The following is a 112,109-nucleotide window of genomic DNA, read 5'->3' as shown; positions in this document are numbered from 1 at the left end:
CAGATTATGCAGGGGGGTGGCGAAGTGCCGAGCTTCGCTCATCTGTTTATTCTTGGCCCGGACGGCTCAGTCGTTGCGAACAGCGTGACGTATCCGACCCCAAAGCTTAACGCCGCAGAGCGTGATTTTTTTGTCTATCATCGCGATCATCCAAGTTATGAGCTGCACATCAGTCAGCCCGATTATTCAAAAATAACCCAAGAACGGGTTATTTTTCTCACCAAAAGGCTTGAAGATCCGTCAGGGACGTTCCTGGGCATCATCGGCATACATTTGAAGCTCCGTCACTTCGACCACATCTACGGTTCTCTGGAGCTTCCGCCCGGTGGAACGGTCACGATTATCCGCTCGGACGGTTGGGGGGTCTATCGTTATCCGATGGCGGAATCATTCTTCAAAAAGTCCATTCAAGATCATGCGGGCTTTCGGAAAATGATGGGCCAAAGGGCAGGGTATTTGAAAACCACCAAAAGCCCATACGATTCCACCTTGCGCGTTGCCGGATTTTACGCGAGCGATAAATATCCCTTGCTCAGCATTGTCACCGTAACCCACGATTCCATTTTGATCAATTGGCTGCAAAGCGCGATACAAATCAGCATTATGGTCGGTGTGGGCGTGCTCTTTATCATCGCTCTGGCGTTTTTTTCTTATCGTCAACTCGGGCATTTGAATTATGCCCTAGAGTTATCATCCCATGATTCGCTCACAAAGTTGAGGAACAGACGCGCTTTTGATGACCGCATTGGTGAGGAATGGCGCCGCGCCATCCGCGGGGCATATCCGGTGTCTCTGCTTTTTGTCGATGTGGATTTCTTTAAGCTATACAACGATGAATATGGTCATCGCACGGGTGATAAGTGCTTGATAAAGATTGCCCAAGCGATGGAAAAGGACTTTGTGCGCGCGGGAGAATTTGTCGCCCGGTACGGCGGAGAAGAGTTTGTAGTTTTGCTGCCCAACACCGACTTGAGCGGGGCTGAAAAGTCCGCAATGCATTTGCTGAAGGCGGTCCAGGGCTTACAGATTGAGCACAAACAATCGAGCGTGAGCGCATACGTGACCGTCAGCATCGGCATCGCCTCGTTGGTCCCGGTGCAGAATATGAATAAAGACGACTTGGTCGAGATGGCCGATAGCGCGCTGTATGCCGCCAAACACGCCGGACGCAATCAATGTGCTGTTTACACGGACACGGACTAGGGTCAGGACCTAATCAAGCAAGAACCGATTGCCCGCCGCTTCGCCCCACGCTTCGAGAAATGCGCCTAAATGCGGACGGGCTTCGCGTTCGGCTTCGATCAAGGCGATAACATCGGCGACGGCACGGTTGTAGCCGTCTTTGCTGACGCGGCCCCGGGTCAGTTGATAGCGCAGATAGACCAAGTAGGTGTTGAGCACGTCGGTTTCACAGTAATCGCGGATTTCCGGGACTCGACCTTCGTCATACATAGGCGCCACTTGCGAGCCATCGACGCCGAATTTGCCGGGAAAGCCCAGCACCGCGCAAATTTCATTGAGTTTTAAACCGCGACTGGCCGCGCCGAAATCAGTGAGGGCTTCTTGCAAGTCACAATGCCAATCCAGGGCGTAGCGCGATGTGTAATTTTCCCATTTGTTCGACGTGTCGTGATAGCCGCCCGCCGTCACCCCGCACACCATGGCGCGGTGGCGCAGCACCGGCAAATCAAAGCCGCGCCCGTTGTAGCTGACCAGACGGGGGTGTTTGCGGTCGATAAATTGATAAAATCCGCCGACCAAGTCACATTCGGGACTATCAGCGGTGCCGCCGGAGCGCAATTCTTTGAGAAAATAGCTCTCATGACGGCCATCGACTTCGATTTCGGCGGACAAAAAGCTCACCGCCACGACCTTGTGAAAAGGCTGGCGGGGAAAGGCGTTTTTGCCGTCCGTGATGTCCAAGTGGTAAGCTTCCAGGGCGGCGCGGCGCTCAGCCCGGTCCGGACCAATGTCGCCGCCGACCAGATTGGGCACGGCGTCGGTGTCGGGCACGGTTTCGATATCGAAGACAAACAAGCTTTGGTGTTGCATGCGTGAATGCTATACACGGACGCAAGACTGTACCAGTGTCAATGTACACATTTTCACCACCCCCCTGTGGATAACGGAGTCCCTATGAAGAACCTCGGCCAGATGATGAAACAAGCGCAGCAAATGCAGACCCGCATGAGCGAAATGCAAGAAGAAATGGAAGCCCATGAAGTCGAGGGCGTGTCCGGTGGCGGCTTGGTGGTCGTGCGCGTGAACGGAAAATTCGATGTACGGGGCGTGAGCATTGATCCGGCCCTGATCGACCCGTCCGATCCGGAAATGTTGGAAGACCTGGTAGCCGCGGCGATCAACGATGCCAAACAGAAAATCGATGTTTTTAAGCAAGAAAAAGTCGCTGAAATGACCGGTGGGTTGCCGTTGCCGCCGGGCTTTAAATTGCCGTTCTGAGGATCGGAGAGACGCCGTTATGGAAGTTGGACGCGAATTCACACGAGAAGTGGGATTGGGTGGTATTGAGGCTCTGATCCAGTTGCTGGCCAAAGTGCCGGGGCTCGGCCCGCGTTCGGCGCGTCGTGCGGCCCTGCACATGCTCAAACGCCGCGAATCATTAATGGAACCGTTGGCGCGCGCCCTGCGTGAAGCTGCTGATAACGTCAAAACGTGTTCCGTGTGCAACAACATCGACACGGTTGACCCCTGTACCATCTGCGCTGGCACTAAACGTGACCGCAGCCAAATTTGCGTGGTCGAAGATATCGGTGATTTGTGGGCCATGGAGCGGGTGGTGGGGTTTCGCGGTCTGTACCATGTGCTGGGCGGCACCCTGTCGGCTTTGGACGGCATTGGACCGGAAGATCTGAATGTGGGCGGTTTGGTCGAACGCGCGGCGAGCGAAGAGGTCAAAGAGGTGATCTTGGCCACCAACGCCACCGTCGATGGTCAGACCACGGCGCATTACATCGCCGATCGCTTGAAGGATGCTAACGTCATTATTTCCGGGTTGGCCCATGGCGTTCCCGTGGGCGGGGAATTGGACTACCTGGATGAAGGTACGCTAAGCGCGGCGCTGAAGGCGCGAAAGCCGGTTTAGGTTTTCGTTTCTAGCCGTGTCATGTGGATAAATTAATGCGCACTTTTTAGATGTGGATGTTGCCGTTCTTCTTCATGATGGCGAAACAAAGCTTTGTGTGTGCCTTAAAAAATGATACAACTATGGGTGAGCAGATAAGGCGCAAGCCGATTTGCTTGTTCCCTTCAACTTCACCCCATTCCGGGGGGGATGGGTCGAAGTTGAAATGAATGCCATCTTTTATATAGCCCCAAAGGATGGCGTTCAGCACTAAGACCGCACCGCCTCATGCCCGGGGACGGTGCGGTTGCTTTTTGGAACCTCATTTTAAGGCGCTGTCTTAATCGATGCCGCTGGCGTTTTGCACGGCGCGGACAAATTCGGTGACCTCATCGATTTGCTGTTCGGTGAGCGTGTCAATGGCGGGCATCGGGCCAAAACGCCAATTCTTTTCCCGCTTGCCATCGCGAATCGACTTCTTAAAGACGAAGTCGGGAAATTGATTATCCCGGTACATGGGATGGATCAAGGGCTGGCCCTTGCGCGAACCACCGGCACCGTCGACGCCGTGGCATTCCTGGCAGGCGGTGGCGAAAATGGCGCGCCCACGCTGGGCCGAAGCGCTTAAGGGCGGAATGGTGACCGACGCTTTGATGGAAATCTTTTCTTGGTCCCACATGGCATATGTGGTCAGCGACACCAAGGACAGCGCCACCAGGGCCATCCACTTGATGGGTGACTTGTGGCGCGGTGCATCGGGGTGCAGGCCCTGAGAATCCATAGGGTTCTCAATTTGATCGGTGCTCATGGAACGGGGTCCTTGTGGGTGCGGCTTAAGGTTCGATAAGCCCGGCTTGAGGCGGTGTCGTCACGGGGTGCGTTGTGGGGGGAAGATCGGTTGCGGGATTGGCATCTTCAAGCTGAATATCTTCGATGCGCTCAGCCCGGCGCATAACCTTGGCCGACGACGTTTGAATTTCACCGATGTCCTTTTGCGCTTGGCTGAAATGGGTTTGCAGGTTGCCGACCCGTTTGTCGAGGCGGGAAACGTCTTCCAACAGCTTCAAGACTTCGCCTTGAATAACCCCCGCCTGCTCACGCATGTGGGCGTCTTTCAAGACCGCGCGCACGGTGTTCAGCGTCGCCATCAAGGTGGTGGGCGACACAATCCACACCCGCGCCCGGTATGATTTTTCCACCACCTCGGGCAACGACGCATGCAATTCGGCATACACCGCTTCGCTGGGCAAAAACATCAAAGCGCTTTCCGCGGTTTCGCCTGCGACGATGTATTTCTCGGCAATGGCGCGCACATGGTTCAGCACATCGGTGCCAAAGCCCCGCAGCGCCACCTTGCGCATGTCGTCGTTTTCGGCGTTGCGCAGCGCCAGATAGCTTTCCAGTGGAAACTTGGAATCGATGACGATGGACCCGGGTGGGTTGGGCAATTTCAACAAGCAATCGGCGCGTTTGCCGTTGCTGAGCGTCGCCTGGAACGTGTACGCCGACGGTGGAAGCGCGTCCTTGACCAAATCGATAAGCTGAATTTCGCCGAATGCGCCGCGCGCTTGTTTGTTCGACAAGATGTCTTGCAGACCGACCATCTGGTCGGTCAAGTTCGACAGGTTTTGCTGCGCCGCATCGATCACGGCCAAGCGTTCGTGGACCTGTTTGATGACGTCGCCGGTGCGCTGGCCGTGTTCGGTCAAGCCGTCGCCCAAGCGTTTGGAGACCGCGTCCAGGCGTTCTTGCAAGGTGCGCGTCATCAAGTCCTGGCTTTGCGCCATCACCTGCATGCGGGCCGCCAAATCGGCTTGGCTGGTGGCCAATTGCGCCACCAGGGCGTCGTGGCTCGACGTGTCTTTGGGGCGCAACGCCAGCCACACGACTGCGGCAACGCCCAGCGTGACAATTGCAATGAGAACCAAAATGACAAGGGTCAGCGAATCCATGCGCCAAACAGTGCCTTAACGCCGCCCAAAACGCAAACATCTGAAAAGAATTGTAACCGGGAGTGTTATTCAGCCGCCTGGGTATGCTGATCGCCAAATTGGGCGGCGATGGCTTGAAATTCGCTTTCCACGGCGTTTAAGGCGTCCACAATATCGGGATCAAAATGGCTGCCGCGACCCTCGCGAATGATATTCATGGCCTTGTCGTGGGAAAAAGCGGGTTTGTAGACGCGTTTGGAAATGAGCGCATCATAAACATCGGCCACCGCCATCAAGCGCGCGGCGATGGGGATGTCGGTGCCTTTGGTGGCGTTGGGATAACCCGATCCGTCCCATTTTTCGTGGTGGCTCTCGGCAATTTCGCGGGCATAGCTCATGAACGAATTGGAGCCCAATTCCTTTTCCGCAACGTGCAGGGCCTCGGCGCCCAAACGGGCATGGGTTTTCATGATGACAAACTCGTCATCGGTGAGCTTGCCGGGTTTGAGCAAAATGGCGTCGGGAATGCCGACCTTGCCAACATCGTGCAAGGGCGCGGATTTGTACAAAAGATCGATGGTGTCGTCGTCCAGCGCCGCCGAAAAATTGGGGTGGTCTTTCAAGTGCACCGCCAAGGCCCGCACGTAGCGTTGGGTGCGCAACAGGTGCGCGCCGGTTTCGTTGTCGCGGGTTTCCGCCAGACTGGCCAAGGACAAAATGGTGACGTCGCGGGTCAGCGCCAGCTCCTTGGTGCGGTCCTTGATGCGGTCAACCATGACGTTGGTGTGCTGCGCCATGACGCCGAATTCGTCATTGCTGGCGACCGGCACATGCAGGTCGTAATCGCCGAGCGTGACGCGGGTGAGGACTGAATTTTGGTTGCTCAAAATTCTATTCAAGTTCCGGGCAAACGAGCGGATGATGTTCAGCGTGTGGGGCAATATGACCAGCAAGACAAAGGCGAATTCCTTCAAAATCGACACTTGGGCGTCACGCAGGGTCACGCTGGCACCAACGCGGATGATCCAATCCAGGTCCTTCACCACCAACAGCATAAACACCAACACCAGCACCGATATGGAAACGGATGCGAACAACACGACCTTGCGGGTCAGAGGAAAATAGTTTTCGTCGGGATCAATGGTGATGTGCTCTTGCTCGATTTTATCGGCGATGAGGCGCTCTTCTTCCAACGCGATGTCGGATGCGGCGAAAAATCCCAATCCGGTCAAGCCGAACAGGATCTTCAGACCGCTTTCCAGGAACGGAAATCCATAAAGAATTTCATTGTATGCCATGACGATGATGGCGCTGATGGCAAACAGGCCCATTTCCAGCCAAAATACGCGGGCGACCCGGCGTTTCAGCGGTTGACTGTCGACAAATTTTTGGCGCAACGGGCTGCGCACCATGTATTGCACTGCCAGCACGGAAATGATCGGCACGGCCACTTGCATGGGGCTGAGGGTTTCAATAAACGGACAAACCCGAATGCCGTAAAACGGAACAATGATCATGGTGGCGAAATAGTGTAAAATGGCGCGCATGAAATTTCCTGACCCGTAATCCTTAGGAGACACTGTAGTATATAGGACTTTAGACGCGGATGATAAGGCATCACATCTTGACGGATGGGGGTTGGAGCCTTAAGTCCTGTCAACAAGGCGCTGACACGCAGATATTCGTACCATCATCAGGTAAAGTTACATGGCTATACTTCCCATATTGGTTGCTCCAGACCCTCGATTGAAGGCCAAGGCACAGTCTGTTGAGGCTGTTGACGGCGAAATCCGCCAATTGATGGATGACATGTTGCAATCCATGTACAAGGCCCGCGGCATCGGTTTGGCCGCGCCTCAGGTGGGGGTGAGCAAGCGCGTGATCGTCATGGATATCAGCACCGACGACGAAGAACCCAATCCCCTGCGCATGGCCAACCCGGAAATCATCTGGGCGTCCGAAGATCAGTTGGTGCACGAAGAAGGCTGTCTGTCGTTGCCCGAGCAGTTTGCCGATGTGATGCGTCCCACCGCCGTCAAGGTGCGCTATTTGGACCATGAAAATGAAATCCGCGAATTGGTGGCCGAAGAAATGCTGGCAATCTGCGTGCAACATGAAATGGATCATCTGGAAGGCACCTTGTTTGTCGACCGCCTCACCAACCTCAAACGCAACATGATTTTGCGCAAACTGCAAAAGGCGCGGCGCGGCTTGCCGACGACGGTTTAACTCCCATGGCGGGGCAGCCCTTACGTCTGATTTTTATGGGCACCCCCGATTTTTCGGTGGCGGCGTTGCGGGCACTTTTGGCTGCGGGTCACGAAGTGGTGGCCGTGTACAGCCAGCCGCCGCGCAAATCGGGGCGCGGGCAAAAATTGACCCCCACCCCCGTGCACGCCTTCGCCGCGGAACTGGGGCTTGAAGTGCGCACACCCGTTTCGCTGAAAAATACGGATGAACAACGCGCTTTCGCCGAACTCAATGCCGACGCCGCTGTGGTGGTGGCGTATGGCCTGATTTTGCCCAAAGTCATCTTGGATGCGCCCAAACTGGGTTGTTTTAACATTCACGCTTCGCTGCTGCCCAGGTGGCGCGGTGCCGCGCCCATTCAGCGCGCCATCGAAGCGGGCGACCGCCAGTCGGGTGTCACCATCATGCACATGGATGAAGGCCTGGACACCGGAGACATGGTGCTGGTCAAAGCCATCGATACCTCCCCAGACATGAACGCCCAGCAGCTGCACGATGCCTTGTCGGACATGGGTGCACGCTTGATTGTACAAGCGCTGGCAGGCGTGGTGGACGGAACCTTATCGGCCCAACCGCAACCCGAAGACGGTGTGACGTACGCCAAAAAAATCGACAAGGCGGAAACGCGGATCGATTGGCATTTAAGCGCCGAAGCCATAAGCGCCCAGGTGCGCGCGTTTTATCCCTTGGCGTGGTTTGAACGCGACGGTCAGCGGGTTCGGGTGTGCAGCGCCTCTGTTGAACTGGGCTCTGGTGCCCCTGGTGAAGTTTTGGACGGTCAGCTGCTGGTCGCGTGCGGGGAAGGCGCTGTGCGGTTGATTGACGTTCAACCCGCCGGCAAAAACGTCATGAGCGCAGACGCCTATGTGCGCGGTAATCCGTTGCGCATGGATGAGGTTTTCATCTAAATCGAGGCGCAAGACAGTCTGGGCAAAATCTAAAAACGATCCGGATTGGGAAGGTTGTCACCCAGGGCCGGGGCGGCTTTGACGCCGCGCGCGGCGGCGGCGCGTTCTTCTTGACCTTGGGCGTAGGTTTTGAATTTCGAACGGCTGCGCGGGTTGGGTTTGCTTTCTTGAGCGTCTTTGAGAATTTTGCGCACCTCTTCGATGCCTTGACGCATTTCCAACATGATGAATTCAGAGCGTTTGACCGGACCACCGACGGTGTCACGGGGAAACAGCGTATGCCAGGCGGTCATTTTTACGGACAAGGCACACAACACCCCGCCGATGGTGGTGTGATAGCTTTGGATCAACGCCTCAACTTGGCGGAAGCGTTCGGCGGACACGTCGCTCCAAAAGTCTTTGGTGCTGGCATCGAATTCCTGGAACAGGCGTTTAAGGTGTGCGCTCAACCCGGTGAACGTTTTTTCCAGCATTTCGCACGTCTTCATCAGGTTCTGATCGCTTTTGAGCTCCCAGTTGGAGCGAATGCTCTTCAAGCTTTCGAGAAAGCCCGTGGTGATGGGTGCGGTTTCGTCCAAGCAGTGCTTGTAGTAGGCCAGGGACAGAAAAATATCACCGTAGTCCTCCAAAAACCGCGGCAATTCCATCAAATCGATGTCGAGCTTTTTCGCCATCATATCCAACTTGTCGCGCGCCATTTTAACATCGGGATTGCGAAACAAGTTGAGCAGATCGCTGAATTCTTTCACTTCGACGTCGGTGCTGCCATAAATGTCGCGGATCAAAGGAAAGGTGAAATCCTTCATGTATCCGGCCAGTTCCTGGCTTTTTTTCGGGGATAATTTCAGGGCTTCGACGTCGGTCAGGGGAATCCCTTGTTCGCGGAGCGAAATGCGCAAGCTGTAAACGTCGTAAGAGGGCAATCTGGCCAGCTTGCGCAACAAATTGATGTCTTCGGGGGAAGCGTCGGAATGATCGCGCAATTGGCGGGCGGCGGCGTCAACGGTCATTTGACCGCTGCCCGAATCGGCATCTTGAAACAGCTCGATCATGGACTGCAGGCGCGCATTCTTGATCATCCGTGCATGGCACAGGGACCGATTTTCAAACGGGATAATGCTCATCGGTAAGATGTGCAAAGAATCGAGATCGTCGTGAAGCGTGTCTGACATACCGAAGCCTGATGAAAGCCCTCAAAAATAGGACAAAAGAGAATTGACTTAGTCTTTGTACGCTCTTGGGACGTCTAAAGGCAAGATCCATCCCAAATTATGCCCCTCAACAAAAGATGTCGCTTTCAAGGGCTGAGTTGCTCTAAAACAGGGCCATGGTACGATATCGGCTCCAGGTGGAATATGACGGCGGTCCCTTTGTTGGTTGGCAAAGGCAAGAAACCGGCTTGGGCGTCCAGCAAATTGTGGAAGAAGCCATTCTGGCCTTCAGTGGGGAAAGCCCGCGGGTTTTTTGTGCCGGACGCACCGATGCGGGGGTTCATGCCTGCGGTCAGGTGGCGCACTTTGATTTGCAGCGTGCGGACGTCAGCGCCAAAACCGTGCAAGGTGCGCTCAATCACCACATGAAGCCCCATCCGGTGAGCATCGTTCACGCGGAAATCGTTGATGAAGATTTTCACGCCCGCTTCAGCGCGACAGAGCGCGAATACCTGTTTCGCATTCTCAACCGCCCGGCGCGCCCGGCCTTGGAACGCGGTCACGTCTGGTGGGTGCCTCAGCCCTTGGACGACAGGGCGATGCACGATGCGGCGCAAGTTCTGGTTGGCAAGCACGACTTCACCACCTTTCGCGCCACCATGTGCCAAGCCAAGTCGCCATTGAAAACCTTGGATGAACTGACCGTCACGCGGGTTGGCACTCAGGCGGGCGAAGAACTGCACATCAAGGCCCGGGCGCGGTCGTTTTTGCACCATCAGGTGCGCAATATGGTCGGCACCTTGAATCTGGTCGGTCTTGGCAAATGGACCTCGGCCGATCTTCAGGCCGCTTTGGACGCCAAAGACCGCGCCGCTGGCGGCCCCACGTCACCGCCGGACGGTTTGTATTTGATGCGCGTGGGCTATGACAAAATTTAAGCCCTGACGTTCTTTACGCCTTATACCCCATGCGCAAGCCACCCCAGTGACGGCCCTTGACGGTGATGGGGGCGGAAACATCTTTCATCACCACCATGACACCACCGCCCATCTGGCGTTTGTAGGTTTTCAGCAAAAAGGCCTTGGTCTGATTTTGTCCAGCGCCCAATCCGGTGGGATCGTCAAAAATGCGCCGATTGCGGCAATGGGCCATGTTCCACACTGGATCATCCGATTGCGGTTGGGCATAAGCCTTGTTGTGGGTCGGTAAATAGCCATTGCGGTCGACCGGGGCGCAAAAGGTGACGCGTGGGTCTAAATCCAACAGCGGTTCTTGGATGGGCGGCAAAACGCGGTCGGTGAAGGGCACCATTTTGGCCATGACCTGTTCGGGGTCGGTGCCGGCAATGGGCTGATAATTTTCGTCAAACAGCTCATCTAAGGTGATTTCCCCGGTGTCCACGCCAGCTTCAAAGGCGCGCGAGATTTCCCCCGCAGCGGTTTGCACGGCTTTGATGAAGGGCGTGTCTTCGATCGCCAAATTGTTGGCGACAATCTGTTCGATCAGGTCTTCGCTGAGCTCCAGCAATTTGCCGACGTGGCCGTTCGCCACGTTTAAACGTTGGCTTTCTTCCGTAACCTCGACGGCAAAATCGCCCAAGCTTTGGGACACATGCGTGCACACATCCAAATTGGCCTGGGATTGCTCATGAATGTCGCCGACATGGGCTTTGAGCAGATCAAAAATGGTTTGCAAGTCGTCCATGGCGTCGGCGACTTTGGTGTTGTCTTGGCTGGCGGTGTCGGCTTTTTCCAAACTGGTGGCGCTGTCTTTGGACAGCATCTCGATTTGGGTGCGCAGCTCGGAGACGGTTTCTGCGATATCGGTGGTGGCGTCGCTGGTTTGTTTGGAGAGGTTTTTGACTTCACCCGCAACCACGGCAAAGCCTTTACCCGCCGCCCCCGCGCGGGCCGCTTCGATGGTCGCGTTGAGCGCCAGCAAATTGGTTTGCTTGGCGATGGCTTCAATATTTTGCGCCACTCCCGAAACCCGTTCCAGCGCGTGGGTGAGCGCGTTTAAGCGCGCAGATATGCCCGAAACCGATTCAATCAGCCCGGTGATGGATGAAGTGCTGTCTTGAATGGTCTTGGATGTTTCTTGGGTGCTGTCGGTGGCGGTGGAGGCGATGGAATTGGCGGTGGTCGCCAATTCGGAAATTTCTCCGTTGGAGGCGTGCAGACCATCCATTTCCGACTTCAGTTCACCTAAGTGTTGGGTTTTGCCGCTGACGGCCGCGGTGATATCGTCCAAATCAATGGAGATTTCAGCCAGTTCACCCCAGACGCTGGCGATTTGGACCGCCGCATGGGCGCTGAAATTAGGGTCGGAAGTGTTTGGGCTGCCTGCTGAGCCGCCCGGTCTGTCATTGGGTACTGCTGCGCCGGGTAGGCACGACATTTCATCATCATGATCAAGCTGAGCATGAGCATTCAAATTAAGATTGGGATTTAAAGTGTTCATGGGCCGCCCCTGTGTGTTTGGCTAAGTTATGGTCGCGGGCACATTTTTGCGCCATCCTCTAACGGGACGTACACGACGTTAAATCCTACCCATAGGTGTGGATTGTAGACAGATTTTCAAGGGAAGAAAGAGGGAAAATAAAGCGCCCAAACTTATTTTCTTTGGCAATTCTAATGACGGTGATAACGGTCTCGATGTCCTGGCTCTTTCCACATGCAGGGGACGTGCGTATATTGAACGCAGAGCCTCAAGGGATCTCCGCTCAGCAGTCCGGGCGCGAATTGGGGTCTCAAATGTCAAAAGGATAGGCGCATGACGGATACAAATGGCGAGCCGCGGATGAGCTTGAAAACCAAGGCCACCGGCGTGCCGGACCCGGCCTCTAGCCAGGGTCGTGGTGGTGCATCTGGGGAGCGGACCACCTATGTGATGCAAGATGACTCTTTGCCGCTGTTGGGTATGTTCGCCGTCGGTTTTGGCCTGTTGGGGATTTTCACCATCGGTCCGGTGTTTGTGCCGTTGGCCCTGATTTTTGGCTTGATCGCGATTTTTGCCGGGCAGATTTTATGGGGGTTGACGGCCTTGGTGCTGGCGTTGGCCGGGTTTGTGACCTCGCCGACGTTGCTATTGTTCCTGGGCGCGGGCGCGCTGGCGGCTTGGCTGGGCATCCCGCTCTAGCCTAAGACGCGATCAACACAGCCCCCCAATAGCGAATGATAATGTTGACGAAAATGGACAGCGTTACAACGCCGGTCGCGGCCAGTGCCGAGATGTTGAGGGTGTGGCGGGCGACAAACCACGACAGGCCCAAAGCATAAACAATCACCAACGCCAGCATGAACGACATGGCCGAACCGGTCAGAACTTCCAACGAAATGGCGATTTGTACGGGAATGGACAGGGCCGAAGCGATCAGGTCGGTCCAATTGCTGGCCACGGCAAAGTGTAAAAAGCGTTTTGACCAGCCAAACGTGCGGCAGACGTAAAACATCGCCAGGGGAAACGCCACCCAGCTCATGGCGTACATAATGAGTTCGACGCTGAAATAACGAAAGACCCCGATGGAGAGGTCCGTCGCGGCCAGATCTGCCGCGACCACGTCCGGGTCGGGGGCATCTGTGTAGTGCCAGCGGGTGGCCAGTTCCAGCAGGTAAAACGGTGCGATCAGCGCTGCCACCCAAAATGAATTCCAAAAGCCTTGGACGGTTGCATTGAAAAAGATCGCCCCCTTTTCGTCGAAGCGTCCCATCCGCACAGCGCCCATCAGCGCCAAGGTGGCTTCGCGCGGCGATATCATGGGCTAGGCGCTTCAAAAAAGGCCGAGATCATCTCAAAATAAATATCGGCCAGTTGGCGGATGTCGTCGACGCGGGCGTGTTCGTCAACCTTGTGTGCGGTGGCGTTCGTCAAGCCGAACTCGGCCACCGCGCAGTGGTCTTTGATAAAGCGCGCATCCGAGGTGCCGCCGGTGGTGCTGAGCGCGGGCGTTAATCCGGTGATTTTTTGCACCGCCCGAACCATCACGTCCGACAGTTTGCCCGGTGGAGTGAGAAAACTTTCGCCGGAAACTTCGAAACGAAGCTCAAAATTATCCCCAGCCCCGACCAGCATATCGGTCAATTTGTCTTTCAGTGTCGTCGAGCTAAAGGTGTCGTTAAAGCGTACGTTGAACACCGCCTTGGCCGCATTGGGAATGACATTGGTGGCTAAGTTGCCGACGTCAACGCTGGTCACTTCCAGGTTGGAGGGCTGAAAATGGGCCGTGCCATGGTCGATGGGCTGCTCGGTTAAGACGCTCAACAGCTTGACCAGCTTGGGCACCGGGTTGTCGGCCAAGTGGGGGTAGGCGACGTGGCCCTGGGTGCCGCGTTGGGTGATGAAGCCGTTCAAACTGCCGCGTCGTCCGATTTTGATGGTGTCGCCCAAGGCATCCGTGTTGGTGGGCTCGCCGACGATGCACGCATCCAGCGTTTCGCCGTTGGCCACCAGCCAATCCAACATTTTGTCGGTGCCGTTCAGCGCCGGGCCTTCTTCGTCGCCGGTGATGAGAAACGACAGAGAGCCTACAAACGTGTCGCCGTGCTTTTGAAGATAGCGTGCTGCTGCCGATACAAAGCAAGCTATGGCCGCCTTCATATCCACCGCACCGCGCCCATAGAGAATGCCGTTTTCAATCTCGGCACCAAACGGCGGGTGACGCCATGCCGCTTGGTCGCCCACCGGAACCACGTCGGTATGTCCGGCGAAACAGAGGTTTGGTCCGCGCGTTCCCCACCGGGCATAGAGATTGTCCACATCGGGTGTGCCCGCTTGGCTGAACGGCAAACGATGACAGGCGAAGCCCAAAGGACAAAGAGCCTGTTCCAGCACCGCCAACGCGCCCGCGTCATCAGGCGTGACGGAAGGGCACTGGATCAGCGCTTGGGTGAGCTTGACCGGATCGATGGGAGTGACACCAATGGTGGACACGGGAGCCTCGTTCCTTTAGGTGCGCAGCAGTTCGTTGATGCCGGTTTTGGCGCGGGTTTTTTCGTCCACACGCTTGACGATGACGGCGCAATACAAGTTCGGCGCAGGTTCGCCCGTGGGCATGGTGCGATGCGACGGCATCGAGCCTGACACCACCACTGAATAGGCCGGTACACGGCCATAAAACACTTCGCCGGTTTGGCGATCGACGACCTTGGTGGAGGCGGAAATAAACACGCCCATGCCCAGCACCGAGCCTTCTTCGACGATGACGCCTTCTGCCACTTCCGCGCGCGCGCCGATGAAGCAGTTGTCTTCGATGATGGTTGGGTTGGCTTGCAAGGGTTCCAGCACGCCGCCGATGCCCGCACCGCCGGAAATGTGCACGTTTTTGCCGATTTGGGCGCACGAACCGACCGTCGACCAGCCGTCAACCATGGTGCCGGTATCCACATAAGCGCCCAAGTTCACAAAGCTGGGCATCAACACCACGCCGGGTGCGATGTAGGCACCGCGGCGCGCAATGCAATTGGGCACTGCGCGAATGCCCGATGCGCGAAACTTTGCGTCGTCCCAGCCTTTAAATTTGCTGTCCACTTTATCGAACCAGTGGGCCCCGCCGGGTCCGTTTTCGATCATCTTCATGTCGTTGAGACGAAACGACAGCAACACGGCTTTTTTCAGCCATTGATTGACTTTCCACTCGCCCACGGCCAGGCGTTCGGCAACGCGGGCTTGGCCGCTATCCAGCAGTTCGGTTGCGGCTTCGACGGCATCGCGGACAGCCCCTTGGGTATCCAGTCCAATGGCGTCGCGGTCTTCCCAGGCGGCGTTGATGGTGTTCTCAAGATCGCTATAGCTCATGGTCGCTCACTTTTACAATATCTCTGAAATCGGGGCAGGTCCCCCCACCGGAGGTGCAGGTCATTCTGCGGCGTTTCGGAACATAAGGCGTGAAGGCCACGCTGTCCAGTATGCCAAGCCCTTAAAGGCTGTTCAGCCAAGCTGTTAGATCATCGGTGACAAAATCCACGTGATCACCGTCGGGATCCTCTTTGCAGATGGCGCATTCGGTGACCGGGCGCACCCACACGGTGGCCATGCCCAGCTTTGCGGCCGGTTCCAAGTTGCGCGCAATGTCTTCAACCATGACCGCGCTTGATGGATTGATGGCAAAGCGTTTGACCAAAAGGTCGTAAACCTGAGGCTCCGGCTTGGGCACGTAATCGGCTTGAATGATGTCAAACACGGCATCGAAGTGATGCGCAAGACCCAAGCGCGCCAGCACCCGGTCAGCATGGGCGGTGTCAGCGTTGGTGAAGATCAGCTTGCGTCCGCTTAATCGCGACAGCGCTGCATCCAGTTCCGGCGCGGGCGGAATGGCGGAAATATCAATGTCGTGAACGTGGTCCAGATAAGGTCTTGGGTCCATGGCGTGATTGATCATCATGCCGCGCATGGTGGTGCCGTACTGTTTAAAATAGCTTTTTTGCACCCGGTAGGCTTCTGCGTCATCGACATCGAGAAACTTGGCCAAAAAATCGCGCATGCGCAGATCGATCTGCTCAAACAGGCCGTGCACCCCGCAATACAGGGTGTTGTCCAGATCAAACACCCACGTTTGCGCCTGTAGCAAACGCTCAGCGTCCAGTGATCTGTCGAGGGGAGAAGGGGTGCTATCGCTCATCGGGCCATTAGACGACCAAGGGGTTTGTGAACGCAAGCGGTTTTGCTTTGATTGATGTGCGCAAGGTAGTCAAATAAGCTTACTGGAGTATACTGAGCGATGTGATACTTTTATAAAACAATATTAGATTGATTGACGTGTTAACGACGATTTTTGTCGTTCAGGAAATGTATGCAACAGGCAACCCCTCAAGTTGTAACACCGCCGGTGGTGTCGCAAGGAAACGACCTGAAGGCTGAGCGGGATCGCTTTGTCGCGATGGCGTTTTGCTGGGCGGATTTCTTGCTTGAAGTGGATATGAAGGAAACCATCGTTTTTGCCGGTGGCCCGTGGCAAGCCATCACCGGTTTGACGACGGATCAACTGAAGGGCAAAACCCTCGAAGACATTGTGCTCGCAAGTGATTTGGGTCTGATGCGCAGTCTATTGGGGGTGGCGCGCCGCCAGGGTCGCATCGAAGACGTCGATATCCGCTTTAAGGGTTTGCACGCCAAGGGACTGCCCATCGGTTTTGCGGGTTATTTTCTCGAAGATTTGGACAATCACTATTTTCTCGCCATGCGCATTTCGCGCAGCCAGGGGGCCGGGCTGATGCACGGCGGTCACGCCAAGGTCGCCGACAGCAATCTTTATGACACACAATCGTTCGCCGATGTTTTGGGCGGCAAGCTTAAATCGGCCAAGCCCGGCGATGCGGACAATCACCTCACCTTAATCAACATGCCCGGCATGGCAGAGTTGAAAGATCGCTTGGATCCGGAACAAGCTGCCGAGTTGGATAAGGTGCTGGGCACCTATCTGCGTGCCAGTTCCGTTGACGGCGACAGCGCCGCCGCCCTGGACGAGGGCAAGTTCGGCTTGGTTCACGCCGACGACTTAAACGTCAGTGAGCTGGAAAGCCAATTGGCGGAAGTCGCCAAGGGCTTCGACCCAAGCAAAAAGGGTCTAAAGGTTCAAGCCGCAACCATGGACGTGGATGCGGAAAACATTTCCGAAGAAGACATGGCCAACGGGCTGCTCTACGCCATCAACCGCTTTAAGGAGCAAGGCGGGGCGGGCGGCTTCAACATGCAAGAATTGTCGTCCAATCTGTCGAGTTTGGTGTCGCAAGCGGCGGAAAAGGTCTCGGCGTTTAAGTCCACCGTGGCGAGCCGAAATTTCAGCTTGGTCTACCACCCCATCATCAATGTCATGACCGGCGAAGTTCACCATTATGAAGCCCTCACCCGTTTTGAGCCGGGCGTATCGCCGTTTGAAATCATCACCATGGCCGAAGAAACGGGCTTGATTCCCGAATTTGACCTGGCGGTGGTGGAAAAGGGTTTGGAATTCCTCAACACCATTCCACGCAACAAGCCCATGTCCATCGCGGTGAATATATCGGGTCAGTCGGTGGCCTCCGAATGGTATGTAAATTCGCTGCACAATTTGATGGACCAAAACGAATGGGCCAAGGGACGGATGGTGTTTGAAATCACCGAGTCCGCCAAGCTGGTCGATTTGGAGCAGGCCAACGGGTTTATTCAGCGCCTGCGCAAAGGTGGATTTCCGGTGTGCCTGGACGATTTTGGTGCCGGCGCGGCCAGTTTTAGCTATTTGATGAGATTGGAAGTCGATGTGGTCAAAATCGACGGTCCGGTGGTCAAAGATGCGCAAAAGGCGCAACGCGGTCGGGCTTTGCTGGAAAGCATGGCGACGTTGTGTAAAAATTTAGGAATCGAAACCGTTGCCGAAATGGTCGACGATCAATACGGCCTGGAGTTCGTGCGCAAATGCGGCATCAACTATGTTCAAGGCTATCTGTTCGGTAAGCCTGATGCCGACACAAAGTCGTTCAACATGCCAAAATTCATTCATTTGTTCCCCAACCCAGCGTTTACCACGTCGAAAAAATGGTAGTTTAGCGCCCCAAAACGCAACCTGAATGCGGCTTATCCGCACGGTGCAGGCGCCTTACAAAAAGGGTATGCGCTTGCGCAAACAGCAAAAAAAGGGTATGTTCTCCCTACGTTGCACTTTCGTCTCGTGTTCCCTGCTGACCGCACTTTCGGTTTCTCGTTGCGGCCCAACATGTTACCTCCTGACACTGTGAGCGTTTTACGTGCGGGCCGCCAAGGTGGTTGCCCGCTATTACTCTATGTCGAAGGAATAACAGTTATGGCTAAAGGTACCGTGAAGTGGTTTGACGCCACCAAAGGTTTTGGTTTCATTGAACCGGAAGACGGCTCCAAAGATGCATTTGTTCACATCAGCGCGGTTGAACGCGCCGGTTTGTCCGGTCTGCGCGACGGTCAAAAGGTCGAATTCGATCTGACCGCTGGCAAGAACGGTAAAATGGCGGCTGACAACATCGTCGCCCTGGACTAAGTCCAGACGGGGCTTGCGGGGCGCGGACCCAATCTGGGCCGCGCCCGCGCCTTAAGCCCCAACATACAAAGAAAAGAGATTACATGACGAATTTTACAGGGCTTGGTTTGATCGAGCCCCTAACGCGCGCCGTCGCGGCCGAGGGTTATGACACGCCCACGCCGATCCAGGCGCAATCAATCCCCGATCTTTTGACCGGACGCGATTTATTGGGTGTGGCTCAGACGGGCACCGGCAAAACCGCAGCTTTTGTGCTGCCGATTTTGCAGCGCTTGCACGAAGCCAATGCCTTGCCCGCACGCAAGTTGCCGCGGGTGCTGATTTTAGCTCCAACACGTGAATTGGCCTTGCAGATTCACGAAAGCATCGTTGTTTATGCGCGCTATCTATCGATCCGCTCGGTGGTGGTGTTTGGCGGCGTGCCCATGGGCAAGCAAGTCAAAGGCTTAAACGATGGGGCGCAAATCTTGGTCGCCACGCCGGGACGCTTGATGGACCTGATGAACCAGGACAAGGTCCGTTTGAACCGTGTCGAAACGTTTGTTTTGGACGAAGCCGATCGCATGCTCGACATGGGCTTTGTCAACGACGTGCGCAAAATCAGCGCCGAAGTGCCAGACAAGCGTCAAACCGTGCTGTTTTCGGCCACCATGCCGGAAAACGTGCGCAAATTGGCCAGCGGCTTGATGGACAATCCGGTGCGTGTCGAAGTGACGCCTCAGTCTACCACCGCCGAACGCATCGGCCAGCGCGTGTTTTTTGTGCCCAAGGACAAAAAGCGCGATTTGCTGACCAACGTGTTGAAAGACAAAGACGTCAAACGCGTCTTGGTCTTCACCCGCACCAAACATTCCGCCGACCGCGTGGCGCGCCACTTGGAACAGCGCGGCATCAGCGCCGGGGCCATTCATGGCAACAAAACCCAAAACGCGCGTCAACGGGCGTTGGACGGTTTTAAAACCGGACAGCTGCGCGCGTTGGTGGCCACCGACATCGCGGCCCGGGGGATCGATGTGGACGGCGTTTCGCACGTCATCAACTTCGATTTGCCCAATGATGCCGAAAACTACGTACACCGCATCGGTCGCACCGCACGTGGCGGTGAAAAGGGCGAAGCCATTTCCTTTTGCGATGCCGAAGAACGCGGTTATTTGCGCGATATCGAAAAAGCCATCCGTCAAGAGGTCACGGTTTTTTCCGACCATCCCTTCCACGCTGCAGCGATAGCGGAACCTGAACAGGCTCCGCCCAAGCGCGGCGGCGGCGGCGGTGGCGGTCGGGGTCGCGGCGGTCAACCCGGTGGTGGGCGCAAGCCCCAGGGAGTCGGCGCCAAGGGGGCGAACGGTCCCAGCGCCAAGGGCAAAGGCCACCGCCCCACGGACGGTAAACGTCACAGCGACAAGGGCCACGGCGGCCACGGTCACGGCGCCGGTGGTGCCGGAGCGAAAAACCACGGTGCGAAGGGCGGCAGTCGCGCATCTTCGCGTGGTCCCCGCGCTGCGGCGTAATAAACGCGTTCCATCCAAAAATAGGCCGGCCTTAGATGAGCGCCGGTCTTTTTTTGTGCCAACTTCAGGGGTCGACCAATCCGTATGATAGAGCAGAGTGCGTTGATGACCACCGCGTGCTGTGGCAAAATATAATCCGATCTGAAAAAAGGGGACGTGCAGATGATCGGGTGGTGGCGTTTTTTCTTGGTGACGGCGGTGTGTTCATGTGCCGTTGCGTTGCCCGCGTTTGGCGCTGATCGGGACTGTCAAAAGGAACTGGTGGATGGTCACGCGACGTTTCTCAAAGAACAGCGTGCGGTCAATTTTAAGACCGGTGCTGCGTCGGGGGGAACCAAAGCCGACAAGGACCTGGTCGCGTGGTTGAAGAAATGGGACGCCGTCGTCGTCAAACATGAAAACGCCCACAAAAAGGCCGCCGGAAAATGGGGCGGAGAAATCACCTATTACTATTACACCTGGTGGGGCAAAAAATACGCCACGTCCGGGTGTATGCACTGGGCCAACAACGGCAGAAATGTCCCCCCGGACATTGCCTTAAAAACCGCCTTGGCCCCGGATGAGCCATCCAGCATCGATTTGAAGATTGCCGAGGACGCGAAAAAGCACATCAAGATTAAGAAATCCCGTGACTTTTGTCGTACCCACAACAGCGGGGCAAACATCAGGCTGTGTCTGAAACCCTATGCGGGATATGAGTGGCTGGATCGGGTGAGCAGCAGCAATTGACGGGGTGTATTGCGGTGTTCCCCTGCTGACAGCAGCATGCACGCAAGCTCAACGTCATGGCAAGGAGCCGTGCGACGAAGTCCTCCAGGGCCGCGCTCTTCGTTGGGTGTGATGCGCGGGGGCTTAAAATGTTCACGAATATTCTTGAATATTGTCAACGGCTGCGGGGGGTGCTATCTATAATTACGTTTGCTTCATCATCTTTTGATGTCATGGATATGTTGGGTTAAGTGATGCGACACGATCGCTATATTGCCTATTACCGCGTCCGCGCCCCCCGTTCCGGCGCCCCGGATGCGGCGGGCTCAGGCCCGGATATCGAGGCTCAGCAGAGCGCCGTTCAAGCGTACCTGAAGGACGTGTCCGGCAAGCTGATCGAAGACTACAGCGAAACGGAAAGCGCAAAAAGCAAGACTGGCAAGTCGGGCGGCGGCATGGGGCGGGATCGCCCGGAGCTGGCAAAAGCGTTGCTGGCCTGTGAAGCGCAAGAAGCGCAGCTGATCATTGCCAATATGGGGCGTCTTGTCCGCAATGGCGGGTTTTTGCGCACCCTGGAGGGCTCAGGGGTTGAGTTTGTTGCGTGCGATTTCCCATCGCTCAATCGCGAGACCGTCGCCGTGGTCGCAGCGGTCGCCGAAGAAGAGCACCAACGGGCCAGTGCGCGGATCAAAGCCGCCCTGGCGGCGGCCAAGGCCCGTGGCGTGAAGCTGGGCGGAGACCGCGGCAATTCCATCGCCAACGAAGCCCACAAGGGCGCGGAGGCCAGCAAACAGGTGCGTCAAGAAAATGCCGCCCGCCAAGCTGAAGACATCAAGCCCATCATCGATGCCATCAAAGCGAAAGGCATCACCTCGCTTCAGGCCATCGCCGGGGTCTTGAACGCGCGCGGGATCAAAACCTCACGCGGCGCACGATGGCATGCCACCAGCGTGAAGCGGATCATTGAACGGGCGGGCTGATACCAAACGAGCCTTCTCTTGAAAAGACGTGGATATGCAGGTCAATCCGTCAGAAACTGTCATCAACTCAGTTTGAGATATAAGAAGAAGAAAAGGGCCTCAAAGCGAGAAGCGCAGCGACGAAGCTATCCATGGCTGCGCACTCCGCTCTGCAGATGGATTGCCACGCCCCCTGCGGGGCTCCAATGACGCGCTGACGGATGTCTAACTTCAGCCTTCTTTGTGAGCCTAAGGACCGGCAGAACCGCTGATAACTGGCTTACGCGTCCACGTCCGCGGTGATCAATGTGCCGGCGCCGTGCTTGGTGAACAGTTCCAAGAGCACCGCGTGGGGGATGCGACCGTCGATGATGACCGCCGCTTCGACGCCGTCGTCGATGGCCTTGAGGCAGGTTTCGACCTTGGGGATCATGCCGCCTTTGATGATGCCATTTTTGATCAGTTCGCGGGCCCGGGTGGCGGTCATGCGGGCGATCAGGGTGCCGTTTTCGTCGAGCACGCCTTTGATGTCGGTTAACATCAGCAAACGTTTTGCCCCCATGGCCCCGGCAATCGCTCCCGCCGCCGTGTCGGCGTTGATGTTGAGGGTTTCGCCGTTGGGTCCCATGCCGATGGGCGCGATAACCGGTGTGATGTCGCTTTCTTCAAAAAAGTCCAGCACGTGAGTGGTGATGGTTTGCGGTTCGCCCACCAAGCCCAAATCGAGAATACGTTCGATGTTGGAATCGGGGTCTTGCACACGACGGCGCAATTTGGTGGCGAGAATGAGGTTGCCATCCTTGCCTGACAGGCCGACGGCAAAGCCGCCAGCGGCATTGATGGAGCTGACGATTTGCTTATTGATCGATCCGGCCAAAACCATTTCAACCACATCAACGGTGGCTTGATCGGTGACGCGCAAACCGTGAATGAATTCGCTTTCGATTTTCAGCTTATCGAGCATCGCGCCGATTTGCGGGCCGCCGCCGTGAACCACGATGGGATTGGCCCCCACCTGGCGCAGCAAGGCGATGTCGCGAGCAAACAATTCGGCCAGGGCCGGGTCGCCCATGGCGTTGCCGCCGTATTTCATGACCAGCGTTTCCCCCGAATAGCGGCGCATATAGGGCAGCGCCTCAGACAAGGTCTTGGCTTGGTTGAGCCACGCTTCGGGCGGAGCTTCGGGGTCAATCTTTACTTTGGGATCATCTGCCATAACGGGCCTAAATATCATCAGGTTTCAAGAATGTGCCAGCATAATGCAGGCGTTAGCAATTGACCAGCCGTGCAAGTTCGGCACGCAGATCTTCGATGCCGATTTTTTTCGCGGAACTGGTGCAGCGAATGATGGGATGGGCGGCCACGTGACCCGCCAGCTCGATACGGATTTCCGCCATGAGCTGCTCCAATTGGCCAGCCGTAATTTTGTCGGTCTTGGTCAGCACCACTTGATAGGACACCGCAGCACCATCGAGCATCTTCATAATGCCGCGGTCCACGTCTTTGATGCCGTGCCGGGCATCGATCAGCACCAAGACTCGGCGCAGCTGTTGGCGGCCCTTGAGGTAAGCGTTGACCAGCCGCGTCCACTTGGCAACTTGGTCTTTGGGGGCTTTGGCAAAGCCGTAGCCGGGTAAATCGGCGATGATCAGTTTTGCGCCCAGATCAAAGAAGTTGACCTGTTGAGTGCGTCCCGGCGTGTGAGACGTGCGGGCAACCGCCTTGCGCCCGGTGAGCGCGTTGACCAAGGACGACTTGCCGACGTTGGAGCGTCCGGCAAAAGCGATTTCCGGCAAATCCGTATCGGGGATCTGGCCGAGCCCTGCGGCACCGAGCATGAAGGTACACTCGCCCGCAAACATGATCCGTCCAACTTCAAGCTCTTCGGGTGAAAAATCGTCCAAAGGGGCCTGGATTTCGGCAGGTTGGTCGGGCGTGTCGGTCATGACTGAGGGTTCATCATGTGCGATTTAGGCTCCGGCCTTCACGCCCATGCGGCGCATGATCAGCCACTGCTGCAAAATGCTCAGTGCGTTGTTCCAGGCCCAGTAAATCACCAAACCAGCGGCGAACGACGCCAACAAGAAGGTGAAGATGAACGGCAAGAACGTAAACACCTTGGCTTGAACCGGATCGGTGGGTTGCGGGTTCAAGCGCTGTTGCAGCCACATGGTGAAGCCCATGATGATCGGCCAAATGCCGATGTCGAGGGGGCCGGGGATGTAGGCGATGTAGTTCCAGTCGAACAGACCAAACAGATTCCAGATGCTGGTGGGGTCCTTGGCGGACAAATCTTGAACCCAGCCAAAGAACGGCGCATGGCGCATTTCGATGGTGACCAAAAGCACTTTATAAAGCGAGAAAAAGATCGGAATCTGGATCAAGATGGGCAGGCAGCCGGCGGCCGGATTGGCCTTTTCCTTTTTATACAGCGCCATCATTTCTTGGTTGAGGCGCGCCTTGTCATCTTTGAAGCGTTCTTGCAGCTTTTTGATTTCAGGCTGCAATTTCTTCATTTTGCTCATCGCCACATAGGACTTGTTGGCCAATGGGAACAGCACCAACTTGATGGCCACGGTCAGCAACAAAATGGCGGTGCCGAAGTTGCCCAAGATGCCGTGAATGTAGTGCAAAGCGTAGAAAATCGGCTTGGTGAGGAAGTAGAACATGCCAAAATCGACGGCCAAATCAAAGTTCACGACGCCCAGCTTTTCAGCATAGGAATCCAGCAGCGTCACTCGCTTGGCTCCGGCGAACAGGCGCGTGGTTGATTGATTGGAAGCGCCGGGCTGCACATCCACTTGCGCGCCGACAAAGTCGCTTTGGTATTTCTCGACCAATCCGGTTTTGGAATACAACATGCGCGCGCTGACGGGCTGGGTTTGATCGGGGATCAGGGCGGTCAGCCAGTATTTATCGGTAAAGCCGACCCACCCGCCGGTGGTCGTATAGTTCATGACGCCTTCATCGACCACGTCCGAGTATGAGACTTCCGTCAAGGTGCCGTCAAAAACGCCGAGCGGACCTTCATGCAAGATATACAGGCCCGAACCTTGAGGTGTGCCCCAACGGGTCACCAAGCCATAAGGGTTCAGCGTCACGGCTTGCGCCGAATTGTTGAACACCTGCTGGGTGATGGTGAACATGAAATCTTTGTCGAGTTCGATGATGCGCTTAAACGTCAGACCTTCGCCGTTGTCCCAGCTCAGCGTCACCGGACCGTTGGCGTCGAGAACGGTTTTGTCGGTGCTCCACATGGTGTCTTTGTTGGGGAGCTTCACGTTCGTGCCCACCCAACCATATTCGGCGTAATAGGCGTTTTCACTGCCGCGTGGACTGAGCAAGCGGATTTTGGCGCTGTCAGGGTTCAAGGTTTCATTGTAACCATTGAGGATCAAGTCATCGATGCGACCGCCCTGCAGGGCGATGGAGCCGGTCAAGCTGGGCGATGTGATCAACACGCGGTTGCCTTGGGCGACGATTTGCTCCACGGATTGCAATTCACCCACAATCGGCGCGTCGGCGCGTGGTGCGGCACCCGCGGTGCCGGCCTGCGAACTGGACATGGCATTGGGGGCCAAGGGCGCCGAAGGGGTTGTCTCGTCCGCTCCGGACTGGACATTGGGCTGCGAGGCCGTCGGCATTGGCGTTATCGGCTTGGTCGGAAACAGCATTTCAAAGCCAAACAGGATGGCGATGGACAGTACGATCGCCAATATGAGGTTGCGGTTATCCATTTTGTCTTCCAGTTCCAAGCGGCCAGATATGGCCCAAATGTTGTCTCAAAGTGTGTGGTTGGCTTCGCCGTGTGGGCCCAGATCAACTTTTTGATCGGCCCCATCATGACGGTGCGAATGATCGTGTGTATGGTTATGTGCGGCTTCGGTGCCCGGTACGGGGTCCATGCCGCCTTCATTCCAAGGATGACAGCGCAAAAGACGTTTGAGGCCCAACCAGCTGCCTTTCAGCGCGCCGTGGACCTCAATGGCTTGCAGTGTATAAGATGAGCAGGACGGATAAAAGCGACAGCCGCCTGGTAAAATGGGCGAAATGAACCACTGATAGCCCTTGATCAAGGCGCGCATGATATATGCGAGTGGGTTCATTGTGCGTCCTCTGTCTGCGTCGTCGTTTGTGTCGTGACCTGTGTCGTAATCGGTGTCGCGATGCCCATTTTCTTGAGCGCTTTCAGCAAATCGTCGACCAATTGAGCATAAGGCCGGGTCAGTGTTGCGCGCCGTCCAATCAGTACCAAATCAAAGCCAGCTGCCGCGTGCTCTGGCAAAATCTCCGCCGCTAAGGCCCGCAGTCGGCGTTTGGCGCGATTGCGCTCGACCGAATTACCGACCTTTTTGCTGACCGTAAAGCCCACACGCAAAAAGCCATCCGTGCGGGCCGCATGAGCGTTCGCCGGGTGGCTTTTGACCTGAAGGATAAACCCAGGTGCGGCCCACTTTTTGCGCGTTGCTGCGACCCGAAGAAACTCCGGCCGCTTTTTTAAGCGCTCAATCCGGGGCCCCATATCACGGGAATTAAGCGGACAGGCGCTTACGGCCTTTGGCGCGGCGTGTTGCCAGAATGCGGCGACCGCCAACGGTTGCCATACGGCTGCGGAAGCCATGACGGCGTTTGCGGACCAATACACTTGGTTGATACGTGCGTTTCACGTGCCTTCTCCATATCTAAAATCAAGGTGCGGTGTATACGGGCTAAGGGCCGTGAAGTCAACGCCGCGCATGCCAATTTGGCGATCTTTTTTTCCTCAGGTTTACAATGCTTTTCAAATGCTTTGACGATCAGGACGTATTAGTTTTGAACTGATCGTTCCACATCGTAGGCCTAAAAAGCATGCTACAGTGCGGATGGCAGAACATGCAGACACCCAAATTACCTGTAACGGTGCCCTTAAATGACAGAAGACAAGACCAAAGTCGATGTTAAACGTTTCCTCCCCCTTTTATTGGTGGTGGTGGGTATGGGTGTTTTTTTTGCATCAGGGGCCAACCGCTATTTAAGTTTTACCGCCCTTTCCCACCACCGTGCCGATTTGCTGGCCTTTGCCAGCGAACATGGTGTTGCATCCGTGATGGTCTTTGTCGCGACCTATATCGTCGTTGTGGGGTTGTCGCTGCCCGGTGGGGTGTGGTTGACGTTGGCGGGTGGGTTTGTGTTCGGCGGTGTGCTGGCGGGGATTTATGTCGTATTTGGCGCGACCATTGGCGCCACCTTGATTTTTTTGGCGGCGCGCACGGCCTTTGGCGATGTTTTGCGGGGCCGTGCCGGGGCGGGGGTGGCCAAGATGGAAAAAGGCTTTCGCCAAAACGCCTTTCAGTATCTGTTGGTGTTGCGCTTGGTGCCGTTGTTTCCGTTCTGGTTGGTGAATTTGGTTCCAGCCCTGTTGAATGTAAAGTTGAGCACCTATGTGACTGCCACCTTGATTGGCATCATTCCCGGTACGTTTGTTTATGCCCATGTGGGCGCGGGGCTGGGGGCGGTGTTTGAAAGTGGCGCAGAACCCGATTTGGGGATCATATTCCAGCCGGAAATTCTCCTGCCCATTTTGGCGTTGGCGACTCTCTCCTTGCTGCCGATTTTGTATCAAAAATGGAAGTGAAGGCCCTGAAATCATGACCGACATTTGATCGGGCATTTTCTTGCTCAATTATTTTAAATCTGCACAAGACGCCCCTTAAACCGGGTATAATGAAAGGTCCTGAGGTGAGCGTTTCATCGGGGACAGGAGAACGTCATGTCGACAGATCATACGGATTTAGAAAAGCCCCCTCTCACGCACAAAAAAACCAGTTACCGGGCCATGACCTCGTTGGTGACGACGTGGTCGTTTGTCATCGCCACGGTCACAGGGGTGGTGCTGTTTATCGTGCCTCAAGGGCGGATCGCTTATTGGGTGAACTGGAAATTGTGGGCACTCAGCAAAGACGGTTGGATCGATTTGCACGTCATCTTTTCCATCGTGTTTGTCGTCGTGGGCGTTGCCCATCTGGTCTACAACTGGAAGCCGTTTAAAAACTATATGGCGACCAAAGCCGCGGGGCACGTTCACGTGACGCGCACCGTATATGGCTCGTTGGCCATCACGGCGGTGTTTTTTGTCCTGTCGATTTTCAACCTGCCGCCGGCCAGCTGGATCTCGGATTTGGGGGCGAGCTTTAAAGACGGCTGGGTGATCTCTGCCGATTATGAACCACCTTTTGGACACGCCGAAGACGTGTCTTTGGCGGGGTTTGCCCAGCGCCAGCGCATCGATTTGAAAACGGCCGAGGCTGACTTGAAAGCGGCGGGGTACAAAATCCCCGATGTGCAGATGAAGCTGAAAGACTTGGCCGCGCTCAATGACGTGACGGCCATGGATCTGTATCTGGTCATTCGGCCGCTGGAACAACGCCCCAAATTGAAAGCAACCCTGAATCCCGTCGATGTTGAGGCGCAGTTTTCCGGCAGCGGCATCGGGCGCAAAACCGTGGCGCAGATGGCGGCAGAGCTGAATATGGATGTGTCTACCGCTCAGGCGCGCTTAAAGGCGGCGGGCATTGAAGCGGCGGCCAATGATAAACTCAAAGCCTTGGCCGAGACGCATAACGTACAGCCCATGGATTTGGTCAAACGCATGCAGATTGAAGGCTATAAGCCATGAATAAACCCATAAAAGCGGCTTCTCCGGCGGCGTGGGAGCCGGAGCACTATTTGAAGTTCTCTGATTTGCGCCTGCGTCCGGCTTTGGATTTGTTGGCGCAAATTCATGTCCAGGCCCCAGAGACCATCACCGATTTGGGCTGTGGGGCGGGCAATGTGACGCCATTTCTGCGCCAGCGTTGGCCCGACGCCTTGGTGACGGCGCTGGACAGTTCACCCGAAATGTTGACCCGTGCCCGTGCGGAACACCCCAATCTCGGCGTCACGTGGCTTGAAGCCGATGTGCGCAGCTGGGCGCCAGCTAAGCCACAGGGGCTCATTTTTTCCAACGCGGTGCTGCATTGGGTGGACGATCACCAGGCCCTCTTTCCCCGTTTGATGGGCGAGTTGGTGTCCGGCGGCGTGCTGGCGGTGCAGATGCCGCACCAGTTCGCCGAACCGTCCCATGTGCTGATGCGCGAGGTGGCGCGTTCAGGCCCCTGGGCGGACACCCTGACCCCCTTGCTGCGCGATGCCCCGCTGGGAGACATGGGGTCCTACTACGACGTCCTGGCCCCTTTAAGCGCCACTGTAAACATTTGGGAAAGCACCTATGCGCAAATGCTGGACGGCGACGACGCGGTGTTGGATTGGATCGGTTCCACCGCCCTAAAACCCCTGATGGAGGCGTTGACGGAGGATGAGCGTGTGGTGTTCCGAGATGCCCTGGCCGCAGAACTGCAGATTGCCTACCCCAAACGCAGCGACGGCAAAACCCTGTTCGCCTTTCGCCGTTTGTTTATCGTGGCCCAAAAAGCTTAAATCATACACGGCGCGGTACCCGGGCACGGCACGCTTTGCAATGTGCTGCGTTTTCGGGTATATTGTGCGCTGCAACATTGCTGAGAACTTCATCAGATTCTGGGGAATCGCCATGAGTACACACAAACCCGTCGATTTAGATGACGCGGTGCGCAAGTTGACCGTACCCGATATCCGGGCGCGCAAGCGCCGCGACGGGGCCAAACCGGTGGTTTGCCTGACCGCGTATACGGTGTTGACGGCGCGCTTGTTGGACGCACACACGGATCTTTTGCTGGTCGGCGATAGCCTCGGCATGGTGTTGTATGGCCTGGATTCAACCATTGCCGTCACCATGGACATGATGATCGCCCACGGCCAAGCGGTCATGCGCGGCACCAAACGCTCATGCGTGATTGTCGATATGCCGTTTGGCTCTTACCAAGAAAGCCCGCAAATCGCGTTTCGCAATGCCGCGCGCATCATGAAAGAAGTGGGCTGTGCCGGGGTGAAGATCGAAGGCGGCGTAGAAATGGCGGAAACGGTGAAGTTTCTGTCTGAACGCGGTATTCCGGTCATGGGCCATGTGGGTTTGATGCCGCAATCGGTGAACACGGCGGGTGGCTTTAAGGCCCAGGGCCGGGGCGACGTCGAGGCGCAAAGAATCGTCGTCGACGCCAAGGCCATTGCCGATGCCGGGGCGTTTGCCATCGTCGTCGAAGGCATCATGGAACCCATTGCGCGCCGCATCACAGATGAAATTGATATCCCCACCATTGGCATCGGCGGCTCGCCCGCGTGCGATGGCCAGATTTTGGTCACCGAAGATATGGCCGGTTTGTTCACCGACTTCAAACCGCGCTTCGTCAAACGTTACATGGATTTGGGCAGCGGCTTGGCAGAGGCCGCGCGTTTGTACGCCGACGAAGTCCGCAGCGGCACGTTTCCGGGTGATGAGCATTGCTTCGGCGTGGTCAAAAAGACCCCGAAGCATCGATAACGCACAACACTTGAGCCACCAGAGAGCCTCTCATGAGCATTTCCACCCTTCGCACCGTTGCCGATTTGCGCGCCCAGGTTTTGGCCTGGCGCTTAGAGGGCCTCAGCATCGGCCTGGTGCCCACTATGGGGGCCTTGCATGCCGGGCACCTCAGTCTGGTCCAGGCGGCCTTGAAGGATTGCCAGCGGGTCATCGTCACACTGTTTGTCAATCCGACCCAGTTTGGAGAAGGCGAAGACTTCGCCGACTATCCACGCAATGAGGAAGTTGACCGCGATTTGGTCGCTTCGGAAGGCGCGCACGTGCTGTTTGCCCCCGATGTGGATGAAATGTATCCGGGCGGTTCCATAACGGAAGTGCAGGTGCCGGGATTGGACGCCGTCTTGGAAGGCGTTTACCGCCCTGGGCACTTCACCGGGGTCGCTACCGTCGTCACCAAGCTGCTTTTGCAAAGCTTGGCGGATCGGGCATATTTTGGGCAAAAAGATTACCAGCAGCTGCAAGTCATCAAGACCTTGGCGCGCGATCTGTGCATCCCCACCGAAATCATTGGCGTCGAAACCTTGCGCGAAGCGGACGGCTTGGCCATGTCGTCGCGCAACATTTATTTGACCAAGACCGAACGCGCCCAGGCCCCTCAACTGAACGCCGTGCTGCGCCACGTGGCCAAGGGCTTTCGTGCGGGTGGTTCGGGCGCGACCTTGTGCCGGGAAGGGGAGGTCGAATTGGCCGCCCGGGGCTTTGGCCCGGTGGACTATGTTGCCATCGTTGACGCCACCACCTTGCAGCCGGTCGAGCACTTTGACACCCACCGCCCGACCCGCGTGCTGGCGGCGGCCAAGCTGGGTCGGGCGCGCTTGATTGACAACATCGACGCCCATTCGCTGCCCGAATGAGCGGTTATCTGGGCCTTTTCACGGCGGCTTTTTTGGCCGCGACCATCTTGCCGTTTTCCTCCGAAGCCGTATTGGCGGGGTTAAGCTCCGCGGGCGGCTTTGATGTGCTTTGGCTGTGGGCCGTTGCGACCCTGGGCAACACCTTGGGCGCGCTGGTCAACTGGGTGTTGGGACGGTGGTGCTTGCACTGGCAAGATCGCAAATGGTTCCCGTTTCAGTCTGATGATTTGCAAAAGGCTGACCGTTGGTTCGCCAAGTGGGGGGTGTGGTCGCTTTTGCTCAGCTGGGTGCCCATCATCGGCGATCCCATCACCTTTGCGGCGGGCTTTTTGCGGGTGAATTTTGGGGTATTTATGGTGCTGGTGACGCTGGCCAAGGGCGGGCGCTATGCGGTGGTGTTGGCGTTGGCCCATGGTTTTTTATAAGTTAGGGTTTTTGTAGATCACCCGGTAAACCAATCCGGCGGCGTCGTCACTGATGAGCAGAGATCCATCGGGCAGCTCTTCCAAGTCTACGGGACGCCCGCTGACGGTGCCGTTCTTTTTCAGCCAGCCCTGAATGAACGGCCGGGTGTCGATGACGTGGCCGCTTGCATCAAAACGAATGCGTTTGATCTGATACCCAACCGGTGAGGACCGGTTCCACGATCCATGCTGGGCGACCAAGGCATCGTTTTGATAGGCACTGGGGAACATCCCCCCGTTGTAAAAATCAACGCCCAAGGGGGCCACGTGGGCCTGAAAGGCGACGATTGGGGGGACGGTGTCTTGGGGAGGACTCACAAGTTTAAACTGAGGGGTGCGATCAGAGCCGCCGCCAAACCAGGGAAAGCCGAAGTGGGTGCCGGGGGCGGTCAATTCATTCAGTTCGTCGGGCGGGCTGTCGTCGCCCATACCGTCGGCCCCGTTGTCGGTAAACACGATGTTGGCGGTGCGGGGGTTCACATCCATACCCACCGTGTTGCGGATTCCGGTGGCGACGATTTGGGGCTTATCCCAGTGTCCGGGAGTGAATTTTAAGATGCTGCCTTCAAAGCCCTGTAAGCTGCACACGTTGCACGGTGATCCAACCCCCACATAGAGCGCCCCATCCGCCCCAAACCGCGCAGAGCGATTGCCATGCCACGGTTTATCGGGCAGTTGATCGTAGAGAATTTCGACGGAAGCCTCCCCGAGCGCATCGATGGACGGGACCGGGTAGCGGGTGACGCGATGTTGCTCCACCACGTACAAAAACCCGTCTTTCCACGCGATCCCATTGGGGGCCTTGAGACCGCGCAGCACCGGATAGGTCGGGCGCTGAGTGTCGTCATCGGAAATAGGGATGGCGTAGACGGTGTCCGTGCGGGTGCTGATGAATACGAAGCCCAATTCTGCGGCCAGGGCCAGAGACCTTGCGCCGGGGGCTTGGGCGAACACGGAAATGGAAAAACCGGGTTGCAGGGTCAGGCCGTCCAGTGTGGGGGACGCAGCCTTGGTACTGGAAAGGGCCCATGTCTCGAAAAAAACCACAACGATACATACTGTTACCGCTATTATTGGTAGAGATCTCATCATGGACCAAATATTGGCATCTATTGGTTCAGGTGCAAGGGCAAAAAAACTGCCCGGAGCTTCTGCTCCGAGCAGTTTGAACGCTGTTAGGCGAGTAGGCTTAGAATTCGTATTTGAAACCGACTTCTAAGTCATCTTGATACATTTTCAGATCAATCGGGGAGCCATGGTTGACGTTGGTACCCGTAATGTTTGCTGCAAAGGCGTGCGTGTAAGCCATCGACAGAGACATGTTCGGCGCAAATTCGTAGGTGCCACCGAAGCTCAGGTGGGTGTTGACCGTGGCCGGAGCGAGAATGTTGAACAAGGTTTCCGTATTGCTGAACGCTGCGGAGTTGTGGCTAACGCCGGCCCGCAAGGTCATTGCTTTGCTGTAAGCGTATTCGCCGCCCAGTTTGAAGACGTTCATGTCATCCCAGCCGAAGCCGATACCGTTGCTACCACCAAGAGACGAAGATCCAGTTGTGGTGCCGGGTATGTTTCTGTTGAACCCGGATGTGGGGGTGTTGTGCGAGTTAGAAATAGATTCGACGTCGCCATAGAAGATGCGTTCAGCGTCGGCGGAAACTTTCAGCTTTTCGGTGGGTTTGAAGGTCGCCCCCAAGCTGACGGTCGCGGGGATATCAAACTCACCACCACCAGCAAACAGCCCTGCATATTTTTTTAACTTCTGCATATACATGCGGCTTTGCGCCATGGCACCAAAGCTCAACTGGTCGTTGACTTCGCCGATCCAGCCCAAACGCAGGCCATAACCATATGAATAGTCTAAACCATTGTCGGTCAGCTTGTTGGGGTCAGTGGAAATGGCTTTGAAACCCTGGAGGCCGGTCGCTTTGAATCTTTGTGCGGCAATGGTCGGCGTGATGCCGAAGGTGTTTGATGCGCCCAAGTTGCGAGAATAGGTAAAGCCAAGCAGGGCCTGTTCCAGATTGATGCCAGTGGCATCGGATGTGCCGCCGGTGAAAACGTTTGTTTGATAGTTGGTGTTCATGCCGCCGTTAGCGCTCATGGTCACACCTAAGGAATACTCGCCCATGTCGTAGTTGAGGCCAAACGAAGGGACCAAGAAAATGTTTTGTGAACTTTTCTGGTCGTTATCATTGATAAAGGCTGCAGGTCCTGCACCGGCCGTCGAATATGCGCGGCGGGGTGAGAAGACGGCTACGCTAGCATCAACGCGGTTGCCCAGGGCACGCATACCGGCAGGGTTGTTGGTGCCCGCCTGAGTGTCTTCAGGACTGGCAACGCCTGCGCCAGCCATCCCTTTGGCTGCGGTGCCGTAGCCGTTTGAAAAATAGCCGTTGGTGGCGTTCGCGGTGCCGGCAGCCATAAAGCTTGCGGCGACACCTGACATCAGGACCAGCTTAAACGTTTTCGTCATTTAGGTATTTCCCCCTTATCGCCGTTCTGCCCTGGCAGGCCCGTATCGGGTCGGCATTGTTTGCGGTAATTGCGCCCTTGATCAACCTACAATTCAGAGTTTGACTTCGTGATACGCAAAGTAAATTTCTTGGCGGTTATTGCTCTTCGCCATGTGTAACAGGAATTTAACGGATTATCATCAATTAGGAGTAGTACCTGAGTAGCACGATCAGTATTTTTCTAATGTGTTGCAATTGTGCAACAGGGTGTATGTGGTAAATTTTATGAAGCAAGCGGTTGTGCGCGGGGAACAAAGTTGTTTTACACCTGGTTTTTGGGGTAGCGCAAAATAAAGCGCCGACCTGATTGCAGATCGGCGCTTTATATGGAGAGAGGCTTATAAGAAGTTCAGCGCAAATAAAGATGCACTTCATTGGTGAGTGCGCTGGCGATGGTCTTGCCGGAAACCGCAACACGTGCGGGGGGTAGGCCCATCTCAACCAACGAGCGCAAGACTTCTTCGGCTTGACGACGTGCTTTGGTGGAATTCAAAGCCACGCGCGCCGGTCCGCCGGATGTGGGCGCGACGGCCACCAGATCGAAAGAGGCATTGGGGCGACGTTCCAAAACTTTGCCCACCGCATTGTAGAGGGCTTGTTGGTACGGCACTTTGTCGCGATCAAAGCGAATCACCACCAACGGGCGACGTCCGGTCGTATCCATCGGTTTGCCGGCGACCGGGCCGGGACCCGATGCGCTTTGAGCGACATTGTTGAGGCTTGCGCCGTAAATTTCACCCGTTTTGATGCCTGCGGCCACGGTGTTCAAATTTGACCGTTCCGAGGCGACATAACTGCTTTGGCGGCGAATGTCTTCGGTGGTTTCCGTGAGCAGACGCTCAATCAAAACCACCGTTTGATCGACTTCATCTTCCAAAATCGTCAGTTGGCGGTGATCTTCGTCCACTGCGCCCGACACGCCAAAGGCGGCGCGGGTCGATTCGGCCAGATAAGAGGACATGGTGGACATGCCTGAAACCGAAGTCGCCAGCTTGTTCATCGAAGCAATGCCGACATTCAAGTTATCCAACGACGTTTGAGCGGAATTGAATTGCTGCACCAAAATGGGGTTGCCCGGTGTGGTTCCCACTTGAAGACGAGAATTTATGGAAGCAACCAGACCGTGATAGTTCTGTGCGTTGGCGACCATTTCGGCGCGCTGCGTTTGCAACTGACTATTGTGGGTGCTGACCTGATCTTGCAGACGCTGTAGCTCAGAGCGCAATTCGGCGACCTTGCGGCCTACGAATGTCCCGGTATCTTGGCCCGGCGTTACGCCTACGGGCTTGAAATCCGTTGTGCCAAGCTGCGGCGGTTGCGTGGCAATGCCCCCATCAACAGCTGTTTGATTGGTTGAGCTCGCCGATGCCGGTAGCGCCGAGGACGGGGAATCCGCCGCAGGGTCTTCACCAGTCAACGATGGCCACAGAGCAGATTCTGAAAAAGAGCAAGCCGGCAGGAAGAGTGCGGTTGCTACAATTATTGCCCGGTACTTCGAAAAATCCATTTCGCGCATTCGCCTTTAAACTTGGAACCTTAAATCGGAGTCTGAAAAGGCCATCCCCCAGGATGTGAGGCAAGTCCTTCAAAGCGTTTGAATAACATGCTTCACGGCTATTTTGCAGCGATCTTACTCAATGCCTCCAGCGGCGGCAAGGGTGGATTTCGATAAATGCCAAGGGTGGATTTCGATAAATGCCAAGGCTTTATCTCCGGGGGCGTGTTCGGGGCATATATCGGCAGGTCACAAGAATGTAAAAAACCGTGATCTTCCCTCTTGCCAAGGCGTTGGGGGTGGGGTAGGTTCCGCCCGCTTCCACAACGTAGTGGACAAGCACTGTGCACCCTTAGCTCAGCTGGATAGAGCATCTGACTACGAATCAGAAGGTCGGGCGTTCGAATCGCTCAGGGTGCACCAAATTAAAGCCTCAGAGATCCTGTCGCATCGCGATATTGACCTCTGAGGCTTTTTCCTTTTGGGTTTCTTTTATCAATATTTTTAAACGGTTAAGAGCTTTTTGGAATGCACTTTCCAAAGGCTTTGCAGAGCAATGTATCGGCTGCCAACCACCCTGGCCCGCGCGCCAAAATCAGCATTAAGGCCGTCGCCCACAGCAGGTGATCGGGCCAACTGGCGGGGTAAACAAACACTTCGATGACGATCGTCATCCCCAACAGACCAAGGGCCGAAAGCCGGGTGGCGAGACCAACGATCAACAACGCCCCTAACATGTGCTCGGTGATCGTGGCCATGTATGCCGCCACTTCGGGCGACAGCAAAGGGACCTGATATTCTTCGCGAAAAAGGTACACGGTGGTGTCTGTGATGTTGAAATCGCTGTCAACTTTGGTTTGTCCGGCACGAATAAAAAAGGCACCCATACTGATGCGGGCCATCAAGGCCAAAAGGGCGTCGGGGGTGCTTGTGAGGTGTTTGACCACTGTATAATAAAGCTCAGTCAGGACAGACATGGGATTTTCCTAGATGAAAAAGGTGTGAAACGCGCCTGCACGGATAAGGACTGACAGGGTCGCCGTGGGATCAAAATCGGCCATGAGACGCTGGCCGGACAAAAAAGCGTCTTCGAGCCGCTTGCCGGCACTTAACTGGGCCGTCATCTCAAAACCACCCCGAGAAAGCTCAATGAAGGTTACAGATGTTTGGGCCCGCAGCACGGCGAGGCGCTGCGCCCCTTCGTTCAAATCCACGCGGGCGTCGGGATCGGCACCGCATTGATTGACGTCCCAGATTTCTTTGATAGGGTACGCCGACGCAACAAGGCGCAGGCTCGGGTGGAGGGTGAAAATCAAATCGCCATAGGTTTCTGGGTCAATCTTTGCCAGTGCGCTGGCCGATAGCGGTTCGGCGTCAACGGCATAAAAGCTTTCATTCCAGGCCCATTCCAACTTGGCCACGTCCGATAAATAGGGCAGTTCGGCCACGGCGGGAACGTTCGCAAGATAATCGCCAAAATGACCCCCGTATTCAAACAGGCACGGCGAGCGGGGCGGATGGGCACGCACATACGCCCGCGCAACAGAATCAAAAAAAGCTTCGCCAACCAATTTTTTAACCACGGGATACGTGGTGCCCAAAACCTCACAGAGCAAAACGGTGGTGTTGTTGCGGTGGATACTGAGGCGCTGTTCCGCCTGCAACCCATCACCAATGATGGCGGGTGCCAGTGTGATTGTATCACCGCCAAGCGATGCCTCGCCAAACGAACTTTGTAATTCAGCCAATGCAAGCACGGTGAGTCTCCCTTTGCCCGCACAGGGTCATAATGGCGTCGGCCTTGGCGGCTTCGCCCAGCAAAACGTCTAGGGCAGGGATGTTGGTGTCCCATTCAATCAAGGTCGGCTTTGGTCCAGTGCGCTTAATCAAGTGTTCATAAAGGGCCCACACTTCACCACAAATGGGGGAACCGTGATCGTCGATGCGGATGGTGCGCCCGTCGATCACCGTTTGACTATGACCCGCCATATGAATCTCACCGATCAGATGGGCCGGGATCTGGTCAAGATAGGCAACGGGGTCAAAGCCGTGGTTGTGAGCGCTGACGTAGACGTTGTTGACATCCAGCAACACGCCGCAGCCGCTTTGGCTCACGACATTGAGTAAAAATTCGGGCTCAGAAATAACGGAATGTTCGTAGCGCAAATAAGAAGATGGATTTTCGATCAGAACCTGACGGTTCAGCGCATCTTGCATTTCGCGCACGTGGGCGGAAAACACGTCGAGACTTTCTGCGGTGTAAGGCAAGGCAATGAGGTCATTTAAGTAAACGCCGTCGGCAATGCTCCACGACAGATGTTCGGACACCCAACCGGGCTCAATGCGGCGGTCCAAATCAACCAGGCGCTTTATGTGGGCTTGGTCCAGAGGTCCGGCGCTGCCCAGCGACATCCCGACACCGTGCAGGGAAACGGGGTAGCGTTCGCGCAAGGCCGTCAGCCACTTCAGCGTTGGTCCGCCCGTGCACATATAATTCTCGCTGTGCACTTCCAGCCAGCCGATGTTTGGCTGGGTGTCGAGAATCTCTTGATAGTGCTGCGCCTTGAGCCCGATCCCAGCCCGGTTTGGTAACGGGCTTGACGGAATCGGGCTGGCAAGACTTTGCGCGGTGGGAGCCATTTGGTCCATCTGGCGCAATCCGGTCTTACATAGGTTTCAATGTGCCACCGGCAATTTTTGCGCAGGTGCCAACCGGAACGGCGACAAAAGCACTTGCTTCGTGATCCATTTTGGCGGTCCCGGCGCAAGATGACGTTTCGGTTTTGCAGTCGTTGTGACCTGCTTTGGCGATGCCGTAGCATTTTTCCATATCAGCGGCGCTGACGTCTTGCATGGCGGCGGCCGACAAGGCGACGGTCATGGCGGCGGCGAGAAGCGGGGCTTTAGCGAGAGATTTAACAGACATGGAATTCTCCTAAATAAGATTGACGTGATAAAGACCCCGAAAAGGGTCTGGATTGGGTTTCAAGGAACGGTGTATCGTGTCCCTTCCCCTACAAGTTCGATGCCGTGATGCAATGGGTTACAAATTATTTTTGAATGAATAGTGTAAAACCCTACATTGACCCAAAACGCCCATGTCAGGAATGTAATGGCAGACGAGACACGCGACGCCCAATGGTCTGAGTGGATGGCGCTGGCGCAAGACGGTGACGTTGTCGCCTATCAAAGCTTGCTGGCGGCGGTGTTGCCGTTGCTGCGCGCCATCGTCGGAAAACGCATTAACGATCCCGATAAAGGTGAAGATGTCGTTCAAGACATCTTATTGAGCTTGCATCGTAACCGTCATACCTACGATCCCAAGCTGCCGTTTCGACCGTGGATCAGCACCATTGCGGAACGCCGCACCATGGATGCTTTGCGTAAAATGTACAGACAAGGGGCTCACGAAGTTCTGGTTGACGAATATCCTGAAACCTTTTTGTCCGATGAAACGAATACGCCGTTAGAGGACGATCTTGTGTTCGCGTCGGGAGACGCTCTCAGCCGCGCGCTCAAAACCCTGCCCGCAGGGCAGCAGACAGCCGTGGAATTGTTGAAATTGCGCGAAATGAGTCTTAAACAAGCGTCTGAGGTCAGCGGCATGTCCGTGGCGGCGCTGAAGGTGGCGATGCACAGGGCGCTCAAAAACCTTCGCGTTGAAATGGCCCCCAAGGTGGAGCGGCCCAAAGGCGGAGCGGTAGGAAAATGAACAACTCAACCGAAAACCTGATTGCCGCATTGTCGCAGGACTTGCCCCCGGTGAAACGCTTGGCGTCACCGGGGCGGCGTCTTGCGGGCTGGATGGCCGTGGCGTTGCCGATGTCCTTGGTGATGGGGGCGTTGGTCGAACGGCAAAACATGGTGTTGGCGTTTGAGCGCCTCACCAATGCGCGCTCGCTGCTGGAATTGGCAGCGATTTTGTTGACTGCCCTGACGGCCGGTTATGCGGCGCTGTGCGGGGCGCAACCGGGGCGCGCCAAGCACGCTTGGATGTTGCCGGTGTTGCCCTTTGGGGCATGGCTGGCGTTGATCGGCGAAAGTTGTTTTCGTTTGTTCGAACAGGTTGGCCCGGAGCATTTTTCGTTTGCGCCGCATTGGACCTGTTATCCCTCCGTCGTGGCGACGGGCGCGGCACCGGCCTTGGTGATGGTGATTTTGATCCGTCGCGGCATGTTGACGTCACCGACCGAAACGGTGGCGCTGTCCGTATTGGCGGCTTCGGCGCTGGGCGCGGTGGGTTTGCGGTTGTTCCATGCCCCCGACGCAACGGCGCTGGTGCTGATGTGGCAGTTGTTGGCAACCGTGACCTTCTTGGCGCTGTCGTCCTTGATCAGCGCTTATCTGAACAATCGTTCCGCTTCCGCTTAAATCATGGCTCTACTTTTTTGAAGAGGACTCGTCATCTTCCAGCCACCACATGGCGGGGTCGTCGTTGGTGCTTTTGGTTGCGCCTTCGGGAAGACTTTCCGTGGCGTGGGCGATATTCTTTTCCGTAATTTCCACCATACGGGTGAGCCCCAGCGCACTGTAGACCTCGCGCGCGCCCATAAAGGCGTCCAAGGCGGCTTCTAACTGTTTGCTGTTATCGGTCATGCGGCCCAATGTAAACAGCGCGCTGCCCATGTTGTTTTGGGTCGCCGCCCAAAGTGTCGGATGGGCCGCGCGTTGACGCACGGTGAGCGCTTGGGCATAGGCCTCAACCGCACGGGTTAAAACCTCATCGCTTTTTAACTCCCGCCCCAACACTTGTGCCGCCTGGCCAAAGTTGTTCATGGTCTGGCTCCACAACATGGGTGTCGAGCGCTTGGAGAGGACTTTGAGCGCGCCTTGAAACAAGCCCAGGGCTTCTTTGATGTATTTTGAGCCTTGGCTTTTGAGATCCAGGCGATAGAGAACTTCGCCCAACTGGTTTTGGGTTGTGGCCCAAGGAAATGGCGTGGCCTCAAGGCTAAACACCTCCAAGGCGGCGCGGTAAGCTTCGACGGCACGGCCCAACGTCTCGCTGTCGTCGGTGCGCTCGCCAATGGCTTGCAGCACGGTGGCTAAGTTGCGCTGCAAGTAGGCCCAATTGGTGGGGCTCTCAGTGCGGTGCGTGCCCTTGATGGCTTTGGCGTAAGACTGGGACGCCCGCAGATAGACTTCGGTGCCGGGAAACAGGTGGCCGAACGACGCCAAGGCGTTGGCGAACATGGCGTGGATGGACGCTTGTTCACGCACCGTAAAGTCGGCGCGGATATGCTCCATGGCGGCGGCCGCGTGTTCCAGGGTTTCGGCCACCAACTGACGGCGATTTTGGCGCTTGCTGTCGATTTGCGGGTGCATGGCCGCCAAGGCCGAGGCCCGCAACAGCGCGCCTAAATCCTGGGGATCAAAACCCACGGGCAACATCAGAGCCTGGAATGGCGAAATGGTGCCTGCGGGGGCCTCATCCACGGGCGGCGGGGCGGCAAAATGAATGAACAGCGTTGTTCCAGGCGGGGGCACATCACCCCAAATCACCAAATCGGCATTGTATTTGCCCACCCAGTTCATCGCTTGCGCGCAGGCGGCGGGCAGATGGTCGGTGCGCACCAGCACCGGATTGAGGATCGGCACGTCGCGGATTTGATTGAGGTGGATGTTATCAAGGCCCGAGAAGGCCTCCATGATGGTGCGCGCATGGTCGACGCCTGCGGCATCGACAAACGGAGCAATGACAATTTCCAGCTCAGTTCCGGTCAAAGCCCGGCCAAACAGCCGGGTCAAAAGTCCCGGTTTTTTGCTTTTGTGGGCTGCCGGGGCCGACGGCAACATCGGCTCAGTCTGGACGTTAGGATTTGTGGGCTTGGCGCTCATCTTCACTTCCGTTCAAAAGGGCCGTCAGCTTCCTTTTAAGACTTCCAGGAGGGCTTTGCGTACTTCGGCAACCGTGGCGGTCCAAGGCGTATCGGCAGGGCGGCGGAAAATACGCATGCTGGGATACCAAGGGCTGTCTTCGCGATCTTGCAACCAGCCCCAATCGGCCCCCGTGTCCAGCACCATCCACACCGGTTTTCCCAGCGCACCGGCCACGTGGGCGGCAACGCTGTTGGTGCAAATCAGCAAATCCAATTGATCGATGGTCGATGCCAAATCGGCGATGTCCATCAACGATTGCCCGGTGGGTTCGATGATCGGCTGAAGCCCCAGGCGTGAAATGTCGTTTGCCCCGGCACCGCGTTCCAAGGAAAACATCTGCAAATCCGGAACACCCATCAGTTCCAAAAAGTCGTCCAGCATCATGTCGCCGTGACGCTTGGGCCCTTTGGCGGCGCGGCCTTCCCAACTTGCCGACCATACCAAACCAATCGCCAAGCGGGTTTCGGCTTGAATGTTCAGCGCGTTTGCGCCAACCCGCGGCACGGGCAGGTAAGGGGTTTCTTCGGGCACGCTGTCGACCAGCGTCCCCAACCGCGCGGGCAGGCTCAGCAAGGGTACCTGGACATCGACGCCGGGGGCATCGGCGCCAACGTTGATGATGGCGGCGATGTCGGTGGACGAAGACAACAGGTGCTTTAAGTGGGGCGGGCATTCCACCACCACCTTCGCTCCGCCCCGCTTGAGCGCGGCGGCAAAGCGGACAAATTGCACCAATGTCCCTTCATCGCCTTCGTAATTGATCAAAATGGTGCGCCCTTGAAGAGCGGAACCGTTCCAGGTTTCTATGTCCTTGCGGCGGGGATCGCGTCCCGGCAGGGCGAGGCGAATTTCCAGCTCTTTGAAGCCGCGTTGCCAGTCGCCCATTTGCAACAGCGTGATGGCGTGTTCGACCCGGCATTGGGCGTAGGTGGGCTCAAGCTTTACGGCGCGGGCAAAATGTTCCAGCGCGACTTTGGTGTGGCCGCCTTCGCGAAAGGCCAGTCCGGCGTTGTAGAGCGCCTTGGGCGATTTGGGGCCATGTTTGACGGCGCGGCGATGGGCTTCCACCGCTTTGGCGGTTTCGCCGATATCGCGCAAGGCGTTGCCCAAATTGGTGTACACACTGGCGGCACCGGGGCGAATGCCCAGTGATCGGCGGTAACACGCAATTGCGGCCTCGGGTCGTCCGGCGCTGCGCAGCGCGACGCCTAAATTGTTGTACACATCGGGGGCGCTTGGGGCCAGGCGGAGAACGCTGGCATAATCTTTGATGGCTTGATCCAGGCGCCCGGCACGGTGATGGTCCAGCGCCCGGTCATAAAGATGACGCGCTTCATCCGCGTGCTCCGTGCGCGCGCTTGCCACCGCCGTATGGGCGGCGGGTGATCCCGTTTTTGTGCTCGCCTTTTGCCCCGGTTTCAGCACCGTTGCCTGAGCGGTATTTTGGTTCGCCATTTCGCCGTTCTGCCTCCTCGCCTCAGTATCGGATGTAAGCGGCTGAATTTCAAGGGAAACTGGAGATGGTCAGAATGTGACTTTGGCCCTACATTTATGTTTATGATTGTTTACGACATGCCTCTGTGGCGGCCACCCTCCGAAGGGCCGAATTTGATCATCCAAGCGACGCTCGGGTGCAGTTTCAACGCGTGTACGTTTTGTTCCATGTACAAGCTCAAAGGCTATCAAGCTCGGCCTCTAGCCGATGTCTTTGCCGATATTGACGCTGCGGCCCAGGACTGGCCGGAGGCCTCAAGGGTGTTTCTAGCAGATGGCGATGCGCTGGCGTTGCCCACAGACGATTTGGCGCTCATTTTGGATAAATTGATCGCGACGTTTCCCGATCTGCAACGGGTGACCTGTTATGCGACGCCGCAAAATCTCACCAAGAAATCACCCCTAGACTTGGCTAAATTGCGCGAAAAGCGCCTCACCTTAGTCTATTTGGGGATCGAATCGGGCTCCGATGCGATGCTCAAACGAATCCGCAAAGGTTCAGCAAAACTGATGAAAAACGGTCTATTGGCCGCTGCGGGCGCGGGCATTAAAGTGTCTGCGACGGTCATTTTGGGGCTCGGCGGGCAGGCGCATTGGCGCGAACACATCGAAGGTACCGCCGATTTAATCAATGAAGTGCCGCCCAAATTTCTCTCCACCTTGCAATTGGATCTTGATCCCGACCAAGAGCCACATTTTCGCGAAGCGTTCGACCGGGTTGAGGGTGCGGGGTTCACCTGGCAGAACGACGCCGGAATTTTGGATGAGCTGGCGTATTTGCTGGAACGCCTCGACCCGGAAAAGCCGGTTATTTTTCGCTCAAACCACGCCTCAAACGCCCTGGCGCTGGCGGGCAATTTGCCGCGCGATACGCCTGATTTGTTGGCCCAAGTCCGTGCTGCCAGATCTGGGGCCGCCCCGTTGCGGCCGCGTTTCCTGCGCAGCCTCTAGGGCCTAGTCGTTTTAAGGTGTTCCGGCGCTTGGGTAAAACCATGGGCTCAGTGTGGTATTCATGAAATATTCATGGTATGTGTGGAAAAAATGTGTGTCGTTTTCGGAGAAATAACTCCGGGGGAGAAAGCGGCAATGTTTTCTTCATATTCACGTCCTGTGGGGAGTTCTCATGTCAGTTAAAGCGCGTTTGGTTGCGGTGCTCGCGGTCATTTTGTTGGTGTTTACCGGTGCGGCCATTGTCACATTGGTCAACTTGAATGCTCAGCTTCCAAAGCTGGAGATCACGGAAAGCAACGCCAACACGGTGGCGACCGAGTCCATTCCGTTGATGGTCTTGATCAAAGAAATCAAGCTTGACGTGGTCCAGGTTCAGCAGTGGATTGGCGATATTTCATCAACCCGCGGGCGTGACGGCTTGGATGATGGCTTTGCCGAAGCCGCAGGATTTGCCGAAAAATTTGCGAAAGACGTGACCACCGCCCGCACCTTGGCGGCGTCTTTGGGTTTGGACGGTGTGGTGAAGGCGTTGCAAGGCGCTGAAGCCGCTTTCGGTCCCTTCTACGCAACGGGTGTTAAGTTGGGTCAAGCCTATGTGGACAACGGTCCAGAAGGCGGTAACCCGATGATGCCGGACTTTGACGCCGTTGCCGAAGCGATGGGCACCAGCATGGATGCGTTGACGGCAAAAGTCGAAGAGGCCACCCAGGTCCGCTTGGACAGCTTGCAACACTCCATTCACGACGTGCAAAGCTCTCTCGAAGGTGTGGCGCAGCTGAACTTGATTTTGACCGCCATCGGCTTGGTCATCGGGCTGGGCGCTGCGGCGTACCTGTTCTCGGTCATCAAAGGCTCCATCGAAGGGTTGTTGGCCGACATCAGCCATATTTCAAATCACGACTACACGGCTGAATCTGTTTTGGGAGCCCATCGTACCGACGAATTCGGTACCGTGGCCCGTGCCCTGGATGAAACCAAAGCCGCTTTGGCGGAAAGTGTAGAACGCGAAAAACAAGCAAAAGCGGCTGAAATCCAACAATTGGAAGAACGACGCACGGAACGCCTGCGCATGGCGGAACAGTTTGAAACCAGCGTCGGCGCGGTGGTGGAAACCGTTTCGGCGGCGGCCAGCGAAATGCAAAGCTCAGCAAAATCCGTGTCGGCCACAGCCGATCAAACCAGCCAACAAGCGACCAACGTTGCGGCGGCAGCGGAACAGGCGTCTTCCAACGTGCAGACGGTGGCCAGCGCGGCGGAAGAGCTGTCCAGTTCGATCTCTGAAATTTCTCGCCAAGTGTCGCAGTCCACGCGCATTGCCGGCGAAGCGGTTGCCGAAGTTGAAGGGGCCAACGCCAAGGTTCAAGGTTTGGCCGAAGCCGCCAATAAAATTGGTGAAGTGGTGGCGTTGATCACCGATATCGCCGATCAAACCAATCTGTTGGCTTTGAACGCGACCATCGAAGCGGCGCGCGCCGGTGAAGCGGGTAAAGGCTTCGCCGTTGTGGCGTCTGAAGTGAAAAACCTGGCCAATCAAACGGCTAAGGCGACGGAAGAAATCTCCAACCAAATCGGCGGCATTCAGACCGCGACCCAGGGGGCCGTGACGGCCATCGGGTCCATTGGCGGGATCATCAACCACATCAATGAGATCACCTCGGCGATTGCCGCAGCGGTCGAAGAGCAAGGGGCCGCCACCTCGGAAATCGCCCGCAATGTCGAGCAAGCGTCGAGCGGCACCCAAGAAGTGTCATCGAACATTTCTCAAGTGACGATGGCGGCTTCGCAAACGGGCAGTTCGGCCAGCCAGATTTTGGACGCGGCGACCGAATTGGGTCGTCAGTCCAATTTGCTCACCAAAGAGGTCGACGGGTTCCTTGCCACCATTCGCGGCTAAATTTCGCTGTGCTCAATTAAACGGGCGCTCTTTCTGGAGCGCCCGTTTTTTGTTGTGTGGTGCTCTAGAGCAAATTGATGACGTTTTCCGGTGGCGGCCCCCAGCGCGAAGCGGCGCGCTTGCGCGTTGCGTGCGCCATTGTCAAAAGATGGGCCGCGTTGCGCGGGCTAGAGCAAATTGATGACGTTTTCCGGTGGGCGGCCCCCAGCGCGAAGCGGCGCGCTTGCGCGTTGCGTGCGCCATTGTCAAAAGATGGGCCGCGTTGCGCGGGCTAGAGCAAATTGATGACGTTTTCCGGTGGGCGGCCCATCACGGCTTTGGCGCCTTTGACCACAATCGGGCGTTCAATGGCGCGTGGGTGTGCCACCAGCGCTTTGATGAGCGCGTCGTTGTCCAGGGCGGCGACGTCGATGCCTTCTTCGCCCGCTTCTTTTTTGCGTACGATGTCTTTGGCTTTTAGGCCCAGCTTGGTGAGGAGGTCTTTCAGTTCTGCAGCGCTGGGCGGTGTTTCCAGGTATTCAACGATGTTGGGCTCAATGCCTTTTTCGCGGATCAGTTCTAAGGTGGTGCGCGACTTGGAACAGCGCGGATTGTGATAAATGGTTACGGACATGAAAACGGCCTTTGTCTGTGAAGGAATGCAAAATCATTTCATGCACATATAGGCATGAGGATGGAAAAATAAAACCGCATCGGCCTTTATTATTGGGGAGTCGGACATATTTCCGATAAAGTTATATTTGATATAGTACGATGAAAAGAACAGAGGATCTCCCCATGAGCCGCTTGATCAAACATTTGCCTAAAATAGCTGTTTTGGTTTTTGTCCTCGGTGGGGGCGCTTTGTTGGCCTCCAAAATGATGAACAGCGCCAGCGTGCCTGGGGCACAAGTGGCCGTTACGGTTCCCACTTTGACGGCTCAGGCGGCACGCGGAAGCGTCACATTTAAAAAGATTTGTGCTCAGTGTCATGGCGATAATGGCGCGGGCTCTGATAAGGGGCCGCCTCTGATCCATGACATCTACAATCCCGGCCATCATGGCGACGGCTCATTTTACAATGCGGTGAGTAACGGCGTGCAGCAGCACCACTGGCCATACGGCAATATGCCGCCACAGCCCAAGGTCAAAGCCAATGATATCGGTGACATCATAGCTTATGTGCGTGAAGTTCAAATGGCCAACGGTATCGTGACTCGCGAACACCGTATGTAATTTTACGAAAAATTGTGCGCGGGCGGGTTGAGCAAGTCTTCCAGCTCGTCCTTGTCATCGCATTCCACAATGCGCTGGGCCATGTCGTAGCCAAAGCCGGCACGTGCCAGGGCGGCCATGTCTCTGTCTTTTTTGTCGTCGCGCTTGGTGGGATCGGCGTAGGGGCCCAAACGTCTGCGCCGCGCCAGTTTGATGGCGGCGGCCAGTTCCGGGTCGGGGTGTTCTTCTTCCAAGGCCTTGAGGGCTTGGTCAATGATGTCCGGCGCAATGCCTTTTTCCATCAACTTGATGCGAATAACCCGCCCCGCTGAGCCGCGTGCCATCAACGAACGCGCGCGGGTTTCGGCATAAGCCAAATCGTTGAGCAACCCGGATCGGAGGTAGCGTTCGATCAGTTCGTCAATCCAGCCGTGCGCGACTTGGACGTCTAAGTCTTCGTGATACAAGGAGGCTTTGTAAACCCGGCGTTCCAGGACGCGTTTTAAGTTCTGGGCGCTGGACGCATATCGGTCTAAATAATGCAGGGCAATGTTGGCCAGCCGCGCTTGGGTCATTTTGCGCGGGATGTAGGCTTTGGCTTTTTTGTCACGGGGCTGGTCATCGTTCATGGCAAGACTATATAAGTGTCGGAGTCATGGGGACAAGACCCCATCGGACCTTCGGCTAGGATACACGACCTCATGCAACAAACGCCTGCCAGCAATTGGATCGGCCTCTATACGCTGTATATGCGTGAAGTGCGCCGTTTCGTTAAGGTCTATACCCAGACCATCATCGGTCCGGTGGTGACGACGCTGTTGTTTTTGGCGGTGTTTTCCCTGGCCCTGGGGCGTGCGGTGACGGAAGTCCACGGGGTCCCGTTTATGCAGTTTCTGGCCCCCGGCCTGATCATGATGGCGATCGTGCAAAACGCCTTCGCCAACACGTCGAGCTCGATGATGATTTCAAAAGTGCAAGGCAACATCGTCGACACCTTGATGCCGTCGCTGAGCGCCCACGAGCTGACCTTCGGCATCGCCATGGGCGGCATGACGCGGGGCATTTTGGTCGGCATTGCGGTGACGCTGGTGTTGGCAATTTGGGTGCCGATCAGCATTCATCACGTCGGTTTTGTTCTGTTTCATGCCGTGGCGGCGTCGCTGATGCTGTCGCTGTTGGGCGTGATCGGCGGCATTTGGTCCGATAAGTTTGACCACATCGCGGCGGTCACAAACTTCATCATCACGCCGCTGTCGTTTTTGTCGGGGACCTTTTATTCCATCGAACGGCTGCCCGAATTGGCCCAAACCATCGCCCGCGTGAACCCGTTTTTTTATATGATCGACGGCTTTCGCTATGGCTTTATCGGCAACAGTGACGCCTCGGTGGTGACCGGAATGGCGGTTGTCGGCATCATGGACCTGGTGCTGTGGATCATCTGTTGGCGCATGTTCGAAAGCGGCTACAAGCTCAAGCCGTAAGCCCATTACCTTATTGCCATTGACATAAATGGCTTCGATTCCCATAATCCCCGGCTTTCCCGGGCGGCTTCGGTCGCCCGGTTGTGTTTTTTGGATTTGAGCTGAATTGAGAAGGAAACGATCGTCATGTCCGCGCTGATGCCAACCTATGCGCCTGCGGATCTCGCTTTTGTCAAAGGCGAGGGAGTCTATTTGTACACAGATGACGGACGACGTTTCTTGGATTTTTGCGCGGGCATCGCGGTCAGCTGTATGGGCCACGCCCATCCGCACTTGGTTGAAGCGCTGAAATCCCAGGCTGAAAAGCTGTGGCACGTGTCCAACCTGTACATCATTCCGGGCCAGATCGAATTGGCGAACCGGTTGGCGGCAGCGTCGTTCGCGGATCGGGTGTTCTTTTCCAATTCCGGTGCGGAAGCCCTGGAAGGGGCGATCAAAATCGCCCGCAAGTACCAAAAAGACCACGGCCATCCGGAACGCTATCGGGTCATTGCATGTGAAAACGCTTTTCACGGCCGCACTTTGGCGACCATCGCAGCGGCGGGCCAAGCCAAGTTGTTGGAGGGCTTCACCCCGGTGGTGGACGGCTTCGATCAGGTGGCGTTTGGCAACTTGAACGAAATGCGCGCCGCCATCACCGACGAAACGGCGGCGATTTTGGTCGAGCCGGTGCAAGGCGAAGGCGGCCTGCGCGAAGCCCCCGAAGGCTATCTGCAAGGCTTGCGCGACATTTGCGACGAGTTCGGTTTGCTGTTGATGTTCGACGAAGTGCAATGTGGCATGGGCCGCACCGGGAAACTGTTTGCCCACGAATGGGCGAACGTGATCCCTGATGTGGTCGCCACCGCCAAGGGCATCGGCGGCGGATTTCCGCTGGGCGCCATCCTCACCACCGAAAAAGCGGCGGTTTTGGGGGTGGGCAATCACGGCACGACTTATGGCGGCAACCCGCTGGCCATGGCGGTCGGTGGTGCGGTGTTGGACGAATTGCTGAAAGACGGGTTCTTGGATCACGTCGTTCACGTTGGCCACACATTGAGCCAAGGTTTACAAGCGTTGGTGAGAAAATACCCCACCGTGTTTGTCGCGGCGCGGGGTCAGGGTCTGATGCAGGGTCTCAAGTTGGTGGACTCCATCGTCAACCGTGAATTCAAGACGGAACTGGAAGCCGAAGGTCTTTTGCTGGCTCCTGCGGGCGATAACGTTTTGCGCTTGTTGCCGCCGTTGATCATTGAAGACAGCCACGTTGCGGAAGCCCTCGCCATTCTTGAAACTGTGGCCGCCCGTCACGATTTGGGTCACGTCTAAAGCCTATTTCTGTAAGAAGGAGAGCTGGTATGTCGGCTCCGAAGCATTTTTTGGACTTACACAAGGTGGACGCTCAGACGTTGCGCGCCATTTTGGATCTCGGCTCGGCCATTAAGGCGGGCGGGCACATGGCCAAGCCGGGCGTCAGCGATACGCGCTTGCTCAGCGGCAAAACCTTGGCGATGATTTTCGAAAAACCATCCACGCGCACCCGCGTGTCGTTCGAAGTCGGCATGATGCAACTGGGCGGCCACGTGGTGGTGATGGACGACAACGGCAGCCAATTGGGCCGCGGCGAAACCGTGGCGGACACCGCGCGCGTGCTGTCGCGCTATGTGGATGCCATCATGATCCGCACCGACGATCCGGCCAAGTTGGATGAATTGGCCAGCCATGCCTCGGTTCCGGTGATCAATGGCTTGACCGACGACAGTCACCCTTGCCAGTTGATGGCCGATATCATGACCTATGAAGAACAGCGCGGCTCAATCAAGGGCCGCAAGGTCGTTTGGTGCGGCGACGGCAACAATATGGCAGCGAGCTTTGTGCATGCCGCCCAGCGTTTTGAGTTTTCGCTGGTCCTGGCTGTGCCGAAAGACCTGAGTGTGCGCCCCGACGTGTTGGCGTGGGCGAAAGCCCAAGGGGCCGATATCTCGGTCACCCAGAACGCCGATGAAGCGTGCCAGGGGGCGGACTTGATCGTTACCGACACGTGGGTGTCCATGGGCGACAAAGATGCCGATAAACGCCACAAGTTGCTGCAGCCCTATCAGGTGGATGGACGGCGTATGGCTTTGGCGAAGGCAGACGCCTTGTTCATGCACTGCCTGCCCGCACACCGTGAAGAAGAAGCCACGGCAGAGGTTCTGGACGGTCCGCAATCGGTCATCTGGGACGAAGCGGAAAACCGCCTGCATGCGCAAAAGGGCATCTTGGCGTGGTGCATGGGTTGAGCCTCAATTCCCCAAATTTCGACATGGCCCAGACCTTTCAAATCGAAGGTGTGGATGTGCGCGGGCGGTTGGTGCGTTTAAGTGCGAGCTTGGACGCCGTGCTGGATGCCCACGGCTATCCGGAAGCCGTCTCAAGGATGCTGGCGCAAACCCTAACCTTGGCGGTGACTTTGGCCAGCGCCTTGAAGTATGAGGGCATCTTTACCCTGCAGACGCAAAGCGATGGGCCGATTTCGTTGCTGGTGGCCGATATCACCTCTGACGGTGCGGTGCGCGGTTATGCCCGCTTTGATGAAGCCCGCTTGGCGGAGGCGGTGAAGGCGGACGGGGCCGAAGTGCCGCGGTTGTTGGGTGCCGGGCATTTGGCGTTCACCGTCGATCAGGGGCAAGATATGGAGCGCTACCAAGGCATCGCAGCCCTGGAAGGCGCCACTTTGGCGGAATGCACCCACCATTATTTCCGCAACTCAGAACAGCTGGAAACGGCTATATCCTTGTCGGTGCGCTTTGATGGGGAAGCGCGACACATGCGCGCCGGGGCAATGATGGTGCAACGGATGCCGCATCAAAAAAATGCCGACGAGGCCGAGTCTGAAGATGGCTGGCGGCGCGCGGTGGCGCTTTTGGCCAGTTTGAGCGAGAGCGAATTGCTGGACCCATCCTTGGATTCGGACGCCTTGCTGTTTCGCCTGTATCACGAAGACGGCGTGCGCGTGCAGCCGCCGCAGCCCGTGTTTCACCGCTGTCGCTGTTCGCGGGAAAAAGTCGCCACCACCTTAAAATCATTTCCTCGTGCCGAAATCACCGACGATAACGGCGTATCTCAGGTGGTGTGTGAGTTCTGCAAAGCCGATTACACATTTGCCGCCGCCGATTTGGACGCGCTCTTTGACGGCGGGGATGCTTAAAAGTGTATTTTGTGCACAGCGCGTCTTGAAGTGTTCACAATCAAGGCCCATCATATGATCATGAAAACACATCGTCAGGTTTTGAAGTCCGTGCGTGCCGCCCTCCTCATTGTCGTGGGCACTTGTGTGTTGGCCGCGTGCGCCAGTGAGGCCCCCCTCGCGGGTCCGGTGCCCAAAATTGGGTTTGCCCATTTGGGCACCATTCCGTTGAATGTTGACCGCATTGGCGTCAGTTCCACCTATCAAAGCCCGATGAAGGCACCCAACGCCGAACAACGGTTTCCCACCTCGCCCGCGCAGGCCATGAAAATTTGGGCGGGCAGCCGTCTGCAAGCCGTCGGCGGGGCAGGCAGCCCGGCCACCGCCCAGTTTGTCATCGAAGACGCCAGCGTCATCGAAACCAAGTTGGAAAAAACAAAAGGCTTTAAAGGCATGTTCACCTACGAGCCAACCGCGCGCTATGACGCCCATGCGGTGGCTCACCTGAGCGTTCAAGAAGCTCCAGGTGGGGTGAGCGGGATCGCCAGTGGCGAGATCCGGGTCAGCGCCACGCGCTCCGTCGAAGTGCGTGAAAACGCCACCTTGGGGGAGCGGGAAAAGGCTTGGTTTGAAATGATTGAAGCGCTGATGGCGGACTTCAACAGCCAGATGGAAACGCAAATCCACGCCCATCTGCAACGCTGGATGAGATGAAATCGGCTGATTTCTCTACTTGAGGCAATCCAGAAAACTCTGCATCCTGTTGATTTTTATTGTCTATAAAATTTTCTTATGGGTTGTCCAAAAGAATAAGGGTGGTGTTTGGAGGGCTTCTCGCAGGTTCTGGGCAGGATTCTGGGCAGGTTTCTGGGCGAGGCATCACAATAGCTTCATGAAGTTGTCGGACTGACGCCATTTTTGCGGGCTAAGACAAGCTCAGCAAAAAGGAGTGTCAGCGTGATGAAACCCAACAGCATAAACCATCTCAAAAAACGGTCGTTTGAACAGCTTTTCGCCCTGGTTCAAGACGGCCAAATTCCCCTGTCCATCGTTTTGTGGAACAAGCATATGAGCCGCTTTGAGGGCTGTGTTTGTGAAACCAAGATGTTGGACCGGACCTTGTGCGGCTTTTGTTTGCTCAGTCGATTGCAGAGCCAAGGCCTGTCCCAGTCCAGCCCCGAGACCACCGCTCCGTATTTGGACGCGGCCCAAAGCATTTCGTGTTATTTGGGCTTGCAGCGCAATGCGGGGGCAAGACTGGCGGCGGAATAACGCTTAAGCCGCGAACAGTTGCGCCAGTTGGGTTTGGTACATGGTGAAGATGCCCAATCCAACAGTGGAGAGCCCGGTGGTGGCTTGAATGCCCCGGTTGGCCCAGGTGAGAAAGCGTGCGGAAAAGGCGATGGGAACGGCGATGATGGCGCTGAGCGCCGCCATGCCGAGGATTGAGCCCGCGCCAAACAACATCACATAGGTAAAGCCAATGGGGACGCTGGGCGCGGTGGTGGCGGCCAGCACCAACAACGCCGCCGACCCGGCCATGCCATGCATCATGCCAACGATCAGGGCGCGGAGGGGAAAGGCTTTGTGGTCGTGATCGTGTTCCGATCGGGTGTGAGCCTTGGCCTCGCCCGCGTGGCTGTGGGCGTGAAAATGCGCAATTTCGCCGCTGGTCTTGAGGGGCGTGTGTTGAGAGTGCTTATGGATGTGAAAATGCACGCGGTCACGGATCAAACGGTAAAGGATGTGTCCGCCCAGGCCCACCAACATGACACCCACAAAAAACTCCAGCCAACCGGCGAGATTGCCCTGAAGGCTCAATCCCAGCACCAGCGCCACGCCGGCAAAGACCATCAGGGTGAGGGTGTGACCCAAACCCCACACCGCCCCGGTGCGCACGATTTGCGCCAACGACGTTTGACGCGATGCCAAGGACGACACCGCTGCAATGTGATCGGCTTCCAAGGCGTGGCTCATGCCCATCAAAACAGCAAGGGTCAAAAAGGAAAGCATAGGCAACGTGTCCTTATCTCAGGCTCGAAACGAAGCCTGTTCCAAGGTGAGCCAATCAACATTATTTTGCAACGCACAAAAAGGACCATAAACGGTCCTCAGCCGCGCCAGAAGGTCCGCGAAAACAGCACCAGAATGGTGAACAGTTCAAGTCGGCCCAACAGCATACCGGCAGACAACATCCACTTTGCGGCATCGGGCAGGCTTTGAAAGGTGCCCGAAGGCCCAACAATGGGGCCCAAACCCGGCCCCACGTTTGAGATCGCCGTCGCCGCACTGGACACCGCCGTCATAAAGTCCAGGCCCAGCATGCCCAAACCCAGGGCCAAAAAGGCGAACGACAAGGCAAAGACAAAAAAGAATGTCAGCACTGACATGATGACTTCGTCGGGAATGGGACGGTGATTGTAGTAGGGAATAAAAACGCCGTGGGGCTGTAAAAGGTGACGCACCTGGACCCGTGCTGCGGCGTACAACACCTGGAAGCGGAAAATTTTAATGCCGCACGTGGTTGACCCCGCACAGCCGCCAATAAACATGATGAAAAAGAAAATGGGCAACGCAAAGGTGCCCCATAAACCGTAATCGTGGTTGGTGTAGCCCGTTCCGGTCATGACCGACACCACGTTAAAGGCTGAATAGCGCAGCGCCGTGGCGGGTTCCATACCGGTTTCAAACCACAAAAGTGCAGCCACCACCAAAACGATGGCCGTCGCGATGGTCAAATAGCCACGCACCTGTTCGTCGCGCCACAACTGCATGGGTTTGCCGCGGATCACTTGCAAAAACAGCAAAAACGGCATCCCGCCCACCAGCATGCCCAAGGTGGTGATGATGTCGATGGCCCAACTGTCGAAATGCCCGACCGAAGCGTCCGAGGTGGAATAGCCTCCGGTTGAAATGGTGGTCATGGAATGCACCACGGCTTCGAACGGGGTCATGCCCGCCCACCATAACAAAACGATCCAGATGAGCGTCAGGGCGGCGTAAATCAGCACCAGCGCCAGGGAGATTTGCGCCGCGCGGGGCAACACCTTTTCGCCCGTATCAAAGGCTTCAACCTTAAACATTTGCATGCCGCCAACGCCCATCATCGGCATCACCGCGATGGCCATGACCACAATCCCCAAGCCGCCCAACCATTGCAAAATACCCCGCCACAGCAAAATTCCGGGCGGTGCGCCGTCCAGCCCGGTGATCACCGTCGAGCCGGTGGTGGTGATGCCGGACATGGCTTCAAAAAAGGCGTCGGTGTAGCTGAGCTTCAGTTCCGAAAACATGAACGGCAAGGCGGCGAAGACGGTCAGCACCAGCCAGCTCAGCGCGGTCATGACAAACGCTTGGCGGACGTTGAGCTTGATCCGTCCGGTCGAACTGGTGAGGGTTAACGACACCCCGACAAACAACGTCAACCCCGACGAGACGGCAAAAACCTGCCAATCGGGATTGCCGCGCATGGCATCCACCAAGGCCGGGATGCACATGCCAACCGACAAGGTCGCCAGCAAAATCCCCAAAATCATCATTACGGGTCGAATATCCATCATGTGCGGGGGACCAAGCCTTTGTTCATTTTGCGTTGCCAGGATACATCGCGAGGGCATCCGCATACTAAAGCCATGCGCGGATGGGCACAATCTTCATGGCTTTGCATGTTTGGTCAAGGGTAATGAGGGGCTTTCTTAGACCATTTCAAACGCTGATCCGGACGGATTGGACACCATCGACAAAAATTCACGCCGGGTGCGGTCGTTTTCCCGGAAAGCGCCCAGCATTTTCGACGTGATCATCGATACGCCCGGCTTGTGCACACCGCGACACGTCATGCACTGGTGCGAGGCTTCAATGACCACGGCGACGCCGTCGGGTTGCAAAACGTCGTTGATGGCGTTGGCGATCTGAGCGGTCATTTTTTCTTGGATTTGCAGGCGCTGGGCGTAAATTTCGACCACCCGAGCCAGTTTAGAGATGCCGACCACACGGCTTTTCGGCAAATATGCCACATGAGCCTTGCCGATGATGGGGGCCATATGATGTTCGCAATGGCTTTCAAAGCGGATGTCTTTGAGCAGCACCATCTCGTCATAGCCTTCAACTTCTTCGAAGGTGCGCTCAAGAATTTCCTGCGGATCGGCGTTGTAACCTTGGAAGTATTCTTCAAACGCCCGGACCACGCGCGCCGGGGTGTCCAGCAGGCCTTCGCGGTCAGGGTTGTCGCCAGCCCATTGAATGAGGGTGCGCACAGCCTGTTCGGCTTCGGTGCGGTCGGGACGCGATGCGCCATCTGTAACGATGGTCAGCGGCTTGTGATTGGCCAATGGTGTTGTCCTTATTCTGGTGTCGGGCTTTGGCAACCCGGCGTCTTAACCCATATGGGGGCCAGTGAGACGTGTTCAAGTAAGAGTTATTCTAAAACAGGCGATCAAATGTCTTGAATTTGGGCCAGCAGTACAAAGAATTGCGGGGCCGATTTAGTTCAGTAGGCGGCGCTGATACGGACAGTCGAGCGAAAATGCCGGAATGGTGGCTTCAAAAACGGTGCCCGTTTCATCTTCCATCACGTAATGGCCGCGCATAATGCCGGACGGTGTGCTCAGCGGGGTGCCGCTGGTGTATTCGAAGCTTTGCCCAGACGACAAGAACGGTTGTTCGCCAATGACGCCCGCGCCGGAAACTTCCTGCACCTTGCCCATTTCGTCGGTGATGTGCCAATAGCGACTTTTCAGCTGTACGGTCTGTGGGCCCTGGTTTTCGATGCGCACATGATAGGCCCACACATAGCGATGGTCTTCCGGATCACTTTGATCATCCAAGAATTCCGGTTCCACCGTTACGGTGATGGACCGCGTGGTCAGGGCATATACACCAACAGGAACAGAGGCAAGGTGCTCCATAATAGGCTCTCTCTTGATCTTAGCTCCACCGGGCGCAACGCATGTGCGCGGAGCACATTATAAACATTCAACATCTATTATCTGGGCCTTTTATGTTCATTGTCCAGAGCTGATCGCTAATATATTAGAGTTTCCTCAATTAAATTGATGAACAGGAGGCCCCGCCCAAAACGCAGAATTTTGCGCAATGGGGGTGATTGAACGCCCCGAATTAGGACCCCAAAAACGACTCTGGATGCGGTTTCATATACCTGGTGGGTTGGGCATGTTTGCCCACTTCCGGAAGTGCAACCTATTGAAAAAAATCAGGTTCCCGTTGGCCTTCTTTTAGGCGAATAAATAAATTTGCTTTGACCGTTTGTGTCTGATTTCTGTTCCGGATAACTAGCGGAATAGTTTGAGAATGCTCTGCGTCGCCTGACCAAGAAATGATAATGCATTCACACCGAGTTGAGAGCGCGTTTGAAGGGCCAACAGATTTGCACCTTCTTCATTAATATCTGCCAAAACAAGTTTGCCAGCACCACTTTTTAGGGTGTTCGTATATTTATCAGCGAAGTCATTGCGTATCTGGAGCAGGTTGAAGTTGACGCCAAAACCTGCCGATTTTGAACGGGTGGTCGAGATCGCGTCATTGAGGTCTGACAATGCCGCTTCCCGACCCGCGCTGGTGCTGAAGTCCTGGTAGTACCAAGCTTGGGCGACCCCCAAACCTTGTTTGTTCATCGTTAGGGTCTGTTCTTTTCCACCGATGGTGGCCGTGACGACACCTGTCGTATAATTCACAGAAGAGACGGCGCCACTTGCGATAACGCCTGCGGTAACGCCAAGTGAATAACGCTGGGCAAAAATGCCTTTTCCTGCTCCATCCGTTGCGTTGGTGTCTTCCCATGTGACGATAAAGCCGCCACCGTTGTCGACGGAGGCGATTGCAGGCAACCACTGATCAGCCGTTTCCGTCGTATTGATTTGGAACTCGGCCCCATCTGTATTGCCGCTGGAATCAAAACGCTGCCCAGCGACACCCCATCCGCCGGAATCCAAATTTTGTGCCGCATAAACGGCAATGAAACCGCCATCGTTCATGGCAGCCGTTCGCACATAGTCCTGCTGGCCAGCGGTCGTTGTGGCGTTGACCTGAAACTCATTGCCCACCGTATTGCCAGAAGAATCATAGATTTGTCCAAATACACCGAGCGAATTTCCATCGGCCCCACCGACATCGGTATAGGTGACGACAAATCCACCGGAGGACAATGGTTGAATATCCCATGGATACTGGTCGCTTGCAGTGGTCGTATTGACCTGGAATTGGCCGCCTTGGGCAACGCCACTGGCATCATACCTCTGGGCAAAGGTGCCTCGTCCATTTCCGTCTAAAGCATTTGCATCAGTCCATGTGATCACATATCCGCCGCCCGTGAGACCCGTAACAAACGTCCGATCCTGAGCACCAGCCGTCGCCGTGTTCACGGTAAACTTGGCGGCCATGGCAGAACCGCTGGAATCATACTGGCGGGCTATGATGTCGCCGCCGTCGACCCATGAGATAACAAAATTTCCATCGGCAGTCGCACCGATGGAAGGATCGGTTGCCGTTGTCGTACCGGATGCGGAGACAATTTCACCACCCACTGTGTTGCCGCTTGCATCAAACACCTGGGCATTGATACGGGTTACACCCGTGAAGTCTTCCCATGAGACAGCAAATCCTCCACCGCTGAGTGCGACGACGGAGGGTTTTTGTTGCGTTATAGCAACGGAGGTGTTGACGACAAATTCACCTCCAACAGCGTTACCACTGTTGTCATAGATCTGTGCCAGAACCCCAATGCCGCTTGTATCAACACCGCTGTCATCAACCCAGACCACAACCGAGCCACCGCCAGTTAGCCCCGCAACTTTGGGGTCATGCTGGTTACCTGTCGTTGTGGTGTTGACTTGAAACTCCCCACCATCGGCATTGATCGGACCGGTGCCACCAGAGGCGTTCATGCTATCGCCCGCCGTGTTCGGCAACAGCTTCGATGATCCGTTAGATAAATAGTAGCTGGAACCCAAGTAGTTGCCATTGATGACAACTTTGCTGTTCGTTTTCTCACTGAAATCAACTGTGTGGGAGGACGTTTTGACCGTTTCACCGAGGGGGGGCGTGTTAGCCAATTAAATGTGCCTTGATAGGACGCATCACCAATAAGAAGGTTGATCTGGTTGATCATTTCGTCGAATTGAGTGGTGTCAGCGCCATCAGAATCTGTGGCGGCAAGAACGACACCCTTCATCTGCTTCAAAACTGTGGTGACAGAACTTAACGCCTCTTGCGTCGCCAGGATCAGACTGATGGCTTGGTCTATGTCACTCATGCGCTCCACAAAGTCGGCAGAGCGATCTGATAAGGATTTTGATTTGTAATAAGCTTCGGCGCCATCAATGGCACCTTCAATTTTCAAGCCTGTCGCAAGTCGATTTTGCGTGCGTTCCTGAAGACCCGTTGTCTGCTTCAGGGCGAGCAACGCTTTTCGTTCAGCACCGTTCAATGAAATATTCGACATGTCCGCGCCAGCAATTCATACTGAAGTTAAGCGTCAAATGCATGCCCACGTATCTGAATATACGATCTATTTTTCGGAATTATGTAACCATAACGTTAATATGACTAATGGATTCTGTACCATGCATTGGTATGTGCGTCAAATGCTCATCGCTATACATGCCAGTTTAAAAATATCCATTCATTAAATTATTTGAATCACGTCTCGAACCTATTGAGAAGAATAAAAACGATGCCGATCATTTCCACTTACAGGCCTTGAAAATCGAGAAGAGTTTTGTAAGTCGCTTCCTTTCTGTTCCAGCACCAACTTCTCTTGAACGTTCAAAAGAAGCTTTTTAAATCACAGAACAAGAGGCCCCGCCCAAAACGCAGAATTTGGCGCAATGGGGGTGATTGAGCGCCACGGGCGTGTGAGCCTCGACCAAAAGCGCCCCCATATCGAAGCGCCGATCATAAGGCAGCAAGGTGCATGGCGCGATGCGCGGTCCGGCATCGCCTTTGTGCAGCACGACCATGCGGGACGTGGCACACATCATGGCGTCCGGGCGCACTTTCAAGAGGTCCCAGCAACGGGTGGTGATTTCGGGGACGTCGTCGGCCGCATCCATTTCGGGGAAAAGCACCAAACGCGCCGGGTCGCTGCAGTCAATAGACAAGCCCCATGCGTCGCACAACTGCTGATAGCCGCGTCGTGCCTGGTCCTCGGCTTCATTCCACAGGGTGCGCCCGGCGATGGAAACGGAAAAACCCTGCGCGGCAAGCCACTGGATGCCCTTTTCCATGGGGGCCCAAGTGCCTGCACCGCGTTCTTTTTCGTGGGCGCGTTGGGTGTAATGATCAACGGACACGCGGATTTTCACACCCGACATGACAAAACGATCCGCCAAAGCGGACAAGGCCGCGCGCTTTTGCCACATCGGTTTCATGGCATTGGTGAGCACCAAGGCGCTATGTCCGCGCTCCAACACGGCTTCGAGCATGTTGATGAGATCCCGGTTCATGAACGGTTCGCCCCCGGTAAAACCGATTTCGGGAACGTTTAAGCCTTCAGTGCGGATTTCTTCCAGATAGGCGAGCACATGATCCAGGCCCAGATAGGCCAAATCGTCGTTGCTGGGGCTTGAATCCATATAGCAATTGGCACAGGTGATGTTGCACAAGCTTCCGGTGTTAAACCACAAGGTTCTGAGCGCGCTGAGTGACACCGAAGCCCGCATTTCACCTGTCGCCGTGATCAACGGGTTTTGGAACTTTGCGGAATCCAGCGGTGTGTGGTCATGGGCACCTTCAGGCATGCAAAAACTTTCTCATGGTCTTGTGGGCAAAAAGGGGTGGTGAAACGGATGTGGGTTTCGTTTGGACGCTGGACAAGGTTACTCAGTAGATCCCAGTACGGTTCCTTGTGGATCTGACTGCGAGACCGTGCCAAATCCGCCCACCCGTACTGTGGACGGAAAGTGCAACGTGACCTGCGTGCCCACGTTGGGTTCGCTGGCCAGAGTCAATTTGCCACCGTGCAGTTCCATGATTTTTTGACTGTAGGTCAGCCCCAAACCGGTGCCTTGGTAACGCCGGGCAAGCACCGATCCATGGACTTGGCGAAACGGCTGCAAGGCAATTTTGATTTGTTCATCCGACATGCCAATGCCGGTATCCGTTATGGTGATGTCGCACCCCTGATCACCTGCTTCGCAGTTGTTGGTGATGGTGACAGAACCCTTTTCCATGAACTTAATCGAATTGCCGATGATGTTCAAAAAGACCTGTTTTAACCGCAAGGGGTCGAGAGTCAGTCTACTCATGCCATGCAGTTCATTGCGAATGGCAATGTCCTTTTCTTGGGCTTGAACACTCAAAATGGTGATCACGTCATCGACAATTTTACTGACATCGGTGGGTTCTTTGTAAAGGTCGAACTTGCCCGCTTCGATTTTGGCGATGTCCAATACGCTGTTGATCGTTTCCAAAAGCAGTCTGCCGCTGCGGGTGATCAAACTTGTGTAATCCTTGTAGGTTTCAGAAAGGGGACCTTTGATTTCAAACTGCATCATTTCCGCAAAGCCAATGATCGAATTCAGCGGAGTGCGCAACTCGTGGCTCATGGCGGCAAGGAAATCCGACTTGGCTTTGTTGGCCACCTCGGCTTGTTCTTTGGCTTCGATCAAATGGGTTTCCGCCTGTCGGCGCTCGGTCAGATCAAGCCCAAATGCCCAGTTTTGTTCACCACTGCTGATAAATCCCCACGAGATGTTTTTGTGAGAGCCATCTTTACACGTCACGATGGTTTCCATCGGCTCAATCTTTGAAAGGGTATCAATGGCATGGGCGACCCGGAGCTGCCATTCTTTTTCCAAGCGTTCACGATAGGCTTTATCTGGATAGGCAAGCGGCCACCATTGGGCAGCCGAGGGTACGTCTTCCAGCGTGTAGCCAAAAAGCCTGACAAAGGTCTCGTTGATGTATGCACCTTTTTGATCGATACCCGTCGACATATAAATGGCCAACGGGGACGTGTCGGTAATGGTTTTATACAATGCTCTGCTTTTGCGAAGGTCTTCTTCAGCTTGGCTGCGTTCTTCCTCTCGCCCCGTTTTTATGAGCTGAATAGCGCGCTGTCTGTTTTGCAGAAAAGCCATTCCCAAAGCCGAGGCCACCATCAGCAGCGCAGAAAAACCACCAAACAAAAAAACATTGCGCTCCCAATCGATAAAAACGATCGACATATTGCGGTTGACCGTCACCAACAGCGGCACGCTCGTGTGTACCTCTGCCGCTTGAATGGTACGCCAAGCGCTCATCCGCTTGTCCTTGGTTGTCCACGCCGTGCTGGCAAAAAAGCTATGGTCCTGACCGCTTTCAACGTGCTCCGTAAAGTGTGTGCCCGGTTTGGCCAGGTTCTTGCCGACCAAGTCCGCACGATTGGGCTCTTCAATGATGATGGTGCCTTCACCATGAATGATCGACGCCCGCATTTCCGGCAGATAAAGCACCGAATTGAGCAAGGTGCTAAAGTAGTCAGGGCTTAAGGTTGCGCTGACAACACCGATGAATTTTCCGGTCTCTTCGATAACCGCTTTGGATACGGTTATGGCAAAAATCCCAAGAACGGTCTTGAACGGGGGCGTTACGTACAAGACATCGGGATCGGCGCCTTTAAAGGGCGCTTGGAAATACGCGCGGCCAATGAAGTTCATGCCAATAACATTCTCGCGGTTGCTGGCGACAATTGTCCCGTCCACGTCTTGCGCGACGATTGTACGCACACCAATCATCGCATCGGTCATCGCCTTCATGTGAGAATTGAGAAGCTTGGTGGGAATTTTTTGATTTTTTACAGCGAGGAAGTCACCGCGGACGGCGTTCAACGCCGAATTCGTTGCGAGTAGCTGAACTTGAAGATTGTCATCGATGATTTTGGTTTGGTTGAGCAACAAAGCGCGTTGTTGATCATAAATGGCATCCCGCTCTATTTTTGCTTCCCAACCAAGCGGGATGGCAATGAGCAGCCACAGAAAACCAAGCGCCAACCACTGACGAGCGGTGGACTGGGGCTTTGTTGACTTTGGCAAATTTTGTGTTTCAGCGACGTGCATAATTTATTTTTGAAAATCGGGGGGGCAAGAGGGGGGGCAAGATTAGGTCTTTACATACAATTGTATCATACGCAAAAAATGGGGTGGTAGCCTATCAAAATCAAGGATTGGGCAAATGTCCAACGGGACGTATACGCCCCCTCACAACCCTCTTGCCGCCCATCACTGGGCCGAGTAATCTGCCCCAGTCTGCGGGTGTAGCTCAATGGTAGAGCAGAAGCTTCCCAAGCTTACGACGAGGGTTCGATTCCCTTCACCCGCTCCATACAAATTCCGCACAAAATATAAGATTTTGAGCCATTCCCGTGTTGCCGGGATATGCGACGTTGTGCCCGTTTTTGCCGTGTGGTAACTTACGTATTCACTTACTTTTAAGGGGGCCCATACCGCTTTTAAGTCGTGAGTTTCCGACTTATGTGACGAAGCCGCGTAAGTCTGACGTAAGAGGATTGGGGCATGGCACGTATCAAACTTACAAAGACGGTCGTCGAAAATCTGCCGACACCTGAACAGGCTCAAGCCTTCACCTGGGACTCTGTGCTCAAGGGGTTCGGCGTGCGGGTTTCGCGGGCTGGCGTCAAAACCTACGTTGCTCAGTTTAAGGTGCGCGGTGGCAAGGAACGCCGTATGGCGGTTGGGCGCTGTGATCGTGTGGCCTTGGATACGGCGCGCAGAGAAGCGAGCAAGTTGATCTCGGCGGCAGACTTAGGCGGTGATCCCGCGACTGAGCGTCGTGAGGCGAAAAACGTCAGTGAAGATCAGAACCCGTTGTTTAAGGATTTTGCGACGCGCTGGCTAGAAGACGTGGCGGCGCGCAAGAACCGCAATAGCACCCTTAAGCATCGCCGCCTGTTGCTCGACAATCATGTGCTGCCCCAATTGGGCAATAAGCGCCTGACGGAAATCACCCAGCGCCAAATCGAAGACATGCACCACAAGGTGTCGAAAAAATTCCCGGTGGCCGCAAACCGCACCGTGTCGCTGTGCTCGGCCATCTTCACCACGGCCATCCGTTGGGGGCTGGTGAGCGAGAACCCGGCGCTCGGCATTGAACGCAATGTCGAGCATGGTCGCGAGCGCTACCTGACGCTTGATGAGATCAAAATGCTGCAAACGGCGCTCGATGAAAGCCCGTCGCAAAATTCAGCCGATGTGGTGCGCGTCCTCATGCTCACCGGCGCACGCGTGGGTGAAGTGCTGTGCATGCGTTGGGATCATTTGGATTTGAAAGCGGGCGTGTGGGTGAAGCCCGCCGCGACCACGAAGCAAAACAAAATCCACCGCGTGCCACTCTCGCCGCCCGTGGTTGATCTGCTTAAAGCTCGGTTTAAGAAGCAACAGTCCGGCAAGAAGCGCGACAAATCGGAATGGGTGTTTCCCGGCAAAAGCCAGCAAGGCCACATGACCACAATCCGCACCTTCTGGGCTGCCGTCTGCAAACGCGCCAAAATCAAAGAAGTCCGCATCCACGACCTGCGCCACACCTTTGCGAGTTTGCTGGTGTCGTCAGGTGAAAGTCTGCCGGTGATTGGCGCACTGCTTGGTCACACGCAGGCTAAAACCACTTCGCGCTATGCGCACTTGTTGGATGATCCGCTCCGCCAAGCGTCCGAGCGACTCGCGATAATAGCGGTTGGTAGCCTAAAGAAAGACCAGTAACTCAAAAAAAGAGGAGGGAAATTGACAGGTTTATATATAAATCTATGCCTGCAAGAAGAACAAATCATGAACATTACTTCCGTTATAATTAGATAACATGTAAAATGAAAGGGTGAAGATTTGAACGTTTAGTTGATTGTCGGAGTCGTCTGAAGCAATGAATAGAATAAACGCGAAGCGCATCAATGGCACAATCAATTTTGGTAACTTGCTGACCCCACGGGAAGCAGCAACCCGCCTCTCAGTTTCTGTGCAAACACTTGCCCATTGGCGGGTACGTGGAGCAGGACCTGCGTTCATTTCATTATCTGCAAGGTGTATTCGGTATCCAGAATCAACTTTGGATGATTGGCTGGGCATGCGCTTGCAGTCCTCAACGGCAGAAAATGACAATTGATCAAGGAGGCATAAAGGTGAGCCTAGATGCGACATTGTGGGCCTGGAATCAGAAGGGGCTTACACCCGAGGAAAAGACTGTTTTGTTATCACTTGCTGATCGTGCAGGAGAAGAGCATACAGCTTGGCCGAGTGCGAAGAGGATAGCGCGGGATACAGAGTTGAGTGATCGACATGTTCGAAGTGTTATAGAACAGCTAGTTTTTAAGAAGAAGATACGACCTGTTGGATCTCATTTTTCAGGTGTTAAAATCTATCAATTGATCGGTGTGCTGGGACGTGAAAATGAGGTAGTGCCTACCACTGATAAAATGTCAGGGGTTAATGACAACAGGTTAGGGGAGGCTAATATTAAGTCATCTAAACCCCTCCTAGAAATTTCCCGTAAATCTAATACTCGCCTAACTCCCCCCACAGTTTTGCTCACACGGTCATGCCTCGATGAGGCAAGGCAAAGATTTCCTGGTTACGACATAGATAACTTGAAAGTGGCTTGGCAGGAGTTGTCTGCAAAAAACCAAGTGATTCCGAAAGATCCATGCAAATGCTTTTTAGCCTGGGTCAAAAGTTATGTAGAGAAGCGCCGCTTACCATATGGAGGAGAGTTATGAACGCACGGTTTTAAATGCTGTGGCGAGGCCCTGGTACTAGGGGCTTGCCAATCCGGCGGTCGGAGACTTCGTTCGTCGGACGGAAATGTCTTCATGCTTGTGGGGGGGACCATCTTTTGGCACAATCATGGCTGAATTCTGGCCTCATATGGGGAATGTCGGCTAATGTCGGCACACGAAGGAAGTCGAGTTATGGGCATGAGTAGGCTTGGTTGTTTTGCAGTGATTGTTTGTCTGTTCTGGGGGACCGTTGCCAACGCGGAGCCGCTGCGGGTCGTATACCCCGCCGAAGCAGGACGCGATACGGCAAACGCCTATCCTGTGCAGTTGCTGGAGCTGGCTCTCCGAAAGAGTGGCAAACCATACGAGATGCAGCCCTTTCAAGAATCAATGAACGAGGCTCGCGCCCGATCAATCCTTGAGGCTGGTGATGGTAACTTAACCGTAGCCTGGTTCGGCACATCAAGGGACTTCGAACAGCGTTTGCGTCCCGTTCGCATCCCCATGTATAGAGGCTTGCTCGGTCATCGCATATTTCTCATTAACAAAGCCAAGCAGCCTCTGTTCAGCGCCGTAAAAACGGTCGCCGATCTTCACCCGCTGTTGGCGTTGCAGGGACAGGGGTGGAGCGACGTCGAGATTCTCGCCGGTGCCGGGCTCAACGTGGACACTGCCCGTTACAATAATCTTTTTCCCATGCTGAACGGCGGGCGGGGTGACTACTTCCCCCGGGGGGTAACTGAGGCCTTCGCCGAACTGGAGCATTTCGGCCTGAACAACCCAAACCTTGCGGTGGAGGAAGAACTGACCCTGGTCTATCCCTTCGCCATGTTCTACTTCGTTTCACGCTCCGACGTGGCGCTTCACGACGCCATCCGTGACGGACTGGCCGCGGCTTTCGCGGACGGCTCGTTTCAGGCACTGTTTGAGAGCCACCCTGCGATCGCCGGGGCGCTCAAGAAGGTGCGGCTCAACCAACGGCGAAAACTGACCATCGACAACCTCCTGATGACACCAGAGACCCGGGCGATACCGGCAGAATATTGGTATGACGGTGGGCAGGCTGGGACCAAATGATGGATATAAGCCTGTGACGCCCAAGTTCTTAAACTTTTCCAGCCTCAGCGGCAAATTGCTCGCGATTTACATGCCCCTGACTGTGGTGGCGGTCCTTTCTGTATTCGGCGTGCTAGAGGTGGGTTTTTACCGTGGAGAGCGGGCTCGGTTGATCGAGAACCTTACGCGAGCGGCCGATGGGCAGACCGCCGCCATCGAAGCCGCAGTATGGGATTTCGACATCCAGGCGGTGAGGAAGTTACTGGAAGAACAGTCCCATTTACCGTTCCTCCAGTCTGCCCAGGTTTTCGACGAGAACGGCAAGATTCTGGCCGCCATCGGCGAAACCGGTACGCCCCCCCGTGCTTCTGACTTTCGCATTGACCGCCCGCTGCAGCATACGTCTGTCATGAGCGCGAAGACAATCGGGCGACTGGTGTTAACAGTCCACGACGACGGTATTCGCGCCGCCCTTTATCGGCACCTTTGGATCAATGGGGCGATCCTCTTAGTCTTGATGAGCACCCTAATCGCTGGGACAATTTTCGGTGTGCGTGCAGTGATCAGTCGGCCCCTCGAGGAATTCCGTAACTCAATCGGGCGCTCGCCAGAAGAACAGCTTGCGGCCCCCCTGCATTGGGAACGCCAAGACGAGTTGGGGGACGTACTTCGCGCCTACCACGTAATGCTGGAGGCCCGCCACCGGGCCGAGACCGCCATGGTTCAGCGGGAAGAGGAACTCCGCATGGCTGTCATCCAGGCCGAGGCTGCGCGAATGGAGGCCGAGGCGGCAGAAAGGCTACTGCGGGATAAAGTCGAGGAGATTGAACGGTTTAACCATCTCGCCGTGGGCCGGGAGCTGCGGATCATTGAACTCAAAAAACAAATGAACACGGTCCTAGAAGACGCGGGACGAGCACTCAAATTTGATCCCGGAAATTTGTTAGAGGAGGCCTTGGTTTCCCCAACCTTCGCCGCAGACGGGGATATTGATTTCGAAACGGTCAAAACGGAGTTTGTCAAACTGCTCAATGAAAATGAGCTGCAAAACTTGTTTACGGATTTCTGCAAGGTCGCGGGCGTACCAGCGGCAATCATCGATCTAGAAGCCAATGTCCTGGCATCGTCGCCGTGGCAGCGCGCCTGCACTGATTTCCATCGAGTCAATAATGCGAGCTGTGCACGCTGCATAGAAAGCGACACCGAACTTTCCCTCAATTTGACTGAGGGAAAGAACTACGCCATGTACCGCTGCAAGAACGGCATGACTGACTGTGCGTCGCCGATCGTCATAGCGGGACACCATGTGGCCAACGTCTTTATTGGGCAGTTTCACACCAATCACCTTGATGAAGCGTTTTTCAAAGCCCAGGCCGAGGATCTGGGATTTGATGTAGAAGATTACCTTGCCGCAGTGCGTGAAGCACCGGTGATGGATGAACACAGCCTTCCCGCGATATTGGGCTTTCTGGCCAGATTCTCGAAGTTGATGGGGGCGTTTGCCATTGAGCAGTGGAAAGCCCTAAAGGGCAAAGAAAATGTGCAGCAGGAACGCATCGCCGCGATGAACCTGGCGGAAGATGCGGAAATGGCTCGTGCAGAGTTAGACGCCTACAAGGACCAGTTGGAAGACTTGGTCGAGGAACGCACGGCGGAACTGCGCGACAGTGAAGGGCGGACGAGACTGTTGCTTGAATCTGTCGGAGAAGGCGTCTTTGGGGTCGATAATGAAGGCCGTGTCACCTTCCTAAATCCAGAAGCCATTCGCCTGCTCGGTTATGAAGCCGAAGAATTGCTCGGGCAGAAAGTTCACGCCATCATTCACCACACCCATCCCGACGGTACAGAGTATGACGTCAAAACGTGTCCTATGTACAAATCTTACACTTTCGGCGAGTCCCATCGGATTGAGGACGAAGTGTTGTGGCGTAAGGATGGTACCAGATTCGAGGTCGAGTATCACAGCACACCCATCATGAAGGATGGGGAAATCACCGGCGCGGTGATCTCTTTTGCTGACATTTCCATTCGCAAGGAGGCCGAAGCGAAGTTGCAGGATGCCTATGGGGTCATTTCCGACAGCATCACCTATGCATCGAGCATTCAACGGTCAGTGCTGACCGGCGACGACACGATGACCGCGACCATGAGCGATCATCTGGTACTTTGGGAGCCTCGTGATGTGGTGGGCGGGGATATCTACTGGTGCCATCTGTGGGGCGACGGTGTTCTGGTGGCTCTTGCCGATTGCACTGGCCACGGGGTGCCCGGTGCCTTTATGACCTTGATCGCCAGCGGCGCGCTCGATCGTGCCATGACGGACGTTCCGCCGGGCCAAGTCGGCGAAATGATCCAACGCATGCATCAAATCATCCAAGTTATGCTTGGACAGCATGGAGACCGAGGCGAAAGCGACGACGGTCTGGAGATGGGCGCTTGCTTCCTTCATGGGGATTTGACCAAGATGACTTTCGCTGGGGCCCGGTTCTCACTGTTCTCCGTCAAAGATGGAGCAGTCGACGAGATCAAGGGAACGAAGAAGGGCATCGGCTATCGTGGTATTCTCCTGGGACAGACATACGCAGAGACTGAATTATCCCTCCAGAACGGTGCTTCATTCTATATGTCTTCCGATGGGTTCCTCGACCAAGTGGGTGGTGAGAGAAGGCGTATGTTCGGTAAGAAGCGCTTTAAGGAACTGCTTTTGAGCATGGAAGATTTGCCTTTTGCCGAGCAAAAGAAGAAATTCTATAAAACGTTGTTAGAATACCAGGGCGAAGATATTCGGCGGGATGATGTTTCCGTCGTAGGATTTAAGGTGTAAGGGGCAGGAAAATGCTTGCACAAGATATGTACGACTTTAGAAACCAGCTGGCAGAAAAAGGGATAATTTTCTGCTATAGCGGCTACATGACAGAAGAAGTTTTTGCCGGCTTGGCGGTGCCGTGAAGACATAGCTTGCCTTAGAGCAGGAGGAGAAATCCCGTGCTCGAACCCTTTTTGCTGTTTTTGTCGAGCAGGTCCACAACGTGGTCCGCTACTCCGCAGAACGGGAAGCCGATGGTGAGGGCTTAACTTCGATATGGCGTTCTGGTCGTTGGCAAGAAAGACGGAAAGTACTTTGTCTCTTGCGCCAACCTGATTGCCCAAAATGATGTTGATCGCTTGAGTGGCAGTCTGTCTAACATACAGCACTTGGCTGCTGATGGGCTCAAGGCGCTCTACAAAGAAACCTTAAAAGGTGACACGCCAGAAGGCAGCAAAGGCGCCGGGGTGGGTTTCATCGATATCGCCCGCAAGGCATCTCACGGATTTGAATTCGATTTTGCAAATGTCGATGACAACCACTCTTAATTTTTGCCTCAAAGCCTACGTTTGAGCCCAAAGGACAATAGACACATGGACAGCATAAAGATTGACGCCACAGAGCGTTCCCCCGCCATCGACTTCGATTTTGACGGCAACGTTTTTCAGATTAGCGGAGAATCCTATCCAGAGGATGTGACCGCTTTTTACGGCTCTCTGATGGAAACGTTGGAGGCGCACTTAGCGGAGCAAAAGGGCGCAACCATAAGCTTCACCTTCAGCCTGATTTATTTCAACAGCTCCACTGCCAAAATTCTCATGGGCCTGTTCGAGATGTTCGACGAAGCCGGGGAAAACAATGACGTCACCGTCACTTGGAATTATGAAGCTGAAGACGACAACATGCAGGAAATGGGGGAAGAGTTCGGGGAAGACTTGGAAAACGCCAAGTTCGTCCTCAATGAGGTTGCAGCTAACTAGGGTCTGAAGCCGGGCAAACGGCGCTAGAGCTCTCAGATCGGGTAGAAGATCGAAGTGGCCGGATTTCCATCGGAACGATGCATCTCGCTAAGGGGCTTGAGTTTAAAACTGTCATCGTTATGGCGTGTGATGATGATGTTCTACCCCTGCAAGAGCGTGTTGAAACCGTCGTCGACGAAATGGAACTGGACGAAGTCTATGAAACGGAACGTCACCTTTTTTATGTGGCTTGCACCAGGGCAAGGGACAGATTGCTCGTAACTGGCATCGAGCCAGCATCTGAGTTTTTTGGTGATTTGAACTTATAAATTTTTGAGTTTTGGAGTGTTGTGGCGGAACTGCGTCACGGCTCCTTGTGGTCGTTCTGTTCGCGGTTTCTTTTTGCCCTTAACCTGCAACACAATACGGATTTTCTTAAAGAACATGTGATCGAATGTCCTCTGCTGAATTCGGACTAGACAGAAAAACGGGCTCGCAAACAAAGTTTCCAAGCGGAGGATTTCAGACCACACCGTAAATGATTCCGGCCCGCGGGTTCCTCGAAGAGACCCTACTAAAATTGTGTACTACTAAATGCGTATCCTGCATATCTAGGCTAATTTTCAGTGTTTATGTAATTCAATGGGTTAGTGAAAATTAGACGGAAACCCTCATGTCACACTTTGAAAATTCAAACACTGGGTGTGTCACATAAATACAATACAATTATTTCATGTATCACACCCGCTAATTCGTCACGATTTGTGTGTCACACACCAAAAATTGGGGGATTTTACGTGTCACAAAGAAAATTAACGATAATGAGCGGCTGCGCCGCGCTCTTTGCGTTTGCATGGTTTGGTCAAATGCAGTGACGGATGCAACGCTAGAGCAATGAAGGTGCTGTTCACGCATTTTACTTACGTAAACACTTACTTAAATTACATAAATATAAAAAAATACAATAATAACAAAGAAGTAAAATTATTCATAAAGAGCTTCCCAAGCTTACGACGAGGGTTCGATTCCCTTCACCCGCTCCATCCTTTAAAATCTCAGTCTCAGGTATACTGAGCGAATATGTGCCGTGGATTGAGCGGACACAGGCTTTCGCGACACCTGCCGATACCAAAACAGCCCCAGGCGGTCACCTGGGGCTTGGGTCAAAGGCTATGTGTATTTAGGGTGTGCAGGCGTGTTTGAGAGGCCGGACAAGCGCCCTTGACGCAAATTGGCTTTAGATGGGCACCTTGCGCGATCCGCCGACGTCAGGTTCTGCGACGATGGCGCCGCCGACTTCGATTTCTTCATCGGTGGCGTCGCGAATAGAGAGAACTTCGAGCTTGAAGATGGCGTCGCGGCCGCACAGCGGGTTGTTGCCGTCGACGGTCAGGGTCTCTTCGTCCATGCGGGTCACGATAAAGTTGCGCGGTACGCCTTTTTCGTTTTCCATGACAATCGTGGTGCCCAGCTCGCGGTATTCCTCGGGCACATTTTCGAGACGGTCGGTGAAGACCAGGGATTCGTCACGCGGACCGTAAATCAGATTGCAATCAATCGGCACCTCGATAACGTCACCGACGGTCTTACCTTCCAGCTCATCCGTGACCGTAGAGGCCATGACCGAATTGGTGCCGTGCACGTAGCCCAACGGGAACTCGACATGGCTCAGGCGCAGGCCGGTTTTGCGGTCGGTCACTTCGTATGTCAGTTCGACGAACTTATTTTCTCGGATCACTTGCTTCATATTCAATTCCATCGGGTTCTTAGAATACGGATGCCCCGAAAATCTTGACCTCACCCTTATCGTTGTAGCCGAGAACCAACCGGCCCAGCCATTCACCTTCTTTTTTGGTGCTTCTGACGCGGTACAGCACGGTCACATGTTCACCACGGCGAATCATGCCGAGATAGTCGTAGACTTCCGAGAGGCTACGGGTCAGTTCGCTTTTGGCGAATTGTTTGCCGATTTCCACTTCGTTCAAGCCTTGGATCAGACTGTAGTCGAAATTGCGGATGAACTTTCCGTATTCACCATCGTTGGAAGCGCGGATGAGCTCCGTCCACATCGGCTCGGCGCCGTTCAGAATTTCGTCATCTGTGAGATCGATAATGTTCATCTTTGTCCTCAGTCATACGGGAAAGAAAGTCTTGCGGGGGCGTACGGGGGCATAAAAAAAGACCAACACCTAAATGCTGATCCATTTTTATGCCCCCGACAGACGTTCAACGTGAACGCCTGTCGGGGACAAGAAGATTACTCGGCTGCAGCAGCTTTATCTACATCAACCAAGTGATACAGAGGAGCCTTCTCCATGGTGTATTTGCCAGTCTGCGGATCACGACGGGACACGGTCAGAACGTGCCAGTTTTTGTCATCCAGCTTCAGGGCGTCACCACGGTAGTAGTAACCGGGCCAACGTGTTTCTTTGCGGAACAAGGTGTGTTGCATAACACACTCGGACGTACGATGACGGTGCTTAACTTCCCAAGCACGCAGCAATTCGTGAAGGTCCTTAGCCGCAATCTTCTGAAGATCTTCTTCCATGATTTTCAGTTTCTTGAGGCCAATGCTCAACAGTTTGTCGTTGGTCATGTAGTTGACCGTCACACCGCCGCAGTATTCATCCATCAGCTTCTGCAGACGGTCGAGGTTCTGACGCGGGTTGTGATAGTTCGGGTTGACTTCACCAGCCACGATATCGTTGCGATGAACCTTGTAGTGTTCCATCGGACGGAAGACTTCTTCTTTCAGTTTGGCGATGGTCGCCTCTGAAACGCGGATGCCTTCGGCTTTACCGTCGTCGATGTACTGACAAGCAGATTTCGCAGCAATGCGGCCTTCGGTGAAGGAGCCGGACGAGAACGCGTGCGGCGTGCCACCGACCGCGTCACCAGCGCCGAACAAACCTTCGACGCTCATCATGCGGTTGTAGCCCCATTGATATTCGGGCGGAGAGATATCAGCCGGACCGGAGCACCAAGCGCCGCAACCGGTGGCATGGGAACCCATGACATACGGCTCAGACGTGGTCAATTCCGGGTTTTCGTTCTTCGGATCAACGTCCGTGGCAGCCCACAGAACAGCCTGACCAACAGTCATGCCGAGGAAGTTGTGCCAACCAATTTCTTCCAGATGCGGATCTTGGAACGAGTGCATCGTCACCATGTGAATCGGACCGCGGCCCGCGTTCACTTCGTGGATGATCGCATGGTTACGCAAGCAGGTCGGAATCGGACGGTGCGTGGCGTGGGACAATTCGGGATCCAGGTATTCTTTACCAACCATTTCCTGCAGGCCGGGGAACCACTTGGATTCGTATTCATCACCATAAGCGTTCTGGGTGTAGGCTTTGAGGTGCAAGAAGTAAGCACCGACCGGGCCATAACCGTCTTTGAAACGGGCCAAAACGATACGGTTTTCCATCTGGGTCATCTTCGCGCCAGCGTTGATCATCAACGCATAAGCGGAACCGGAAGACCAAGGTGCGTACCAAACGCGACCAGCGCCTTCGCCAACGGAACGCGGCTTGAAGAGGTTCGATGCACCGCCAGCGCCACAAATCACAGTCTTAGATTTGAACACATGGTAGTCACCGGTACGGACGTTGAAACCAACGGCACCCGCAACGCGGTTTTCTTTGGCTTCATCCATCAGCAAGTGCGTGATGCAAACGCGGTTGTAGACCTTATCGGCCGACTTCTTCGCAGCTTCAGCAACGATCGGCTTATAGGACTCACCGTGGATCATGATCTGCCAACGACCTTCACGCAGATAGGAACCCTTCTGCAGGTCGCGCATGATCGGCAGACCCCATTCTTCGAACTGGTGGACCGCGGAATCGACGTGGCGCGCCATGTCGAACAGCAAATCTTCACGAACCATGCCCATCAAATCGATACGCGCGTAACGCACGTGATCTTCGGGGTTGTTCTCACCAAAGCGCGTGCCCATGTAGCAGTTGATCGCGTACAAACCCTGAGCAACAGCACCGGAACGGTCGATGTTCGCTTTTTCAGCAACGATAATCTTTTTGTTCTGGCCCCAGTAGCGTGCTTCGAAAGCCGCACCCGTGCCACCAAGACCAGCACCGGCGACGAGAATGTCGATGTTGTCTTCGACGATAGTTTTGTAAGCCATTAGTAGTAAACCCCTTCCTTCATCACGAGGCCGTTCGATTCCAGGGTATGCAAACCGCCGTCATCCATGCGGATGTACTTCGGTTCGTTATACAGCAACTGGCTGTTGCGTTGTTCCTGAGACGGACCAGCAACGTTAGCGAGTTGAGGAATACACGTGCCCCAGGGCTTCGTGGTGATCGGAGCCAGCAGGCTCATATCTTTTTTGCCGTTGCGGAACTTGATGCGCCAGGCAATGACACCCTTTTCTTCGTCGCGAACGACGCGGACGCTGTGGCCGAGCGGTGCAAAGTCTGCGTAACCGCGAACATCGATAGCGTTCTGCGGGCAAGCCTTCACACAAGAATAGCATTCCCAACACATGTTCGGTTCGATGTTGTAAGCACGACGGTAGGTCGTGTCGATGTGCATAATGTCGGACGGGCAGATATCTACGCAGTGTCCGCAGCCATCACATCGTGTCATATATACGAAAGTAGGCATAATTTATTTCCTTCCCTGTTAGAAAGAATCCTTCAGGATTGATTTAGTAGTGCTGAGGTTGCTCGCGTTTGATGCCGAGACCCATGTTGGCCGGGTTTTTGCCCATATATTCTGGGATATCGGGAAAACGTTTGTGCAAAGCGGGATCGGACAGATCGCCCAATTCCGGCAGGTTTTCACGGGAACCATCAGCTTTGATGACGCGCTTGTTGAACGCAGCAGCAGGCTTGAAGAACATGTGAGCGAACTTCGACCACAACACACCAGCGAACAAAACCGTCGCGGCAATGATGAACAAGGCCAGGAACACGGTGGTCCAGGGTGCGACGCCATTGGCTTGAAGGATGGACCAGACCAGACCGAAGGTCGTGGTGCCCAAAAGCGACAAGATGAACATGTCAGCCTTCACGATACGATACCAAGGGTTGCCCTCAGCAGAGACATCGACGCGGATGAAGAACCAGAACCAGTACCCGCCGAACATCACCATAGCAGCACTCAAGTGCCACAATTGAGAGACGATGGAAGGTGCTTCGTTGGTCGGATAAGCAAACACCAAGGCCACAGTCGTCACGACGAACAGGATAAACCCGTACATGGTGAACAAGTGAGAAATGCGACGGCGTGGGTTGCAAAACTCACCCGACGTCATTACATCGACAGCAACCGTACTGACGGCGATGCCGATTTTGTCACCGGCACCCAGCTCACGTGTGCGTGAAGCTTGAGCCGCTTTGGCTTTAGCAAAAAAGTATTTGGCGCTTTTCTTGTGGATCATGTCCAAAACTGTGCCGCCGATAACCAGGATAAACATCAAAACGACGTAAGCCTGAATACCGACGAGCGGAATGGTGGTCACAAGTTCAGCGAATGGATTACTGGCGAACATTAGTTCCTCCCCTGTCGCAGTCGTCAATTATTGAAAAATCTATAGGTCAGATCTTTTCTATTAGCAGCGCATTATATAAGTGAATCTTGTTTTGACAATCAGAATGATCAAACGCGCGGCAATTAGATGTTTTGACAAAGGGGGTATAGGTAATTTTTGTATTTGGATCCGTGGCTTAGGGTAATATATGACCTTATAATTCCGTCCAAATATATCCCTCTAGGGTGCAAATTGACTTGTATTTGGCCGATTAAGCCCCGCAGTTGAGGTGACATCCAAATGAGGTCAAACACCGAATCTTGATTCGAAGCGGTAATGCTGCAAAGCACAATTTTTAACCCGGAGTGACCTCTTTTTCTGGCGTTTTGTGCCCTCTGCCCCGGTCACACAACACCCTCGCAGCTCTATACATATATATAAGGTGTATGCCAGTTCTGCAGCGCAGAACTGCTGGAGGTCAAGATCGGGCTTTTTCGGCTGTGCAAAAAAGGGGTGTGAAAAGCTGCTTCCCTCCGGCAACACCATCCTATATATTCATTTTCGAATATTAGAAAATCTTCATGCTGGGGTAGGGTGATTTGCAGTTTTGCAGGGAGCTGTCCCGGTTTGTAACCAGATAACAGGTGAGTTGAATTATGGCTAACGTAAACGCTAAAGATCCGGTTCCTGATGGCAAGACCGAGTACTACACAACGAAACAACAACCGGTAAACGAAAAAGGTTTCGTCGGCTACAAGACCGAATGGGTCGAGTGGCAAAAGGAAGTTCCTTACGAGACCCCGAAACGCCCGTAGGCTTTTCGCCTGCAGGCTTTCTGGAGGGGCGCACGTAGCCCAATAAAGAATGCAAAAAGGGGGGCGCTGGACGCCCCCCTTTTTCTTTTGTCTATGTTCTTTTTGTCTGTTTTTGGGTCGCCATGGGTGCCCAAGGGGGCTTTACAGCACCCCGAGGTCGCCAATTCATCCCGATTTATACGGGATTGATCATTTTCTTCATGAAATCGGCGCGCTTGTCGGCATCCATCGCCACGTCTTCAGAAACGGGCATGCCCAAAATGTACCATTCTTGCGTGCCATCATCATATTCAATGGCGGGGCCGTCTTCACGATGCAGCTTTCCATTGGCCCACCATTGGCGCATTTCGTGCTCTTCGACCACGGCTGGCCCATCTTCGCGATGGCGCTCGCCATGGACCCACCATTGCAAGGTTCCGTCCTCTCGTTCAACAGCGGGGCCGCCTTCGCGATGAAGCTTGCCGTTGAAATACCACTCTTTTGAGCCATAGGCCTCGATGAGGGCCGGACCGTCTTCGCGGTGCAGGGCGCCGTTTACCCACCATTCTTGGGTTCCGTCCGCAAGCTCAACAGCCGGGCCGTCCAGGCGATGCTGCTTGCCGTTTAGAAACCAACCTTTTGATCCATCGGGGCGAATGGCTGCGGGGCCGTCTTCACGGTGCAAGCGTCCATCTAAGTGCCACTCGGTCGTTCCGTCTTCTTTTTCTATTTTTTCAGGTTGTTGGGACATCAATAAATTCCGTTTCACAAAGCCTTTGTCCAAAACCACAAGGCAAAAAAGCTTATTTACTCTCAACACAGACACGGCGTTAGCGCCAGCGCCGGCTGGCATACGTCTTATGCCGGATAACGATTTCGATCGACCCCTCGTTATAAGGTGTCGACCCTTCAGAACATAATATAAAGACATGCAAAAAACACATGCATTCGCAAATCAAATTATGTTTTGACGTAATTCTATATTAGTTTTATCTTATATAGAGACTTCTCGATGATCAACACTGAGAAGTGCGGGGGGCCTGTGTTTTTGGCAAGGTGTTCCGTGTCGTCCTTTTTTAGCAGAAAACAGGGTGTTTTGTGCCGTTCAAAGGTTTCGGTTTGCCTTATTTAGATGTACTCTAATCTGAGGCGCGACCAATTGATCAGTGACCTGAGAGCGCTTTTTTCGCGCGGAATGTGAATCAATGTCCATGAACCTCGAATATCTGTTTGGTCTCTTTGGCGAAGGCGGCACCGTCTCTTTGGGCGGTCTGGCCATTGGCTTGGCGTTCGGTGCGCTCTCGCAGCGCAGTCGATTTTGTATGCGCGCGGCGACGATTGAATTCTTTCGTTTTGGACTGGGTCCCAAAGTGGCCATTTGGGTGCTGGCTTTCGCGGCCGCCATCATCGGCACTCAGGGGGTGATCGCGGCGGGGTTGCTGGATGTGACCAACGTTCGCCAATTGACCGGTCAGGGCAGCCTTTCGGGGGCCGTCATCGGCGGCTTGATGTTTGGCGCCGGGATGGTTTTGGCGCGCGGTTGCGCCAGCCGCATTTTGGTGTTGTCGGCAACGGGAAACCTCCGCGCCTTGGTCACGGGGCTGATTTTGACGATTATTGCGCAGTCCTCGCTGCGCGGTGTGCTGTCGCCGCTGCGCGAATGGATTGCGGGTTTGTGGACGGTCAGCGACGAAGGCACGCGCGACCTGTCTTATGTTTTTGGCTTGTCCGATTCGACGCCTCTGCTGGTCGGCTTAGTTTTGTTTGCGGCGGCGTTGGCGATAGCGTTGCGCACGGGTGTTAGCCGTTGGGTCATTGTCGGCACCACCGGCGTTGGTTTGATGATCACGGCGGGGTGGTTGCTGACGTACACCATTTCGCTTCAGTCCTTTACCCCCCTGGCGGTCAAAAGCATCAGTTTCATCGGGCCGTCCGCAGATACCTTGATGGGCCTGATCGATCACACCCATTTGCCGCTAGTGTTTGATTTGGGGTTGGTGCCGGGCGTGTTCGCCGGGTCTTTCCTGGCCTCGCTTGTCGGGCGCGATTTTAAGTTTCAATGCTTCAGCATCGAGCAAAACCCCATGCCGCGTTACATCATCGGTGCAGCCCTGATGGGCTTTGGCGGCATGTTGGCTGGCGGTTGCGCTGTCGGTGCCGTGATGACCGGGGGCTCGATATTTTCGCTCACCGCGTGGATGGCATTTGTCGCCATGTGGATCGGCGGCGGCATAACCGATTATCTGGTTGATCGGCGCCAAGACGTTCCCGCTGCACAAGGCATCGACATCAAAAGCGGTCTGGTGCCGCGCTAGGGCGAAACTTTATAAATGGGCCCGCCCAGGCCCGTGATGTATTCGACAAAGCGGCTGGGCTTGGTTAAGGTTGGTGATCACCGATCAGGATCTCCCTTCCCATGACCCAGGACAAAGACCACACGATTGATAAAGACCGCCTGGCCCAAGCCGTCGCCGAGGGCATGTATCCGCGCGATCATGCCGCCCAAGGTTTGGGCATTGAACTTTTGCAAACGCGGAGCGACCGCGCCGCTGTGCGCATGGTCGTGCGTGAAGATATGTTGAATTTTCACGGCACCTGTCATGGCGGTTTTATGTACGCCTTGGCGGGCAGCGTGTTCGCGTATATCTGCAACGCTGACAACCGCGCCACGGTGGCCCAGGCGGGGTCCATCAACTACACCCGCGCCGCACATCTGGGCGATGTGCTGACCGCCACCGCCCACGTCGTCAACGCCGCCGGACGGATCGGGGTATATGACGTTGAAGTGCGTAATCAAAAGGACGAGGTCGTGGCCTTGTTTCGTGGTCAGTCGTGCAAGATCAAGGGCGAAAGCGTGCCGGGGCTCAATGCTCAATTCGGCCTGGACGACACGTCGGCGAGCTGAGACTTGGTACAATAACCTTTAAAGTCGCCATGCCTTGGCGTACAGTCGTGAAAATCTGTACTCTAAATTATACTACGCACAGATGCGGTGTTTTTTAAGCCGTTCTAAGCGTGTTGTCAGAGCGCCCCCCGTTTGTGTGTTCCCCAGGCACTACAAGACCCATCAGGACCAAGCACCACAAAGGCACCCCATCATGACCCGTAAAGTCACCCGCGAAGCCGCCCTCAATTATCATGAATTTCCGACCCCCGGAAAACTCTCCATCACGCCGACCAAGCCGCTGGCCAATCAGCGCGATTTGTCGCTGGCCTATTCACCGGGGGTTGCGGACGCGTGCACAGCGATTGTCGAAGATCCTTCTGCGGTGGCGCGCTTTACCATTCGCGGCAATTTGGTCGGGGTCGTGACCAATGGCACGGCGGTGTTGGGGCTGGGCGATATCGGTCCGCTGGCTGCCAAGCCGGTGATGGAAGGCAAAGCGGTATTGTTTAAAAAGTTCGCCGGAATCGACGTGTTCGATATTGAAATGGACGAAAAAGATCCCCTGAAGTTGGCCGACGCCATTGCCATGATGGAACCCACTTTTGGCGCCATCAATCTCGAAGACATCAAAGCGCCGGAGTGTTTTATCGTTGAAAAGAATTTGCGCGAACGGATGAAAATTCCGGTCTTTCACGATGACCAGCACGGCACCGCGATTGTGGTCGGCACGGCGGTGTTTAACGGCCTGCGCTTGGTCGGCAAAAATATTGAAGACATCAAGATCGTTTCCACCGGCGGCGGGGCAGCGGGCATCGCGTGCCTGGACATGTTGGTGTTGATGGGCGCAAAGCGCGAAAACATCTTTTTATCAGACCACTTAGGCGTCATCTACACAGGCCGTAAAGAGGCCGTCACTGAGCAAAAAGCCACCTACGCCCAAGACACCGATGCGCGCAAACTGGTCGACGTGATGGAAGGTGCCGATTTGTTTTTGGGGCTGTCCGCACCGGGGGTGCTGACCCAGGACATGGTCAAGATGATGGCCGTCGATCCAATCATTTTGGCGCTGGCCAATCCGGAGCCGGAAATTCTTCCAGAATTGGTGCGTGAAGTGCGCTCAGACGCCATCATCGCCACGGGGCGCTCAGATTATCCCAACCAAGTGAACAACGTTTTGTGTTTTCCGTTCATATTTCGCGGTGCCTTGGATGTGGGGGCCACCACGGTTAATGATGAGATGAAGCTGGCCTGCGTCAAAGCGCTGGCGGATTTGGCCCATGCGGAATCGTCAGCCGAAGTGGCGGCGGCGTACAGCAACGAAGATTTGATGTTCGGTCCCGAATACATCATTCCCAAGCCGTTTGACCCGCGTTTGATCGTCCAAGTCGCCCCTGCGGTGGCGCGCGCCGCCATGGACAGCGGCGTGGCGACCCGACCGATTGAAGATTTTGAGGCGTATCGGCAAAGCCTGGAGCGGTTTGTGTATCGTTCCGGCATGCTGATGAAGTCGGTTATGGATGCGGCCAAGCGCGATGTCCGCCGGGTGGTGTTCGCCGAGGGCGAAAGTCAACGTGTGCTGCGCTGCGTGCAGGCGCTCTTGGATGAAAAACTGGCTCACCCGATTTTGGTCGGACGTCCCGAGGTTATCGCCCGGCGCATTGAAAAACTGGGCTTGCGTCTGGGCAATGTGGAAATCTGTAATCCCGAGAACGATCCGCGCTACAAAGACTATTGGCAGCTTTATCATCGCTTGAACGAACGCAAGGGCGTCTCACCCGAAGCGGCCAAAACCATCATCCGCACCAACACCACCGCCATCGCCGCAATTATGGTGAAGCAGGGGGAAGCGGACGCCATGATTTGCGGCACCTACGGTCAATACATGTGGCATCACCGCTATGTGATGGGCGTGATCGGGAAACGTGAAGATTGTTCGGTTACGGCGGCGCTGAGCGTGTTGATTTTGCCCATGGGCACCATCTTTATGGCGGACACCTACGTCAACCCCGACCCCACCCCGGAACAATTGGCCGAGATTACGTTGTTGGCCGCCGAAGAAGTGCGCCGTTTTGGGGTCGAGCCCAAGGTCGCCTTGCTCAGTCATTCCAACTTCGGCAATGTGTCCAGTCCGTCGGCGCAAAAGATGCGCCGCGCCGTTGAAATCCTGGATGAGCTGGGACCGACGTTCGAATACGAAGGGGAAATGCATGCCGATGCGGCCCTGGACGAAGAAATTCGCCAGCGCGTTTTTCCCAATTCACGCCTCACCGGGGTGGCCAATTTGTTGATCATGCCCAGTTTGGACGCGGCGAACACATCGTCGAATTTGCTCAAAATTATGGGTAATGGATTGCGCGTTGGTCCGGTGTTGTTGGGGGCGGCGCAACCGGCACACATCGTCACCGCATCGGTGACGCCGCGCGGACTGTTTAACCTGACCGCACTGGCGTGTGTCGAAGCCCAGTTGGCGGCCGAAAGCGCCAAACCGAAAGAGGTCGAATAAAAGGGGCTCAAGCGGCTCGGTAATTGTGCTGCGTTATTCCGCTGCTTCGGCCAAGCTGATCGGGCTGGGCGGGTTGGCAACGGCAAAGGTTTCCCAACGCAAGATTTCCAATTGACCGTCAGCATGTTCGACCAACGCCGAACAGCTTTCCACCCAATCGCCGTCGTTGCAGTACAAGACGTTGCCGATTTGACGGGTTTCGGGGTGGTGGATGTGGCCGCAGACAATGCCGTCCAGGCCGCGACGTTCAACCACGGCGGCTACGGCCGTTTCGTATTCGGCAATGAACTTGACGGCATTTTTGACTTTGTATTTGAGATACGCCGACAATGACCAATAGGAAAAGCCCAGCCGGGTGCGCACCCGGTTGAGGCCTTGATTGAGCACCAGCATGAACATGTAGGCATTGTCGCCAATCACTGCGAGCCACTTGGCATAACGCACGATGGCGTCGAATTCGTCGCCATGGGTGACCAACAAACGCCGCCCATCTGCGGTTTCGTGAATAGCTTCGCGTTGAACCTCAACCCCGCCAAAATGCAAACCGATGTAGTCACGGGCAAATTCATCGTGGTTGCCCGGCACAAACACCACTCGCGTGCCTTTGCGGGCCTTGCGCAGAATCTTCTGCACCACGTCGTTGTGGGCCTGGGGCCAATACCAAGACCGGCGTAACCGCCAGCCATCGATGATGTCGCCCACCAGATATAAAGTGTCGCATTCGATGGTGCGCAAAAAATCCAGCAAAACGTCGGCCTGGCAGCCCAGCGAACCCAAATGCAGGTCTGAGATCCAAACGGTGCGGTAGGTGTGTTTGCGATCCATGGCGTTCATGACAGCCCGTCTGCGGCCTGAGTAAAAAACATGCGCTGATATGACACGTTAATTCTTACAGTTCGATGTCACTTTGGGACTGTCCACAAAGATTCACGGTTTTGCCACATAGGCTTAATAGAGGTTTTACGGGGCGAAACCATTGGCGCGTTGCAGGGCGCGGACATACGTGACGATAGCGCTGATGTCGCTGTCGTTGATTTGGGGCTGGGCGGGCATGTCGCCAAAGGGCCAGTGATGGCTGCGCACCCCGCGCCTCACGGCCAGGAAAAAGGCTCCATCCGCGTGATGACCCGGGTGATAGACGCGGTGTAAAAACGGCGGGCCTTTGTCCGTGCCTATGGCGTTGATGCCATGGCATTGGGCGCAATGGGTCTCGAACAGCGTCTTGCCATGTTGTTCGGTGGGGGAAAAGTTGGGAATAACAACTTGAGCTTTGCCGCCCGTATGGTCTTCGGCGGGGCTGTTGCCGTCATATACGGCCACGCTGATGCCGGCCGTCAGAAGGGCGATGCTCAGCACGATCAGGATCAGATGTTTAGGCATGCGCATATATCCTAACACGAGAACGCTTGTTGGGCACGTTATAAACCTTCTGGCCACGGGAGGGTCAAGATGCCATGTCGGGGCGAACAAACCTGAGCCTAGAAGCAAAATTCTTCTGTTTAGAATGCGTTAGCATTCATTCGCGCATAATGACTCTATGCGATTCGCGCGTTGTGGTCGCACGGCCTATAGGCTTGGAGTATATGAAAGAAAAAGGGCTCAAACACTGCTCTGTGTTGGTCGCCGACGATAGCGCTGCGTCGCGGACATTGTTGTCGACCACATTGAAAGATTTAGGCGTCGACGTCGTGCACACCGTTCCCAACGGTGTTGCGGCGATTGATTACCTGCGCCTCAGTGCGAAGAGCTCCATTCACAGCCCAACGCCGCCCGTCGATTTGGTGATCAGTGAATGGGATATGCAACCCGTTGGCGGGATGATGCTGATCAACTGGATCCGCCGTCATCTCGATTCTCCGGATCGGTTCACCCGCACCGTGATCATGAGCGGCGAATTGGATTCGGAAAAGGTAGAGCGCGCGCGCAATGCCGGGGCCAATGCCGTGTTCGCCAAGCCGTTCTCCATCAGTTCGCTGCGCAAACATGTTTTGCACGTGTTGTTCAACAACCCCGCTTTTTTCAAATCACAGACCTATTTTGGCCCCGACCGCCGCCGCAACAGCCCCGAATTTGTACTGGAAGAACGCCGCCGGGTGAAAAAGCCCTACTCAGAAGTCTTGGGCGGCGGGGAACATCCCTACGTGGGCTGCTTTGACTTGCCGCACTACTACAGTGAAATTTCCTTGGGTAAGCCGCGGGATCGGATCGATTATGCCGAGCGCAATTTTGCCCATCAACAGTTGGCCGCCCACAGCGAAGATTACGCCGATTGGGTGCGCGGAGATGCCGAGGTTTTGCGTCTGGCCTTCCGCTTGGCCGACGAAAACCCCGATATGCGGGCGCGCTCCATGTCGTTGATGGGGGCTTTGATCCAGCGCCTGGAACGTGAAGGGGCGCTGTTGGGCTACCCGCTCATTTCCGCCTTTGCCCATACGCTCGACAACACCATCAAGACCGATGTGCACCTGTGGGACCAAACATCGGAGATTTTTGCCGCTGCGTTGAGCGGTTTAGACACCGTTGTGCGCCAGGACGTGCGCGGCGAAGGCGGCGAAGTGGGCCGCGCGCTCAGCGAATCTTTGCGCCGCTTGAACAAAAAACTCCTCCAACTGCGCCCGCTTCACATCCACCGCCAAGGCGTGGCCCGGTTTGGCTAAGGCTAAACTTGGTGCGCAGATGCATGTCTTGACCTGAGGCTAACAATCGCCCATGTCTAAAGTATGAGCCCGCCAATGGACGACAAACCAGAACGTCATATTACCGTTTACGTGTGCACCAATCTGCGCGTGAGTGGCAGTTCGTGCGCGGGTCACAAGTCCAAGGCCATTTTACGGGCCTTGGAGCGGCGCGCCGACGAACGCGTCGTGGAAGGTCATGCGCTGGTCCATGTTCGCCCCAGTGTGTGCATGGGTTATTGCGGCGATGGCCCCAACGTCAAAATCATCGGCGGCGACTTTTTCCACCGGGTGAAGATGGACGACTTGGACACCATTTTGGACGCGGCCGAACACCTTATCGCCGCTAAAGATCCGGCTTAAGCTGTTTGCGACAGGGGCCTTGGTGTCGAGATGTTCGGGGTCAAACTTTGACGATTTGCCTATCCGCCATTGCTTGAAGGCCCTGCAATGCGCTAAAACCCTCGATATAGCGTTTTCCTCAGACTCGGAGCCCAATGTCCATGGCGTCGTACCAATACATTTACGTGATGAAAAACCTGTCCAAGGTGTTTCCTGGCGGTAAAGAGATCCTCAAAAACATCACGTTGTCGTTTCTGCCCGGCGTGAAAATCGGCGTTTTGGGCCACAATGGATCGGGTAAGTCGACGCTGTTGAAGATTATGGCGGGGCTGGATACGGATTACAGCGGCGAAGCATGGATGGCGGACGGGGTTTCCGTCGGTTACCTGGAGCAAGAACCGGAACTGGACCCGGCCTTGTCGGTGGTGGAAAACGTCATGCAGGGCTTGGGCGAAACCAAGGACCTGCTGGACCGCTTCAATGAAATTTCCATGAAGTTCGCCGAACCCATGGAAGACGACGAAATGTCGGCTCTGTTGGAAGAACAAGGCGAACTGCAAGAAAAAATCGACGCCTGCGACGGCTGGGAACTGGAACGCACCATCGAGATCGCCATGGACGCGCTGCGTTGCCCACCCGCCGACAGCGAAGTGACCAAGCTGTCGGGCGGCGAAAAACGTCGCATCGCGCTGTGCCGATTGTTGCTGCAAAAGCCCGACCTGTTGCTGCTCGATGAACCGACCAACCATTTGGACGCGGAATCGGTGGCGTGGTTGGAACACTATCTGGAAGACTACAAAGGCACCGTGATGATCGTCACCCACGATCGCTACTTCCTGGACAACGTGACGGGGTGGATTTTGGAATTGGATCGCGGTCGCGGCATTCCGTATGAAGGCAACTATTCAAGCTGGCTGGAACAGCAGGAAAAACGCCTCGCCCACGAAGAAAAAGAAGAAACCTCGCGCCAGCGTACGCTTAAGCACGAATTGGAATGGATCCGCCAGTCGCCGAAAGCGCGTCACGCCAAGTCCAAGGCCCGTATTGCGTCTTATGACGAATTGCTGGCCCAAGACAAAGACAAACGCATCGGCAGTTCACAAATCACCATTCCTGCCGGCCCGCGGCTGGGCTCCTTGGTCATCGAGGCTGAAAACCTGCAAAAGGCTTTTGGCGATCGCTTGTTGATTGATGGCTTGAATTTCAAACTGCCGCCGGGCGGTATCGTCGGTATTGTCGGGGCCAACGGTGCGGGTAAAACCACGCTGTTTCGCATGATTACGGGACAAGACACGCCGGACGGCGGGACCTTGCGCCTGGGCGATACGGTGAAGCTCGGCTACGTCGATCAATCGCGCGCCACCTTGGATGCCAACAAAGGTGTTTGGGACGAAATTTCCGGCGGTCTCGACGTGATCATGTTGGGTCAAAAAGAAGTCCAGTCGCGCGCGTATGTGTCGTGGTTCAACTTCAAGGGCGGCGATCAGCAAAAGAAAGTCGGTCAGTTGTCGGGCGGTGAACGCAACCGCGTCCATCTGGCCAAAATGCTGCAAACCGGCGCCAACGTGATCTTGCTCGATGAACCGACCAACGATTTGGACGTCGATACCCTGCGAGGCCTCGAAGAAGCGCTGCTGGACTTTGCCGGCTGTGCGGTGGTGATTTCCCACGATCGTTGGTTCCTGGACCGGATCGCGACCCATATCTTGGCGTTTGAAGGCAATTCCGAAGTGGTGTGGTTCGAAGGCAACTTCGCCGACTACGAAGAAGACAAAAAGAAACGCTTGGGCGCCGACGCGGTCGAACCCCATCGCCTGCAATACAAGCCGCTGACCCGTTAAGCTTCGATTTCTTCCAAGGACGTCATCGCGCGCGCCGCAAGGCGCGGGGCGATCCGTCTGTGCGTGTGGGACGGTCTGGATTGCCGTCTCGCTGCGCAATGACGGGTATATGCGTGAGTGCGCCTAGATATCACCACAACGGCTTGATGTTGATGCCAAACGGCAAGTTGATGTAGCCGGGGATTTTGACCGTGTCTTCGTCGAAGAGGCCGTCTTTGGCTTCCCTGTGACAGGCGTTGCAGTGGGCTTTGGAGCCGACGTCTTTGGTAGTGAAGACGGCCGGGTCCAGTTCGTCGTGTTTGCGGGTGAAGCGAGGCGTTGCGGATATGCGTATGGGGGGATTCTTGAGATCAACACCTTTTAAGAATTTCTGTGCCTGACGGGCCCCGCTGACGTCGGATGCGTGGCTCACGTGATAGGCTTCAATATCCGTGCGCAGCGGTTCCGCCAAGGTGGCGTCCTCGCCAAAGTGCGCGCCCAAATTCCCCATGATCGCTTTCCACGAAGCGGCGGGCAGCATTTCCGGGCGGTACAGCAGATGGCAGTCGGAGCATTCACGCACAACGTCGGGATTGGTGATGGGCGGGAACGCGCCATCGGCCTGTGCGCCGGGTGTGGCGGCGATCAGCGCCAGCGCCGTGACGAGAATCGTGAGAACGGGGGCAGCGAGAACAGGGGGGCGTTGAATGTGCATTGTGCGACGGGCTCCACGATTTAAAACGGTTGGCCCACTATAGGGAAGCTGCATGAACCGTTGCTGAATGGCCTCAGAACGGCGCAAAAAAAACCCGCCGGGTGAGCGGCGGGCTTTTGAATTGTGCAGATAAAAAACGCTTAGTTTTTGGTGGCGAGCGTCGCGTCAACAGCATCCGGGTCTTGCATGGAGCCTATGGAATACGGGTCCGTGCCGTTCGAGCTGATGGCCGGCAGGCCGGTCTTGGGCATGGTGCCATTGCGAATTTCATCTTCTCTTACCTGACGGTAGAGGCTGCGCACGGCGGCATAATAATCCAACGAAGTCCGTTCCAAATCGTCGATGGCTTCCAGATTGCGCGCTCTGAAGTTGACAATCTCAGCAGCCATACGTTCATTGGTGATGTATTCTTTGTCGGTGTTTTGCGCGTAATGCCAAATCGGATCGGTCAGCGTATCAACAACCTTACCCACCGCATCGCGGGGATTGGATGGGCCGAGGATCGGCAGCACCAAGTAAGGTCCACCATCTGCTCCCCAAATCGCGAGGGTCTGGCCGAAGTCTTCTTTGTGTGCCGGATAGCCCAATTCGGTCGCCGGATCACCAAAGCCCAAAACGCCGACCGTGGTGTTGATGGCAAACCGCGAAAGGGTGTTCATGGCCCGATCACCTTCGCCCTGCAAGACGTCATTCAGCAACACAACCGGAGCTTTGAGGTTGTTCAAGAAGTTATTGACGATGTCTTGGATGGGCGGCGGCACGAAACCACGATAAAGCGTTGCAGCGGGACGCAGGATCAACGTATCCAAACCGCGGTTCAATTCGAACATCGCACGGTTGAACGGTTCCAGCGGATCATTGACTTCTTGATATTCGGCAACAGCTTCTGGATCGGAGCTGTTGGGTACGGCAGCACAGGCGGTGACCAAAAAGCCCAGCATCAAAACAGCAAAAACGCGCAGGCCATTTTGACGCAAATTTGCGGCAAAATTGCATACGGTGGTCCATAGGTTTTGATCAAAAGCGGTTAACGCACTGGATTTGGTGTCGAACATTCAAGGCTCCGTCACAAAAAGTTGACCAATTCACCCCAAACCTTTGGGGAAGGCAGCTTTTCGTTAAATTCAGTTACGCACGTTTATGCGTCTACACTCTTCATGGCATGAGACTGAATTTACACACAAAACAGACCACGCCAAACTTTAATGTGCATTAACCACACAACAACGAATTACCATACGGTTTTGACGAAGACCAGCACGCTCTCAAATGCGGATCGTGCTTGCGAAACAGGTGTGGCTAAATTGCAACACTGTTTGGGGTGGGCGGGAAGTCTTGTCGATCATTAAGCGTCTAGACAGCCCGTAAACCAATGTATATAAAGATATCGTTATATCTAAATGTGAAAACATGAAATGATGATAAGGCGACCCGTTTTATGGATGGTGTGTTAGAGGCCTTGCGCGCTGCGGCCGATCCCACGCGACTGCGGATTCTCGGATTGCTGGAATTCGGTGAATTGACGGTCAGCGAGCTGGTGTCGATTCTCAGCCAGAGCCAACCCCGGGTCTCGCGGCACCTTAAAATACTGGTGGATGCAGGGCTGTTGGACAGGTTTCGCGAAGGCAGCTGGGTGTTTCACCGCCTCAGTTTGGGGGAGAAGGGAGCCCGCGCCCGGGCCTTGGTCGCCCTGATTCCGCCCGACGATCCGTTGCGTGGCCACGATGCTGAGCGTTTAAAAGACATTCAAAACCAGCGCGCGCGGGCTGCCGAAGACTATTTCGCCAAGTACGCTCCCGAATGGGATCGCTTGCGCCAGCTGGATGTGGACGAAGAAGCCGTCGCCGCAGCGGTGCGCGACATGCTGCCCCTGACCAAGCAGCAAAAACTGCTGGATTTGGGCACCGGCACCGGGCGCATGCTGCAGGTTCTCGGCCCCGACGTGGGCGAAGCGCTGGGCTTGGACAGTTCTCATGAAATGCTGTCCGTGGCGCGTTCCAACGTGACGCAGTGGGGCCTGGATAACTGCCAATTGCGCCAGGCGGATATTTTGGCCCTGCCTTTGGTGTACGGGACGTTTGACGCCGTCGTGTTGCATCAGGTATTGCACTTCCTGGATCGGCCCTGGACGGCGATTGGTGAAGCCGCTCACGCTTTGGCACCGGGAGGACGGTTGTTGATCGTGGATTTGGGGCCGCATGATGTGGAAGAGCTGCGCGAAAATCATGCCCATCGACGCTTAGGCTTCGCGGATGAAGAAATTCAAGACTGGTTGGAAGCCCAAGGGCTCAAAGTGGAAACCATCAAACACCTGCCCGGAACATTGGGCGTCAGCATTTGGCTGGCACGCAGGATTGGCGTGACGGCTTTTGAAAACGAACACCACCGGATGACTTTAGGAGCCTCGCAATGACCAAGATTATGCGTCCGGACGTGACCGCCATGGCGGTGTCCTCGCCCTTGCCCAAAGACGCCAACGTGTCGTTTGAATTTTTTCCGCCGAAAACGGAAAAGATGGAAGAAAGCCTGTGGGCCTGCATTGAACGCTTGGCACCGTTGAAACCGCAATATGTGTCCGTCACCTATGGAGCTGGCGGCTCGACCCGCGAACGCACCCATGCTACGGTGACGCGCATTCGTCGCGAAACGAACTTGGAGCCGGCCGCGCACTTGACTTGTGTGGGCGCAACGCGGGACGAAATCGACGCCATCGCCCGCCAATACTGGGCTGACGGCATCAGGCACATCGTGGCGTTGCGCGGCGATCCCGTTGACGGCATTGAAACCGCCTATGTGCCTCATCCGGGCGGTTATGCGTATGGCGAAGATCTGGTGAAGGGCCTGAAAGCCATCGCGGACTTTGAAATTTCCGTCGCCGCGTACCCGGAAGTCCACCCCCAGGCCAAAAGCGCCGAGGCCGATTTGGACAACTTGAAACGCAAAATTGACGCGGGCGCAACCCGCGCCATCACCCAGTCGTTTTTTGATGTCGACGTGTTTTTGAACTTTGTTGACCGCGCCCGCCAGGCGGGCATAACCGTGCCCATCGTGCCGGGCATTTTGCCGGTCACCAACTTTAAACGCATTCAGGAATTTTCCGGCCAGACCGGAACCTCGGTGCCTCAGTGGATGGCGGATTTGTTTGCAGGCTTGGACGACGACCCCGAAACCCGCAAGCTGGTCGCAGCCTCGGTCGCGGCGGAGCAATGTCGGGTGCTGTACGCAAACGGTATCAAAGACTTTCACTTTTACACGCTCAACCGTGCCGACCTGACTTACGCCATTTGCCACATCTTGGGCGTGCGCCCTAACGTTCAGAAATAAGAGATAGAACCAATGTCCCTCAAACTGCACAATCCGAACGCCAAACAACAGCTCCTCGACGCGTTAAAATCACGCATCCTGATCCTCGACGGCGCGATGGGCACCATGATCCAGCGGCACAAGTTTGAAGAGGCGGATTATCGCGGCGAGCGGTTTGCCAGTCACAATTCTGAACTGAAGGGCAACAACGATCTTTTGATCTTGACCCAGCCGGATGCGATCTTAGGGATTCATGAAGCCTATTTGGCGGCGGGCTCAGACATCATCGAAACCAACACCTTTAACGCCACATCAATTTCCCAAGCCGATTACGGTCTGGAAAGTTTGGTCTATGAGCTGAACGTCGAAGGCGCAAAATTGGCGCGCCGTGCAGCCGATAAATATGCGACCCCAGACCGCCCGCGTTTTGTCGCGGGCGGTCTGGGGCCGACCAACCGCACCGCGTCCATGTCCCCCGATGTCAACGACGCGGGTATGCGCAACGTGACCTTTGATGAATTGAAAGAGGCTTACATCGAAGCCACCCGCGGCCTGATCGAAGGCGGCGCGGATTTGATTTTGATCGAAACCGTGTTCGACACCTTGAACGCCAAGGCCGCCGTCTATGCGGTGAAGTCGGTGTTTGACGAACTGGGTTTTGATCTTCCGGTGATGATCTCGGGCACCATTACGGATGCGTCCGGGCGTACCCTTTCGGGGCAAACGGCGGAAGCGTTTTGGAATTCGTTGGCCCACGCCAATCCGGTATCCATCGGGTTTAACTGCGCCCTGGGTGCGGAGGATTTGCGCCCCCACGTGCAAGCGGTGGGTGCCATCGCCGACACCCACGTTTCGGTCTATCCCAACGCGGGCCTGCCCAACGAATTCGGCGCTTACGACGACACTCCAGAATACATGGCCAAAGTTCTGCGGAGCTTTGCCGAAGAAGGTTTGCTGAACATCGTCGGCGGGTGCTGCGGCACCTCACCCGATCACATCAAAGCCATTGCCGATGCGGTCGCCGATGTTCAGCCGCGCGTGTTGCCCAAGGGTGAATTGGTGTGCCGTTTGTCGGGGCTTGAACCGCTGGTCATCAACGACGTGACGGGCTTTGTGAATGTGGGCGAACGCTGCAACGTGGCGGGTTCGGCGAAGTTCAAAAAATTGATTGCCGAAGGCGATTATCAAAGCGCTACCGAGATCGGTCGCTTGCAAGTGGAAAACGGCGCGCAGATCGTCGACGTCAACGTAGACGACGCCATGCTTGATGCCGAAAAAGAAATGACCCGGTTCTTGAACCTGATCGCGGGCGAGCCCGACATCGCGCGGGTTCCGGTGATGATCGACAGCTCCAAGTGGGATGTCATCGAAAAAGGCTTGAAGTGTGCGCAGGGCAAAGGCGTGGTGAATTCCATCAGCCTCAAAGAAGGCGAAGCGCCGTTTGTCGAACACGCGCGCAAAATCATGCGCTATGGCGCAGCCGTGGTGGTGATGGCGTTCGACGAACAAGGCCAAGCCGACAGCTTTGAACGCATGACACAAATTTGTCGGCGCTCTTACGACGTTTTGACGGGCATCGGCTTCCCGCCCCAAGACATCATTTTTGATCCCAACATTTTCCCCATCGCCACGGGCTTGGATGAGCACCGCAACTATTCGGTCGATTACATCAATGCGTGTAAATGGATCAAAGCAAACCTGCCCGGTGCGTTGATATCGGGTGGCGTGTCCAACATGTCGTTTTCGTTCCGTGGCAACAACCCGGTGCGCGAAGCCATGCATTCGGTGTTTTTGTATCACGCCGTAAAGGCGGGCATGACCATGGGCATCGTCAACGCGGGTCAGCTGGGGGTGTATTCCGACATCCCCAAAGATCTGCGCGATCGCATCGAAGACGTGGTCTTGAACCGCTCCGAAGACGCCACCGAGAAGTTGCTGGACGTTGCCGAAGAAGCGCGTGGATTGGGTATTAAAGAAAGCGGCCCGGATCTGGCGTGGCGCGAACAAAGCGTGGAAAAACGCTTAGAGCACGCGCTGGTCAAAGGCATCACCGAATTCATCGTCGCCGACGTTGAAGAAGCGCGCCTCAAAGCCGCCCAGCCCATCCACGTCATCGAAGGCCCATTGATGGACGGCATGAACGTGGTCGGCGATTTGTTCGGTTCGGGCCAAATGTTTTTGCCCCAAGTGGTGAAATCCGCACGGGTCATGAAACAAGGCGTGGCGCATCTGTTGCCCTACATCGAAGAAGGCAAAGCGGCGGGATCATCCAAGGGACGAATCTTGATGGCGACGGTCAAAGGCGATGTCCACGACATCGGCAAAAACATCGTCGGCGTGGTGCTTCAGTGCAACAATTTCGACGTCATCGACATCGGCGTGATGCAGCCTTACGCGGCCATCTTGGATCGCGCCGAGGCAGAAAATGTCGACGTCATTGGGCTGAGCGGCTTGATCACCCCGTCGCTGGATGAAATGGTCACGGTGGCCAAAGAAATGGAACGCCGGGGCATGACCCAGCCGTTGCTGATCGGCGGGGCGACCACGTCCAAAGTGCACACGGCGGTGAAAATTGCGCCCATGTATTCCGGCCCCGTCATTCACGTCAACGACGCATCGCGCGCCGTCGGTGTGGTGTCGCAACTGGTGTCCGATACCCAGCGCGATGCTTACGTGGCTTCTGTTAAAGAAGACTACGACGCGGTTAAAGCCAAGCACGAAGCCAGCCAGCGCGAACGCGATCAGCTGACCTTGACGGCGGCCCGTGAACGGCGATTGAAAATCAATTGGGATGCCAAAGACATTACCAAGCCCTCCTTCATCGGCACCCGCGCCTTCACCGACTATCCCTTGGACAAGCTGGTGGAGCGCATCGACTGGACGCCGTTCTTCCGCACTTGGGAATTGAAAGGCACGTACCCGTCCATCTTGGAAGAAGCGGGCGATGCGGGCGACAGTGCGCGTTCCGTTTTTGCCGATGCACAAGAGATGTTGAAAAAAATCGTTACTGAGAAATGGTTGTCGGCCAGCGCCGTGATCGGCTTTTGGTCGGCCGCTTCGGTGGGCCATGACGATGTTGAATTGTTCTCCGACGAAACCCGCGGCCACACCTTGGCGAAGGTTCATTTTTTGCGTCAACAAATGGTCAAGGCTGAAGGCCGCACCAACGATTGCTTGGCCGACTTCATCGCCCCTATGGGGGCCGACGTGGCGGATCACATCGGCGGCTTTGCGGTGACGGCGGGCATTGGCATTGAAAAAAAATCGGCCGAATTTAAAGCCGCTCATGACGACTACAGCGACATCTTACTGAAAGCCCTGGCCGACCGTTTGGCCGAAGCGTTTGCTGAGCACATGCACGAACGGGTGCGCAAAGAATTCTGGGGCTACGCGGCCGAAGAAGACCTGGCCAACGAAGATTTGATCAAAGAAACCTACGACGGCATCCGCCCGGCACCCGGTTACCCCGCATGCCCCGATCACACAGAAAAAACCACCCTGTTCAAATTGCTCGATGCCACCAACGCGACCGGCATTGAACTGACGGATAGCTACGCCATGATGCCCGCCAGCTCGGTCTCGGGATTCTACCTGGCCCACCCCCAAGCCAAATACTTCGGCATCGGAAAAATCGGCCGCGACCAAGTCAAAGACTACGCCGAGCGCAAAGGCATCACCGTGGAACAAGCCGAACAGTGGTTGGCACCGAGTTTGGGGTATGCGCCTTAAGGCTGAGGTTGATCGTCACACATCCGTTTTTTTAAGAACTGAAAAGATTCGTTCGTCATTGCGAGCCCCTGAAGGGGGCGTGGCAATCCAGAGTGAGGGCTGCAAAGTCTGTCAAGTGGCTCTGGATTGCTTCGCTTTGCTCGCAATGACGGGTGTTTGCAAAATGGGTAAAATTGATTTTCGCCCTCTGTAGATCTAAACTGACGGGCGTCTCAAGAACCACCATTGGGGGGAAACGATGAACGTCATCTTTACGCTTTTGGTTTTCTTGGCAGTTGCTGTGTTCGGCACACTGAGTTTTGCCGACGCCGATCCCAATCGTCCGACGGATCGGGTTGCGGTGGATTTGGGGGTGAGTGAGGCGCAGTTTAAGGGGTGTTTTTTGCCGGTGCATCCGGAACCAAACAAATATCCGACGGGAGTGCAGCAGCGTCAAAACAAGGCCATCTTGCTGCCGTGTCTGCAACAGGCCAATCCCTCAATCACCAATGACATGCTGGATCGGGTGATGGACAAATATCGACCCGAAGGGGCGTTTCGCCAGTAACCCGAAGGGGCATTTTGTAGGTAGGGGAAGGACTCACGCCTCAGCCCTCAAACTGCTTACAAATCCAATGAGAAAACTCAATCGCGAATTTGGCTTTGTTTTTGTCTTCACTGGCCTGCCAGTGGCCCAGTTCGTCGATCATGGCGTCCAACAGGACACTGAATTCTTGGGCCTTTTTGCGCTCCAGCAGCCACTTGTTGTGCATGCGGTCGAGCTCGTCTTGCAACTCGAGGGCTTTTTTGCGCGGCGGCGCGACCCCTTGGCGGCGGCGCGCGGTTTGGCGGATCAGGCGTAGGCGCTCGGAAACCGAGGTCTCGTCGATGGTGAGTTTGGGCGAAATGCTTTTGACTTGATCCAGCTCGACCTTGCCTTCAAACCCTTCGATGCCCGCGCTGCACAGTCGCTCACACAGCTCGTGGCGGTTGATGCCCATGAGCTTGGCGGCTTTGGAGATGGAGATGCGCTCCCCCATGCGTGCGGTCCTTTCTGACTTAACCCCTGTTATAACCCTATAATCAATGTGGGCTGTTTGAGGCGGGGGTTCAAGCGTGATCGGACAAAAAAGCCTTTGTTTCTAAAATCGCGTCCTTCAAACCAACCCGTTGGATTTCCACATCCTTGGGAAACGCTGTGGCGATGCGCGACGGCAGGGCGCTGTCCAGCATGACAAACACGCCCTGATCGTCTTTTTTGCGCACCAAACGCCCGTAGGCTTGTTTGAGTTTCAGGCGCGTGAGCATTTCGTCATACGCCCGCCCGCCAAAGTGATCGCGCCGGGCCCGCATCAAGATGTCGGGGCGCGGCCACGGCACCCGGTCAAACACGATCAAACGCAACGATTGGCCCGGAACGTCCACGCCGTCGCGCACCGCATCGGTGCCGAACAGGCACGAATTGGGCTCGGCCTTGAAGATGTCCACCAGCGTGCCGACGTCCAACGGATCGATGTGTTGGGCATAGAGCGGAAAGCCTTGTTGGTCCAAATCGGGCGCAATGCGTTCGTGCACAGCGCGCAACCGGTGGATGGCGGTGAACAGCCCCAAGCCGCCGCCGCCCGCGGCCAAAAACAATTCCCGATACGCCGCCGACACTTGGCTGACGGAATTTTTGTTTAAGTCCGTGACCACCAAAATGCGCGTCTGGCGGGCGTAATCAAACGGTGATTTTTGCGCCACGTAAACGATGGGGCTTTGCATGTGCTTGGCCCCGGTGCGCTGATCGGCGCTGGTCCATTCGCCTTCGTCGCGCAAGGTAGCCGAGGTGATCAAGACACCCTGGGCGGTCTGGCTCATGGCGGCCGCGAACGGTTTGGTGGGGTCGATCCAATGGCGGTTGAGGCCGACATCCAAATCGCGCCCGTGGGTGCGTTCGACACTCATCCAATCGACGAAGTCGCTGGGCTTTTCCGGTGTGGCATTTCCATCCAAAACAGGCGTTTCGCGCAGTGCCTTGAGCATGGAGCGCCACGCTTGAACGGGCAACAAGGCGCGGCGTTCTAAGCTGCCCGCTAAGGCTTCGATGCGGGTGCGCTCGGACGTTTCCAGCTCCACCGCTTCGTCGTCCAGTTTGTTGAGCAAGCGCTTGATCAGCCCCTTGATGGGGTTTTCCAAGGTCATCAGCGCCTGGTCCAATTCCAGCGCCACGTCCAACAAGCCGTCAATAGGGGGAAAGGCCTCGCATTCCAGCGAATAGCCGCCATCAGACCCTTTGTCGCGGGCATAAACCTGCTGGCGCACAAAGGCCAAAAACGCTTCCGCAGCACCGGACGAGGGGGCTTGTGAGACGGTGTCGTTGAGCCGTGTGCGCCAGTTGGGACCGGGCAACACGTGGGCCGCTTGGCGCACATCTTGAACCAAATGGTCGAGCTTTTCATCGTCTGCGGTTAAATCGTCGAGGCGGGCTTTCAAGCCTTTCGAGCGCGTTCGGCGGCCTTCTTCCGCGCCCAAAATCCAGCGCCTGAGATCGGCGGTTTCTTGTCCTGACAGATGCGCAGCAAAGGCGGAATCGGCGGCGTCGAAGACATGGTGGCCTTCGTCGAAAACAAACCGCGTCGGTGCGCCGCCTTCCGCTGCCGCGCCGCCGCCCGCGTTCAAGGCGGTCTGGATCATCACCAACGCATGGTTGGCGATCACCAGCTTGGCGCGTTTGGCGCGGCGCTTGGAATGTTCGATAAAACAGCGGTTGAAGTGTTCACAGAGCGTATAGGTGCATTCGCCCTTGGTGTCGGTGAGCTCTGCCGTCAGGCCCCGACCCAGCAAACTGCCGACCCAAGCGGGAAAGTCGCCACCGATCATGTCACCGTCCCGCGTCTTGCCGGCCCACCTGGCCACCAGCCCCAAGGCGATGGCCCCGTCGGGGCGCATTTGCAAACGGCTTAGGGCCTCTTGGAAATTCAGCAGGCAGAAATAATTTTCCCGGCCCTTGCGGACCACCACGTAGCGTTTTTTCTGCTCCGGATCGGGATAAAGGCGATCCATTTCGCCGTCCAGCTGGCGTTGCAGGTTGCGGGTGTAAGTCGATAGCCACACCGCACCGGCGTTTTTATCCGCCCACACGCTGGCGGGGGCGACGTAGCCCAAAGTCTTGCCGACCCCGGTTCCGGCTTCGGCCAACACGAACCGAGGCTGGCCCGGAATGTCGCAGGGATCAAACGCGGCGGTGACGCCCGCGGTGAACATTTGCTGCTCGGTGCGTTTTTCCGCCCGCCCGCCCGCCAGCAACGCATCTAAGCGTTGGCGGGCTTCCTGGGGGCTGACGGGGGCGTCGCCGGGGGGCGTTTCGCCGCCGCGTTCTTCCCACTTGGGCAGACCTTCCCACACGCGAAAGGCCCGCGCCGCGTTTTGCGAATGGGGTGTGTCGCCTTCACCTAGGGCGGCCAATACCGGGCGTGCCCACGGCCATCCGCCCGCGTTCATGGCGTGGGCCAAACGCGCCGCTTGGCGGGCGTCTTGGGCGTCGGATGTGAGCCGGGCGCTCAGGCGTTCCAACAAGGTGCGCGCGCTGGTGAGCAAACTGATGGCTTCGTCTTCATGACCGCGCGGTACACTCAAACCCAACGCTTGGGCCACGCCGCCCGGCGTTGGCAGACAAAAGCGGGCGGGCTCAATGAAGGCAAACAACTCCAACACATCAAAGCCGCGCAGACCATCCATCTTGAGGCGCGCCGCCGTCTGGCGGGCGTGGCAGAGCACTGGCGGTGGTCCGGATTTGAGACGCCGGGCGGCATCCGTAAAGCTCAGTGACACCACTTCGCCGGTGGGCTCAACCACATAAGCCGCGCGCACCCCTGCGACCAAGGCAAACGTCTCGGGCATCAGGATTTCGGGCGGGAGGGAAGAGTGATTCGCCATACCCCCAGTATACCCAAGCTCAGCGCGTCTCCACTATGATTCGTCACATGACAATGCTATGGCTGGATGATGCTCAGCGTTCGGAACTTAAAACGCCTATCCATTGGGCCTGTCGATTTGGATGTGGCCGCGCACGACATCGTGGCGTTGTGCGGGCCCAGCGGCGTGGGCAAGTCTTTGCTGCTGCGCGCCATTGCCGATTTGGACCCCAATGAGGGCACCTTGAGCCTGTTGGGGGAAAGTCGCGAATCCATGAGCGCGCCCGATTGGCGTCGCCAAGTCATGTACGTGCCCGCACACACGGGCTGGTGGGCGGATACGGTTGAACCCCATTTTGCAGGCCTGTCCCTTGCCCTGGTCAAAGACACCTTGCACCGATTAGGGCTTGAATCCACGGCGCTGGGCTGGCAGGTGAGCAACCTTTCCACCGGAGAACGCCAACGTCTGGCCTTGGCGCGGGCGCTGGCTTATGCGCCCAAAGTTCTGTTGTTGGATGAGCCGACATCGGGTCTGGACGCGGACAACGCGACGCGCGTTGAAAAGCTGGTCGGTGAGGTGGCCGCCGGGGGCGTGGCGGTGTTGTTCGTCACTCATGACATGGCCCAGGCCAAACGCTTGAGCACCCGCCGCCTTGATATGACCAGCGGCCAATTGGTGGAGGGGACACCATGACCGGGGTTTATGTGCAACTGAGCTATATCGATTTGGCCATTGCGTCGGTCTTGTTGCTGCTGGCGGGGGGGCTGTCGGTGGCCATGAATTTGGGCCTGGAAAAGTCTTTGGGCGTTGCCGCGTTGCGCACCACGGTGCAGCTGACCCTCATCGGGTTGGTGCTGAAGATGCTGTTTGAAATGGTGTCGCCGTTGTGGACCGGGTTGGCGGCGCTGGCGATGATTTTGTTGGCGGGGCGTGAAGTCACCGCTCGTCAATCCATCAAACTGCGCGGCGGGTGGAGCTATTCCATCGCCACCTCGGCGCTGCTGACGGCGGGCGGCATCGTCACCATCTTGGCGCTGACCACCGCCGTGCGCCCGGAACCTTGGTACGACCCACGTTTCGCTTTGCCGCTGTTGGGCATGATGTTGGGCAACACCCTGACCGGAATTTCGGTGGGCATGGAGCGGTTGAGCGCGACCTTGAAGCGGGAAAAAGACGCCATCGAAGCGCGTTTGGTTTTGGGTCATGCGCGCCGTGATGCGGTGAAGCCTTATGTGCGCGAAGCCATGCGCGCGGGCCTGATACCGATCATCAACGCCATGTCGGCGGCGGGCCTGATATCCCTGCCCGGCATGATGACGGGGCAGATTTTGGCCGGGGTCGATCCCACCGAGGCGGTCAAATATCAAATTCTCATCATGTTTTTGCTGGCGGGGACCACGTCGCTGGGGGCGTTGATGGCGGTGCTGGCGACGGCCAAGCGGCTGGGTGATGAACGTGATCGCCTGCGCCTGGACCGACTTAAAGAAACACCGCGTTGACGGAACCGTCTTCGCACCTCATATGACCTTCATTGCGAAAAGGATTGCTTTTGATGTCGTTTGTTCGCCCTTTGGGGGGGTTGTTTGTGCTTTTGGGTTTTTTGATGGGGGGCACGAACGCGTTTGCCCAAGCGGCCCATGATACAAGTTTGCTGAGCGAGGCGGAGCGCACCCACTATCGAGCCTTGCTGTCGAAATCAACAGATTCCGCCGAACGCGCCCAGGTGAAATCGGAAATGAATCGCCTCATTCAAACCCGCAAGATTGAACGGCGCAAGGCTCAGGACGTAACGCCAAAGCTGCTGGAACAGAGCGAGAAAAAGACCCGCGACGTCCGTTAGGCGCGCTTCACAATTTGGTGAAATCGCGATACAATTCTACGTGCCAGATGAGGTTCATAAACCGATAAATAGGCATCCTCATGCATATAGAAATGCTCGATACATTCTTGACAGGCCACCCCGTCATTGATGGGGAACACAAAAAAATTGTGAACGCGATCAACAGCGTGGCGGACGCTGTGGCTGCGGGGGAATATGACCGATGCGCAACGCTTTTGGACGATTTTCTGAAAATTTGCATAGACCATTTTAAGTCAGAAGAAGACTTGTTGGGGAAGCTGGGATATCCGCGGCTCAAAGATCACGCCTTGTTTCATGGTGAACTGGTGCTCAAAGCCAAAGCGGTGAAAGTCTTGTGCATGGACCAGCGCAACCCCGACCGTATTGATCGGTGTTTTCAAGAGATGGCGACGCTTTTGATTGAAGATGTGGTCAAAGGCGATTTGCAGTTTGTGTCTTTCCTAAAAGATAAAGGTGTTGTTTCACCTTATTAGGGTGTTCTTTTTAATTACTCTATTTAACACAAATTTCTTGCAATTCTGGCCGATATATTAGAGAATGCATATGTACTGCAAGGGTGCAATTTTAGGTCTGCCGGACCTAAAGGCTTGAGCCTATAGACGCTTGAGTTTCAAGTACGGCATTATTTTAACGCCATTGTTCGTCAACTCTAGGCCGTCCTTCGGGGCGGTCTTTTTTGCCATATGCCCATCTCCCTATCCCCATAAAGGGCGGGGCAGGGCTGAGGACATGAGGAACGGACCTTCAGGCGGTCTCAAGTTCGTAAGAGTCGCCTTCGGCCAACACATCGTTTTCCCCAAAGACGGCGCGCTTGCGGCCAGTTTCTTTGGCGACGTACATGCGTTTGTCGGCCAATTCTACCAAGTCGGACCAATCGACCAGAGAATCCACTTTGCGTTCTGCAACACCGATGCTGGCGGTTAACGCGGTGCCGTCCGGGCGGGTGCCGAGCCATTTTTCAATAATGCGTCCCACCACCAGACGGGCACCACGGACATCGGTGTTGGGCAGAGCGACCAAAAATTCTTCGCCGCCCCAACGCACAATGGTGTCACTGCCGCGCAACAAATCGCGCAGGTTTTGCGTGAACATGACCAAGGTTTTGTCGCCTTCGTCGTGACCATAGCTGTCGTTGATGGATTTGAAGTGGTCCAGATCAAAAAAGACGATGGCGAACGGTGCGTCTTGGCGTGCAGAAACGCGAAACTGCATGTCGATGATTTCAGAACCGCTGCGTCGCGTGTAGGTGTTGGTCAAAGGATCAAGGCTGGCGCGACTGACCAAGGCGATCATATAGCGCAAGCTGGACACACCGGCGAACATGGACACGCCGAAAATCACCAGCGCCAACCACAAATTGCCGATGTAACTGGCCCAGGTAAAGGTATCAGACATATACCCACCAAAGGCCGTGAGCGCCAAAACCGGTATGCCAAAGAGAATGCATTCGACAATGGTTAAGGGAAAAACGCTGAGCCCGGCGAGCACGATGTACGGCAATAACCCATAAAGCGACAATGAAATTTCGCCTAAGGTGTCCAGTTCCAGGCCCGCAAACAAGGGCAATGAGGCCAGGTAGAAAATCGGCGGTCCCATCAGCATCAGCGCCGTCATGCCAAAGGCGTTGCGTGGGGAGGCTTCAATTTTCCAGGGCCAAGCCAAGGCAAACAGCATGGCGCTGGAACACGCCCGCATGCCCGTTAAAACAGCCCATTGCGGCCAGGGAAATGTGAAATAGTCGATCACCGACCACAACGGAATGAAGATGGCGAAGGCAAACGCCACCAACTGTACGCGTCCGATGATGTACGTCATTCGATGGCGGCGGAGGTAAGGAGAATGCGGGGTCGAGACAATCAGGTGATGGATCTGATCCCATGAAACGTTAAATTCAGTAAAAAGATGTCGCATTGTTCTGACAGGCGAACGGGATCAATAGACCCACGCGCAAGCTCCTTTACCTTGTGATGATGCCCCTACATAAGGTTTCGCAGTTAAGGTAAACGGACCTCAGCGCGATGCAGGTCTTCTATCAGGGTGTACCTAGAAACCGGGTGTACCTGAAATGTCTTTGGCTGCCAACGAAAAAAGACCCCGATTTTTTCGGGGTCTTTTTTTGGGAGTTGGGGGAGGGAGCCTTAATCGTCTTCAAAAATGCCGCGCTGGGCGTCTTTGTGACAGGCCGCGCAGTCGGATTTGGACTTCACATTTTTGCGATTCCACATACTGGTGAACTCACGTTCGCTGTGTTTTTGCACAAAACGCGGTGCTGTGGAGATGCTCAACGGTGGATTCTTCAGATCCACGCCGGTCATCCATTTTTTTGCCGCCCGAGTCGATTGCACATCGGCGGCGTCATTCAAATAATAGTTCAGCACGTAGTCCTGGGTGGCCGGGGTCAGGGTGGCGTCTTCGCCAAAGTGGTTGGACGGATCACTCAAAATCTTGGACCAAGAGGCCTGGGGCAGCATTTGCGGGAAGTATGTCATGTGGCATTCGCCGCACGCCGCAATGATTTTGGGATCTTTAATCGGGGTAAAGCTTTCCGCGTGTGCCGGGAGGGTCAGCGCGAACACGGATAACGCGGCTGCCAGGGTTGAGATTTTGAGCATCAAAATATTCCTTTATTGGCTGGCAAGGTAAGAGATGAAATCGACTTTTTCCTGCGCCGTGCATTCGCGGCCAATGACGCCACTGCAGTTGCGCAAGAACCATTTGTCGACTTTGGCTTGGTCGGTGAACCGCGCCGGAGTCTTGGACACAGCCATAGGTTCGATGGCTTTTCCGGTGCGGGTTTGGCCGCCTTCTTGCGGTGTGGCACCGTGGCAGGTGGTGCATTTGGGGGTGTCGGGTTTGCCTGTGGCGAAGGTGGTATCATACATGTGCTTGCCGTTGGCCAGATCCGCAGGACCGGCACCTTGGGCCATAAAGCCAGCGATGATGTCTTCTCTGGGGCCTGCAAACGCCGGGGCGGATACGGTGGCGCTGATGACGGTGGCCAGGGCAACGGTGGTTAGGAACACTTTGAAGGATTTCATGGGTTATTTCTCCTCAGGGATTTTGATTTTCTGGTCGTCAAAACGACCGCTGTAATCATCGGTATGACAGGCGGGACAATTGGATGGGACACTTACTGTTTTACGCTTGAAGATGGCCGGAGCGATGTCTTCGTGTTTGTTGATCCAGTAAGGGGTCTTGGTGATTTGAAAGGGGGCGGCCGGATCGACAATGCGAAAGCGGTTGGCGGCTTCTGTGTCCCAGGCTTCCGAGCCGTATTGCACCAAATAAGCGGTGATTTGGGCAACGGTCGCGTCGTCTAAACTGGCGTCTTCGCCAAAGTGATCGCTGAGGTCCGCCATCATTTTGGTCCAGCTTGCAGCCGGTAACAGGCTGGGATGGTAAGGCCTGTGGCAATCACCGCATTGGGATTCATAAGCTTGATTTGGCGGCAGATACGTTAGGCCAGAAGGTGGCATGGTGGACAAGTACCAAAGCGCACTGCCGACCACGCCGACAAAAGCGGCGATGGTCAGAGTGGCGGGCAACACCCGCGCTTTGCGATGTTTGAGGGCGGGCGTGTTCTTGGGCACGGATTTAAGGCCGGTGATCATGGCGCGCACCAGCTTTTCTCCGGTCAGCTTGATTTCCATGTATACGCCGCCAACGTGCAGAACGATCATCATCAGCAACAAGATCACGAAGGCCTCGTGTACATCCTTGGCCACGTCACCCAGGGCGTAACTGGCGACACCGGCCAAGGGACCTTGATTTTCTTCGCCGCCCAACATGATCAAGCCCGAAAGGGTGATCACGCTCAGCACAATCAACAGACCGAACACCATCAGTGATCCGGTCGGATTGTGACCGATGTAATGCTTCACCGGGCGCAGGGTCGCCAGTTCTTTCATGTGCTGTAAAATATGCACGGGATGAAAAGTGAAGGTCTCCAGGCGGGCATATTCACTGCCGAACGCCCCCCAGGTGAGGCGGAACACCAACAAGGAAACAGTGATATAGCCCGCCCACAAATGCAGACCCATGGTGTTTTCGGGAAAAACCCAGCCCGTGAGATAACCCATCAACACCATCGCAACCAAGGTCCAGTGAAACACCCGCGTGGGCAAATCCCAGACCTTAACCGGACGGTTTTGAGTTGGATTTTTGTGTTGTGCAGTAGACATGAAAGGCTGCCTTTTGGGGAATAGGGGACGTTATGTGGAGATCGTACAGGTGCTAAACTGAACCCTTGCTGAGCTTGTTGTTCAGCTTTCATTCATATTGCGTGGGTCATCGTTTGCACTCGCCAGTGTGGGAACCCGTGTGTTTTACTGGGTGTCGTTTGCTTAAATCAACGTCTGAAAATGAGAAGAGGCCATGAAGATACAATCTGTTCGCTCCGGGACCTGGCCGTTGCGGGCTCTCGCCCTCTCCGTATTGCTGTGCGGGTCTGTGGCCGGGGTGGCCTTTGCGGACAAAGCCGATCAAGACCTTGCGCGGGCAGCCTTGCTGCGCGGCGAGGTGGAGCCTTTGTCCAAGGCGCTGAATGTCATCGAGCAAAATTTTAAGGGCAATGTGATCGAGGTTGAACTTGAAGAAGACAGTAAGGTGGCCGGTGTCCCAAAGATGATCTATGAATTTAAGGTGCTGACCCCCACTGGCTTGGTGGTGAAGGTTAAGCTTGATGCCAAAACACTTGAGATTTTAAACCGGGAAGACAAGGGGCGCGATCATGAAAAACGCCGTGATTGATAGTGCATATGGTCTGACCGCTAAAATTGGGAAAGTCTAAAAATGCGGATTTTAGTCGTTGAAGATGAACCCGATTTGCGCCGCCAAATCTGCACCGCGTTGGGCGAAGCTGGCTACAGCGTTGATCAAGCGCCGGACGGGGAAGAGGGTGAGTTTCTGGGCGCGACGGAACCTTACGATGCCATCGTTTTGGATTTGGGATTGCCCAAAGTTGACGGCATTTCGGTTTTGAACAATTGGCGACAAGCGGGTCACAGCATGCCCGTGCTGATCCTCACCGCGCGCGACAGCTGGACTGAAAAAGTCGGCGGTTTTGATGCCGGAGCCGATGATTATTTAACCAAACCGTTCCATATGGAGGAACTGTTGGCCAGAGTTCGTGCGTTGATTCGTCGTTCTGCGGGGCTTTCGACGTCTGTGTTGGAATGTGGCCCGGTTCAGCTCGATACCCGCTCCGGTCGGGTGACATTGGACGGTGCTGCGGTGGTGCTGACCGCGCATGAGTTGAAAGTGTTGTCTTATTTCATGCATCACCAGGGTCGGGTGGTGTCACAGACGGAATTGATCGAACACGTTTATGACCAAGACTTTGATCGCGATTCCAACACCATTGAAGTGTTTATTGCCAGACTGCGTAAAAAACTTTCGCCAGACCTGATCAAAACGCATCGCGGGCGCGGCTATTGTTTATCGCCGCCCGGTGCACTTGGATAGCTGGCAGATATGCTGGGCCGCTCCGTCAGTGTTCGTTTGATTTTGCTCTCGGTGGCGTGGATCGCCGCCGCGCTGGTCATTGGCGGGTTGGTCCTGAGCCACCATTTTCGCGTTCACGTCGAAACTTCTTTTGATTTTGGGCTGGAACGCCACGTCGAAGAGTTGGTGTCGTATGTGGAGGTGGTGGACGATCATTTGGTGCTGAAAAACCGCCCCACCGACCCGTCTTATCAGCGACCGCTTTCGGGGTGGTATTGGGAAATCGTTGCGGGTGATCAGGTGTTCGGCCGCTCCCGGTCGTTATGGGACCAAGTTCTGGATATGAAGAGCCTGCGTGGTCATCACCCCCAGAGTGGTCAAACTAAGAACTTCTTCATGGATGGCCCTCGTGGCGAGAAATTGCGCGCCGTCTCAAAAACGTTTGTTCTGCCCGGTTTTGACAAAGATGTGATCATCACGTTTACCGGACCGGCAAAGGTGCTGGATCAAGCGGTTGAAGAGTTTTCGGAAACCTTGGTGGGCTCTTTGTTTCTGTTGGGCTTAGGGCTGGTGGCGGCGGTGGTGGTGCAGGTGATTTTGGGTTTGCGGCCACTGAAATTGGTGCGGCAAAAATTAGCGGCCATTCATGCCGGCGAATCGGATCGTATGAGCGGCACATTTCCCAGTGAAGTCGAGCCCCTGGTCCATGACTTGAACAAATTGTTGGACCATAACGCGCAAGTGATTGAGCGCGCCCGCACCCACGCGGGCAATTTGGCCCATGCCTTAAAAACCCCCTTGGCGGTGTTGAGCAACGAAGCCGATGGCAAACACAGTGAATGCGCTGGGACGGTGGGCGAACAGGTCCAGATTATGAATGAATTGGTCAGCCGTCATTTGGCCCGTGCGCGGGCCGCAGGCGGCATGGGGGTACCCGGTTTGAAGGCCGACGTCGGCGAAATCGTCACCGAGCTGAAACGCACTTTGGTGCGCATTCACCAGGGTAAAAACGATGGTGCGGGCGTGATCATTTCCTTGGTGAATGTGCAGGGGCAAGACATTGGCGGGGACCGTCAAGACATTCAAGAAATGCTTGGTAACTTGATGGACAATGCCTGCAAATGGGCGCGCACGCAGGTGCGTGTCAGCGCCCAGCGGATCGGCCGCGACATCATCTTGGACATTGATGATGATGGCCCCGGTATCCCCGAAGACCAGCGCAGCGCGGTTCTGCAACGCGGCAAACGCTTGGACGAAGCGACGCCGGGCAGCGGTTTGGGGCTCAACATTGTGCTGGAACTGGCCCAACTGTACCAAGGCAACTTGAGCCTGGGGCGTTCGGATCTGGGGGGGCTGCGGGTGCGTTTGCAGCTCCGCGCGGCTTAAAGCTTCTGAGAAAAGCCTGCAAAAACCGCGGGGTGGGTAATCGTCGCGACTCTTCACTTGCCTTTTTACACAAGAATCCGCATAAAAACCCGCACGAAGACGCCGACGGCCTTCCTCCCCAGCCGCCAGGATCTTGAATTGGGCCCTTAAACAAGCAGGCCATAACGAAACAGGGACGCAGACGTTTGTCTGTAGGAAGGATTTGATCATGAGCACTTTTAAAACCATCGACGATCTCGACGTGGCCGGCAAACGCGTGCTGGTGCGCGCTGATTTGAACGTTCCGATGGCGGACGGCAAACCGTCCGACACCACCCGTATCGACCGTTCGGCACAGACCATCAAAGATTTGGCGGCACGCGGCGCAAAGGTCATCATCTTGTCGCACTTTGGTCGTCCCAAAGGCAAAGTGGTGCCCGAAATGACCTTGAAGCCGGTGGCGGATGCCATGGCCCAGGCCCTGGGCTGCCCGGTTGCCTTTGCCACCGACACCATCGGCGACAGTGCCAAAGCGGTGATCGCGGCGATGAAGGACGGCGACGTGGCGATGTTGGAAAACGTGCGCTTTCACGGCGAAGAAGAAAAGAACGATCCGGCCTTCGCCGATACCCTTGCTGCCCTTGGCGACGTTTACGTGAACGATGCCTTTTCGACGGCGCACCGTGCGCACGCTTCCACCGAAGCCTTGGCGTACAGGTTGCCGGCCGCTGCCGGTCGCCTGATGCAGGCCGAATTGGAAGCGTTGGGCGGCGCCCTTGGCACACCGCAAAAGCCGGTGGCTGCCGTGGTTGGCGGAGCGAAGGTTTCGACCAAGATGGAAGTGCTCGGCAACTTGTCGAAAAAGGTCGATATGATCATCATCGGTGGCGGCATGGCCAACACCTTCTTGTTTGCCAACGGCCATGATGTCGGCAAATCGTTGTGTGAAAAAGACATGGCCGATGCGGCCCGCAAAATTGTTGCCGAAGCCGCTTCTTTCGGCTGCGAAATCGTATTGCCGTTGGACTTGGTGGTGGCGGCTGAATTTGCCGCAGGTGCCGCCAACAAAGTCGTCGGCATTGACGCGATTCCCGCCGATATGATGGCCTTGGATGTGGGTCCGGCCACCATCAAAGACGTGGAAGATCGTCTGGCCACGTGCAAAACCTTGGTGTGGAACGGTCCGTTTGGCGCGTTTGAAATCGAACCGTTCGACAAAGGCACCAATGCCGCCGCTCAGGCTGCTGCACGCTTGACCAAAGCGGGCACGTTGCTGTCGGTTGCCGGCGGTGGCGATACGGTCGCGGCCTTGGCCCATGCGGGCGCTGCGGATGACTTCACCTACATTTCCACGGCAGGCGGTGCATTCTTGGAATGGATCGAAGGCAAGACCCTGCCCGGCGTTGCCGCATTGGAAAAATAAACACGTTTGCGCGACATACCAAAGACACCAAACCCAAAACACCCCCGGCCAAATCGGCTGGGGGTGTTTTTTTGTATTTTGTGGATAAATAACATCCCGTATTCACTATTTCTTAAAGTTATGGTATAAGAGAGCGTCAAGGTCTGTGTTGGATGCCAAATGTTTTGCTGAAAACACCAGACAGACACGAGTAGCGGTTTCGAAATGGATTGACCTTAAAATTCGTTTCGGATCCGCGTCAGCGACAGAAACGTTGCTTTGAATCGCCGCCTTATGGCGAGGTTCCAAGAAAGGAGAGCCAAGATGTCTGTTAATGCAGCAGGCTCAGCTTCAAACGTTCAACAAGCACTCGTCGCTCTCCGTCAAACGGTACAGGCGGAGCAGGTTGCGGCCGTTGTTGTCACGGAGGCTGCCAATCAGGCAGCTCAAAATGCACAACAAGACCCATCCCGGGATGCCCATAAGGATGCACCTGCATCAAATGGGCGTGGTGGAGTGGTTGACGTTAAAGCCTGAGCAAACGTTCGTCGCTCTGTAAAGGAGCGCGAGCATCAGAAGATCAACCAACGCAGACCCGTTTATCCTTTGGGATGGACGGGTCTCTGCGTTTGATGGGCATTTGGAGATGACGGGTTTGGGATGACGGGGCGCTTGATCCTTGCTAAGGTCCCTCAACGTTTAACGAAACCTTAATTTTCATGTGTCAAACTTACCGCTATGGCTGATATTTCTAACATCTCCGCTCCGGTCGTCAGACCCGTCCCGCAACGCTCCTCAAATCAGGGGCGCGGCTTTGATGGGCGTGATTTTGATGGCCGTGGTTCGGGGCGCGATGGTGCTCAAAATACGGATTCGGCCATCGGTGGGACGGGTGACGTCAACGGCAGCGCCCGGTTTGAAGCCAGCAAAGGCTACGCCGGTGCCGGAGACGTCTCGCGTCGCGCCAATGTGATGAATGAAGGCGAAACGCCGCAAAACCAAGCCTCTCTGGCGCGATTGAAGCGTATTTTATCGTCCGATCAGCCCTTGCGTGGGGATGTGCCGCGTGGATTTTACCTTGATCTCAGGCTCTAGGGCGTTACCCTAGGGGGCATTCATCGTTTAGGGATCAGCCCGCGTTCGGGCTTTTTTCATGTCCACACCTCAACGAAAGGTCTTCCCATGGCGACCCATGTCGAGCTAGCCGTTAACCTGTTACGCAATGCCGCTGTTTTTTTTCGCGATATCGGCGCCCAAAATGCGGACTTGAAAGAACAGATGGACGTCAACGCCCGCACCTATGACGCCGTGGCCGAGATGTTGGAACAAGACCCTGACGGCGAAATGCCGCTGGCGACAGATGTTCCCGAGAACTCACCAACGCAGTCTTAACAGACTCATTTTTAACGGATTCGATAGCCATCGTGACACGCATTGCACTGGACGGTGATGCCTTGCAAGGCTTCGAAAACCGCTTGCTGTGATTCAAAGGTGTGTTCCACATCGGCGTTGGCTGCGGCTTGGGCAAAGCGGCTTGCGGCGTGGTGAAGCTCGGTGCCGATGGCCTGCATGCCTTTGGGCATAAACATCGCCAAATGCGCCGCACCATGATCGTCCAGTGACGACATGCCCAGGCGCTGTTCAACAATTTTCCCCGCTTCGTCGGCATTCCCGTTCGCCAGTGCCGCCAGCACGTCGTCCAAGACGTGAAGGTGGTCGCGCATATTGCCCAGCATGTGGGCTTGCATATGACTCGGCATTTCGACCAAGGTGCGCGCATCCGCAGACCCGCTGTCAGCCTTCGCCTCTTCCGCCCGACTGATGGCGCCAGATGTCAACAGCGCGACGGTGAGGATTGTGCCAAAAAGAAATGTTTTGGGGTTCATGGTGGGTCCTCTGGATTGAGATTTGACAGGCAATATAGACCTTGATTTGGATCCCGCATATGATTGCAATCATACAGGGCGAAAGGGGTCGGCATGGATGCGCAAGAGCTCATAGATCGATTGGGCGAGCAAGCGCGGGTTGAGCGTTTTGCGGCGGACAGTATGTTGTTTCGTCGCGGCGATACGACCCGTTTTGTTTTTGGCATTGTGCAAGGACACGCTCAATTGCGCCGCTACACGGTGGAAGGTGCAGCGCTGACCGTTCACCGCGCGTCTGCGGGTGATATCTTTGCCGAAGCGGCCTTGTTTTCGGATGTCTACCATTGTGATGGAGAAGTTCTGACCGGGACCCATGTCGCTCAGTTTCCCAAATTGGCCCTGCAAAATTTGATGCAAAACGATCAAGCCTTCGCGGCGGCATTTTGTCACCACATGGCCAGTCAGGTGCAAAGGCTGCGCTCTAGCCTGGAATTGCGCAGCATTCGCTCCGCCGAAGATCGCGTCATGGCGGCGCTGTCCCTGCGTCTGAGAAGCGGCCAGTCTCGGTTGGAGCTGAACGGCACTTGGAAGGATTTTGCAACGGAAATTGGCCTCACCCACGAAGCCCTGTATAGAGCCTTAAAGCGCTTGCAGGTTGGCGGGCGGTTAACGCGCTCGGGCCGCGTGATCCAGATGTAAACGGCTTATTCTGCGGCCTGCACGGACGAACTGGCGGCCAAAAGCTCGCCGTCTTGGTGCCCGGTGATGGTGACCTGGATGAGGTTCCCCGGCGTTGCGGGGGTCGTCAAGCGAACGGGGGCAAAGGTTTCGGTGCGGGCAAAGTCGGCTTTTTCCACCAGCACCGTTTGGGTCGTTCCGCGCAGCGTTTCAAGATGGCGGGCCAAGTTTGCGTCGCCCACTTCGCGCAAGCGTTTGGCGCGGGCTTTGGCAACGTCGCCGGGCACTTGGGGCATGCGCTCGGCAGGGGTGCCGGGGCGGCTGGAATAAGGAAACACGTGCAAATAGTGCAGGCCCAGGTCTTGGACGTTGCGGACCGTGGTTTCAAACATCGTCTCAGATTCGGTGGGGAAACCCGCGATCAAATCCGCGCCGAAGACCAGACCCGGACGGGCACTCAGGGCGCGCTCGACGATCAGGCGGATATCGGCAATGGAGTGGCGGCGTTTCATGCGCTTCAACACCAAGTCTTCGCCCGCCTGCAGGCTCAAGTGCAGATGCGGCATCAAACGAGGTTCGGTTTTCAACAATTCGAAAAAACCGTCGTTCAAGCGCGCCGGGTCCAGCGAGCTGAGGCGCAAACGCGCCAAGTCGGGCACACCCGCCAAGATGGCGCGCACGATGGTGGTGAGGCCCGTGCCGTGGTCATCACACAAGCCCAAATCAGAGCCATAGGCCGCAATGTCGACGCCGGTGAGCACCACTTCCAAGTGCCCTGCCGCGACCAGCTTGTGCACTTGGGCGACGATGGCGTCAAGCGGCACGGAGCGATTGGGGCCGCGGGCGGCGGGAATGATGCAGAACGTGCAATCATTGTCGCAGCCCTGCTGGACCATGACAAAAGCCCGCGTGCGACCGTCCAGACCGGACACCAGATGCCCGGCGGTTTCTTTGACTTCCTGGATATCGGAAACAACGATGGAGGACGGATCGTTTTGGCCAAAGCCCAAAAGCTGTGCCCCGTTGAGTTTTTCCGCGTTGCCGACCACCCGGTCGACTTCGGCCATGCTGGCGAACTTGGCGGGGTCCAATTGGGCGGCGCATCCGGTCACGATGATGCGCGCGGTGGGGCGTTCACGCTTGATGCGGCGGATGGTCTGGCGGGCTTGGCGCTCGGCCTCGGCGGTGACGGCGCAGGTGTTGATGATCACCGCATCGGTGACCCCTGCTTTGGCCATTTCGTCGCGCATGACTTCGGATTCAAGCGTGTTGAGGCGACAGCCCAAGGTGATGATGTTGGTGTCTTTCACGGCTTTGACCCCAACAGGCTGGGATCGATTTGACCGCGAAAGCTGGTGGCGACGGGTCCGGTCATCAAGACGTTGTTGTCGGCCATCCATTCAATGGTCAAGATTCCACCATCCAGCACCACATCGGCTTTGCGCCCGGTCAAGCCCCGTCTGGCGGTGGCGACCAATGCGGCACACGCCCCCGAC

At 55.6% G+C, this 112,109-nt stretch carries 115 protein-coding genes, 2 tRNA genes and 2 pseudogenes (2 of these 119 running past the window's edge); 64 read left to right on the top strand and 55 right to left on the bottom strand.

Features of this window, described 5'->3' with window-relative positions:
* Nucleotides 1-1,203, top strand: the 3' portion of a protein-coding gene (locus tag BEN30_RS02445; protein ID WP_170826935.1) for a sensor domain-containing diguanylate cyclase. Its footprint begins 303 nt before the window's first position; the window shows 1,203 of its 1,506 coding nt (coding positions 304-1,506); its start codon lies off the left edge, out of view; the stop codon is at nucleotides 1,201-1,203.
* 9 nt (nucleotides 1,204-1,212) lie between these two features.
* Here the strand turns inward: BEN30_RS02445 and BEN30_RS02440 are convergent, their stop codons facing one another.
* Entirely contained in the window at nucleotides 1,213-2,052 is an 840-nt protein-coding gene (locus tag BEN30_RS02440) for a 3'-5' exonuclease (protein ID WP_069956734.1), read from the bottom strand.
* An 84-nt stretch (nucleotides 2,053-2,136) separates the two neighbouring features.
* On the opposite strand from BEN30_RS02440, the gene BEN30_RS02435 reads away from it, so the two are divergent.
* On the top strand, nucleotides 2,137-2,460 hold the full coding sequence (locus BEN30_RS02435; protein ID WP_069956733.1) for a YbaB/EbfC family nucleoid-associated protein: 324 nt from the start codon (nucleotides 2,137-2,139) through the stop codon (nucleotides 2,458-2,460).
* A gap of 19 nt (nucleotides 2,461-2,479) precedes the next feature.
* Nucleotides 2,480-3,103 (top strand): recombination mediator RecR, encoded by a 624-nt coding sequence (recR, locus tag BEN30_RS02430; RefSeq protein WP_069956732.1) that lies wholly within the window; start codon nucleotides 2,480-2,482, stop codon nucleotides 3,101-3,103.
* 46 nt (nucleotides 3,104-3,149) lie between these two features.
* Here recR and BEN30_RS02425 read toward each other — a convergent pair whose 3' ends face one another.
* From BEN30_RS02425 to BEN30_RS02410, 4 genes are all read right to left on the bottom strand, one after another.
* Nucleotides 3,150-3,353, bottom strand: coding sequence for a hypothetical protein (locus tag BEN30_RS02425; RefSeq protein WP_069956731.1), 204 nt, complete (start codon nucleotides 3,351-3,353; stop codon nucleotides 3,150-3,152).
* A 69-nt stretch (nucleotides 3,354-3,422) separates the two neighbouring features.
* The gene (locus tag BEN30_RS02420; protein ID WP_084004926.1) at nucleotides 3,423-3,890 is read right to left on the bottom strand and encodes a c-type cytochrome; all 468 of its coding nucleotides are present in this window, start codon (nucleotides 3,888-3,890) and stop codon (nucleotides 3,423-3,425) included.
* A 25-nt stretch (nucleotides 3,891-3,915) separates the two neighbouring features.
* Nucleotides 3,916-5,034, bottom strand: coding sequence for a DNA recombination protein RmuC (locus BEN30_RS02415; protein WP_084004925.1), 1,119 nt, complete (start codon nucleotides 5,032-5,034; stop codon nucleotides 3,916-3,918).
* A gap of 65 nt (nucleotides 5,035-5,099) precedes the next feature.
* Entirely contained in the window at nucleotides 5,100-6,560 is a 1,461-nt protein-coding gene (locus tag BEN30_RS02410; RefSeq protein ID WP_069956729.1) for an HD domain-containing phosphohydrolase, read from the bottom strand.
* Nucleotides 6,561-6,720: 160 nt separating this feature from the next.
* Here BEN30_RS02410 and def point away from each other — a divergent pair, with 160 nt between their 5' ends.
* Together def and fmt are read left to right on the top strand one after the other, a co-directional pair.
* On the top strand, nucleotides 6,721-7,242 hold the full coding sequence (gene def / locus BEN30_RS02405) for a peptide deformylase (RefSeq protein ID WP_069956728.1): 522 nt from the start codon (nucleotides 6,721-6,723) through the stop codon (nucleotides 7,240-7,242).
* A 5-nt stretch (nucleotides 7,243-7,247) separates the two neighbouring features.
* Nucleotides 7,248-8,171 carry a methionyl-tRNA formyltransferase gene (gene fmt / locus BEN30_RS02400; RefSeq protein WP_069956727.1) on the top strand — a complete coding sequence of 308 codons (924 nt, stop codon included), beginning with the start codon at nucleotides 7,248-7,250 and terminating at the stop codon, nucleotides 8,169-8,171.
* A gap of 29 nt (nucleotides 8,172-8,200) precedes the next feature.
* On the opposite strand, the gene BEN30_RS02395 is transcribed toward fmt, so the two are convergent.
* Nucleotides 8,201-9,343, bottom strand: coding sequence for a hypothetical protein (locus tag BEN30_RS02395; protein ID WP_069956726.1), 1,143 nt, complete (start codon nucleotides 9,341-9,343; stop codon nucleotides 8,201-8,203).
* Between the two features lie 155 nt (nucleotides 9,344-9,498).
* Here BEN30_RS02395 and truA point away from each other — a divergent pair, with 155 nt between their 5' ends.
* Nucleotides 9,499-10,260: a tRNA pseudouridine(38-40) synthase TruA gene (gene truA / locus BEN30_RS02390; RefSeq protein WP_069956725.1), complete on the top strand. Its 762-nt coding sequence runs from the start codon at nucleotides 9,499-9,501 to the stop codon at nucleotides 10,258-10,260.
* 13 nt (nucleotides 10,261-10,273) lie between these two features.
* Here truA and BEN30_RS02385 read toward each other — a convergent pair whose 3' ends face one another.
* Nucleotides 10,274-11,782, bottom strand: coding sequence for a methyl-accepting chemotaxis protein (locus BEN30_RS02385; protein ID WP_084004924.1), 1,509 nt, complete (start codon nucleotides 11,780-11,782; stop codon nucleotides 10,274-10,276).
* A gap of 312 nt (nucleotides 11,783-12,094) precedes the next feature.
* Between BEN30_RS02385 and BEN30_RS02380 the strand changes: the two genes are divergently transcribed.
* A complete protein-coding gene (locus BEN30_RS02380) occupies nucleotides 12,095-12,460 on the top strand; it encodes a hypothetical protein (protein WP_069956723.1) in 366 nt (121 codons plus the stop codon).
* Between the two features lies 1 nt (nucleotide 12,461).
* On the opposite strand, the gene BEN30_RS02375 is transcribed toward BEN30_RS02380, so the two are convergent.
* The 4 genes from BEN30_RS02375 to BEN30_RS02360 form a co-directional block, all read right to left on the bottom strand.
* Nucleotides 12,462-13,079 carry a hypothetical protein gene (locus tag BEN30_RS02375; protein WP_069956722.1) on the bottom strand — a complete coding sequence of 206 codons (618 nt, stop codon included), beginning with the start codon at nucleotides 13,077-13,079 and terminating at the stop codon, nucleotides 12,462-12,464.
* On the bottom strand, nucleotides 13,076-14,251 hold the full coding sequence (gene dapE, locus BEN30_RS02370) for a succinyl-diaminopimelate desuccinylase (RefSeq protein WP_245648962.1): 1,176 nt from the start codon (nucleotides 14,249-14,251) through the stop codon (nucleotides 13,076-13,078). Before dapE ends, BEN30_RS02375 begins: the two co-directional genes overlap by 4 nt.
* 15 nt (nucleotides 14,252-14,266) lie before the next feature.
* Nucleotides 14,267-15,115 (bottom strand): 2,3,4,5-tetrahydropyridine-2,6-dicarboxylate N-succinyltransferase, encoded by an 849-nt coding sequence (dapD, locus tag BEN30_RS02365; protein ID WP_069956721.1) that lies wholly within the window; start codon nucleotides 15,113-15,115, stop codon nucleotides 14,267-14,269.
* Nucleotides 15,116-15,236: 121 nt separating this feature from the next.
* The gene (locus tag BEN30_RS02360) at nucleotides 15,237-15,938 is read right to left on the bottom strand and encodes a pyrimidine 5'-nucleotidase (RefSeq protein ID WP_084004923.1); all 702 of its coding nucleotides are present in this window, start codon (nucleotides 15,936-15,938) and stop codon (nucleotides 15,237-15,239) included.
* Nucleotides 15,939-16,109: 171 nt separating this feature from the next.
* Between BEN30_RS02360 and BEN30_RS02355 the strand changes: the two genes are divergently transcribed.
* From BEN30_RS02355 to BEN30_RS02335, 5 genes are all read left to right on the top strand, one after another.
* On the top strand, nucleotides 16,110-17,837 hold the full coding sequence (locus BEN30_RS02355) for an EAL domain-containing protein (protein ID WP_069956720.1): 1,728 nt from the start codon (nucleotides 16,110-16,112) through the stop codon (nucleotides 17,835-17,837).
* 258 nt (nucleotides 17,838-18,095) lie between these two features.
* Nucleotides 18,096-18,305 carry a cold-shock protein gene (locus tag BEN30_RS02350; RefSeq protein ID WP_069956719.1) on the top strand — a complete coding sequence of 70 codons (210 nt, stop codon included), beginning with the start codon at nucleotides 18,096-18,098 and terminating at the stop codon, nucleotides 18,303-18,305.
* A gap of 83 nt (nucleotides 18,306-18,388) precedes the next feature.
* Complete coding sequence (locus BEN30_RS02345) at nucleotides 18,389-19,813, top strand: DEAD/DEAH box helicase (RefSeq protein WP_069956718.1); 1,425 nt, start codon at nucleotides 18,389-18,391, stop codon at nucleotides 19,811-19,813.
* A 162-nt stretch (nucleotides 19,814-19,975) separates the two neighbouring features.
* Nucleotides 19,976-20,542 carry a hypothetical protein gene (locus BEN30_RS02340; RefSeq protein WP_069956717.1) on the top strand — a complete coding sequence of 189 codons (567 nt, stop codon included), beginning with the start codon at nucleotides 19,976-19,978 and terminating at the stop codon, nucleotides 20,540-20,542.
* A gap of 233 nt (nucleotides 20,543-20,775) precedes the next feature.
* Nucleotides 20,776-21,501: a recombinase family protein gene (locus BEN30_RS02335; protein ID WP_069956716.1), complete on the top strand. Its 726-nt coding sequence runs from the start codon at nucleotides 20,776-20,778 to the stop codon at nucleotides 21,499-21,501.
* 259 nt (nucleotides 21,502-21,760) lie between these two features.
* Here the strand turns inward: BEN30_RS02335 and argB are convergent, their stop codons facing one another.
* From argB to rpmH, 6 genes are read right to left on the bottom strand one after another with little or no spacing between them, the layout of a single operon-like run.
* Entirely contained in the window at nucleotides 21,761-22,696 is a 936-nt protein-coding gene (argB, locus tag BEN30_RS02330; RefSeq protein WP_069956715.1) for an acetylglutamate kinase, read from the bottom strand.
* Nucleotides 22,697-22,748: 52 nt separating this feature from the next.
* Entirely contained in the window at nucleotides 22,749-23,426 is a 678-nt protein-coding gene (gene yihA, locus BEN30_RS02325; protein ID WP_069956714.1) for a ribosome biogenesis GTP-binding protein YihA/YsxC, read from the bottom strand.
* Nucleotides 23,427-23,450: 24 nt separating this feature from the next.
* Nucleotides 23,451-25,217 carry a membrane protein insertase YidC gene (gene yidC, locus BEN30_RS02320; protein WP_069956833.1) on the bottom strand — a complete coding sequence of 589 codons (1,767 nt, stop codon included), beginning with the start codon at nucleotides 25,215-25,217 and terminating at the stop codon, nucleotides 23,451-23,453.
* Nucleotides 25,218-25,262: 45 nt separating this feature from the next.
* Entirely contained in the window at nucleotides 25,263-25,586 is a 324-nt protein-coding gene (gene yidD / locus BEN30_RS02315) for a membrane protein insertion efficiency factor YidD (protein WP_069956713.1), read from the bottom strand.
* Nucleotides 25,583-26,002 (bottom strand): ribonuclease P protein component, encoded by a 420-nt coding sequence (gene rnpA, locus BEN30_RS02310; RefSeq protein ID WP_084004922.1) that lies wholly within the window; start codon nucleotides 26,000-26,002, stop codon nucleotides 25,583-25,585. The genes yidD and rnpA overlap by 4 nt, the downstream gene beginning before the upstream one ends.
* Nucleotides 26,003-26,012: 10 nt before the next feature.
* Nucleotides 26,013-26,147 carry a 50S ribosomal protein L34 gene (gene rpmH, locus BEN30_RS17655; RefSeq protein ID WP_084004921.1) on the bottom strand — a complete coding sequence of 45 codons (135 nt, stop codon included), beginning with the start codon at nucleotides 26,145-26,147 and terminating at the stop codon, nucleotides 26,013-26,015.
* A gap of 242 nt (nucleotides 26,148-26,389) precedes the next feature.
* Here rpmH and BEN30_RS02305 point away from each other — a divergent pair, with 242 nt between their 5' ends.
* The 6 genes from BEN30_RS02305 (at nucleotide 26,390) to BEN30_RS02280 (ending at nucleotide 31,235) form a co-directional block, all read left to right on the top strand.
* Entirely contained in the window at nucleotides 26,390-27,094 is a 705-nt protein-coding gene (locus BEN30_RS02305; protein WP_069956711.1) for a TVP38/TMEM64 family protein, read from the top strand.
* 135 nt (nucleotides 27,095-27,229) lie between these two features.
* Complete coding sequence (locus tag BEN30_RS02300) at nucleotides 27,230-28,135, top strand: DUF4405 domain-containing protein (RefSeq protein WP_069956710.1); 906 nt, start codon at nucleotides 27,230-27,232, stop codon at nucleotides 28,133-28,135.
* On the top strand, nucleotides 28,132-28,935 hold the full coding sequence (locus tag BEN30_RS02295; protein ID WP_069956709.1) for a methyltransferase domain-containing protein: 804 nt from the start codon (nucleotides 28,132-28,134) through the stop codon (nucleotides 28,933-28,935). Before BEN30_RS02300 ends, BEN30_RS02295 begins: the two co-directional genes overlap by 4 nt.
* A gap of 112 nt (nucleotides 28,936-29,047) precedes the next feature.
* Entirely contained in the window at nucleotides 29,048-29,914 is an 867-nt protein-coding gene (gene panB / locus BEN30_RS02290) for a 3-methyl-2-oxobutanoate hydroxymethyltransferase (RefSeq protein WP_069956708.1), read from the top strand.
* 32 nt (nucleotides 29,915-29,946) lie between these two features.
* Nucleotides 29,947-30,810, top strand: coding sequence for a pantoate--beta-alanine ligase (gene panC / locus BEN30_RS02285; protein WP_069956707.1), 864 nt, complete (start codon nucleotides 29,947-29,949; stop codon nucleotides 30,808-30,810).
* Nucleotides 30,807-31,235: a YqaA family protein gene (locus BEN30_RS02280; protein ID WP_069956706.1), complete on the top strand. Its 429-nt coding sequence runs from the start codon at nucleotides 30,807-30,809 to the stop codon at nucleotides 31,233-31,235. The genes panC and BEN30_RS02280 overlap by 4 nt, the downstream gene beginning before the upstream one ends.
* Here BEN30_RS02280 and BEN30_RS02275 read toward each other — a convergent pair.
* From BEN30_RS02275 to BEN30_RS02265, 3 genes are all read right to left on the bottom strand, one after another.
* Complete coding sequence (locus tag BEN30_RS02275; protein ID WP_069956705.1) at nucleotides 31,230-32,321, bottom strand: PQQ-dependent sugar dehydrogenase; 1,092 nt, start codon at nucleotides 32,319-32,321, stop codon at nucleotides 31,230-31,232. The two genes, BEN30_RS02280 and BEN30_RS02275, sit on opposite strands and share 6 nt — an antisense overlap.
* Before the next feature lie 142 nt (nucleotides 32,322-32,463).
* A complete protein-coding gene (locus tag BEN30_RS02270; RefSeq protein WP_084004919.1) occupies nucleotides 32,464-33,747 on the bottom strand; it encodes an OmpP1/FadL family transporter in 1,284 nt (427 codons plus the stop codon).
* 389 nt (nucleotides 33,748-34,136) lie between these two features.
* A complete protein-coding gene (locus BEN30_RS02265) occupies nucleotides 34,137-35,204 on the bottom strand; it encodes a hypothetical protein (protein WP_245648961.1) in 1,068 nt (355 codons plus the stop codon).
* A 424-nt stretch (nucleotides 35,205-35,628) separates the two neighbouring features.
* On the opposite strand from BEN30_RS02265, the gene BEN30_RS02260 reads away from it, so the two are divergent.
* A tRNA-Arg gene (locus tag BEN30_RS02260) sits at nucleotides 35,629-35,705 on the top strand.
* An 89-nt stretch (nucleotides 35,706-35,794) separates the two neighbouring features.
* On the opposite strand, the gene BEN30_RS02255 is transcribed toward BEN30_RS02260, so the two are convergent.
* The 4 genes from BEN30_RS02255 to BEN30_RS02240 are packed head-to-tail and all read right to left on the bottom strand — an operon-like array spanning nucleotide 35,795 to nucleotide 38,208.
* A complete protein-coding gene (locus BEN30_RS02255; protein ID WP_069956703.1) occupies nucleotides 35,795-36,259 on the bottom strand; it encodes a DoxX family protein in 465 nt (154 codons plus the stop codon).
* A 9-nt stretch (nucleotides 36,260-36,268) separates the two neighbouring features.
* On the bottom strand, nucleotides 36,269-37,039 hold the full coding sequence (locus BEN30_RS02250) for an HvfC/BufC N-terminal domain-containing protein (RefSeq protein ID WP_069956702.1): 771 nt from the start codon (nucleotides 37,037-37,039) through the stop codon (nucleotides 36,269-36,271).
* Nucleotides 37,023-37,931, bottom strand: a complete 909-nt coding sequence (gene bufB / locus BEN30_RS02245; RefSeq protein WP_245648960.1) for an MNIO family bufferin maturase — start codon at nucleotides 37,929-37,931, stop codon at nucleotides 37,023-37,025. The genes BEN30_RS02250 and bufB overlap by 17 nt, the downstream gene beginning before the upstream one ends.
* A 16-nt stretch (nucleotides 37,932-37,947) precedes the next feature.
* The gene (locus BEN30_RS02240; RefSeq protein ID WP_069956701.1) at nucleotides 37,948-38,208 is read right to left on the bottom strand and encodes a BufA1 family periplasmic bufferin-type metallophore; all 261 of its coding nucleotides are present in this window, start codon (nucleotides 38,206-38,208) and stop codon (nucleotides 37,948-37,950) included.
* A gap of 186 nt (nucleotides 38,209-38,394) precedes the next feature.
* On the opposite strand from BEN30_RS02240, the gene BEN30_RS02235 reads away from it, so the two are divergent.
* Both BEN30_RS02235 and BEN30_RS02230 read left to right on the top strand, forming a co-directional pair.
* Nucleotides 38,395-38,994 (top strand): sigma-70 family RNA polymerase sigma factor, encoded by a 600-nt coding sequence (locus BEN30_RS02235; protein WP_084004918.1) that lies wholly within the window; start codon nucleotides 38,395-38,397, stop codon nucleotides 38,992-38,994.
* Nucleotides 38,991-39,653 carry an NrsF family protein gene (locus BEN30_RS02230; protein ID WP_069956700.1) on the top strand — a complete coding sequence of 221 codons (663 nt, stop codon included), beginning with the start codon at nucleotides 38,991-38,993 and terminating at the stop codon, nucleotides 39,651-39,653. The genes BEN30_RS02235 and BEN30_RS02230 overlap by 4 nt, the downstream gene beginning before the upstream one ends.
* 9 nt (nucleotides 39,654-39,662) lie before the next feature.
* On the opposite strand, the gene BEN30_RS02225 is transcribed toward BEN30_RS02230, so the two are convergent.
* The gene (locus tag BEN30_RS02225; protein WP_069956699.1) at nucleotides 39,663-41,120 is read right to left on the bottom strand and encodes a tetratricopeptide repeat protein; all 1,458 of its coding nucleotides are present in this window, start codon (nucleotides 41,118-41,120) and stop codon (nucleotides 39,663-39,665) included.
* A 24-nt stretch (nucleotides 41,121-41,144) separates the two neighbouring features.
* Nucleotides 41,145-42,617 carry a tetratricopeptide repeat protein gene (locus BEN30_RS02220; protein ID WP_069956698.1) on the bottom strand — a complete coding sequence of 491 codons (1,473 nt, stop codon included), beginning with the start codon at nucleotides 42,615-42,617 and terminating at the stop codon, nucleotides 41,145-41,147.
* 96 nt (nucleotides 42,618-42,713) lie between these two features.
* Here BEN30_RS02220 and BEN30_RS02215 point away from each other — a divergent pair, with 96 nt between their 5' ends.
* From BEN30_RS02215 to BEN30_RS02205, 3 genes are all read left to right on the top strand, one after another.
* Nucleotides 42,714-43,607, top strand: coding sequence for a radical SAM protein (locus tag BEN30_RS02215; RefSeq protein WP_245648959.1), 894 nt, complete (start codon nucleotides 42,714-42,716; stop codon nucleotides 43,605-43,607).
* Nucleotides 43,608-43,779: 172 nt separating this feature from the next.
* Nucleotides 43,780-45,501 (top strand): methyl-accepting chemotaxis protein, encoded by a 1,722-nt coding sequence (locus BEN30_RS02210; protein ID WP_069956697.1) that lies wholly within the window; start codon nucleotides 43,780-43,782, stop codon nucleotides 45,499-45,501.
* Nucleotides 45,502-45,578: 77 nt separating this feature from the next.
* Nucleotides 45,579-45,776 (top strand): hypothetical protein, encoded by a 198-nt coding sequence (locus BEN30_RS02205; protein ID WP_069956696.1) that lies wholly within the window; start codon nucleotides 45,579-45,581, stop codon nucleotides 45,774-45,776.
* On the opposite strand, the gene arsC is transcribed toward BEN30_RS02205, so the two are convergent.
* Nucleotides 45,773-46,114 (bottom strand): arsenate reductase (glutaredoxin), encoded by a 342-nt coding sequence (gene arsC, locus BEN30_RS02200; RefSeq protein ID WP_069956695.1) that lies wholly within the window; start codon nucleotides 46,112-46,114, stop codon nucleotides 45,773-45,775. The two genes, BEN30_RS02205 and arsC, sit on opposite strands and share 4 nt — an antisense overlap.
* A 164-nt stretch (nucleotides 46,115-46,278) precedes the next feature.
* Here arsC and BEN30_RS02195 point away from each other — a divergent pair, with 164 nt between their 5' ends.
* Nucleotides 46,279-46,716 (top strand): c-type cytochrome, encoded by a 438-nt coding sequence (locus BEN30_RS02195; protein WP_069956694.1) that lies wholly within the window; start codon nucleotides 46,279-46,281, stop codon nucleotides 46,714-46,716.
* Between the two features lie 2 nt (nucleotides 46,717-46,718).
* Here the strand turns inward: BEN30_RS02195 and BEN30_RS02190 are convergent, their stop codons facing one another.
* Entirely contained in the window at nucleotides 46,719-47,324 is a 606-nt protein-coding gene (locus BEN30_RS02190; protein ID WP_069956693.1) for a regulatory protein RecX, read from the bottom strand.
* A 72-nt stretch (nucleotides 47,325-47,396) separates the two neighbouring features.
* On the opposite strand from BEN30_RS02190, the gene BEN30_RS02185 reads away from it, so the two are divergent.
* The 6 genes from BEN30_RS02185 (at nucleotide 47,397) to BEN30_RS02160 (ending at nucleotide 52,596) form a co-directional block, all read left to right on the top strand.
* A complete protein-coding gene (locus BEN30_RS02185; RefSeq protein ID WP_069956692.1) occupies nucleotides 47,397-48,176 on the top strand; it encodes an ABC transporter permease in 780 nt (259 codons plus the stop codon).
* Nucleotides 48,177-48,302: 126 nt separating this feature from the next.
* Nucleotides 48,303-49,484, top strand: a complete 1,182-nt coding sequence (locus BEN30_RS02180; RefSeq protein WP_069956691.1) for an aspartate aminotransferase family protein — start codon at nucleotides 48,303-48,305, stop codon at nucleotides 49,482-49,484.
* 29 nt (nucleotides 49,485-49,513) lie between these two features.
* Complete coding sequence (gene argF / locus BEN30_RS02175) at nucleotides 49,514-50,437, top strand: ornithine carbamoyltransferase (protein WP_069956690.1); 924 nt, start codon at nucleotides 49,514-49,516, stop codon at nucleotides 50,435-50,437.
* Nucleotides 50,422-51,345, top strand: coding sequence for an Hsp33 family molecular chaperone HslO (hslO, locus tag BEN30_RS02170; RefSeq protein WP_245648958.1), 924 nt, complete (start codon nucleotides 50,422-50,424; stop codon nucleotides 51,343-51,345). Before argF ends, hslO begins: the two co-directional genes overlap by 16 nt.
* A 54-nt stretch (nucleotides 51,346-51,399) precedes the next feature.
* The gene (locus BEN30_RS02165) at nucleotides 51,400-52,038 is read left to right on the top strand and encodes a hypothetical protein (RefSeq protein ID WP_069956688.1); all 639 of its coding nucleotides are present in this window, start codon (nucleotides 51,400-51,402) and stop codon (nucleotides 52,036-52,038) included.
* A 243-nt stretch (nucleotides 52,039-52,281) separates the two neighbouring features.
* Complete coding sequence (locus BEN30_RS02160) at nucleotides 52,282-52,596, top strand: hypothetical protein (RefSeq protein ID WP_139134803.1); 315 nt, start codon at nucleotides 52,282-52,284, stop codon at nucleotides 52,594-52,596.
* A 3-nt stretch (nucleotides 52,597-52,599) separates the two neighbouring features.
* Here the strand turns inward: BEN30_RS02160 and BEN30_RS02155 are convergent, their stop codons facing one another.
* The 8 genes from BEN30_RS02155 to BEN30_RS02120 form a co-directional block, all read right to left on the bottom strand.
* Nucleotides 52,600-53,337 (bottom strand): sulfite exporter TauE/SafE family protein, encoded by a 738-nt coding sequence (locus BEN30_RS02155; RefSeq protein WP_069956686.1) that lies wholly within the window; start codon nucleotides 53,335-53,337, stop codon nucleotides 52,600-52,602.
* 98 nt (nucleotides 53,338-53,435) lie between these two features.
* Nucleotides 53,436-54,884, bottom strand: coding sequence for a TrkH family potassium uptake protein (locus tag BEN30_RS02150; protein ID WP_069956685.1), 1,449 nt, complete (start codon nucleotides 54,882-54,884; stop codon nucleotides 53,436-53,438).
* Nucleotides 54,885-55,019: 135 nt separating this feature from the next.
* The gene (gene folE / locus BEN30_RS02145) at nucleotides 55,020-55,655 is read right to left on the bottom strand and encodes a GTP cyclohydrolase I FolE (protein ID WP_084004917.1); all 636 of its coding nucleotides are present in this window, start codon (nucleotides 55,653-55,655) and stop codon (nucleotides 55,020-55,022) included.
* A 153-nt stretch (nucleotides 55,656-55,808) separates the two neighbouring features.
* Complete coding sequence (gene apaG / locus BEN30_RS02140) at nucleotides 55,809-56,231, bottom strand: Co2+/Mg2+ efflux protein ApaG (protein ID WP_069956684.1); 423 nt, start codon at nucleotides 56,229-56,231, stop codon at nucleotides 55,809-55,811.
* A gap of 384 nt (nucleotides 56,232-56,615) precedes the next feature.
* Nucleotides 56,616-58,226, bottom strand: a complete 1,611-nt coding sequence (locus BEN30_RS02135; RefSeq protein WP_069956683.1) for a flagellin — start codon at nucleotides 58,224-58,226, stop codon at nucleotides 56,616-56,618.
* A complete protein-coding gene (locus BEN30_RS02130; RefSeq protein ID WP_069956682.1) occupies nucleotides 58,223-58,783 on the bottom strand; it encodes a flagellin in 561 nt (186 codons plus the stop codon). The genes BEN30_RS02135 and BEN30_RS02130 overlap by 4 nt, the downstream gene beginning before the upstream one ends.
* A gap of 337 nt (nucleotides 58,784-59,120) precedes the next feature.
* Nucleotides 59,121-60,080 (bottom strand): radical SAM protein, encoded by a 960-nt coding sequence (locus BEN30_RS02125; RefSeq protein WP_069956681.1) that lies wholly within the window; start codon nucleotides 60,078-60,080, stop codon nucleotides 59,121-59,123.
* A 78-nt stretch (nucleotides 60,081-60,158) separates the two neighbouring features.
* The gene (locus BEN30_RS02120) at nucleotides 60,159-62,354 is read right to left on the bottom strand and encodes an ATP-binding protein (protein WP_170826934.1); all 2,196 of its coding nucleotides are present in this window, start codon (nucleotides 62,352-62,354) and stop codon (nucleotides 60,159-60,161) included.
* 215 nt (nucleotides 62,355-62,569) lie between these two features.
* Here BEN30_RS02120 and BEN30_RS02115 point away from each other — a divergent pair.
* The 10 genes and pseudogenes from BEN30_RS02115 to BEN30_RS02085 all read left to right on the top strand — a co-directional run.
* Nucleotides 62,570-62,643: transfer RNA gene (locus tag BEN30_RS02115), tRNA-Gly, on the top strand.
* A 191-nt stretch (nucleotides 62,644-62,834) separates the two neighbouring features.
* On the top strand, nucleotides 62,835-64,037 hold the full coding sequence (locus tag BEN30_RS02110) for a tyrosine-type recombinase/integrase (protein ID WP_069956679.1): 1,203 nt from the start codon (nucleotides 62,835-62,837) through the stop codon (nucleotides 64,035-64,037).
* Nucleotides 64,038-64,194: 157 nt separating this feature from the next.
* Complete coding sequence (locus tag BEN30_RS17650; RefSeq protein WP_084004916.1) at nucleotides 64,195-64,434, top strand: helix-turn-helix transcriptional regulator; 240 nt, start codon at nucleotides 64,195-64,197, stop codon at nucleotides 64,432-64,434.
* Nucleotides 64,382-65,044, top strand: a complete 663-nt coding sequence (locus BEN30_RS02105) for a helix-turn-helix domain-containing protein (RefSeq protein ID WP_084004915.1) — start codon at nucleotides 64,382-64,384, stop codon at nucleotides 65,042-65,044. Before BEN30_RS17650 ends, BEN30_RS02105 begins: the two co-directional genes overlap by 53 nt.
* Before the next feature lie 192 nt (nucleotides 65,045-65,236).
* On the top strand, nucleotides 65,237-66,121 hold the full coding sequence (locus BEN30_RS02100; RefSeq protein WP_139134802.1) for a hypothetical protein: 885 nt from the start codon (nucleotides 65,237-65,239) through the stop codon (nucleotides 66,119-66,121).
* A 13-nt stretch (nucleotides 66,122-66,134) separates the two neighbouring features.
* Nucleotides 66,135-68,924 (top strand): PocR ligand-binding domain-containing protein, encoded by a 2,790-nt coding sequence (locus BEN30_RS02095; protein WP_170826932.1) that lies wholly within the window; start codon nucleotides 66,135-66,137, stop codon nucleotides 68,922-68,924.
* A gap of 151 nt (nucleotides 68,925-69,075) precedes the next feature.
* Nucleotides 69,076-69,255, top strand: a pseudogene (locus BEN30_RS19190) (hypothetical protein); the annotation flags it as partial.
* Complete coding sequence (locus tag BEN30_RS18230; protein ID WP_211563249.1) at nucleotides 69,191-69,454, top strand: SiaB family protein kinase; 264 nt, start codon at nucleotides 69,191-69,193, stop codon at nucleotides 69,452-69,454. The pseudogene BEN30_RS19190 and the gene BEN30_RS18230, both read left to right, overlap by 65 nt.
* 45 nt (nucleotides 69,455-69,499) lie before the next feature.
* Entirely contained in the window at nucleotides 69,500-69,886 is a 387-nt protein-coding gene (locus tag BEN30_RS02090) for a DUF1987 domain-containing protein (RefSeq protein ID WP_069956676.1), read from the top strand.
* A 47-nt stretch (nucleotides 69,887-69,933) separates the two neighbouring features.
* Nucleotides 69,934-70,194, top strand: a pseudogene (locus BEN30_RS02085) (3'-5' exonuclease); the annotation flags it as partial.
* 908 nt (nucleotides 70,195-71,102) lie between these two features.
* Here the strand turns inward: BEN30_RS02085 and BEN30_RS02080 are convergent.
* The 5 genes from BEN30_RS02080 to BEN30_RS02060 all read right to left on the bottom strand — a co-directional run bounded on the left by BEN30_RS02080 (nucleotide 71,103) and on the right by BEN30_RS02060 (nucleotide 75,377).
* Nucleotides 71,103-71,612 (bottom strand): FKBP-type peptidyl-prolyl cis-trans isomerase, encoded by a 510-nt coding sequence (locus BEN30_RS02080; RefSeq protein ID WP_069956826.1) that lies wholly within the window; start codon nucleotides 71,610-71,612, stop codon nucleotides 71,103-71,105.
* Nucleotides 71,613-71,631: 19 nt separating this feature from the next.
* A complete protein-coding gene (locus tag BEN30_RS02075; RefSeq protein ID WP_069956674.1) occupies nucleotides 71,632-71,985 on the bottom strand; it encodes a hypothetical protein in 354 nt (117 codons plus the stop codon).
* Between the two features lie 137 nt (nucleotides 71,986-72,122).
* The gene (gene aprA / locus BEN30_RS02070; RefSeq protein WP_069956673.1) at nucleotides 72,123-74,006 is read right to left on the bottom strand and encodes an adenylyl-sulfate reductase subunit alpha; all 1,884 of its coding nucleotides are present in this window, start codon (nucleotides 74,004-74,006) and stop codon (nucleotides 72,123-72,125) included.
* The gene (gene aprB, locus BEN30_RS02065) at nucleotides 74,006-74,488 is read right to left on the bottom strand and encodes an adenylyl-sulfate reductase subunit beta (RefSeq protein WP_069956672.1); all 483 of its coding nucleotides are present in this window, start codon (nucleotides 74,486-74,488) and stop codon (nucleotides 74,006-74,008) included. The genes aprA and aprB overlap by 1 nt, the downstream gene beginning before the upstream one ends.
* Nucleotides 74,489-74,531: 43 nt before the next feature.
* Nucleotides 74,532-75,377: an adenylyl-sulfate reductase gene (locus BEN30_RS02060; RefSeq protein WP_170826931.1), complete on the bottom strand. Its 846-nt coding sequence runs from the start codon at nucleotides 75,375-75,377 to the stop codon at nucleotides 74,532-74,534.
* Nucleotides 75,378-76,012: 635 nt separating this feature from the next.
* Between BEN30_RS02060 and BEN30_RS18520 the strand changes: the two genes are divergently transcribed.
* A complete protein-coding gene (locus BEN30_RS18520) occupies nucleotides 76,013-76,171 on the top strand; it encodes a hypothetical protein (protein ID WP_170826930.1) in 159 nt (52 codons plus the stop codon).
* A 175-nt stretch (nucleotides 76,172-76,346) separates the two neighbouring features.
* On the opposite strand, the gene BEN30_RS18775 is transcribed toward BEN30_RS18520, so the two are convergent.
* The gene (locus tag BEN30_RS18775) at nucleotides 76,347-76,901 is read right to left on the bottom strand and encodes a hypothetical protein (protein ID WP_211563240.1); all 555 of its coding nucleotides are present in this window, start codon (nucleotides 76,899-76,901) and stop codon (nucleotides 76,347-76,349) included.
* Between the two features lie 454 nt (nucleotides 76,902-77,355).
* On the opposite strand from BEN30_RS18775, the gene BEN30_RS02050 reads away from it, so the two are divergent.
* From BEN30_RS02050 to BEN30_RS02040, 3 genes are all read left to right on the top strand, one after another.
* Entirely contained in the window at nucleotides 77,356-78,465 is a 1,110-nt protein-coding gene (locus tag BEN30_RS02050; protein WP_245648956.1) for a YeeE/YedE family protein, read from the top strand.
* Between the two features lie 101 nt (nucleotides 78,466-78,566).
* Nucleotides 78,567-79,055 carry a hydroxyphenylacetyl-CoA thioesterase PaaI gene (gene paaI, locus BEN30_RS02045; RefSeq protein ID WP_069956670.1) on the top strand — a complete coding sequence of 163 codons (489 nt, stop codon included), beginning with the start codon at nucleotides 78,567-78,569 and terminating at the stop codon, nucleotides 79,053-79,055.
* Between the two features lie 193 nt (nucleotides 79,056-79,248).
* Nucleotides 79,249-81,540, top strand: a complete 2,292-nt coding sequence (locus BEN30_RS02040; RefSeq protein ID WP_069956669.1) for an NADP-dependent malic enzyme — start codon at nucleotides 79,249-79,251, stop codon at nucleotides 81,538-81,540.
* 33 nt (nucleotides 81,541-81,573) lie between these two features.
* Here BEN30_RS02040 and BEN30_RS02035 read toward each other — a convergent pair whose 3' ends face one another.
* A complete protein-coding gene (locus BEN30_RS02035; RefSeq protein WP_069956668.1) occupies nucleotides 81,574-82,374 on the bottom strand; it encodes a UDP-2,3-diacylglucosamine diphosphatase in 801 nt (266 codons plus the stop codon).
* A 126-nt stretch (nucleotides 82,375-82,500) separates the two neighbouring features.
* On the bottom strand, nucleotides 82,501-82,920 hold the full coding sequence (locus BEN30_RS02030; RefSeq protein WP_069956823.1) for a c-type cytochrome: 420 nt from the start codon (nucleotides 82,918-82,920) through the stop codon (nucleotides 82,501-82,503).
* A gap of 203 nt (nucleotides 82,921-83,123) precedes the next feature.
* Between BEN30_RS02030 and BEN30_RS02025 the strand changes: the two genes are divergently transcribed.
* From BEN30_RS02025 to ettA, 3 genes are all read left to right on the top strand, one after another.
* A complete protein-coding gene (locus BEN30_RS02025) occupies nucleotides 83,124-84,197 on the top strand; it encodes a response regulator (RefSeq protein WP_069956667.1) in 1,074 nt (357 codons plus the stop codon).
* Nucleotides 84,198-84,272: 75 nt separating this feature from the next.
* Nucleotides 84,273-84,578, top strand: a complete 306-nt coding sequence (locus BEN30_RS02020) for a (2Fe-2S) ferredoxin domain-containing protein (RefSeq protein WP_170826929.1) — start codon at nucleotides 84,273-84,275, stop codon at nucleotides 84,576-84,578.
* Between the two features lie 140 nt (nucleotides 84,579-84,718).
* Nucleotides 84,719-86,398 carry an energy-dependent translational throttle protein EttA gene (gene ettA / locus BEN30_RS02015; protein WP_069956822.1) on the top strand — a complete coding sequence of 560 codons (1,680 nt, stop codon included), beginning with the start codon at nucleotides 84,719-84,721 and terminating at the stop codon, nucleotides 86,396-86,398.
* Nucleotides 86,399-86,528: 130 nt separating this feature from the next.
* On the opposite strand, the gene BEN30_RS02010 is transcribed toward ettA, so the two are convergent.
* Both BEN30_RS02010 and BEN30_RS02005 read right to left on the bottom strand, forming a co-directional pair.
* Nucleotides 86,529-87,092 carry a hypothetical protein gene (locus BEN30_RS02010; RefSeq protein WP_069956665.1) on the bottom strand — a complete coding sequence of 188 codons (564 nt, stop codon included), beginning with the start codon at nucleotides 87,090-87,092 and terminating at the stop codon, nucleotides 86,529-86,531.
* A gap of 140 nt (nucleotides 87,093-87,232) precedes the next feature.
* Entirely contained in the window at nucleotides 87,233-88,147 is a 915-nt protein-coding gene (locus BEN30_RS02005) for an MlaA family lipoprotein (protein ID WP_069956664.1), read from the bottom strand.
* A 383-nt stretch (nucleotides 88,148-88,530) separates the two neighbouring features.
* Here BEN30_RS02005 and BEN30_RS02000 point away from each other — a divergent pair, with 383 nt between their 5' ends.
* The 4 genes from BEN30_RS02000 (at nucleotide 88,531) to BEN30_RS01985 (ending at nucleotide 94,671) form a co-directional block, all read left to right on the top strand.
* On the top strand, nucleotides 88,531-89,505 hold the full coding sequence (locus BEN30_RS02000; protein WP_069956663.1) for an ArsR/SmtB family transcription factor: 975 nt from the start codon (nucleotides 88,531-88,533) through the stop codon (nucleotides 89,503-89,505).
* Nucleotides 89,506-89,534: 29 nt separating this feature from the next.
* Nucleotides 89,535-90,416: a methylenetetrahydrofolate reductase gene (gene metF, locus BEN30_RS01995; protein ID WP_139134809.1), complete on the top strand. Its 882-nt coding sequence runs from the start codon at nucleotides 89,535-89,537 to the stop codon at nucleotides 90,414-90,416.
* 12 nt (nucleotides 90,417-90,428) lie between these two features.
* Complete coding sequence (gene metH, locus BEN30_RS01990; RefSeq protein ID WP_069956662.1) at nucleotides 90,429-94,124, top strand: methionine synthase; 3,696 nt, start codon at nucleotides 90,429-90,431, stop codon at nucleotides 94,122-94,124.
* Between the two features lie 238 nt (nucleotides 94,125-94,362).
* On the top strand, nucleotides 94,363-94,671 hold the full coding sequence (locus BEN30_RS01985) for a hypothetical protein (protein WP_069956661.1): 309 nt from the start codon (nucleotides 94,363-94,365) through the stop codon (nucleotides 94,669-94,671).
* Between the two features lie 40 nt (nucleotides 94,672-94,711).
* On the opposite strand, the gene BEN30_RS01980 is transcribed toward BEN30_RS01985, so the two are convergent.
* Together BEN30_RS01980 and BEN30_RS01975 are read right to left on the bottom strand one after the other, a co-directional pair.
* A complete protein-coding gene (locus BEN30_RS01980) occupies nucleotides 94,712-95,143 on the bottom strand; it encodes a hypothetical protein (RefSeq protein ID WP_069956660.1) in 432 nt (143 codons plus the stop codon).
* A 70-nt stretch (nucleotides 95,144-95,213) separates the two neighbouring features.
* Nucleotides 95,214-98,021 carry an ATP-dependent DNA helicase gene (locus BEN30_RS01975; RefSeq protein ID WP_069956659.1) on the bottom strand — a complete coding sequence of 936 codons (2,808 nt, stop codon included), beginning with the start codon at nucleotides 98,019-98,021 and terminating at the stop codon, nucleotides 95,214-95,216.
* A gap of 66 nt (nucleotides 98,022-98,087) precedes the next feature.
* Here BEN30_RS01975 and BEN30_RS01970 point away from each other — a divergent pair, with 66 nt between their 5' ends.
* The 4 genes from BEN30_RS01970 (at nucleotide 98,088) to BEN30_RS01955 (ending at nucleotide 100,334) form a co-directional block, all read left to right on the top strand.
* Entirely contained in the window at nucleotides 98,088-98,693 is a 606-nt protein-coding gene (locus tag BEN30_RS01970; RefSeq protein ID WP_245648955.1) for an ABC transporter ATP-binding protein, read from the top strand.
* Complete coding sequence (locus BEN30_RS01965) at nucleotides 98,690-99,499, top strand: ABC transporter permease (RefSeq protein WP_069956658.1); 810 nt, start codon at nucleotides 98,690-98,692, stop codon at nucleotides 99,497-99,499. The genes BEN30_RS01970 and BEN30_RS01965 overlap by 4 nt, the downstream gene beginning before the upstream one ends.
* Nucleotides 99,500-99,552: 53 nt before the next feature.
* Complete coding sequence (locus BEN30_RS01960; protein WP_069956657.1) at nucleotides 99,553-99,840, top strand: hypothetical protein; 288 nt, start codon at nucleotides 99,553-99,555, stop codon at nucleotides 99,838-99,840.
* Nucleotides 99,841-99,920: 80 nt separating this feature from the next.
* Entirely contained in the window at nucleotides 99,921-100,334 is a 414-nt protein-coding gene (locus BEN30_RS01955; RefSeq protein ID WP_069956656.1) for a bacteriohemerythrin, read from the top strand.
* Between the two features lie 271 nt (nucleotides 100,335-100,605).
* Here the strand turns inward: BEN30_RS01955 and BEN30_RS01950 are convergent, their stop codons facing one another.
* From BEN30_RS01950 to BEN30_RS01935, 4 genes are all read right to left on the bottom strand, one after another.
* Nucleotides 100,606-101,676, bottom strand: a complete 1,071-nt coding sequence (locus BEN30_RS01950) for a sensor domain-containing diguanylate cyclase (protein WP_170826928.1) — start codon at nucleotides 101,674-101,676, stop codon at nucleotides 100,606-100,608.
* A 323-nt stretch (nucleotides 101,677-101,999) separates the two neighbouring features.
* Nucleotides 102,000-102,473: a hypothetical protein gene (locus tag BEN30_RS01945; RefSeq protein WP_069956654.1), complete on the bottom strand. Its 474-nt coding sequence runs from the start codon at nucleotides 102,471-102,473 to the stop codon at nucleotides 102,000-102,002.
* 12 nt (nucleotides 102,474-102,485) lie between these two features.
* Entirely contained in the window at nucleotides 102,486-102,899 is a 414-nt protein-coding gene (locus BEN30_RS01940; RefSeq protein WP_084004910.1) for a DUF1924 domain-containing protein, read from the bottom strand.
* A gap of 3 nt (nucleotides 102,900-102,902) precedes the next feature.
* Nucleotides 102,903-104,042: a cytochrome b/b6 domain-containing protein gene (locus BEN30_RS01935; protein ID WP_084004909.1), complete on the bottom strand. Its 1,140-nt coding sequence runs from the start codon at nucleotides 104,040-104,042 to the stop codon at nucleotides 102,903-102,905.
* 193 nt (nucleotides 104,043-104,235) lie between these two features.
* Between BEN30_RS01935 and BEN30_RS01930 the strand changes: the two genes are divergently transcribed.
* The 7 genes from BEN30_RS01930 to BEN30_RS01905 all read left to right on the top strand — a co-directional run bounded on the left by BEN30_RS01930 (nucleotide 104,236) and on the right by BEN30_RS01905 (nucleotide 109,462).
* Complete coding sequence (locus BEN30_RS01930; protein WP_069956652.1) at nucleotides 104,236-104,610, top strand: PepSY domain-containing protein; 375 nt, start codon at nucleotides 104,236-104,238, stop codon at nucleotides 104,608-104,610.
* Between the two features lie 42 nt (nucleotides 104,611-104,652).
* Entirely contained in the window at nucleotides 104,653-105,324 is a 672-nt protein-coding gene (locus BEN30_RS01925; protein ID WP_069956651.1) for a response regulator transcription factor, read from the top strand.
* 9 nt (nucleotides 105,325-105,333) lie between these two features.
* On the top strand, nucleotides 105,334-106,689 hold the full coding sequence (locus tag BEN30_RS01920) for an ATP-binding protein (protein WP_069956650.1): 1,356 nt from the start codon (nucleotides 105,334-105,336) through the stop codon (nucleotides 106,687-106,689).
* A 208-nt stretch (nucleotides 106,690-106,897) separates the two neighbouring features.
* Nucleotides 106,898-108,091 carry a phosphoglycerate kinase gene (locus tag BEN30_RS01915; RefSeq protein WP_069956649.1) on the top strand — a complete coding sequence of 398 codons (1,194 nt, stop codon included), beginning with the start codon at nucleotides 106,898-106,900 and terminating at the stop codon, nucleotides 108,089-108,091.
* A gap of 303 nt (nucleotides 108,092-108,394) precedes the next feature.
* Entirely contained in the window at nucleotides 108,395-108,607 is a 213-nt protein-coding gene (locus BEN30_RS18225; RefSeq protein ID WP_139134799.1) for a hypothetical protein, read from the top strand.
* A gap of 201 nt (nucleotides 108,608-108,808) precedes the next feature.
* Nucleotides 108,809-109,165, top strand: a complete 357-nt coding sequence (locus tag BEN30_RS01910; protein WP_069956648.1) for a hypothetical protein — start codon at nucleotides 108,809-108,811, stop codon at nucleotides 109,163-109,165.
* 87 nt (nucleotides 109,166-109,252) lie between these two features.
* On the top strand, nucleotides 109,253-109,462 hold the full coding sequence (locus tag BEN30_RS01905; protein WP_069956647.1) for a hypothetical protein: 210 nt from the start codon (nucleotides 109,253-109,255) through the stop codon (nucleotides 109,460-109,462).
* 11 nt (nucleotides 109,463-109,473) lie between these two features.
* Here BEN30_RS01905 and BEN30_RS01900 read toward each other — a convergent pair whose 3' ends face one another.
* Nucleotides 109,474-109,956 carry a cytochrome c gene (locus BEN30_RS01900; RefSeq protein WP_069956646.1) on the bottom strand — a complete coding sequence of 161 codons (483 nt, stop codon included), beginning with the start codon at nucleotides 109,954-109,956 and terminating at the stop codon, nucleotides 109,474-109,476.
* 93 nt (nucleotides 109,957-110,049) lie between these two features.
* Between BEN30_RS01900 and BEN30_RS01895 the strand changes: the two genes are divergently transcribed.
* Nucleotides 110,050-110,634, top strand: coding sequence for a Crp/Fnr family transcriptional regulator (locus BEN30_RS01895; protein ID WP_069956645.1), 585 nt, complete (start codon nucleotides 110,050-110,052; stop codon nucleotides 110,632-110,634).
* A gap of 5 nt (nucleotides 110,635-110,639) precedes the next feature.
* Here BEN30_RS01895 and mtaB read toward each other — a convergent pair whose 3' ends face one another.
* Nucleotides 110,640-111,923: a tRNA (N(6)-L-threonylcarbamoyladenosine(37)-C(2))-methylthiotransferase MtaB gene (gene mtaB, locus BEN30_RS01890; protein ID WP_069956644.1), complete on the bottom strand. Its 1,284-nt coding sequence runs from the start codon at nucleotides 111,921-111,923 to the stop codon at nucleotides 110,640-110,642.
* Nucleotides 111,920-112,109, bottom strand: the 3' portion of a protein-coding gene (gene dapF, locus BEN30_RS01885) for a diaminopimelate epimerase (RefSeq protein ID WP_245648954.1). 629 nt of this gene lie beyond the right edge of the window; the window shows 190 of its 819 coding nt (coding positions 630-819); its start codon lies beyond the right edge, outside the window — the gene reads right to left on this strand; the stop codon is at nucleotides 111,920-111,922. Before dapF ends, mtaB begins: the two co-directional genes overlap by 4 nt.

The organism is Magnetovibrio blakemorei (genome assembly GCF_001746755.1).
Lineage (GTDB): Bacteria > Pseudomonadota > Alphaproteobacteria > Rhodospirillales > Magnetovibrionaceae > Magnetovibrio > Magnetovibrio blakemorei.
The sequence above is the reverse complement of the archived record's forward strand: the minus strand, read 5'-3'. Positions and strand labels throughout refer to the sequence as shown.

Coding starts and splice junctions, on each gene's coding strand:
- BEN30_RS02440 (WP_069956734.1), bottom strand. CDS start 2,052: ATGCAACACCAAAGCTTGTTTGTCTTCGATATCGAAACCGTGCCCGAC.
- BEN30_RS02435 (WP_069956733.1), top strand. CDS start 2,137: ATGAAGAACCTCGGCCAGATGATGAAACAAGCGCAGCAAATGCAGACC.
- recR (WP_069956732.1), top strand. CDS start 2,480: ATGGAAGTTGGACGCGAATTCACACGAGAAGTGGGATTGGGTGGTATT.
- BEN30_RS02420 (WP_084004926.1), bottom strand. CDS start 3,890: ATGAGCACCGATCAAATTGAGAACCCTATGGATTCTCAGGGCCTGCAC.
- BEN30_RS02415 (WP_084004925.1), bottom strand. CDS start 5,034: ATGGATTCGCTGACCCTTGTCATTTTGGTTCTCATTGCAATTGTCACG.
- BEN30_RS02410 (WP_069956729.1), bottom strand. CDS start 6,560: ATGCGCGCCATTTTACACTATTTCGCCACCATGATCATTGTTCCGTTT.
- def (WP_069956728.1), top strand. CDS start 6,721: ATGGCTATACTTCCCATATTGGTTGCTCCAGACCCTCGATTGAAGGCC.
- fmt (WP_069956727.1), top strand. CDS start 7,248: ATGGCGGGGCAGCCCTTACGTCTGATTTTTATGGGCACCCCCGATTTT.
- BEN30_RS02395 (WP_069956726.1), bottom strand. CDS start 9,343: ATGTCAGACACGCTTCACGACGATCTCGATTCTTTGCACATCTTACCG.
- truA (WP_069956725.1), top strand. CDS start 9,499: ATGGTACGATATCGGCTCCAGGTGGAATATGACGGCGGTCCCTTTGTT.
- BEN30_RS02385 (WP_084004924.1), bottom strand. CDS start 11,782: ATGAACACTTTAAATCCCAATCTTAATTTGAATGCTCATGCTCAGCTT.
- BEN30_RS02380 (WP_069956723.1), top strand. CDS start 12,095: ATGACGGATACAAATGGCGAGCCGCGGATGAGCTTGAAAACCAAGGCC.
- BEN30_RS02375 (WP_069956722.1), bottom strand. CDS start 13,079: ATGATATCGCCGCGCGAAGCCACCTTGGCGCTGATGGGCGCTGTGCGG.
- dapD (WP_069956721.1), bottom strand. CDS start 15,115: ATGAGCTATAGCGATCTTGAGAACACCATCAACGCCGCCTGGGAAGAC.
- BEN30_RS02360 (WP_084004923.1), bottom strand. CDS start 15,938: ATGAGCGATAGCACCCCTTCTCCCCTCGACAGATCACTGGACGCTGAG.
- BEN30_RS02355 (WP_069956720.1), top strand. CDS start 16,110: ATGCAACAGGCAACCCCTCAAGTTGTAACACCGCCGGTGGTGTCGCAA.
- BEN30_RS02350 (WP_069956719.1), top strand. CDS start 18,096: ATGGCTAAAGGTACCGTGAAGTGGTTTGACGCCACCAAAGGTTTTGGT.
- BEN30_RS02345 (WP_069956718.1), top strand. CDS start 18,389: ATGACGAATTTTACAGGGCTTGGTTTGATCGAGCCCCTAACGCGCGCC.
- BEN30_RS02340 (WP_069956717.1), top strand. CDS start 19,976: ATGATCGGGTGGTGGCGTTTTTTCTTGGTGACGGCGGTGTGTTCATGT.
- BEN30_RS02335 (WP_069956716.1), top strand. CDS start 20,776: ATGCGACACGATCGCTATATTGCCTATTACCGCGTCCGCGCCCCCCGT.
- argB (WP_069956715.1), bottom strand. CDS start 22,696: ATGGCAGATGATCCCAAAGTAAAGATTGACCCCGAAGCTCCGCCCGAA.
- yihA (WP_069956714.1), bottom strand. CDS start 23,426: ATGACCGACACGCCCGACCAACCTGCCGAAATCCAGGCCCCTTTGGAC.
- yidC (WP_069956833.1), bottom strand. CDS start 25,217: ATGGATAACCGCAACCTCATATTGGCGATCGTACTGTCCATCGCCATC.
- yidD (WP_069956713.1), bottom strand. CDS start 25,586: ATGAACCCACTCGCATATATCATGCGCGCCTTGATCAAGGGCTATCAG.
- rnpA (WP_084004922.1), bottom strand. CDS start 26,002: ATGGGGCCCCGGATTGAGCGCTTAAAAAAGCGGCCGGAGTTTCTTCGG.
- BEN30_RS02305 (WP_069956711.1), top strand. CDS start 26,390: ATGACAGAAGACAAGACCAAAGTCGATGTTAAACGTTTCCTCCCCCTT.
- BEN30_RS02300 (WP_069956710.1), top strand. CDS start 27,230: ATGTCGACAGATCATACGGATTTAGAAAAGCCCCCTCTCACGCACAAA.
- BEN30_RS02295 (WP_069956709.1), top strand. CDS start 28,132: ATGAATAAACCCATAAAAGCGGCTTCTCCGGCGGCGTGGGAGCCGGAG.
- panB (WP_069956708.1), top strand. CDS start 29,048: ATGAGTACACACAAACCCGTCGATTTAGATGACGCGGTGCGCAAGTTG.
- panC (WP_069956707.1), top strand. CDS start 29,947: ATGAGCATTTCCACCCTTCGCACCGTTGCCGATTTGCGCGCCCAGGTT.
- BEN30_RS02280 (WP_069956706.1), top strand. CDS start 30,807: ATGAGCGGTTATCTGGGCCTTTTCACGGCGGCTTTTTTGGCCGCGACC.
- BEN30_RS02270 (WP_084004919.1), bottom strand. CDS start 33,747: ATGACGAAAACGTTTAAGCTGGTCCTGATGTCAGGTGTCGCCGCAAGC.
- BEN30_RS02255 (WP_069956703.1), bottom strand. CDS start 36,259: ATGTCTGTCCTGACTGAGCTTTATTATACAGTGGTCAAACACCTCACA.
- bufB (WP_245648960.1), bottom strand. CDS start 37,931: ATGGACCAAATGGCTCCCACCGCGCAAAGTCTTGCCAGCCCGATTCCG.
- BEN30_RS02240 (WP_069956701.1), bottom strand. CDS start 38,208: ATGTCTGTTAAATCTCTCGCTAAAGCCCCGCTTCTCGCCGCCGCCATG.
- BEN30_RS02235 (WP_084004918.1), top strand. CDS start 38,395: ATGGCAGACGAGACACGCGACGCCCAATGGTCTGAGTGGATGGCGCTG.
- BEN30_RS02230 (WP_069956700.1), top strand. CDS start 38,991: ATGAACAACTCAACCGAAAACCTGATTGCCGCATTGTCGCAGGACTTG.
- BEN30_RS02225 (WP_069956699.1), bottom strand. CDS start 41,120: ATGAGCGCCAAGCCCACAAATCCTAACGTCCAGACTGAGCCGATGTTG.
- BEN30_RS02220 (WP_069956698.1), bottom strand. CDS start 42,617: ATGGCGAACCAAAATACCGCTCAGGCAACGGTGCTGAAACCGGGGCAA.
- BEN30_RS02215 (WP_245648959.1), top strand. CDS start 42,714: ATGTTTATGATTGTTTACGACATGCCTCTGTGGCGGCCACCCTCCGAA.
- BEN30_RS02210 (WP_069956697.1), top strand. CDS start 43,780: ATGTCAGTTAAAGCGCGTTTGGTTGCGGTGCTCGCGGTCATTTTGTTG.
- BEN30_RS02205 (WP_069956696.1), top strand. CDS start 45,579: ATGACGTTTTCCGGTGGCGGCCCCCAGCGCGAAGCGGCGCGCTTGCGC.
- arsC (WP_069956695.1), bottom strand. CDS start 46,114: ATGTCCGTAACCATTTATCACAATCCGCGCTGTTCCAAGTCGCGCACC.
- BEN30_RS02195 (WP_069956694.1), top strand. CDS start 46,279: ATGAGCCGCTTGATCAAACATTTGCCTAAAATAGCTGTTTTGGTTTTT.
- BEN30_RS02190 (WP_069956693.1), bottom strand. CDS start 47,324: ATGAACGATGACCAGCCCCGTGACAAAAAAGCCAAAGCCTACATCCCG.
- BEN30_RS02185 (WP_069956692.1), top strand. CDS start 47,397: ATGCAACAAACGCCTGCCAGCAATTGGATCGGCCTCTATACGCTGTAT.
- BEN30_RS02180 (WP_069956691.1), top strand. CDS start 48,303: ATGTCCGCGCTGATGCCAACCTATGCGCCTGCGGATCTCGCTTTTGTC.
- argF (WP_069956690.1), top strand. CDS start 49,514: ATGTCGGCTCCGAAGCATTTTTTGGACTTACACAAGGTGGACGCTCAG.
- BEN30_RS02165 (WP_069956688.1), top strand. CDS start 51,400: ATGATCATGAAAACACATCGTCAGGTTTTGAAGTCCGTGCGTGCCGCC.
- BEN30_RS02155 (WP_069956686.1), bottom strand. CDS start 53,337: ATGCTTTCCTTTTTGACCCTTGCTGTTTTGATGGGCATGAGCCACGCC.
- BEN30_RS02150 (WP_069956685.1), bottom strand. CDS start 54,884: ATGATGGATATTCGACCCGTAATGATGATTTTGGGGATTTTGCTGGCG.
- apaG (WP_069956684.1), bottom strand. CDS start 56,231: ATGGAGCACCTTGCCTCTGTTCCTGTTGGTGTATATGCCCTGACCACG.
- BEN30_RS02135 (WP_069956683.1), bottom strand. CDS start 58,226: ATGAACGCCTCTGGTGGCACCGGTCCGATCAATGCCGATGGTGGGGAG.
- BEN30_RS02130 (WP_069956682.1), bottom strand. CDS start 58,783: ATGTCGAATATTTCATTGAACGGTGCTGAACGAAAAGCGTTGCTCGCC.
- BEN30_RS02125 (WP_069956681.1), bottom strand. CDS start 60,080: ATGCCTGAAGGTGCCCATGACCACACACCGCTGGATTCCGCAAAGTTC.
- BEN30_RS02110 (WP_069956679.1), top strand. CDS start 62,835: ATGGCACGTATCAAACTTACAAAGACGGTCGTCGAAAATCTGCCGACA.
- BEN30_RS17650 (WP_084004916.1), top strand. CDS start 64,195: ATGAATAGAATAAACGCGAAGCGCATCAATGGCACAATCAATTTTGGT.
- BEN30_RS02105 (WP_084004915.1), top strand. CDS start 64,382: ATGATTGGCTGGGCATGCGCTTGCAGTCCTCAACGGCAGAAAATGACA.
- BEN30_RS02100 (WP_139134802.1), top strand. CDS start 65,237: ATGGGCATGAGTAGGCTTGGTTGTTTTGCAGTGATTGTTTGTCTGTTC.
- BEN30_RS02090 (WP_069956676.1), top strand. CDS start 69,500: ATGGACAGCATAAAGATTGACGCCACAGAGCGTTCCCCCGCCATCGAC.
- BEN30_RS02080 (WP_069956826.1), bottom strand. CDS start 71,612: ATGAAGCAAGTGATCCGAGAAAATAAGTTCGTCGAACTGACATACGAA.
- BEN30_RS02075 (WP_069956674.1), bottom strand. CDS start 71,985: ATGAACATTATCGATCTCACAGATGACGAAATTCTGAACGGCGCCGAG.
- aprA (WP_069956673.1), bottom strand. CDS start 74,006: ATGGCTTACAAAACTATCGTCGAAGACAACATCGACATTCTCGTCGCC.
- aprB (WP_069956672.1), bottom strand. CDS start 74,488: ATGCCTACTTTCGTATATATGACACGATGTGATGGCTGCGGACACTGC.
- BEN30_RS02060 (WP_170826931.1), bottom strand. CDS start 75,377: ATGTTCGCCAGTAATCCATTCGCTGAACTTGTGACCACCATTCCGCTC.
- BEN30_RS18520 (WP_170826930.1), top strand. CDS start 76,013: ATGGCTAACGTAAACGCTAAAGATCCGGTTCCTGATGGCAAGACCGAG.
- BEN30_RS18775 (WP_211563240.1), bottom strand. CDS start 76,901: ATGTCCCAACAACCTGAAAAAATAGAAAAAGAAGACGGAACGACCGAG.
- BEN30_RS02050 (WP_245648956.1), top strand. CDS start 77,356: ATGTCCATGAACCTCGAATATCTGTTTGGTCTCTTTGGCGAAGGCGGC.
- paaI (WP_069956670.1), top strand. CDS start 78,567: ATGACCCAGGACAAAGACCACACGATTGATAAAGACCGCCTGGCCCAA.
- BEN30_RS02040 (WP_069956669.1), top strand. CDS start 79,249: ATGACCCGTAAAGTCACCCGCGAAGCCGCCCTCAATTATCATGAATTT.
- BEN30_RS02035 (WP_069956668.1), bottom strand. CDS start 82,374: ATGAACGCCATGGATCGCAAACACACCTACCGCACCGTTTGGATCTCA.
- BEN30_RS02030 (WP_069956823.1), bottom strand. CDS start 82,920: ATGCCTAAACATCTGATCCTGATCGTGCTGAGCATCGCCCTTCTGACG.
- BEN30_RS02025 (WP_069956667.1), top strand. CDS start 83,124: ATGAAAGAAAAAGGGCTCAAACACTGCTCTGTGTTGGTCGCCGACGAT.
- BEN30_RS02020 (WP_170826929.1), top strand. CDS start 84,273: ATGGACGACAAACCAGAACGTCATATTACCGTTTACGTGTGCACCAAT.
- ettA (WP_069956822.1), top strand. CDS start 84,719: ATGGCGTCGTACCAATACATTTACGTGATGAAAAACCTGTCCAAGGTG.
- BEN30_RS02010 (WP_069956665.1), bottom strand. CDS start 87,092: ATGCACATTCAACGCCCCCCTGTTCTCGCTGCCCCCGTTCTCACGATT.
- BEN30_RS02005 (WP_069956664.1), bottom strand. CDS start 88,147: ATGTTCGACACCAAATCCAGTGCGTTAACCGCTTTTGATCAAAACCTA.
- BEN30_RS02000 (WP_069956663.1), top strand. CDS start 88,531: ATGGATGGTGTGTTAGAGGCCTTGCGCGCTGCGGCCGATCCCACGCGA.
- metF (WP_139134809.1), top strand. CDS start 89,535: ATGGCGGTGTCCTCGCCCTTGCCCAAAGACGCCAACGTGTCGTTTGAA.
- metH (WP_069956662.1), top strand. CDS start 90,429: ATGTCCCTCAAACTGCACAATCCGAACGCCAAACAACAGCTCCTCGAC.
- BEN30_RS01985 (WP_069956661.1), top strand. CDS start 94,363: ATGAACGTCATCTTTACGCTTTTGGTTTTCTTGGCAGTTGCTGTGTTC.
- BEN30_RS01980 (WP_069956660.1), bottom strand. CDS start 95,143: ATGGGGGAGCGCATCTCCATCTCCAAAGCCGCCAAGCTCATGGGCATC.
- BEN30_RS01975 (WP_069956659.1), bottom strand. CDS start 98,021: ATGGCGAATCACTCTTCCCTCCCGCCCGAAATCCTGATGCCCGAGACG.
- BEN30_RS01970 (WP_245648955.1), top strand. CDS start 98,088: ATGATGCTCAGCGTTCGGAACTTAAAACGCCTATCCATTGGGCCTGTC.
- BEN30_RS01965 (WP_069956658.1), top strand. CDS start 98,690: ATGACCGGGGTTTATGTGCAACTGAGCTATATCGATTTGGCCATTGCG.
- BEN30_RS01960 (WP_069956657.1), top strand. CDS start 99,553: ATGTCGTTTGTTCGCCCTTTGGGGGGGTTGTTTGTGCTTTTGGGTTTT.
- BEN30_RS01955 (WP_069956656.1), top strand. CDS start 99,921: ATGCATATAGAAATGCTCGATACATTCTTGACAGGCCACCCCGTCATT.
- BEN30_RS01950 (WP_170826928.1), bottom strand. CDS start 101,676: ATGACGTACATCATCGGACGCGTACAGTTGGTGGCGTTTGCCTTCGCC.
- BEN30_RS01945 (WP_069956654.1), bottom strand. CDS start 102,473: ATGCTCAAAATCTCAACCCTGGCAGCCGCGTTATCCGTGTTCGCGCTG.
- BEN30_RS01940 (WP_084004910.1), bottom strand. CDS start 102,899: ATGAAATCCTTCAAAGTGTTCCTAACCACCGTTGCCCTGGCCACCGTC.
- BEN30_RS01935 (WP_084004909.1), bottom strand. CDS start 104,042: ATGTCTACTGCACAACACAAAAATCCAACTCAAAACCGTCCGGTTAAG.
- BEN30_RS01930 (WP_069956652.1), top strand. CDS start 104,236: ATGAAGATACAATCTGTTCGCTCCGGGACCTGGCCGTTGCGGGCTCTC.
- BEN30_RS01925 (WP_069956651.1), top strand. CDS start 104,653: ATGCGGATTTTAGTCGTTGAAGATGAACCCGATTTGCGCCGCCAAATC.
- BEN30_RS01920 (WP_069956650.1), top strand. CDS start 105,334: ATGCTGGGCCGCTCCGTCAGTGTTCGTTTGATTTTGCTCTCGGTGGCG.
- BEN30_RS01915 (WP_069956649.1), top strand. CDS start 106,898: ATGAGCACTTTTAAAACCATCGACGATCTCGACGTGGCCGGCAAACGC.
- BEN30_RS18225 (WP_139134799.1), top strand. CDS start 108,395: ATGTCTGTTAATGCAGCAGGCTCAGCTTCAAACGTTCAACAAGCACTC.
- BEN30_RS01910 (WP_069956648.1), top strand. CDS start 108,809: ATGGCTGATATTTCTAACATCTCCGCTCCGGTCGTCAGACCCGTCCCG.
- BEN30_RS01905 (WP_069956647.1), top strand. CDS start 109,253: ATGGCGACCCATGTCGAGCTAGCCGTTAACCTGTTACGCAATGCCGCT.
- BEN30_RS01900 (WP_069956646.1), bottom strand. CDS start 109,956: ATGAACCCCAAAACATTTCTTTTTGGCACAATCCTCACCGTCGCGCTG.
- BEN30_RS01895 (WP_069956645.1), top strand. CDS start 110,050: ATGGATGCGCAAGAGCTCATAGATCGATTGGGCGAGCAAGCGCGGGTT.